This window comes from Flagellimonas flava (genome assembly GCF_050617915.1).
GTDB lineage: Bacteria > Bacteroidota > Bacteroidia > Flavobacteriales > Flavobacteriaceae > Flagellimonas > Flagellimonas flava_A.
Window position 1 is genome coordinate 115343 of record NZ_JBODQE010000001.1, and the last position, 115343, is coordinate 230685.

Consider the following 115343-nt stretch of genomic DNA (forward strand, 5'->3'; position numbering starts at 1 on the left):
ATATGGTGTGTTATTTCATGAATTCGGATGTGAGATCATCTCCCAGGAATCCTTGAAACGATATAATTCTGTAGTAGCTGGTTACCTAGATAAACGATACGGGAAAAAATGGCGTAAAAAGATACGGGACGATATAGTTGGAATCAATTAAATAGAATAGGAGCAGCTCCCGCAAGATCACTCCCACAACTTAAGTGCTGGGGTCTCTGGTAATCTGATTACCTTTGAAGCGGAGGATTGTTTCTTATCTATTGCCGGGCATTTCCAAATGTTTACTTTTATTTGTAACGTAATCATTGGTCATTCGTCCTCCACCAAAACCAATCCATGAAAAAGTATTTTTCTCTAGCTTTATTACTATCCACGTTTCTTGGTCAACCAATAACGGCCCAACAATTTGGGCAAAAGGAAATCCTACAAGACCTTGATTATCTGTACCATTCGCTCATTGATGCCCATTACAACATTTATGCCTATGTGACCGAAGCGGAATTTAGTGGTAATTATCAAAACGCAAGAGCTTCCGTTACCCAAGATTCCTTGAACCTCTTGGAAGCGACCAGCTTGTTTCAAAAAGTTATTTCAGCCGCCAACAATGGACATACAGAAATTGACTTTCCCGGCGCATCCTACGGAGCCTATGCCCATAGTGGAGGCACACTTTTTCCCTTGGAAATTGCCTTTGAAAATAACAAAAGTTGGGTGCGCAAGAACTTTTCGGACCACCCTGAGATCCAGGCCGGTGCAGAGATAACTCACATCAACGGAAAATCGATGGAGGAAATTCTGGCTAAAATCTATCCCCAGGTCTCGGCGGAAAGGCCCTACTTTAAAAATGCCAAAATAGAATTGTATTCCTTCCCCCGGTATTACTGGCAAGTTTTTGGCCAACAGCATAGTTTTGAAGTCCAAATTGTTATGGACGGATCCCCAAGAAAATTTGTGCTGAATGCCATTAACCTCATTGAAGGTTACGAAATGAAACGCAATGAGGTGTTGAACGCCAAAATGATGCTGAAATTCTATGGGGCCACCGCTTATCTGAACCCTGGCCACTTTTCTGGAGATGAGGCCAAGTACCAGCGCTTTATAGATTCTTCTTTGGTGGAAATTAAAAGGAACAACAGCAAAAACCTTGTGGTAGATCTGCGCAATAATGGTGGCGGCAATGACTCCTTCAGTGATTACCTGGTATCCTATTTTGCTGACAAGCCCTTTACATGGAATTCCAGTTTCTCGTTAAAGACCAGTCAATTCTTAAAGGAACACACCCGCAAACACAGTGATACCACCAAAACCTATTTCAAAAAAATCCTGGAGCACCAAAATGGGGAGGTATATCCATATGGCTTTGAAGCCTATCAACCCCAATCCAAAGAAAAGCGTTTCCATGGAGAGGTCTATGTCTTGGTCAACAGACAGTCGCATTCCCAGTCCGCGGTTACTGCTGCACAGATACAGGATTATACTTTTGGAACCATTGTTGGGGAGGAAACAGGTGACTACCCTTCTCTTTACGCTTCCCAATTTCATTATACCCTACCCAATACCGGCATCCCTGTAAAGGTGTCCAAAGGACGAATAATTAGGGTAAACGGAAGTACCAAAAGCGAGGGTGTGATCCCGGATATTTTTATCAGGGACCATTTGCTGGATGAACAAGATGAAATCTTGGAAGGACTTTTGTACCGCTTGGAGTCCAATTAAGCAAAATTTGGTGTGGATTGGATATTTTGTTTTCCTTAAACTGCTGTATCTTGTAAGCGTTTAAGAATAACCCCTTACCCTTTTGTCCATAGCATACCGACCACCGTTACCAAAGAAGTATCTTTTCGTTTTCCTCCTTGTATCTTCAACTTTGGCCATCGCCCAAAGCGATTCCACAAAATCAAAATTCAGGTTCAATGGCGATTTTAGGTTTAGGGTGGAACAGGATTGGGATTCCCGAAAATCGGATGGCACCTATAGGGAAGACCGTTCCAGATTGCGTTATAGATTGCGAGCCGGTGCGGAATACCAGCTCAGCCCCAAAATACTGGTTGGGGCCAGAATAAGGACAGGAGACCCCAAAAAACAACAGGACCCCCAACTCACACTTGGGGATGCTTTCAATGAGTTTGGTACCCTGCCCATTGCCTTGGAAAAAGCATTTTTTCAACTAGATCTGGGCACATTCAAGATATGGTTGGGCAAAAACACATTTTCATTCAAAAAACAGAACGAACTGTTTTGGAGCGACAACGTTTATCCAGAGGGCCTACATCTTCAAAAAACAATGAACCCCAAGTTGGATTGGGTAGATCACCTAAATATTAATGCAGGCCATTTTATTTTGAATACAAGAGGTGGTTCCTTTCCTGAGGACAGTTATTTCCAGGGCATACAGTTAGTTTCGCAGCATCTTGACGATAGGTTCGCCGTTTGGCCCTCCTTCTATCTTTTTAGAAACATCCAAGATATACCCGATGGTGCAGAAACCTTTTTTTTGGATTATTCCATTCTTAGTGTCGGTGGATATGTAAAATTGAGTAGGTCTCCTTTGGTAAAAATGGAATTGGATTGGTACCACAATTTTGAAAACTACGGGGACAATGATCTCATCCCCGAAAATCTTCAGGACCAGAATGGCGGAATGACCTTGGCAGCCAGTTATGGACAATTGAACAACAAAGGAGATTGGCTGGTAAAACTTACCTATACACGCTTAGAGCGATTTGCCGCCTTGGATTTTATGGCCCAGAACGATTGGGCACGATGGGATTATTCCTCTTTTGGATCACCAGATGGCCGCTTGACCAATTTAGAAGGTATAGAGTTTACCTTGGGCACCAAAATCGAAGACAAAATAGCCTTGAAAATGAAATATTATTGGGTGGATCAATTGGTACCCCTTGGTACATTTAAAGAAAATGGGCAACGCATCCGATTTGATATTGATATTAGAATTTAAGATGTTGAGCCAACCCATCACTAAGCAAGAAAACAAGCCATGTTAGGTGCTTATAAATCTCCTGATAAAACCCACAGTTTTGATTTTGTCTTTGCGGGTGAAATCAGATTTGGACCAGAGTATTTCCAATTAAAGCTGGATGAGTATTTGGTCCCAAAGAGAATTTTTGGTTTTGAATTTCTATGGCATCCAGATTCGAAATATCTTGCTTTGCAAGAATGGTTGACAACCGATTATAGAAAAGGTCCAGTAACTACACTGACCCTAGTTGATATAGAAGTAAGAAAGTTTGCTAGGATTTCAAAAGCTGAACAGGGTTTTGTCAAGCCATTAAAATTTGAAAATGATTCTATACTGTTTGAAAAGGAATATTTCGCTACTGGAAAAAAGACTGAAAGTTCAATCAGCTTATCAGAAATTGAAAATTGGGAGGACCAATAAACCCATGCTCCTTCAAGATTACGTCGACAAACTCAGCACAGGTACGTCTTGTGCGAAATAACTTGGCACCAAAACGGAAGAGCGGCACCTGAATATAAAATAAAGTAAATTGTGGGAGTAAATCGGTCATGGGCCAAATCATGCTAAACCAAAGACAATGAAATTACTGTTCAACCTTATGCTTTGCGCATTGCCCCTGTTCCTTTGGGGTCAAAACACCACAACCCAATCAGCTGTTTCCGCGGGACAGCTCATCGAAACCATAATTACGGAAACAGGTTCCTCGGTGGTATCCAACACTGTAGATGTTATTAAAGAAGGAAATCCGGAATCAGAAGTTACCGGAATCGTAACGTGTATGTTTGCCACGATGGATGTTTTACGAATGGCGGTCAAGAAAAAGTGTAACCTTATCATTGTCCATGAACCCTTGTATTACAATCATTTAGATGAAACGGCACAATTTCAAACGGATTCGGTATTTCTGGAAAAAAAGAAATTTATAGATGACCATAAGCTGGTAATTTGGCGGTTCCATGACTATATTCATCGTATTCCAGCCGATGGAATCATCTCTGGAATGGTTGAAAAAATGGGTTGGGAAAACAACAGGGTAAAAGACAATCCCTACAAGTTTACATTTCCCAATATCGCTTTGACGAATCTTTTAAAAAATTTAAAGGACACATTTCCTGAAAACAATTTTTATGTGGTGGGGGATCCCGAAATGGAGCTTTCCAATGTGATGTACATCCCAGGATCATCCGGTAGCCAAGTCCATATTAGTCAACTACAAGACCCCAGTGTTGATGTTGTAGTCGCTGGAGAGGTGCCACAGTGGGAAACCTATGAATATGCCAGGGATGCTGTTCAACAGGGAAGGAAAAAGGCGGTCATTTTTATCGGGCATATCAATTCAGAAGAATATGGAATGAAATTCTGTGCGGATTGGTTGGGCAAATTCGTTAAGGGTATTCCCATCCATTTTATTGAATGTGGTTCCTCTTATTGGTCCTATTAAAATGAAATGGAACAAAATTATAGGTACCTTGATTCTCCTGTTCAACCTCCGTCTTATCTGGATGGAGGCCAAAGTGTTTTATCAATTCCATTATTCCGATTTACGCTTTTTCAACAAAAGTCCCGATTGGATGTTGTTCTCCTTTATCTTTATAGGGATACTTGGCACCATTGTAGGAGCAAAGGTATTTAGTGACCAATGGTCCATAAAAAAAGGGTTGTTGCTGGGAGCGCTCTTGATTGCTATTGCCTTCCTGATAGGGCAATTAGCCCAACTTTGAACAGACAGCGGCAACATTTGGCATCCATCAATTCGCTAAAACAAAACACAAAAAACTATGACCACTTATATAGATGGCTTCGTTTTTCCGATTGCTAAAATTCATTTAGCAGTATACCAGCAAGTGGCTGAAAAAGTAGCCCAAATTTGGAAAGAGTATGGTGCTATTGCCTACTTTGAATTTGTTGGGGATGATATGACCTTGGAAGGTACCAGGTCTTTTATGGAAGCTGTGGCCACCAAAGAAGACGAGGAAGTTGTATTTGGTTGGGTAGTATTTCCATCCAGGGAGGTACGTGACCTGGCCAATAAAAAAGTTCCACAAGATTCAAGAATGGCAGAACTGGTTACACCATTGGTCAATCCCAAGAAATTGATTTTTGATGCCAGTAGAATGGTCTATGGCGGATTTAAACCCTTGGTACAATCAAACGGATAGGCTAAAACCAAGTTCCAAGATCACTCCATGTATGCTGTTTAGTTGTATCTTGTATAGCATCATCAAAACAGAATAGATCATGAGAAATTTGTCCATCGCCTGTATAGGGATATTGCTATTGTTGGGTTCCTGCAAAAAAGAGCCAAAACATGAAGCGGTATCCGAACCTGAACTCAGCCAGGAAATTAGCTTTTATACCCCTGATAGCATTCAAATCTTTGGAGATCTGTATGAATTGGACAAACAAGGAAAAACCATTCTGTTATTCCATCAAGGAGGTTCCAACGCAAGGGGCGAATATGAGCCAATTATCCCAAAACTAATTGAAAAGGGCTACAACATTTTAGCCATAGACCAACGTGTGGGCGGACAATTTTACGGGAGTTACAATCGAACCCTTGCCAACATTCCTACCAACGGTTTTGGCGACGGATACGGGTACTGCGATGCCTACAATAATCTGGAAAGCGCTTTGGATTTTATCATAGACTCTGGTTTTACGGGGGATAAAATTGTTTGGGGAAGTAGCTACAGTGCTTCACTTGGCATTCAACTGGCCAATAATAGACAACAAGATATTAGTGGGGTCTTGGCGTTTTCACCTGCTTCCGGTAATTCCTTGAAGGATTGCCTGCCCAATGAATATTTTGAAACCATAAAAATCCCGTTGCTACTTTTCAGGCCTCCCCATGAGATGGAACGGGAAACCTCAAAATTACAATCCGAATTGGCTAAAACCCATGGCCATCAAACCTTTGTGCCCCAACATGGCGTCCACGGTTCTTCCATGCTGGTGGCCTCCAGGGTGGGCAGTAATGTTGACGAAACGTGGAAGGCGGTTTTTTCGTTTCTACAGAAAATCTAGATGGTAAACAGGCCATTCCAGAAAAATCAATTCCTTGATGTTAATTGAGTTTATCTTTTTGCATACATTCCAATAAATGGTATCTTCCTAACCAGTAACCATCAATCTTGGCATTTGCATAACTGGTTCCAGGGGATAATTGGATGCCCGATGCCATGAGGTTCCATTGCAAATAACGCATACTAATAACCAATACAACTATGACCGCAGCCGAACTTGTGGGCAAGGTATTTCTACCCTTATCCCTTGCCATTATAATGTTGGGAATGGGAATGACTTTGGTTCCCGCCGATTTTACCCGAATCATCAAATATCCTAAGGCTATTTTACTTGGCCTAACCAACCAATTGGTGTTTTTACCTTTAATTGGCTTCGCCCTGGCCATTATTTTTGGACTAAGTCCGGTTACTTCGGTAGGATTGATGATTCTGGCTTCCTGCCCTGGGGGCCCAACCAGTAATCTAATAACACAGGTGTGCAAGGGAAACATAGCGCTGTCAGTAACCCTTACAGCCATTGCGAGCTTCATAAGCATCTTGACCATTCCCTTTATTCTGTCATACGCCCTGGCCTACTTTGGCGGTACTACGGATATTGCCATAAAACTGCCTATTTTGGATACGATCATTCAAATCATGGGAATTACGGTTATCCCCATTTCGATTGGGATGTTCATCCGTAGACGTCGGACTGAATTTGCAAAGCGTATGGAAAGACCCATGCGGATCGCCTCAACCGTAATTTTTATTCTGGTCTTTATTGCGGTGTTGGCCGCCAATGCCGAAAAACTGGTGGAGGGCATGAAAGCGGCTGGACTGGTTACCCTGGTACTTAATTTGGCAACCATGGGATTGGGGTACATGACAGCCAGATTGTTCAAATTAAACCTAAAGAACGTAATATCCATTACCATAGAAAGTGGTATACAAAATGGGACTTTGGCCTTTGTTATAGCCACCTCCATACTTAACAATATTGAAATGGGAATTCCAACCGGGGCCTATTCCATTTGGATGTTCATAACTGGGGGGATTTTGATGTGGTATTTTGGGAAAAGACCAGATTTGGATGGCAAATAACGATGCATAGTACACATCAAATTTCTTCAGGGAAGATATATTTCCTAATTTTGTGGTCTCATTAGACTTTATGTCCACTACTACACAAATATCATATTTGGATATTGTAAAATAAGATAGTCAGTCTCCCGATTGACTATCACCTTTCGACTTCAGAGTATCCTCTGAGGAAAACTATCTATTTACATTTTACAAACAAAACAATTTTGATTGTTGCCGCTTTGGGCCAAGCCCCTACCCTGTGTTTTGAATATCAGGGCAGCAATACAATCACATAAATCACATTCAATATGAAATTAGAAACATTGGGATATAACGATAAAATCCAAAGCTTAGGTTTAGAAATTGGACTTGACGATTTGGAAATCGGAAGAGTGGTAACCGAACATAAGGAACGGTACCATGTGTTGACCGAAAAAGGGGAATTTGAAGCTGAAATTACGGGAAACTTAAGATACACCGTATCCAGCAGGGCCGACTTTCCCGCTGTTGGGGATTGGGTAGCCCTAATGATTTATGATTCCAATAGTGCGATCATCCATAAAATCCTGCCCAGATACTCGGTACTCTCCAGAAAAGCTGTTGGTGTTTCTGGAGAAGTTCAAATTATTGCGACCAACATAGACTATGCATTTATCGTGCTTTCTGTGGATAACGATTTTAGTGTTAATCGAACACAACGCTATCTCACCCTGTGCCATGCATCGCATATTAAGCCCATCATCATCTTGAATAAGATTGATTTGGTATCTGAAGCTAGGCTAGCCGAGTTGATGGACCTTCTTAAAACCAGACTTTTGGGAATTCCAGTACTTGGCGTAAGTGCCTCTACTTCAAAAGGTCTTGAAAAGATAAAAGAGACGATTCAAGTTGGAAACACTTATTGCCTTTTGGGATCCTCCGGTGTAGGGAAATCAACCTTGGTCAATGCCCTCTCCCAAAAACCATTGATGGAGACCAAGAAGGTCAGTGAGTACTCCCAAAAGGGCCAGCATACCACTACCCATAGGGAATTGGTGGTTTTGGAAAACGGCGGAATCTTGATTGACAATCCCGGTATGCGAGAAGTAGGCCTTTCCGATGTCTCCGATGGATTCGATAAGACTTTTGGAAGCTTATTGGAATTGGCAGTAGATTGCCAATTCAAGGATTGCTCGCACACCGTGGAAAAGGGATGTGCGGTAATCCAAGCAGTGGAAAGAGGCAAGCTTGACAGGTCAACTTATGAAAACTACCTCAAAATGAAGCGGGAGCAAGTACACTTTGAATCCACGGTTGCCGAAAAGCGAAAAAAGGACAGGGATTTTGGCAAAATGGTTAAGCAGTTCAAGCGTATTAAAAAGTCCAACAAATAGGCATTTCTGCTCCTATAAAGTTTTTGTGATTTATAGGGGCAGCTTGTCTTTTATATTCATGGATTGATTGAAAACCTAACAAACAAATTATCCCGGGCATATGGTTCGAGCTTATTCTTGAAGATGCAAATCTATTTTGTTGTTGAATACCTTGAATTAATCCCTAAATCCTGATGGATAGTTGTCACATTGCTTTCCTAATTTAGTCCTTAGGTAAACCAGCCCATTATGAAAAAGCTTCTCCTAGCACTTTTGCTGACTTCTGTTATAATTTCTTGTAAGCCCGGTAACCCTGTACAGGTACAGATGCAATTATCAAATGGTTATTGGTTTAATGGCAGCGGTTTTGTGCAAAGAACCGCATGGATCAAAGATGGTATCCTAAGTTTTAATGAGAAAGCCATACAAAGTGATACCATCGTAGATCTTGAAGGCAAATATGTGATTCCACCCTTTGCCGAAGCACATAACCACAACCTGGAAAGTGATTATGAACTGGAGGAACGTATCCGTTCCTATTTGGACAATGGGGTGTTTTATGTAAAACTACTGTCCTCCATAAAAAAAAGAATTGATTCCCTGATGCACCACTATAACAAACCAACTGGCATTGATATCTCGATGGCACATGCCCCATTGACCGGTTCTGGCGGGCATCCCATAGCCTTAAGAAAGCGCTTTTTGGGCTATGGTCATTTTGATGGGCTGTTCAACACCTTGGAGGATATTGAATCCCACGGGTATCATATTATCGACTCAGAAGAAGACTTGAACAATAAATGGGAGCGAATTTTATCATTTGAGCCGGATTTTATTAAAATTAATCTGTTGTATTCCGAGGAATATGAAAAACGGAAAAATGATACCACATTTTTCGGCAAAAAAGGCCTGAATCCGGACTTGGTACCTGCCATTGTAAAGAAGGCTCATAACAGTAACCTACGTGTAAGTGCACATGTGGCCACATCCCATGATTTTCATGTAGCCGTAACATCCGGAGTGGACGAGGTTGCCCACCTGCCCGAAATCCATAATGGCCAACCTATCAATCCAAAGGATGCAATCTTGGCTGCTAAACAGGGGACAATAGTGGTCACTACCGCTTCCCTGGTAACCAAAAACAAGGAAAAACCCAATTACCAAGCCTTGGTAGATAATGTAAGGAGCAATCTGAAAATACTGAAAGAGGCGGGTGTAATTATCGGTATCGGTTCGGATATGTACAATGACAATTCAGTGGGAGAATTCCAGCTACTATATAGTCTGGATGTGTTCAGTAATCTGGAATTGCTCAAGATGTGGTGCGAGAATTCAGCCACTACTACCCTACCTCATAGGAAAGTGGGTTTTTTACAGGACGACTATGAAGCCAGCTTTTTGGTGCTGGATAAAAATCCATTGAAGGATATTAAAGACATCAACGAATCCATTAGCCTCAAGATAAAACAGGGCAAAATTCTTGACTAAAGAATCCTAAAAAAGATAATGTATACTTTTAGATACGATTAGTCATAAACTTCGGAATTCGGAAATATGCCCTTAAACAGCCTTAGCTTCAATTCATTTGTCACCTTATTTCTCATTTTACTCTCCGCCAATGTTCATGGACAATCCATAGAAGCCCGATTGATCCTATTGGATAGTACCGAATTTGAAGGGTACGCCAAAATCCTCAAAAACAACAAAATTCTCTTTCGAATGGATTTGGAGGATGAACCGGACACCTGGACCAGCGAACAAGTGAGAAGGATTGAGTTTGATAATGGATTTAAAATCATAGCTTACGAATATGTAAAGCTGGGAGAATCCAGACCTGGATTGTACCGGGTTATTGAACCTGGCTTTTTGACCTTGTATGCGATTGATGACTCCTACTGGACACCCAATACACCTGTTGGAAATGGGTTGATGGGTGGGAGTAACAAAGTGGCATCCACCAGTTATTTCTTAAAACGAAAAGATCAGATTAGTTCCTGCCCGGTTACCTGGAACAAAAAAACGTGGAAAAAAAGATTGTTGCATTGTTTTGAAGACTGTTCCGAGGTTAAAGAAATTATTTTAAGTGATCGGGTAATGGAATATGACATACAGGATTTGGTATGGAATTACAATGAATATTGTGGGGGTATACCTTAGCGTAACGAATTTGTAATTCTAATATAGAAATACAGTTATATCAAAATTGTATTAAATCTTCCATTTTTTATCAAAATGGCCTGCGCCTCAAAGTAATTTTATCCCGACTGCGTTAAGTCTGAAATTGGGACTCACTTGGGCATTATCGCTGCAAATAGGCCCAAGTAAAATTTGGATGATGTCCATTAACCCGTACCATTTTAACCCATAATAGGGTCATATGCTCCAGATGAAGGGATTGTGATAAATCACCCACATCCAAGGTCTCAAAGCCCAAATCTGTATTTAATGATGCCACCAACTCTTTACTTTTGGTGTCATTGCCTGCAATGAGCATTACAGGCTTAAGTCCATAATTGGGGAAACTGGAGTTTTCCAAATTCTCAAATCCGTAGATGGTGTAAGCTTTTGCAACCTTGGCATTGTGAGCCCATTCCTGGATTTTTTCAGCGCCGGAAATCTTACTTTGCAGTCCGTGGGATATTCCCGGTCCCACAGGATTGGTACAATCAACTAAAATTTTATTGCCAAAGTCCAATGGCTTTAAGATTTCTTCATTCAACTTGAAGGGCGTAGCCAGAAACACTACCTCCGCAGCATCTATAGCCTCTTGAATGGGAAGGGCCAAGAATGCAGGATTCCTGTTTTGGGCCATTAAGACACTTTCACTTCTTACGTTGTTATGGGCAATGATTACCTCATGCCCACATTGTTGAAGGTTATGGGCCAAAGCAAACCCTACATTTCCAATTCCAATAAAAGCTAGTTTCATGTGCTCTGGTTTAAGGTGTATTTTCCAATTGCTCAACAACAAGTTGGGCAGCAGCAGCTCCGGAATTTTGTTGTTGTCCCGTAATCAGGTTACCATCCGCAATAGCATACGAACTAAAGGGTGTGGCTACCTTAAAGTGGGTGTTGGGCAACTTTCTTGCCTCCTCCTCTATCCAATAGGGTTGGATTTTCTGTCCTACGGCCTCGTCAGCATAGGCCTCCTCGGCATTGGCAAAGCCTGTCCAGGTTTTTCCATTTACCAAAAGCTCCCCATCCGAAGTTTTGGCCTCCAACAACAAAGTAGTGGAATGGCAAACCGCCGCGCTGGGCTTTTCAGATTGGTGGAACTTCACAAATAGCTGCTCCAAATCTTTATTGCCTCTAAAGGTATACATGGGGCCTTGTCCTCCTACAAGAAAAATGGCTAGGTAATCATTGGCATTTACATCTGTTAGTTTCTGTGTATTCTTCAACATTTGGATGAAACCACTGGATTTTAGATAACCTAGGGAGATAATATCATGCGCCGAGTAGCCACTTGCATCCGTGGGGTTGGAAAAGCTATCCATTTCAATCTCACCACCTTCCGTGGAGGCTAAATCAACTTCAAAACCTGCTTCTTGAAAGACCCGAAGTGGGTGGGTTAGCTCCGCTGCCCAAAAACCAATGGGCCAGCCCGTTTGTTTGGAGACAGCTGGACTGCTAGCTACCATTAGAATTTTTCCTTTGAAAGGCATCCCATGGGCATGCACATAACTGTTGACTTCTTTTATCTGCGATTTCATTGCGTTTATTTTAGGTTCCACACAAATTTATTTCATTAACTTGCCCATAGAACTATACTTACTATTTTGAATGGTACTTACTTTTAAGAAAGTAATTTGATAATCAGTTAACTATGCCAGACTTTATCTACAACAACAAGATATATTATAACCCTGTGGAGTTTGCTATGGATAGAATTGGGGGCACTTGGAAAATGCCCATATTATGGCGATTGCAACGAAAAGTCTTTCGCTTTGGTGAGCTCAAAAAGGATATCCCACATATTACCGACAAGATGTTGACCTCCCAATTGCGTCAACTGGAAGCGGAAGGATTTATTCACAGAGAGGTCTACGCAGTTGTTCCTCCCAAAGTGGAGTACTCCATAACCGAAAAGGGCATGACGGCCATTCCGATTATAGAAACCATCCGAAATTATGGTCTGGAGCTGATGGAAAAAGAAGGGATAAAACATAAATGACGGCAAGGGAACGGGGCAAAACCACTCAAAAAGAACTATCAGGAGAATACTATCATTACCTGCAGGTTACATCTTCATAAATTGGTTCAAGCTGTCTGAATCGTCATAAAGATTGACAAAGCTTGGGGTCTCTTCAACGAACAAGAGTGTAAAAACAATGTTAAATAGCTACCTACAAGTTTCAAAATCATATACGATATATTATTTTTAATCTATGCTTCAAAAAATAATATTGCGGGACCAAATTGGTAGTTGGCTTCAAGAACATCTGCTAAGTGGTTCTCTACAAAATGGGGAAAAACTTTCCCTAGTGGATATTTCCAAAGATTTAGAAGTCAGTGTTACTCCAATCCGGGAAGCATTGTCCCAATTATCACGTGCTGGCATTGTTGAGACTATTCCCAATCGTGGTTTTTTTGTTCCTGCTCTGAGCGCCAAAGAAGCCCAAGATATTTATCCAGCTATTTACGCTTTGGAAAAATTAGCTCTTGAACAATCTACAGTGAATTCAGAACTTCTCACTGAACTTAGGCACGTTCAAACCAAATTTGAGAATGCGACCAACAAGGAAGATGCTGTTCGATTTGATCTTGAATTTCATGAAATACTTATTTCAAACTATAAGAATAAGGTCACAGCAAATATTCTTCGTGACCTAAAGATTCGGGTATTTTTTTATGAATTGGAATACATGAGCGCCAAAAACCATAAAAAATCCAGTGAAACCCATATAAGGATCATCCAAGCTTTGGAAGCCAGAAATAAGTCCAAGGCCTGCAGATTGCTTCAACAAAACTGGGAAACCAGTGCTGAATTTATTGAGAAACATTACGCTAAAAACCCTTCAATCCTTTAAAATGAAACAACTCGGAATTCTACTCTTCGCATGTACCCTGGTTGTATCCATTGATGCCCATGCGCAACCCCAGGCCCCAAATGAAAATTTAGACCCCAATTTTATTTTTCATCCCAACAATCTTATGCGGAACTCAGAAGACCTGTCAGCAATTTATGGTGTAATGGCCCAGTATTATGAAGGTGTTGAACTGGGGAAGGCGGATTTACTTAAAACTGTTTTCCATACGGAATGGCAAATGAGGGATACGGGGACACCTGACGAGGCCACTTTACATATTGCAGATAAAAACAATTTTGTTAACATGGTCAGAGACCATGGCCCCTACCCCGGTTATGCCAGTGAAAGGGTGTTTGCCCATGTGGGGATGGCCAATGACAACTTGGCCTTTGTACGAATCAATAAAGCCCCTAGCAGAAGCTCCACCTGCTTTTATTTGTACAAATTGAATCAAGGATGGACCATTATGGACAAACTCTGGGTGCCGGTAAGGGAAGCGGCCAAGCTCGCTCCAACTTCGGAATCCTATCATGCTGTGGAAATGCTTCTCCATACCTATTTTGAAGCACTTGCTGTTGCGGATACCCAAGTTCTTTCAGACATGCTACATCCGGAATGGGATTCCAAAACGATTGATAGGGAGGGGAAATTGAGCACTGTTTCCAAAGCAGCGCTGCTTCAAAACCCAAAAACCAAGCAGATCGATTTCACCCAATTGTTATCGATAGATTTGTACCACGACAAACTGGCCATTGTCCGAATCGATATTCCTTCGCAAAACAGTACTTCTTTTATTACCATTTTTAAAATCGATGGTAATTGGATAATTACCAATGAGCGTAGGACTACAAATTAACCTAGGGAGTGAGCTTGCCTCCTTATTTAAAGTTCCTGACGCCTATCGTATCTTTGTATTGTGGAAGACAATAAAAAACTAATCCTATTCGATGGGGTTTGCAACCTCTGCAATGGAGCTGTCCAATTTATCATTAAACGGGATAAAAAAGATGTGTTCCGCTATGCGGCCTTGCAAAGCGAAATTGGGGAAAAACTTATTGCTGAACGTGGTATTGATACATCCAAAGTGGATTCCATCATTTTAATCGAACCTGGTATAGCCTATTTTGTCAAATCGGATGCAGCGTTGCGCATTGGGCAGGAATTTGGAGGCCTATGGCAAGCCTTGGCTATTTTTACTTGGATTCCGAAGGTCTTCCGAGATGCGATATACAACCTCATTGCCAAAAATCGATATCGCTGGTTTGGGCGAAAGGACGCCTGCATGATTCCAACCCCTGAATTACAGGCGAAGTTTTTGGGGTAGTGTATTCCGTGTGGCAGCTTTCAGTTTGACACGAATTTCACTAGTTCTTACTAATGATTAAATGTTAGCCTTACCAAATACTGGAATGGAGCTCTCCCGTACTATCCGAGAAACTTTCAGATTCGATGCCCAAGGTATTTAACATACTTACAAAGAGATTGGACATGGGTTCCTCCCCAAACTTCTCGTACGACCCGTGCTTTAAGCCCATATTGGCCCCTCCAGCCAAGACCAAGGGGTAATTTACGGCATTGTGGGTTGTACTGCACGCACTTCCATAGAGAATCATGGTATTATCCAATAGGGAACCATGCTCATCATGGGTGTTTTTCATTCGATCTAGGAAATAGGCAAACTGTTTGGATAACCATTGATCGTAGCGACCCCACTCTTCCCAATGTCCCGTAGTCAGGTCGTGGCTAATGGTATGGTGTCCTTTGCTAAGGCCCAATGCCAGTTTTGGGAAGTTTTCTCCCAATCCAAGGCCATCTTCCCGAGCCATCATATAGGTCATTACCCGAGTCAAATCCACTTCCATGCCCAAAACCATAAGATCAAAGGTGGTCTTGATATAGGCTTCGGGATCTACTTTAACATCGGCGTTAAAGTTGATATGACCTGAATCGAAATCCTTCATAGGTATATCCAGCCACTGTTCATTGCGCTTCACTTGCTCTTCAACCGTGCTCAAGGAATGCATGTATTCATCCATTTTGGTCTGATCATGCTTTCCAAGCCGTCGATGCAATCGCTTGCTGTCCTCTAAAATCAGGTCAACAATTTTCTTGTCTTGCTGAATACTCTTTCTTCTTGCTTGGGTCGTTGCGCCACCCCCAGGGGCAAAATAACGCTCAAAGATTTCGCGGTGACGGTGCTCTGAAGGGATAGGTTTTCCTGACAGATCAAAAGATAAAGTAGAAACCCTTGACTTGTAACCAATTCCACCATCCGTGGAAAGGGCCAAATAAGGATATCGTGTATGCTTGCTAAATTTCTGGGCTACCAATTGATCCACAGAAATACTGTTCATGTATTCGCTTCCCCGCACATCGCCCCCTGTTAACCAGGTATCTCCGGCCAAATGCCCGAGCAAAGCTCTACTTCTTGGATGGCTCAGTTCACCAAGGATGGACATGTTTTCGCGATGACCCGCCAAGGGCATGAGCGATTGTGTAAACTCATAGTCTTTGCCTTCTCCCATGGGGAACCAGCTCCATTTCTTATGATAGGAACTCTCCACCGGAGGTAGTCCCACACCATTGGGAAAATACACAAAGCAAAGCCTCTTCATGGCTTCACTGCTGGTGTTGGTAGTTTTCATCATGCTACCCATGCCCATGGCTTCCATGTAGGGAATCATGCAGCTAACACCCAATCCTTTGAGAAATGTTCTTCGATCTAAATGCCAAGATTTTCGAGCCATAATCTAGTCTTTAAAAATCACCAATAAACGATTTACTTGTAATAATATGTTCAAATACCGATTGGAAACGATATCCGTCTTCACGCACAGCGCTCACAATCGATTCAATTTCCGGTTCGTCCACAAAGGTCACATCACGTCCTACTGCATAGGAGAATAAATGTTTGACCAAGGAACGTGTAAAGTCGTCTATTTTCTCATTTAAAATATACGCTTTTATTTCGTCAATTCCATCAACTACCTTACCATCAGGTAGTTCGGTTTTTACATCTATGGGATTTCCGTTGTTGGAAACCGTTTGAAAAAGTCCTACCGCATTGTAGTTTTCGAATACAATTCCAAAGGGATCAATCTTTTGATGACAATCCATACAGGACACCTTGTTTCTATGTAGGAACAGCTGTTCTTTTAAGGTCATTTTTTCAAATCCAGGAGTTTCCGGATCTAGTTCCGGTACATTTGGCGGTGGGTCTGGCGGCCTATCTCCTAAAATTCGAGAGCGAAGCCATACTGCCCTTTTAATAGGATGCGCTTGGGTTCCATCTGAATGTCCGCTTAAAAAAGAACCTTGGGAAAGCAATCCACCTCTTTTGGAATCAGGAGGTAAACTGACCGGTCTAAAATGGTTTCCCTTTACACCTTCTATCCCATAAAACTCAGCCAAATTCTGGTTCAACATGGCAAAGTCGGATTCTATCAGGTTGCCAATGTACATGTTGCAATTGAGCACATGATGTACAAAATGATAGGTTTCCTCGGACATATCCCGTTTTACAAATCGGCTAAAAGCCTCATATTCGTTTACATTGGTGCTCATGGTCTCATGGCGATCCAGTCGCAGCCATTCTTTGGAAAAATTGCGCACCATTTCCCAAATCTTATCGTCCTGCAACATCCGTTGCACCTGCTTTTTCAGTTCCTTCTTTTTGTGGAGTTTGCCCCTATCTGCCAGTGCCAGCAATTCTTGGTCTGGTGGGGAATCCCAAAGGAAATAGGACAAACGGGAAGCCAGGAAGAATTCGCGCTCATCATCAGAAGTCCCTTTTTCAGGTTCCGCCAAATAGATGAAGTTGGGGGAACAGAGTATGGCAACCAACACCTCCTTGACTCCATCTTCATAGCGATCATAGTCTTCCTTGATTGCTCTCCAAAATTCCATATATGTTTCCACTTCTCCCTTTTCCAAGGGTCTTCTGAAAGCCTTCTCCATGAAGCTGGAGAGTACTTGCGAGGTGTACTTCTCCCTATCAGCTATATCGGGGGAATCAAAAAATATGTCCGTATGACTTTTTGGAGGCCAAACCGGATGGTAGGGGGCTTCAAACTCAATTTCGTGAACTAAAAGCGGTGGCCCCGAATCACGATTGTCCTTAACCAGGTAATCGTTCCAAACCCCCATCCCCATGATATTGGCCAAAATTTCGGTTTCCAAAGTATCAATCACCGGAATAGGAAGATCTTCCAATCTGCCCTTAAAAATATATTGTCTTGGTTGGTCCGAGTTAATAACGTTTCTGAAATCATCAAAATTCTTGTAATCAATACCATCATCGGTACGTGTTCCTGCAAATACCCGCATTATTGGCGCCGCTAAATCGTATTTCAGCTTGCTTTCCTCTTCTTCGCTATCCAATTGAAGGGACACGGGATGATCGTCTGGAAATGGGGTGATGATCAGCTTTCCAAAACCTACAAAAAATCGTCCCCCTAGCTCCAAGTTGTGTTTTCCTTCTTCCAGATATGCCAAAGTCAATGGGGTTACCATGTCCATTCCGCCGTCTTCGGGTTCTACCAAATGCAGTCTTTCCTGTAAACGGAACTGATCTAATCTAAGCCCTATGGAAGGCATACCATCTTGAGCGGCATAGGGGTGGGTAAAGTCGATTTGGTAATATCCCGTCTTTGGAGCGACAAAGGTGGTTCTGGCAAAACTATAATTGGTCAAATCCTCTGAGACCAAATATTTTCCCTTTTTGATTAGGTTTCTCTTATCCTTAAATGCCCTATCGCCCAAGGTTATAGTACTCTCTATAGGCTCTGCGGGAACAGGTGTGCGGAGACTGATCAATCCCTCTTTTTTAACATGTTCCTGATACCCTTTGGAGGCCTTAACCCGGAATTCGAAATCTCCGTCCATGGGAAAGTAGTCCTTGACCAAAAGCTTCAAATTAGGTGAAGGACCCTGCCATGATTTTGGACTTACTTCTTTATGCGGTAATGCAGAATAAAGGATCACACCATCTTCCACTACCTCGTAGCGGTCCGCATGGGAACCTCGCATCCCTACCCCAACGTTCTTTTTGACTTCTGTAAAGTACGCTTCCTCAAGACTGTCTTTGGGTTGAATGGGCATGCCGTCTCCATCCAAGATGTCCACTATAAAATCGTCCGAATTGATGGGTGCACTTTGATATCCTCCAATCATTGCCGCTGGCAATTCTTCGCCTATGCCTTTTCCAAACTTAATCCGATAGTAGGTAGAGGCTGGTTTTTCGGTTGAAACAAAGGCTTTGTCCAGGGCTTCCCGTGCAATTTGTTTGTAGTATTCTATATGAAGGGCTGATGTTTGCAGTTCATGCCCATTATTACTGAAACCCATCTCGGATTTCTCATCATCGGGCAACACATCCCCAAAATCCACCGATACATTCAATAACTCGTTAAGTGAATTGGTATATTGTTTTTTGGTCAACCTGCGTATTACAGCCGCCTGACTTGATTTTTTAATCTTTATCGCATTCTGTACCGAAGCGGTAATCCAATCCACCAACATCCGCCGTTCTTCATCCGTAAGTTGCTCCTCATCCTCTGGGGGCATCTCACCACTATTGATCATATCCAGCATTCCACGCCACGTAGCAGCATCGGGTCCTTTGATTAAATCTGGATTTATACTGTCCAACCTTAAACCAGCTTTTTGTTCTTCAGGCCCATGGCATTGGACGCAGTATTTTTCAATTACCGGGCGGAGATCCTGTTCGAAATCGTAGGCACTTAGTGTTTTGTCCACCTTAGAATTATTCATGGCCACCAAGCCCTTTAGGGCATAGGGGTCATCACCAAAAAAAGTACGTACTTCCTGCGGAAGACTTTTGGTCAAATAATCTGAACCGTGGGTCAGGGAACCTCCATAATGGCCTGCAATACTAAGTAACACTACATTTACAAACAGTGACCATTGGTATATGGAAAACTTGCCTATTTTGTTGGGTAAATTTCTCTTGTGAAGCACATACAGCCAAATACTTAACACCGCGGTTGCCACGCCAAACCATTTGTGAAGCGTGAAAACATCACTACCATAACTTCCTGAGCCAGCCAGCAAGGTCCCGGCCAACACAGCAGGTATTGCTGTTATGACAATGAACTTAAGCACCACTCCACGTATGGGCCCCATATGGGACTTGGGAACTATGATTTCAAGGATAAAAAGACACAATAAGGCCCCAATGGGCAAATGCACAATCAATGGGTGGAATTTTCCAAAAAAGTCCAAAAGCCAATGGGCATCACCCTGGAAGGGTAACAATGGTATTGCGATAAGAATTACAGATAATAATACAGCCTTAAAGACCAAATTATTGTCTTTCATGTAGTAGCTAGCTTAGAGGTTTGACCAAAAATTTTTAATCCTTTGGCATCCAAAGGATGCAACATGTAGACAAATCTAGTTCATCAAAGCCGTAGGATTCTCCTAAAAATTTGCTTTTTTCGATACTTTAATTGCACTATTCTGCCAAATAGCCAAAGTTTTAACAAAAAAATACGGTTATTGGCTCCTATTGTAGAAGTTGTTTGGAGGCGCCTGGAGCCTTAAATTATTTCAAATTATTCAAAATAAAATCCAAAGTGGAATTGGTATTCAGTTTTTGCTGAAAGGATATGCTTTTGTGCGAAATGGGCTGGGCCAACCCCAAAGTCCTCAAATACCTGATCATCTCCTCATCCTCCAAGGCCACCTTTCCGGAAAGAAGAATATCAAGACTCTCTTCCTTTTGATATCGTTTGTATATTTTCCGTAGCCCACTCAAATACAAACGATCTTTGGTGAATCCTCCTCCCCTATGTGCCCGCAAGGTAATTCCGAAAGCTTCGTCCCTGTTTAGTTTGTATTGCCCATGAATCAAATCGAAGGTATCCGCAAATGAATAGCCCTTGATCAAACTATCCGCCGCCAATACACGATATGACAATTCCTTCAGTCGCATTAAGGTCAACGCCCCGCCCATATATTCACTGAACACTGCCAAGCCCTCTTGGGTTTCCACATTTTTGGGAAGACCATTGGAAAAAATCTTTAAGGGCTGCAACAACCCATTAAAGGTTGTGACCAAATGCACCCCGATCTCATGGTTAGATAATGTAAGCAGTTGATTTTTACTGAATTTGATGTTCTTCCGAATCAAAAGGGATTGGGAACTGTTGCTGACCATGGCCTCAGCGGCAATGTGGGTAGAAAATTTAATGTTTAGCGGAAAACTATATTGGTGCGAAAACTCTTCAAAATACGCCCTTGCCTCCTCTGCGGAATACACTTTCTCCATATCGGAAGAGCTTGGTTCATCTTCATAGTGCAGTATATACCTTGCATTCTGAACATCCCTCTCAGTGGGAGTTCCGTAGACCCGCAGGGAATTATAGTAAAACTTTTTGCTTTTCCCAATGGTCTCAATGCATTGGATCATATTGGAATAGTGATAAATCACCTCCTGATACAATTGTCTGATCCGCTCATCCTTGATTCGCTCCAACCGCTGCGAAAAGAACAAACGGTGCAACTTATAGGGGTCAAACTTTAATTTTGGATACTTGAAGTCCGGGTTTTGTGAAAACTTGGAAGCAAAAAAGCGTTGTTTCTCCTTTTCAATGTTCAAGGGATTGATATAACTCAAAAGTTCAATCCTACGCACCAACCGATCAAGGTTTGCATCAATTTCAAAAAGATTGCTATACTCTTTTTCCAGTCGTTTTATTTCCTGCGTCCCAATCATGCAGAGGCTTTTTCAAATTCTTTGACCAGTTCGGGTATTAAAACCTTCAGCTGCTCTTCTACCGATTTCACCACTTCGGGAAAAATAACTCCCGTGAGTTCGTCACAATAGATTTTGGAGATTTCGGTCGCTAAAACTAAGGTATTTTCGAAGTTTTGGGTGATATATTTTAAAAAATGCCCGTTTCCATAGAAGGTATCATTCATTTTGGCAGTGGTTTGAATACCATTGGGCAACTTCATGGATTCCAACTTGGATCTCCAGCTTTCCACAAGGGAGCCATATCTTTCCATATCAATATTGGTAGTTCCCAAATTCCAAACCGGCACTTCCCTGTCCCAACGTTTCCAGTTGTAGCTGTGCATATCAAAAACCACAACATCCTTGAACTCTTTCCCCAGTTTGTCTATCAATGCATGGACAACTCGATAGAAATTGTGATGTTTGGCAAGGCTTTTCTCTTTTTCCTCCTTGGGCAGTTCCCTTTTCCAAAGCTGTTTGCCCCAGGCCGTGTCAAAAATTGCAGTTTCCGGAGGACGATTTAAGTCGTATTCAAAGCGACTGTCACATCCAGAAATTAGAATGGGAAAAGTTTGCACCATTTCTTGGGTGCATGGATCCTCTTCATACCATCTTTCATATTCGGTATGCAAGCAATTATCCCAAAGTGATCGTCTGAATTGATGGCCGTCATGAACAGCTCCACAGACAAAGGGAACGTATTTGTCAATTTTTATGGTAAAGGAATAATCTTGGGCCACAGCTTCAAAACATGCTCCACCCTCAATTAGAAGTATAATATCATCAACGGTTCGCTTATGCATTTTCAACCTCGCTTCGTAGTCGTGACCTTCTGTCAAAAGCTTGGAGTTTATCCAAAACCTTGCTTTCCACAAAATCAATGACCTTGCACTGTATCTTGGTTTTGTACACCTTGTTCATATAAGTAATGCCGCCAGGGGACATGACATTGACCTCAACCAATTTACCACCAATGACATCAATTCCCACAAAATAAAGTCCGTCATTGACCAGTTTTGGGCCAATCTGCTTGCACAAGGCTTTTTCCTGTTTGGTCAACGTATGTTTGGCCACAGAACCCCCTGCAGAAACATTGGACCGGTGGTCATCCGAACCTGGAATACGCCGCATGGCACCAATTGGTTCCCCGTTCAAAATCAAGATTCTTATATCACCCTGATCCGCCCCTTCAATATATTCTTGAAGAATCACATAGTTGGACGTGCCATCGGAGTTGGTCACGTAAAAATCCAACAGGGATTTGATATTGGACATTGCTGATTTTTCAATCAAAATGACACCTGATCCGCCAAAACCATTCAATGGCTTCAATATCATCTTATCAGCATGTGACTCTTTAATCTGCTGCACCAAATACCGTTTGTTTTTGGAGACATGCGTAGCCGGAATAATGTTGCTATGGCTATCGCCAAAGGCTGCGGTATATAGTTTGTTGTTGGCTTCGCGAAGGCCTTGAAGGGAATTCATAATAAATACATCGTCCTTTACCGAATCCAAAAAGTTCAACATTAAAGGGTCAAGAGGTGGATTTGCGCGCATAAAAATCACATCAAAACCAGCCAAGGGCAACATTTCCACTCTAGTGGAAGCTTGCTTGTAAAATGTTTTTTGACTACTAGACACCTTTTCCATCCTATTGATTACCGTACAAAAAGCACTGGTAACACTGTTCCGAATGGTAAGGTTGGCGGGAGTGCAGATTGCAACACCGTGGTTGCGCTTAACACATTCATGAATCAGGGCCAGACTGGTGTCAGTTTCCGGCTCTATCTCATCCCAAGGATACATTAAAAAACAGATATTCATAGCAGCTTATTTTGACAGTTTATCTTACTTCATCCAAATGATCGTCCCATTCTTTTACATTGGGTTTACCCAGTTTCCCCACCGACTTTGCAACCAACATGGATACAGTTGCATCCCCAGTAATATTAACAACGGTTCTAAACATATCTAAGGGGCGATCCACAGCAAAAATCAATGCTAATCCAATGGCAAACTTTTCTGGAGGGAAACCTACAGACTCCAAAACAATAACCAACATGACCATCCCTGCGCCAGGGACAGCGGCGGTACCTATGGAGGCCAAAAGTGCAGTCAACACAATTGTTAACTGTGAAGAGAGTGGTAAATCAAATGCCAAAGCTTGGGCAATAAAAACGGCTGCTACTCCCTGATACAAACTTGTTCCATCCATATTGATGGTAGCGCCAACAGGCAAAACAAAACTGGAAACTTCTTTGTCAACGCCAATATGTTCTTCTACCCTTTCCATGGTCACAGGAAGTGTTGCAGCACTAGAACTGGTTGAAAAAGCCAACAATTGGGCTGGACTCATCTCCTTGAGGAACCAAAATGGGTTCTTTTTAGTAAAAACTGCCACCAAAATTGAATAAAAAACAATCATGAATAGCAAGCCTAGTACCACTACCCCAGCATACTTTAACAATGCAATCAGCAGTTCAGGGTCACCAGCAGATACAACCACACTTGCCAATAATGCAAAAACTGCAAATGGAGCCACCAGCATGATTAAATCTACCATCTTCAGAACAACATCATTAAGTGAGTCAAAAAAATCCTTCAAAGGTTTTGCCCTTTCCTCGCCAATGAGTAAGAGGGAAATTCCCAAAAATATAGTGAAGAAAATAACCTGTAACATTAACTTGTTATTGCTCATTGCCGCCACTGCGTTATCAGGAACCATGTCCTCCAAAAACTGCAAGGGGCCCAGGTTCTTCTGTGCATCTGCGGTATCCTGTATTGTCTGGACTTCCTGTCCAGTCGCGTAGGTATCAGTAAGTTTGGTAATTGTTTCTTCAGAAATTCCTTCACCTGGCTGAATCAAATTCACCAATAGAAGACCCAAAACGATGGCCACAATCGTGGTACACATATAAATTCCGATGGTTCTCAGGCCTATATTCCTAAACTTCGAAATATCTTTTAAATCTGAAATTCCTTTGACCAAGGAAGCTAAGATTAAAGGTATTGCAATAAGCTTGAGTAATTTGACGAAGATGGTCCCAAAAGGCTTTATCCAATCGGTAACAAATGTTGTACCTCCATTTACACCGGTCATTGCAAATCCAAAAATCAGACCCAATAGCATTCCAATTAGGATCTGCCAATGCAGTTCTAGTTTACGCATACGTATGTTTTAGGAAAGTAAGATACTATTTTGGCTGGAATTGCCCTAACCTCAAAATTAGATTTTGTTGGAACGGGCCAAAAGCATGTAATCGGCCAAAACCAAGGCGGCCATGGCTTCGACTATTGGCACCGCACGGGGTACAACACAAGGGTCGTGCCTTCCTTTACCTTGCGTAGTCACTTTTTCCCCTTCTTTGTTGATGGTCTCATAGGCTTGGAGCACTGTTGCAACGGGCTTGAATGCCACATTGAAGTAGATATCCATTCCGTTGCTGATTCCACCTTGAACCCCTCCACTACGATTGGTTGTTGTGGTACCATCTGAATTGAAAGCATCATTGTGCTGGCTTCCTTTCATTTGTACGCCTTCAAAACCACTGCCATATTCAAAACCCTTGACGGCATTGATGGACAGCATGGCCGCTCCCAAGGTGGCGTGTAATTTATCAAAGACAGGTTCTCCCAAACCAATAGGTACATTTTGGATGACGCAGCTCACTACCCCGCCAATGGTATCACCCTCTTTTTTGATGGATTTGATATAATCTTCCATCTTTTGTGCCATTTCCATGTCCGGACAGCGTACTGGATTGGTGTCAATTTTGGATAAATCCAATGCGTTGTAGTCCTTTTCCAATTTCATTTCTCCCACTTGGGAAACATAGGCGTTTATCTTGACCCCATTTAAAAGCTGCTTGGCAATGGCTCCTGCCACTACCCTACTTGCAGTCTCCCTAGCGGAGCTCCTACCGCCTCCCCTATAATCACGGAAACCATATTTTTTATCATATACATAATCGGCGTGGGATGGCCTATAGGAATCCTTGATATGTGAATAGTCCTTGGATTTTTGGTTTGTGTTGTGGATGGCAAAACCTATGGGAGTTCCCGTGGTCTTTCCTTCGAAAATTCCAGAATAAAACTCAACGGTATCCGGCTCCTTTCGTTGGGTAACAATAGCTGATTGGCCTGGTTTTCTGCGGTCAAGTTCATTTTGGATTTGTTCCAAATCCAAGCTAATCCCTGCCGGACAGCCATCAATTACCCCACCAAGTGCCTTGCCATGTGATTCACCAAAAGTTGTTAGTCTAAAGAGTTGTCCAAAGCTATTACCTGCCATCTATCGTAAAAATCTAAAAGCCTCAAAGGTAGCTGTTATTCCGCTTAATCAAAAACAGCTTAGCCAGTTAACCTATATGTAACAGATGGGGGGTCAAATTCATGTTTTCTTAACGATATACTCATAAATTCTTGATTTAGAATTGATTTTCAGTTTATTCCCACAAACTTATTTTGCAGCTAAACCTCCACTGCATTGAAAAAAAGGAAGATTGAACTCGCAGTAATCTCGGATGTACACCTTGGCACCTACGGTTGCCACGCCGATGAACTTATCGCATACCTCAACAGTATCCAACCCAAAAAGCTGGTCTTAAACGGGGACATCATAGATATTTGGCAGTTTAGCAAGCGCTACTTTCCAGCCTCACATTTAAAAGTTCTTAAAAAGCTCATTGGCATGGCGTCCAAGGGTGTAGAAGTTTTCTATATCACTGGAAATCATGATGAAATGCTCCGTAAGTTCAGTGATACTTCAATGGGGAATTTTAAAATCATGAACAAGCTGGTGCTGAATCTGGATGGGAAAAAGGCTTGGATTTTCCATGGCCATGTTTTTGATATGTCCATCCAAAATGCCAAATGGCTGGCCAAATTGGGTGGCTACGGTTACGATTTACTGATATTGATCAATAGTTTTGTCAATTGGTGCCTGGCTAAAATGGGCCGAGAAAAGTATTCCCTGTCCAAACGCATCAAAAATGGAGTAAAAAGTGCAGTAAAATACATCAACAATTTTGAGCGTACTGCAGCAGACCTGGCCATTGAGAATCATTACGACTATGTAATTTGCGGGCACATCCATCAACCCAAAAAAGAACGCTACGAAAACAAATACGGCAGTTGTGTCTATCTCAACTCAGGGGACTGGGTGGAAAATCTGACCGCGCTTGAATACTCCTTTAAAAGATGGCGGATTTACCATTATAACCACGACCGTCTTTCTCCTTTCTTTGTGGATGAGGATTTGAAAGATATGGACATGAATGAACTCATTGCCTCCATCACCGATCAGAATGTGGATGCCGAGATTTCAGAACTGGAGGGTGGTCCTGAAATCACGGACGTTCCCGAAAAAGCCAGGGATTTAGACGATCAAAGCTTTACGCAGGATTGAAACTGGATGTTCTGCATCCCTGTCCGTTCCATCCTTTATTTGATGTCTGCAACTGGTACCATTGGCGGCAATAAGAGTTTCTTTCCCGCTTTTTCGAACTGAGGGGAACAACTTTAATTCCCCCACCTGCATACTGGTCTTGTAGTGTTCTTTCTCATACCCAAAAGAACCTGCCATCCCACAGCAACCCGAGGGGATTATGGCAACCTCATAGTTTTTGGGGAGATTCAGGATATCAAACGTCACTTTCTGATTGGAAAGCGCTTTTTGGTGACAATGACTATGGATTTTGACCTGTTTTTTATCCTGGGTGAAACTGTCCGCGGTAACAAACCCATTTTCAATCTCCGAGGCCAGGAATTCCTCAATTAAAAAAGAATGGGATGCCAGTTTTTCCAGAAGCTCTTTACGAGGGCTCAGGCGTTTGTACTCATCCCTGAACGATAAAATGGCTGAAGGCTCCAAACCTACTATAGGAGTATTTTCTTCAACTATTGGTTCCAATTCTTCCAGATTCTTTGCTGCCAGTTTTTTTGCCTGTTTTAGAAAACCTTTGGACAAATAGGTTCTACCGCTTTCTGCATAATGCAGTTGTACATCGTAACCCAATTTGCACAATAACTCAATAGCGTCCTGCCCTACCTCAATATCCAGATATCTGGTAAACTCATCCAAGTACAGCACCACCTTTTTCCCCTTTTTGTCCTGGGCTTCCCTGAATTTATTGAGATGGCCATTAAAATTGACTTTATGCACAGGCGGGAAACTACGCTCCTTGGCCACTCCAGTAACCGATTTCAACAATCCTCCCAATATTTTGGATTTATAGACTGCATTGGTGAGGCCGGGAAAGGTGCTGCCCAGAGCGGTTAATTTGGTATTGTATGCAAAGAGTTTGCTTCGAAAGGAATACCCGTTATTCTCCTGGTATTGATATAAGAACTCCGCCTTTAACGCCGCCACATCAACATTACTGGGACACTCACTTGCACAGGCCTTGCAGCTTAAACACAAATCGAATACTTCTTTCAGCTCCTGATGGTCAAAACGATTGGGTTTGTCGGAATGCGTCAAAAATTCCCGTAGGGTATTGGCCCTCCCCCTAGTTGTATCCTTTTCATTTTTGGTGGCGTGGTAACTGGGGCACATGCCGCCCTTCATATTGTGACTCTTTCTACAATCCCCACTTCCGTTGCATTTTTCGGCAGCTTTCAATATCCCTTCGCTATCCGAAAAATCCATAAGTGTCTCCACTTCTGGTTCGTCGCGATTTACTTCATATCGAAGGGATTCATCCATTGGGAATGCATCCACGATTTTCCCTGGATTGAAAATATTATTGGGGTCAAAGGTGGATTTTAATCTTTTCAGCAATTCATAATTTTCATCACCGATCATCATGGGAATAAACTCGGCTCTCACAATCCCATCTCCATGTTCCCCACTAAAGCTTCCCTTATATTTCTTGGTCAGATGAGCCACGTCCGTAGTAATGGAACGGAACAATTTGACATCCTCTGATTTCTTTAAATTCAATATGGGTCTCAGGTGCAGTTCCCCTGCTCCAGCATGGGCGTAATACACAGCCTCTTGCCCATAACCCTTCATGATGTCTGTAAACTCCGCAATAAAATCTTTTAAATCGTCCAAAGCCACCGCAGTGTCTTCAATACAGGCAACAGCCTTTCTGTCACCAACCATGTTGCCAAGCAGTCCCAATCCCGCTTTTCTCAATTCAATGGCCTTGGCGATATCATCTCCTTTAAGAACAGGACTGGCATAGCTCAAACCCGATTCTTCTATGGTTTGCAAAAGCGAATCCAATTGCTGCTGCAATTCTTTTTCAGAATTTGCTTTGACCTCCAACATTAATATTCCGGCTGGATCGCCATCCACAAAAAAACGGTTGGCCAATTGTGCCCGGTTGTTTTTGGTACAATCCAAAATCACCTTGTCCATCATCTCACAAAGATGTAGGCTATGCTTCATCACGGGTGCTACATCGGCCAAGCAGTCTTCCAAAGTATGATAATGTGTGGCTACCATGGCCGCAAATGGTGGTGGTAGATCATCCAATTGCAAAGTCACTTCAGTGGTGAAGGCCAATGTTCCTTCACTTCCGGAGAGCAGTTTGCTCAAATTAAAATCCTCGGGATCCGACCCAAAAAGATTGTTATTCAAAAGTTCATCCACGGCATATCCCGTGTTTCTTCTATGGATGCTAGGGTGGGGAAACTCCTTTCTGATACGCTCTTGATTTTCAACATTACCAAGCTCGGTATCCAAGAATGCATAGATTTCACCTTCTTTGGATTGTTCCTGTTTTTTTTGGAGGAATTCATCCTTACCCAAGGATGAAACTGAAACTTCACTCCCATCAGCCAACAAACATTGCATGGCAACAACTTTATCCCGGGTTACTCCGTATTGGATAGAAGTGGTCCCTGACGAATTGTTCCCCACCATACCCCCGATCATACAACGGTTGGATGTGGAAGTGTTGGGTCCAAAAAATAGTCCGAATGGTTTCAAATAGAGATTTAGTTCGTCCCTGACTACCCCAGGTTGCACCCTAACCTGCTTTTTATCCTGATCAAGATGAACAATTTGGGTAAAATGTTTGGAAACATCCACAACAATTCCGTCCCCAACACATTGACCCGCAAGGGAGGTGCCGGCAGTTCTGGGAATCAAACCCACCTTTTGATCGTTGGCAAAGGCAATTAAAACCTGAATGTCCTTGGTTGTTTTTGGGTAGGCCACCGCCAAAGGTAATTTCCGATAAACGGATGCGTCGGTGGCATAAAGTGCCCTGCTTAAACCATCAATTTGAAGTTCCCCTTCCAGTTGTTCGGCCAGGGTTGTGAATAAAGATTTTTCCAATCTGGAACAATTTTTGGTCTCCTACTCAGTTTTAATGTCAAAAAGAAGTACAAAACTATCTTTAATTTTTAACTAAACGAGAAACTTATGAGGATTACCACATTATTTATCGGACTTTTTGCGTTTGCAACGACCATGGTCAGTGCACAAGACATCTCTGAGCATGCCCTAGGATTGCGTTTGGGTGACAGTGATGGATTTGGAGCGGAAATTTCGTATCAAAAATCAATAGGCAGATATAACAGAGCTGAATTTAACCTGGGTTGGAGGGACAGCCGAGCCTTTGATGCGTTTAAATTATCTGGGGTGTACCAGTGGGTGCACCAATTGGATGGGAATTTTAACTGGTACTACGGTGTTGGTGGCGGATTGGGCAGTGTTGATTTTGATGCCGTTCCCGGAGGTGATGACAATGATGGACTTTTTGTTTTTGCCGCCGGAGATATCGGAATAGAATACAATTTTGACATCCCGCTCTTACTTTCCTTGGATTTTAGACCTGAAATTGGCCTTATTGGCTACGATGGTTTCGACAACGATTTTGATTTTGACATAGCGCTGGGTATACGCTATCAGTTCTAATCAATCTTTCTTGGATAAACAGGCCTTTAGCTTTCATTTAAAGTTAAGGGTCTTTTTTATGCCGCAAGGATTGAATACCTTAGCGGCTAAATTTGATAGAATGAAAAAAATATTGACCATCGGTTTGGGCCTGGCATTCCTAGTTGCGTGCAATTCCAATCCGGAAGGATTTACATTAAATGCTACTGTTACCGGTGAATTGGACAATGGTACCCGAGTTTTCCTAAAAACTGCGGATACCCTTAACAAATTGGTGGATGTGGATACCACTACAGTGGAAAACGGGTCTTTCACCTTCTCTGGTATACAGAACGAGCCCCAATTGCATTACATTACTTTGGAAACTGCGATGGGCAATATCCCCTTGGTTTTGGAGAACGGGAAAATTCAGGTAAATTTTCAAAAGGATAGTATGAATTTTGCCAAGGTAAAGGGAACCCCCCAAAACGAATTGTTCATGTCGTTTTTGGATGAATCCAGGGAACTTTCCAATCGAGCAAGATCTATGCAGAATGATATGCGAACTGCATCTCAACAACGCGACACAGCAACTGTTTCCGCCCTTCGGGAAGAGTATATCGAGTTCCAAGACGATGTAAAAAACTTTAACATCCAATTTGCCAAGGATAACCCAAGTGCTTTGATTTCTGTTTTGATCATTAACAACCTTATGATGGGCAAAGTAATACCACATGATGAGGTCAAAGCTCTTTTTGATGGGCTGACTCCTGAAATGAAGGCTTCAAATCCAGGTAAAAAGCTTCAAGAACAATTGGACAATGCCAAAAGCACAGAAATTGGTGGGGTTGCACCAGAGTTTTCGGCCCCCACACCTGAAGGAAACCTATTGGCTTTAAGTGATGTAAAAGGAAAATTGACCTTGGTGGATTTTTGGGCTGCCTGGTGTAGACCTTGTAGAGCGGAGAATCCAAACATAGTGAACGTATACAACAAATACCATGATAAAGGATTAAACATCATTGGGGTGTCTTTGGACACACGCGCTGAGGATTGGACCAAGGCCATAGAAGCTGACGGTCTGGCGTGGAACCATATTTCCAACCTAAAGCGCTTTCAAGACCCAGTGGCTAGATTGTATAACATCAATGCCATTCCAGCGGCCTTCCTGATTGATGAAAACGGGGTGATTGTAGCCAAAGATCTTAGAGGTCCTGCCTTGGAACAAAAAGTAGCCGAGTTATTGAACTAGCTTAGGCAAATAAATAAGAAAATATAAAGGCCGAAGCTATTGCTTCGGTTTTTTTGTGTCCTGATTCCACTTATATTTTTCCCATTTTCTCCAAGACGAAAAGAATGGCAATGGGAATGGCGAGTAAAATCACAGTAAAGGTTTCGGTAATTAAAAGGTCCGGCTTGAATAGAAGTACAGAGGCATATCCCCCAATGGCTCCTCCAAAGTGTGCGGAATGACCAATATTTCCCATTCGGCTTTTCATTCCATAAATGGAATACAGCATGTATCCAATCCCTAGGGCGTAGGCAGGAAATTCAAAAGGGATAAAAACAAATTGCAAGGGCATATCCGGATTCAAAAGAATGGCGGCGTATAAAATACCCGTGACCGCACCGCTGGCGCCAACCGCACTGTAATAAGGCTCATCTTTATGGAAAAAAAGGGCCAAAAGACTCCCTCCCAACAGACTTATAAAGTAGATGATCAGGAACTTTCCGGGGCCAAACCAATTGATGACCACATTGGCAAAGAAATAGAGGGTGAACATGTTGAAAAACAAATGTGACATATCCACATGAAGAAATCCAGAAGTGATCGTTCGGTCCTTCTGTCCAGCTTTTATTCCTCCTATACTGAACTTATATCGATCAAAAAAAGCATCATCATTAAATCCCTTTAGGGACACTAAAACATTGGCTACCATAATGGCTATGGTCACAGCATGTAAATTGTGCATGAACAAAAAGGTTTGGACTCAAATATAGCTATATTTGCGCACAAGAATTACGTATGCAGCTGGTTGTTTTTATACTTGTTTATCCCCTACTCTGGCTGGTTTCCAGACTTCCTTTCAAAGCACTTTACTTCCTTTCGGATGGTGTTTATGTTATCCTATATCGGCTGGTCGGCTATCGGAAAAAAGTGGTGCGCGCCAACCTGGCTTTGGTGTTTCCCAACAAATCAGAACTTGAACGAAAAACCATAGAAAAGAAATTCTACAAGCACCTTTGCGATATGTTCCTGGAAATGATCAAGACCATGGGCATTTCCAATGAACAACTCCAAAAAAGGTTCACCTTTACCAATCCAGAAGTGCTGCATCAATTGGAAGAAAAAAAGCTGAGTGTTATGCTTATGTTTCCGCACTACGCCAGTTGGGAATGGGTCATTGCATTGGACAAACATATCGCTTCAAAAGGCTATGCCATCTATCAAAAAATTGGAAATAAGTATTTTGATAAGTTGATCAGGGATATCCGACAAAAATTTGGCACTACCCTAATATCTACCAAAGACACCAAAGAAATTGTGGCCAACAACAAAGAGCAAGGACAATTGAGTATGTATGGGATACTGAGTGACCAATCCCCCATGATCAAGAAAACCCATCTTTGGACTCCTTTTATGGGGATTACCGTACCTGCACATACGGGTGCCGAGTTCCTCTGCAAAAAATTGAACCTGCCTGCGGTTTATCTTAAGGTGACCAAATTAAAACGCGGCCACTATCAAGGCTCGTTCAAGTTGTTGTCTGAAAACCCTGAGATGCTTCCAGATTTTGAATTGACCAAAGCTTTCTTGAAGGAAGTGGAAGCATCCATCTATGAAGCCCCGGAATTCTATTTTTGGACCCACAAAAGATGGAAACACAAGGATAAGGTGCCTATGGAGTTTAAAAACATCTAATACAGAATGGCTGGCAAAAAGAAAAGGTTTCTAAAACGTAAGATTCTTGGTTTTTTGATTCTTACCTACCTTCTTTTCGCACATTCCTGTATGACCATGCGAACCTCATCCAAGGATACCTCGATTTATTTTGAGGAACATAAAACCACATTTTCCGAACAAACAATTACTATTCAAGACAGGGAACTGCACTATATACAGACAGGAAAAAAAGATGCACCCACCCTGGTTTTCATACATGGTTCACCAGGTAGCTGGGACGCGTATAAAGCCTACCTTTCCGATACCACCTTGACAAGTCAATTTAGGCTCATTGCACCCGATCGCCCTGGTTTTGGAAAAAGCGGATTTCGAAAGAGTCTGGCGCTCAAACCCCAAGCGGTATTGCTAAATGAACTATTGTCCCGATTGGATTATGGGAAGCCCATTACACTCATCGGGCATTCTTATGGAGGCCCTCTTATCGTACAAATGGCTTTGGAAAAGCCAGAACTATTTGACAATCTGGTTATACTGGCAGGAGCCTTGGACCCCGATGCTGAAAAGCCTGAAAAATGGCGAAAACCCCTTACCTGGATTCCCTTAAAATATTTGGTCCCGGGTGCATTAAAGCCTTCCAATGATGAGCTTTGGATGCTGAAGGAAGATTTAAAACATTTGAAACCCAGGCTCCGAAATCTAAAAACGCCAACCCTTATTATGCATGGTACGGAGGATCAATTGGTTCCCTATCAGAATGTATCCTTTATGCAAAATCACTTTACCCAGGTGGACAGCTTAAAGGTCATGCCCATCGAAAATGAAAACCATTTTATTGTTTGGAACCAGGAGCAATTGGTTAAAGATGCCCTACTAAGCTGGGTACGAAGTGATTAAAACCTTCTATTGATGAGTTCAACAAAGTTGTTGGTCTAAATTTGATGGAAATGCCATTCGTATTCCCTATACTTCTTTCATGGAAATACTATCAATACTCTTGGAAGAATTACTTGGTTTCCTAGGCATAACACAAGTCCTGGAGATCTTAAAATCTGGTGATTATAGCGCCTTTAGGACCTACGATGGGATTGCATCCCTGATTTACCCCATAATTCCCCTGTTGCTGTTGTTGGAGCTGGTTGTTGGTTTAATCTATAAAAAGCCACAAATCAAGGTGTACAAGGTCAACTTCCTCATTTATATCTTCAATCGGTTTGTGGGACGTTTTATCTCCATAGCCATGGTTGCCTTTTGCATTGGACTGTTCAGCGCCTATGCCCCTTTTAAAACGTCCAACACTTGGTACTGGTTCCTGTATGCCTATGTGGTGTGGGAGTTTGGACATTTCATCTACCATTATCTAGGTCATAAGGTGCGGCTTTTTTGGTGTTTGCATTCCACCCACCATGCCCCAGAAGAAATGAATCTTTCCGTAACCCATGCCCATTTTTTCTTGGAAGCGCCCTATGCGGACACCATCCGTACCACAGTTTGCATTTTGGCGGGAGTTCAACCTGAAATGTTATTTACGGTAATGTTCATTGATGGAACCTATGGCGCCTTTATCCATATTGGGGAAAACATGATCAAGGATGCCCGTTTCGGCTTTTTGAACAAACTGATGCTCACCCCATCACACCACAGGGTTCACCACGCAAGAAACCCTTTGTACATGGACACCAACTTCTGCAATCTGCTGAACATTTGGGACAAAGTATTTGGAACGTATCAAGAAGAACAAAGAGGTGTGGAAACTGAATATGGCATTACCCGCAAAATGGATTCAGGCAGCTTTATGGATGTCTATTTCGGAGAAATTGTGGCTTTGGCCAAAGATGTTGCAAGGGCGCCTGGAATTGCCAACAAGATTCGGTATTTGATCATGCCTCCAGGCTGGAGTCATACCGGCGAGCATAAAACCGCCAAACTGGTTCGTAGGGCGTATCTAGAGAACAGATAGCTCCGATAAAATTTTCCTAAAGTTTGGTCAATCACTGTTTTGTTTCCTAAATTGAACCTAATTCAAAAACCAAAAAATGAAACAGTTAGTATCAACCTTGCTGCTGCTTTGCGTCGCAATTTCCTTCGGACAAAAAGACAAAGCAGTTAATCCAGAAATTATTGATGCCATCAAAAATGACGTGTGGATTCCTTTTATGGAATCGTACAATGAGCTTAATTCCAACAAGCTAAAATCTGTCCACTCCCAGGAAATTGTTCGGGTGACGATAGACGATAACGAGATTAAATCCGGAGAGGGTTATTTGGAGTACTTTGGCCAATTTTTGGACGTTGTAAAGAAAAAAGGTGGTAAAGTGGCCATTGCCTTTGCCATCTTGTCCACAGCCATTGATGAAAGCGAGGAAATGGCTTATCAAACAGGCTACTACCGTTTTAGCTCATTGGGAAAAGACGGTGAGGAAATGGTGGTTCGCGGATACGGGTATTTCAACGTAGGCTTGAAACTGGAAGATGATGGCTGGAGAATCTGGTTGGATTCCGATAAAAAAGCCGACATCTCGGATTCTGAATTCAGCAAGCAAAAAACCCTTTATGAAATGGATGGGCCTTCCTAGGCCAGTCCCGCCACTTCCTTGATTTCACCTATAATCCGGTCTGCGAGCGCGTCCGCATCAGATTGGGATTTGGCTTCCGTATAGATTCGGATGATGGGTTCCGTATTCGATTTTCTGAGGTGCACCCAATTTTCCGCAAAGTCGATTTTAACTCCATCCACAGTGGAGACTTCTTCGTCTTTGTACTTATCATGCATAGCGCTCAGCAGGGCGTCCACATCAAGTTCAGGTGTCAATTGAATTTTCTTTTTGCTCATGAAGTAGCTGGGATAGCTTGCCCTTAGTTCTGCTACTGTACCTCCGCGCTCGGACATCAGCATCAAAAACAAAGCAGTGCCCACTAGAGCATCCCTTCCATAATGACTTTCCGGATAAATGATTCCCCCATTACCTTCGCCGCCAATGATGGCATTATTGGCCTTCATCTTGGTAACCACGTTCACCTCCCCAACGGCTGCTGCTTCATACGAGCCACCATGTTTTTCCGTAACATCCCGAAGCGCTCTTGTTGAGGACAGATTGGAAACCGTATTTCCTTTGGTTTTTCCCAGTACATAATCCGCACAAGCAACCAAGGTGTACTCCTCGCCAAACATTTCCCCATCATTACTTATAAAAGCCAAACGATCCACATCTGGGTCTACCACTATTCCAAAATCGGCATTCTCCTTGACAACCAAATCGCAAATGTCCCCCAAATGCTCCTTAAGTGGTTCTGGATTATGTGGAAAATGGCCCGTAGGGTCGCAGTATAGCTTAACCACTTCCACGCCCAATGCTTCCAGCAGTTTGGGAATGGCAATTCCACCTGTAGAATTGACCCCATCAACCACTACTTTAAACCCGCCCCTCTTAATTACCTCTTTATCTACCAAGGACAGATTAAGAACTTCATCAATATGGATATCTATATAGGCATCGTTGTTGGTCACCGTCCCCAAATCGTCAACATCCGCAAATTCAAAGTCTTCAGCTTCAGCCAATTCCAAAATACGTGCGCCTTGTTCGGCATCCAAAAACTCTCCTTTCTCATTCAACAATTTCAACGCATTCCATTGTTTGGGGTTGTGGCTTGCAGTTAGAATAATTCCTCCATCAGCCTTTTCCAAAGGGACCGCAATCTCAACTGTGGGTGTTGTGGACAAACCTAAATCAGTAACATCTATCCCGAGACCTACGAGGGTAGAGACCACTAAATTCTGGATCATTTCCCCGGATAAACGGGCATCCCTCCCAATTACAACGGTCAATTTATCTTTTCCGGAATATTGCTTCAACCAAGTTCCATAGGCAGCAGCAAATTTGACTGCGTCAATGGGGGTTAAATTGTCATTGGTGGATCCTCCAATGGTTCCTCTAATGCCTGAAATTGATTTGATGAGCGTCATAATTGTTAAAAAGTTTTTGCAAATATAAAAGGCTGGTTTAGATTCCGTGTTTCGAATTCGTAAATTTCACATTCAATACTTTTTAGTGAATTTTCTGGCCCATATTTATCTTTCCTTTGATGACCCTGAGATTACCTTGGGGAATTTCTTTGCGGATCATATTCGCGGCAACAAATACAAACATTTTCCAGAGCGAATCCAAAAAGGGATTTTGCTTCATCGGGAAATAGATACGTATACGGATGCCCATCCCATTGCCAAGGAAAGCAGCAAAAGACTGCATAAGAATTACAGCCATTATAGTAGGGTCATAGTTGATATATTTTATGACCATTTTTTAGCCAAAAATTGGGCCAATTACTCCGAAGTGCCACTGGAAGATTATGTGGAACGATTTTATGACCTCTTAGAAGACAATTATGCCATACTTCCGTTGTCCACACAGCGAATGATGCCCTTCTTGATTGCAGATAATTGGCTGCTCAGCTATGCCGATTTGGATGGGATTTCCAAGGTACTTGATGGCATGAATCGGAGAACAAAGAACAAATCCCGCATGAACTTTGCCATCTTGGACTTGGAGGTGCATTACGAAGCCTTTGAAAATGAATTCACCCGTTTTTTTGAAGAATTGATTACCTTTTCCCGACATAAATTCAAATCCCTATGCGAAGACTAATTTTAGCGCTCCCACTCTTACTTTTTATCCATTGTAAACAACAACCCGCAGCTCCCACTGGATTGGTCACCGAAAAAGCCATGGTAGTCTCCGCACGTGAAGATGCCTCGCGAATTGGTTCCGAAGTAATGCAAAAAGGTGGAAATGTTTTTGATGCCATGGTCGCCACAGAGTTGGCGTTGGCCGTGGCTTATCCCTATGCCGGCAATCTTGGTGGTGGTGGATTTATGGTCTATCGAAAAAACAACGGAGAAATTGGCGGCATCGATTATCGGGAAAAAGCTCCCCTGTCTGCCCATAAGGACATGTATTTGGACTCTCTGGGCAATGTAATTCCTGACATGAGCACCTTGGGCGCAACAGCGGTGGGCGTACCTGGAACGGTGGCGGGAGTATTTGCCGTCCATGAGAAATTCGGTTCCCTCCCCATGGAGGAATTGATAAAACCAGTAATAGCGCTAGCTAAAAGAGGAGTGGTGGTTACCGAAAAGCAAGCGAAACGCATTGGGAGATATCGCGAAAAATTTATGGCAGTCAACGGAGATAGCACCAAGTTTGCCCAAGAATTTAAGCCTGGGGATACGATCAAATATCCGGAGTTGGCCAAAACGTTGACCATCATTATGGAAAATGGAAAAGATGGGTTCTACAAAGGGGAAGTTGCTGAAAAGTTAGCTGGTTTTATCCAGGAAAAAGGAGGTTTTATTACCGTGGAAGACCTTGGAAAATATGAAGCCAAATGGAGAGATCCTGTTGTTTTTGACTACAAAGACCTCCGTATGATCTCCATGAGTCCCCCTAGTAGTGGCGGGGTGACCATCAATCAGATTTTTAAGATGATTGAGCCACATGAGATTGGAAAATATGGGCATAACTCGGCAGAAGCCATTCAGCTTTTCACAGAAGCGGCCCGACGAGCTTATGCGGATAGAAACTTTTTTTTGGGCGACCCTGATTTTGTGGATATCCCGTTGAATATACTTCTAGACGACGAATATTTACAAGAACGCATGAAGAATTTCAGTTTTGAACAGGCTACCTTGTCAGCTGATGTGGGTCACGGAGCAGTTGAAATCGTGGAAAGTTCCGAAACCACCCATTATTCCATCATTGATGCCGAGGGCAATGCCATATCGGCCACAACGACCCTTAACGGTGGGTTCGGCTCCAAACTTTATGCTGCCGAACTCGGATTCTTTCTCAATAATGAAATGGACGATTTTAGTTCCAAACCCGGAGTGCCCAATATGTTTGGACTTATTGGTGCCGAAGCCAATAGTATTGCTCCCGAAAAAAGAATGCTGAGCAGCATGACCCCAACCATCGTGGAAAAGGACGGGAATTTGTTCATGGTTGTGGGAACTCCAGGTGGCTCCACCATAATAACAGCGGTTGCACAAACCATTTTGAATGTACATGAATTCAATTTAAGTATGCAGGAAGCGGTAAATGTCCCAAGGTTTCATCATCAATGGCTGCCAGACCATATAACCTTTGAACCCAATGGTTTTCCTGAAGCGTTAATCAATGAGCTCAAATCCAAAGGATATGTGATCAAAGAAGATAGGACACCTGTAATTGGGAAGGTAGATGCCATTCGAGTATTACCAGACGGGAAATTGGAAGGTGGTGCCGATCCCCGGGGAGATGATATGGCCGTTGGGTTCTAGTTTGGGATGATCTACGATATTGTTTTGTTATCAGCTCCTGGATACCTTTCAGCCAAGGAAGACTCGATTTTGCTCCAAAACGTAGTTCGGGAGGATCAATTGGTGGCGGATGCTCTAGGGAAGGAAGGTTTAAAAGTGGTTCGTAAGTCCTGGGATGATCGTGATTTTGATTGGACCACCACCAAATTTGCCCTATTCCGATCTACCTGGGATTATATTCATCGCGTTAAAGAATTTGAGCAATGGTTGGAGAGCGTGTCAGCAAAAACCCAGTTGATCAACTCCAAAAAACTTATCGATTGGAACTTGGACAAACACTACTTCCAAGATTTGAAAGTGCAGGGCGTCCATATTCCCAAAACAGTTTTTATCGAAAGGGGATCGGACACCAGCTTGTATAATAGCTGGGAACTTGCACAAAGATCCTATGGATTTCAAGGTTCCAGTTTAATATTGAAACCCTGTATTTCCGGAGGAGCTAGGCATACCTATAAAATTGAATCCAAAACCATTCCCGAGTACGAAGAGGTATTTGGTTCCCTGATTAAAAATGAGGCCATGATGCTCCAGGAGTTTCAAAAAAGCATTGTGGAAAAGGGAGAAATCTCGCTGATGGTTTTCCATGGAGAATACACGCATGCGGTTCTAAAAGTGGCCAAAACTGGAGATTTTAGGGTTCAGGACGATTTTGGCGGAAGTGTTCATGAATATCATCCCAGCGAAGCGGAAATCCAGTTCGCATTAAAAACAGTTTATGCAGCACCGGAACTTCCCATGTATGCCCGAGTCGATATCTTTCAAGACAATGATGGTCAACTTGCGCTTGCTGAACTGGAAATTTTTGAACCTGAGCTATGGTTCAGAAATAATCCTAGTGCAGCTGCTGTCTTGGCCAAACATATCAAAAACAAACTCTTTTAAGCACCTATCCAAAAAGGAGCTGCAAGAAATGCTTTAGCCCGTTTTTCGAGTTTTCTGGGTTCCAAACCGCAAAAAGTGATGTGTTAAAGGGAACATCGGCCAATTCAATAAATCGAATCCCATAGTTTTTGTTGTCCATCAACGACTTGGGGACTATGGAAATTCCCATTCCACTTTCCACGAGTTTAAAAATGGTCGGGCCGTGGATGGAACGATGTGAAATACTGGGTGAAAAACCATAGTGCTGGCATAACTTAATGATCTGCTGATAGTACATTTGGCTCTGTTGATTGGGAAACAGGATAAAGTTTTCATTGGAAAACTGACTTATATCCTTGAAGGTCGCATCTGAAATACCGTGATTCTCTGGCAATACCACGCAAAGATTTTCCGTATAAACCGCTTTGCAGTTGAGACCAACAGGAACCTCATTGGATCGTACAAATCCAATATCCAATCGCTCCGCTTCCAGCGCCTGAAGCTGTAATTGGTTATTCATCTCATCCAAGGAAAATTTTGTTTTGGGATATTTTTCACTGAAGTCCTTGATCAGCGGGGGTAAAAATTCCTGCATCGCTGACCCAACGAAACCAATTCTAATCATCCCCTCTATTTCCTCCAAGGCCAATCTCCAATTTTCCAAGGATCCATGCATTTGATTGGTGACTTGCTGCGCGACTTGTTTGAACAATTGCCCAGCTTGATTTAGCTCTACCCGTCTGTTGGTTCGGTCAAAAAGAGGTTGGCCCAGCAGATGTTCCAACCGCTGGATTTGTTGACTCAACGCGGATTGTGAAATAAACAAACGTTCTGCCGCCTTCCCATAATGAAGGGTTTGGGAAAGGGTAAGGAAATACTCCAAATGACGAAATTCAATTTGATTAGTCAATCTTATTGTTTACTATAAAATAATAATTAATATCGATTAAAAGTACAATTAATTTTGTTCCCAGTAAATCTTTCAATACAACTAAGCATGATTTCTACGGAACAAACCCCTTTGGATTCAATAATGGAAGCACTCTTTACCCCCTATAAAAAGCGTGTGGCTGATGTGGACAAAATTATCTCCGCCATGATTCAGAACAAGCTTATCTCAAATGAAGAGGCCATTGTAAATGATCATATAGCTTTCCGCACTTTGGGCGTGCCCAATTTGGGCATTGCTTCTTTTGAAAAGATATTCCTGCACCATGGGTATAAGCGGATGGAGCCTTACCACTTTCCTGAGAAAAAACTGGACGCTTATTGGTATGCCCCGCCAGAAGAAAGACTACCTCGAATATTCATTAGTGAATTGAGGGTTCAGGATCTATCCGAACAAGCTCAAGGCATTATTGGAAATTACACGGGACAAGTAACCTCGGATCCAGTTGACCAATTGAATCTGAACGATCTTACTGCTGTTGGGGAGTTCTTCCACAAACCCTTATGGTCATTGCCAACCTTAGCTGACTATAAACTTCTTTTAGAGGAAAGCGAATATGCTGCCTGGGTTATTTACAACCGCTATTATCTTAATCATTACACCATCAGCGTACATGAACTTCCAGAAGCTTACGCCAACTTGGAAAACTTCAATAGTTTTTTGGAATCCATAGGAATTGCATTGAACTCTGCCGGAGGGAAACTTAAAGAAAGTAAAGATGGTCTGTTGAGACAAAGCAGTTCCGTTGCCCAAATGGTGGATGCTGAATTCGCCAATGGGGAAAAAACCAAAATAGCCGGGAGTTATGTCGAATTTGCAGAACGCCTACCTCTACCAGAGTTTAAAGGTTTAGCTAAGGAACAGTTATCCCGTAACCACCGTAGAGAAGGATTTGAGGCTGCAAATGCGGATAAAATCTTTGAGAGTACCTATACCGAGCAAACCGCTAAAACAAACTAGAAAAATTTATCAAAAAAACTTACCTATACTGACCAAAATCATAGGATGGTTTTGGGGCTGTGACTAATTTCGTCTTCAAAAAAATGAAGATGGTTTTTTTGACTAAATCCGCAATTTGGCTTAGCTTCCTGTTGTTGTCCACGGTTCTGTTTGGACAAAAAGGAATGGGGGATGCCAAAGGTGTCTCCCAAATGGACTCTTTACCAAATTTGATCGTTCTTGAGGGTGTCATAAAAAGTGTAAGTACTGGACCCTGTGAACTAAGTAAGGGCAATGCAACATCAGGAACCCATATATGGGTTCTATCCAATGATGAATTGTACAATGTTCATCTTGGGCCCACTGCCCGAATTAAAAAATTTGTTCGTGAAAAAACGGAGCAACCTCTGACGGCTACCGTTTTTAGAACCCACAAACTTCCAAAGAATCACTACATCGCCCAAAAAATCGAAATCAATGGAAGTGAATTAGTGTTACGCGATGGTTATCTCAAACCCTTTTGGGCCAATAAAAAATGTAAGGCTGTTTGGAAGTAGATCCCTGTAGGGAGGAAATTGGGGGGCGTCTTTAAGGCGTCTCCTAATTTTTTACCTGACCTACCTGCTGTTTCAATTCTTCCATAGACTGTTGCAACTGGCGAAGCAACCCCGTTTCTGTAGTAGCATCCAAATTGAAAGTCAATTTGCTGCTAACCTCCCAAATTTCTTGTATCTGAAATGGTTTAATTTCATAGGGAGGATAGGTTTCATTTAGCGATACCAAAGTGATATTATTGGAATTGGGGCGTCTCTCAATCTTCTTGACCAATACGGCATCCTGGAGCACCACCACATACATTTTGTTGGCGCTCACATGGTCTATATGTTCAATGGCCCTGGCCAATACCCAGTCGTTGGGCCTTAAATTGGGTAACATACTATCTCCTTCAACCTGAAATCCTCTATATGTTGCGTTCCTAAATTCCGGGATAGGCATGTCAAAAGCGGGCAATTGTCTGTACCAACTTGTATCTGCAATATTCTGGGGATAACCTGCTGCTGCTTTGGCGTTGACCAACACCATATTCTCCTGTTCCTCACTGTTCACCGTGACCACTTTAGGAATAACACTGGTTCTTGAGGTTTCCAAATGTCTGTCCTCACTTTCCCCAAACAACCACAGCGGATTTATATTGAACTGACGTAAAAGTTCCACTACAACTTTCCCGGATAACTTGGTCCGACCCCGTTCAATGTCCGCAGTGGTATTGGATATACCCAAAAGCTTGGCAAACTCAGCCTGGGTATGCCCCAAGTCCCTTCTAATATCAATAAATCGCTTAAGTGTCAATTCGTTTTCCATACCTCAAATATATAGAATTTGGATTATTTCCAAAATATTTTTTGGATTATTTCCATATTTAGGAATTATTCCATATTTTTGGACAAATTACAAAATGCAGTAACATGGGATCAAGCAAGACAATTATCTACGACGGTACTTTTAATGGCTTTTTAACCTTAATATTTAAAGCTTTTGAACACAAATGGTCCATAACCAACATTCAAAAACAAGACGCTGGTGGCAGTGAGCTTTTTGCCAATACCACCTATGTCAAAACGGATGTTGCCTTGGCCAAAAAGGTCTGGTTCGGCATACATCAAAAGAATCACACTGCTGTAAAAAGAATATACTATGCATTTCTAAGCGAACAATCCCATATTGAAATCTTACTGTACCAATATATTCAGTCCGTAATGGGAACAGTCTTACCAGAAGTGGACATCAATGATGTTATTGATACCCTAAACATACAGTCCAACAAAGTTGCACGGGAAAAGGGACGAATGGAAGCTTTTGTACAGTTCCAACTCTCCCAAGAAACAGGTGCGGCCCATATCAAGCCGAAGTACAATGTATTGCCCCTGCTGTCCAAACACATTAGGCAAACCTACAGGGGAAGGGACTGGCAAGTCTTTGACGACAAAAGAAAGTACGGTATTAGGTACAGTACTTTGGGCTTGGAATTAATTTCGAATACTACAGAAGTCCGGGCTGCAGTTTAATTTTGAAAACTATCTTTAAACTTTCCGAAGCGAACATGGCTTATAAACAACTTAAACTATGGTTCGATACAGATTTGGCTGAACTCCTTGCGGACAAACTCCTTGCAAAAGGCATTGATTTCGATAAGGCTTCCTTTGTCAATTCAGTAGCTGAAAAATTGGCCTACCTCGAACTAAAAGACCGTGTGGAGTTATTGGCGGATGCGCTTCGCTCCCATTTGCCAGATGACTATCTCTCCGCGACTTCCCACCTGATGGATATCCTTGGTCCCAAAAATGAAAAGGAAACTGGGATGTTCAAAGAGTTTTATTGGGTGATGCCCATCGCCAAATATGTAGAAAAATATGGCTTGGGCCATTTTGATACCTCAATGTCCGCGATTCGGGAAATTACGCAACGTAATACGGGAGAATACACCATAAGACCCTATTTGGTAAGATTCCCAGGGCCAACGCTAGAAGTTATGCTGACCTGGTCCAAGGACAACAATAAACATCTGCGTAGATTGAGCAGCGAAGGTGTACGCCCCAGATTGCCCTGGGCCAGTAAATTAGATCAGTTCATTCAAGATCCAACTCCAATTTTCCCCATTTTGGACAACCTGAAGGATGATTCAAGCAAATATGTGCAAAAGTCCGTGGCCAACTGCGTCAATGATGTTTTAAAGGACAATCCCGACATTGGAAAAACTTGGATTGAGAACTGGGTTCCCTTGGCATCCAAGCAACGTAAATGGATCATCAAACATGCGATGCGCAATCTGCTTAAAGCAGAAGATCCTTGGGCAATAGGAGTATTAGGCTCTTTATCCTGATGTGCTTATTTGCTTCGCTCACCCACAAATTGGTCGCTCTTATTTTTAAAGAGGACATTGAAAGTGGTCAAGCTTCCATAAATTCGGGTGATGTACTGTTGCAGATCAACCTTTTCTTGATCATCCAGATTTTTGCTACTGTTGATTTTTTGCTCCATTACCCTGATACGATCACGCACCATCACAATTTTATGAAAGAAAGTGTCAATCGGCATTTCCTTGTTGGCCAAATCCCCTCCAGGTTCCAAAACCAATTTCCCGCCACGCCATTTGTCGGCAATGGCAACTTTCTCAGTAGTATCGCTCCATTTTTTAAGAATGGATACCAAGGAACTTTCCACATCAAAAAAGCTAACGGTATCCACTTCATCCGAAACTCCTTCAATTACCTCAAATTCAGAATCAATATCAATGGTTTCCAAACCATTTTCCAAAAAAGTGACCCAATAGTGTTGGGAAGATACATTGGTCACCACCCCTTTACCGTACTCAGGATGGTTAATACGAGAGCCTATGCCCAGTAGTTTCATTTGCGTCAATTTAAAAGACCCAAAAATAAGCCATCCATTGTCAATAACGAAACTGGAACACACTTCCTTTTTAAGTATCAAAACCTTATTTTAGCAAATTGTGCTATGATTAACTACGAAGAAAATATTGAAGTCAAGGGCGCCAGGGTCCACAACCTGAAAAATATTGACGTGACCATTCCCCGGGAGAAATTGGTGGTCATCACAGGCCTTTCCGGCAGTGGAAAATCCTCCTTGGCTTTCGATACCATTTACGCAGAAGGACAACGACGCTACATTGAGACTTTCTCTGCTTATGCGAGACAATTTCTTGGCGGATTGGAACGTCCCGATGTGGATAAAATAGATGGCCTCTCCCCTGTAATTGCCATTGAGCAAAAAACAACCTCCAAGTCACCGCGTTCTACCGTGGGCACCATTACAGAGGTCTATGACTTTCTCCGCTTGCTCTTCGCACGGGCCGGGGATGCTTACAGTTATAACACAGGAGAGAAAATGGTGAGTTATAGCGATGAGCAGATAAAGGATTTGATCATAGATTCGTATCAGGACATGAAAATCAATGTCCTGGCCCCAGTGGTAAAATCCAGAAAGGGGCATTACCGTGAACTTTTTGAGCAGATTGCCAAACAAGGTTTTGTAAAAGTTAGGGTTGATGGCGAAATCCTGGATATCGTAAAGGGCATGAAGGTGGATCGCTACAAGACCCACGATATTGAGATTGTCATTGACCGCCTCAAAGTTTCGGAATCCGAAGATTTCCATAAGCGATTGGGCGAAACCATAAATACCGCTATGTACAGTGGCAACAATGTGCTTATGGTTTTGGAAGAAGGTGAGTCCGTTCCCAGGTACTTTAGTCGGGATTTGATGTGTCCTTCAACAGGGATCTCCTACCCTACTCCTGAGCCCAATACCTTTTCCTTCAATTCCCCAAAAGGGATGTGTCCAGAATGCAACGGATTGGGGCATGTGTTTGAGGTAAACGAACGGAAGATATTTCCCAATAAAAAATTGTCCATCCAGGCTGGAGGGATTGCGCCATTGGGCGAATACAAAAAATCCTGGGCCTTCAAACAACTTGAGACCATTGCCCAGCGCTATAAGTTCAATTTGACCGATCCGCTCGAAAAGATTCCTGCCGAGGCAATGGACATCATTTTAAATGGGGGCAATGACAGTTTTGAAGTGGACTCCAAAACCCTGGGAGTAAAAAGGCAATATAAAATTGACTATGAGGGTATTGCCAATTTCATCAAAACCCAATTTGATGAGGCCAACTCTACCTCCATCCGCAGATGGGCCAAGGAATATATGGACAAAGTAGGATGCCCAAGTTGCGATGGGGCTAGGCTAAGGAAAGAGTCTTTGTATTTTAAGATAGGAGAAAAGAACATTGCCGAACTGGCGCAATTGGATATTGCGGAATTGGCGGACTTCTTCAAACAGTTGGAAAGCAATCTGGAAGGCAATCAGAAAAAAATTGCCGAAGAAATCATCAAGGAAATCAAGACCAGGGTTCAATTTTTGCTTGATGTGGGACTTGATTACCTATCCCTGAACCGTAGCTCAAAATCGCTCTCTGGTGGGGAAGCACAGCGCATCAGATTGGCAACACAGATAGGCTCTCAATTGGTTGGGGTGCTTTATATATTGGATGAACCCAGTATTGGTCTGCACCAGCGGGACAATGAACGACTGATCAATTCCTTGGAATCCCTTCGGGATATAGGAAATTCCGTTATAGTGGTGGAGCATGACCGTGACATGATAGAACATGCCGACCATGTTATTGATATTGGGCCAAAGGCCGGAAGACATGGTGGGGAAATTATTTCCGAAGGCAAACCCGCGGAATTAAAACAACACCACACCCTAACAGCGGAATACATTACCGGGGAAAGGGAAATTCCCGTTCCAACCCACAGAAGAAAAGGGACTGGGAAGAAAATTGTTCTTACGGGCTGTACAGGAAACAACCTTAAAAATGTAACGGCACAGTTTCCTTTGGGTAAACTTATAGGCGTAACCGGAGTTTCGGGAAGTGGAAAGTCCACCTTGATCAATGAAACCCTTTACCCCATTATGAACGCCCATTATTTCAATGGGGTGAAGAAACCCATGCCGTATAAAAAGATTACCGGCTTGGAACATGTGGACAAGGTCATTGACATCAATCAATCCCCAATTGGAAGAACACCAAGGTCCAATCCAGCGACCTATACAGGTACTTTTAGTGAAATTAGGAGCTTGTTCGCCAAAACCACGGAAGCAACGATCCGCGGGTACAAACCAGGCCGTTTCAGTTTTAATGTGGCCGGGGGAAGATGCGAAACCTGCCAGGGAGGTGGTCTCAAGGTTATTGAGATGAACTTTTTACCCGATGTGTATGTGGAATGCGAGACCTGCAATGGCAAGCGGTTCAATAGAGAAACCCTGGAGATTAGGTACAAAGGCAAATCCATTGCGGATGTCCTGGAAATGACCATCAACGAAGCGGTGGACTTTTTCGAGAACATTCCCAAAATCCATAGGAAACTAAAAACCATTCAGGATGTTGGGCTGGGATACATTTCCCTGGGACAGCAATCCACTACCCTTTCCGGAGGAGAGGCCCAACGGGTGAAACTGGCAACCGAGCTTTCCAAAAGAGATACAGGAAATACGTTTTATATTTTGGATGAGCCCACAACTGGACTACATTTTGAAGATATAAGGGTTTTGATGGAAGTTTTGAACAAATTGGTGGACAAAGGAAATACCATTTTGGTCATAGAACATAATATGGACGTCATAAAAATGATGGATTATATTATTGATATAGGATACGAGGGCGGTCGTGGTGGCGGAATGATCGTTGCCCAAGGTACACCGGAAGAGGTGGCCAAGGACAATAAAAGCTACACAGCCCGGTTTTTAAAGAAGGAGCTTGAGCAATCCAAACGGAAAATTGCACCTGCCGTTTAATACATAATTATTGAAATGCGAAAAGAACAGCACCATAAAGGATGGAATGAAATAAAGACCAATGACTCTTGGGCCATATTCAAGATCATGGGTGAATTTGTCAATGGTTTTGAGAAGATGAGTGAAATTGGCCCGTGTGTTTCCATTTTTGGGTCGGCGCGGGTAAAGCCTGGACAACCTTTCTATGAGTTGGCCGTGGAAGTGTCAAAAAAAATAGCGGAAGCCGGGTATGGAATCATCACCGGCGGTGGGCCTGGGATTATGGAAGCTGGAAACAAAGGAGCCAACCTTGCGGGAGGAACTTCCGTGGGCCTAAATATTGACCTTCCTTTTGAACAGCACGATAATCCTTATATTGACAGCGATAAAAACCTGGACTTCGACTACTTTTTCGTTCGGAAGGTTATGTTTGTCAAATACTCCCAGGGATTTGTGGTGATGCCCGGTGGGTTTGGCACCTTGGATGAATTGTTTGAGGCTATAACACTAATCCAAACCAGCAAGATCCATACGTTCCCCATTATTTTGGTAGGTACCAAGTTCTGGAGTGGCCTTATTGATTGGATCAAGGAAACCATGCTGAATGCGGGCAACATTAGTCCCACGGACCTGGATTTGATTAAAATTGTGGATTCTGCCGAAGATGTTGTCGATATTATTGATGCGTTCTATAAAGGGCGTAACCTCAGCCCCAATTTTTAATCCCTTGCCTTTGGCGATCAAAAAAAGCATAACATATTTTTCTTTGCTCTTCTTTCTTGTTGGGTTCAAGATGCTGGGGCAGCACACCAATGAGGTAACAGCCGCGTTAAAGGACGAAACCAAGGAGGTTGAAATCAAACAAAAGTTCACCTATGTCAATACCTCCAAGGATGGATTGACCGCTCTTTACTTCAACGACTGGAACCACGCTTATTCCAACAAAAAAACGGCGCTTGCCAAACGTTTTGCGGAGGAGTTTAAACGTAGTTTGCATTTGGCCAAGGACAAAGAACGCGGACACACCAATGTAGTTAGTATAGTTGGCCACAATTATGCGGGCTTAAGTTGGAATAGAATAGGCAATAGCGATGTAATCAGAGTTCAGCTGGAAGAGGTTCTGGCCCCAGGGGCATCCGTAGAGTTATTTTTCACCTATACCATTAAACTGCCCAATGCCAAGTTTACCGCCTATGGTTTTGGCCCTAATGGTGAGTATCATCTGAAGGATTGGTACCTTACCCCAGCCGTGTACAATGATGGTTGGAAACTGTATGACAATATGGATTTGGATGACAACTACACGGATCCAGCCAATACCTCCATCAACTTTACCTATCCCGACAAACTATTTTTGTCAACTAATTTCATAGACATTGGGAAATCCAATTTTCCAGGTGGACAATTCATACAGCTTCAAGGGGAGAATAGAAAAAACTGTGAAATCATCTTGGAAAGAACTTCTAGGTTCACCAAACATGTAACTGGTATGATCACGGTTACCACGGACTTGGAATCCAACAGATATGATAAAATCTCTCAGGGCATTTCCATTAATAAGATTGCCGTTTTCTTAAATGAAAACTTGGGAAAGTATCCACACCCCAATCTTCTGGTAAGTGAAATTGCATACAACAAAAATCCCTTGTACGGTATCAACCAGCTGCCGTCATTCATCAGACCCTATGAAGAGCAGTTCCAGTTTGAGATGAAGTTTCTTAAAACCGCCATTCATGGCTTTTTAAGTGAAACCATTTATTTAGACCCGCGAGCGGAACGCTGGGTGCTGGATGCCATTGGCAACTATTTGATGATCAAATATGTGGAGGAACACTATCCCGACCAGAAATTGGCTGGTAAATTGTCCAAAATCTGGGGGTTCCGGGGATTTCATTTGGCACAGATGGACTTCAATGAGCAATATGCGCTCTTAAGTATGCTTTCTGCCCGTAAAAACATTGATCAGGCCTTGGATACACCCAATGATTCCTTGATCAAATTCAACCAAAAAATCGCAAATGGCTATAAGGCTGGATTGGGGATGTCCTATTTGGCTGAATACCTAGGAGGTCAGAAGGTTGATAGCAGCATTACCTCTTTCTATAAAGGTCATATGCTGAATCCATCAGTAAAAGCCATGGACTTCCAAAAGGAAATAGAACAACACGCAGAAAAGGATGTGGATTGGTTTTTTGAAGAATATGTTTCCACACGAAAGAAAATCGATTACAAAATCAAAAAGGTTGAAAAATCAGAAGATTCACTGACTTTTACAATTAAAAACAAACGCGGAACCAAGGTCCCCATCTCCCTGTTTGGGCTTAACAAGGATTCCGTGGTGTCACAATATTGGTTTAAGGATATTGACACCTCCAGAACTTTTACCATTCCCAGAAATGGAGAAGACCGCCTGGTGCTCAACTACGATAAGAAGATTCCGGAATTCAACCAGCGCGATAACTGGAAGACGCTCAATGGTTTTTTTGCCAGTAACAAGCGATTAAAATTTCAATTTTTTAAGGACACGGAAGACCCATATTACCATCAGATATTTTATGTGCCCATTGCCAATTTCAATGTGTACGATGGGATAACTCCAGGGCTACGTATTTATAACAAAACCTTTTTGGAGCGCCCATTTCAATATGATATTTCCCCCACCTATTCCTTTTTGGAAAAAACGGTAGTGGGCAAGGCTAGTTTTCGTTACCGTAAATATCACGGAAAAAGTGGCCTCTTTGTTTCCAATTATGTTTTTGCTGGATCAACCTCGCATTTTCAGGTCAATTCCCGTTATACCACGCTAACTCCCGCAGTTTCATTTGGATGGAGGCCTGATAATCTAATTTCCAATAGAAGGCAGAGCCTGTTGCTTCGTTACCGTAGCGTTTTTAGAAGCATTGATGAGAGTATTGCCGATCAACTGGACACAGAACCGGATTACGGAGTACTTAATCTTAGGTTTATAGATGTGGACAACGATATCCTAAACTACACTTCTTGGTTTTTGGATGCACAACACTCCAGTGACTTCACAAAACTGGCCTTTGAATTGGAATATCGAAAATTATTTGAAAGCAACAGGCAGTTTAACTTTCGTTTATATGCCGGTAAATTTTTGCGCAATAATACGGACTCTGACTTCTTCAGTTTTGCTTTGGACAGACCAACCGATTATATGTTTGACCTAAACTATCTGGGACGTTCAGAAAACTCAGGAATCTATAGCCAACAAATCATTATTGCCGAAGGTGGTTTTAAATCCAAACTGGAAAACCCCTTTGCCAACGATTGGATTATTACCACCAACGCCAGCACTAACATATGGAGATGGATTGAAGCCTATGGGGATTTGGGGTATATCCGTAATAAAGGGGAAAATGCCCGTTTTGTTTACGACTCTGGGGTTCGCTTAAATTTGGTGACTGACTATTTTGAACTCTACTTTCCTGTATATAGCAACCGAGGTTGGGAAATTGCAGAAAGGGATTATGGAGAACGCATTCGCTTTGTGGTCACCATTAGCCCAAAAACGCTTATTGGCCTCTTTACCAGAAAGTGGTTCTAAATTGAGACATTCATAAAAAAGAGGCTATTAATTATCGTTTGATTGAATAATTTTCCTTAAAAATGCACTTTTCATAACATATTATTACTTTATTAACAGGTTTTGTTGTTGCCATTCTCCTTCGATTTTAGTATTTTTGCGCAAATTCCAATGTGCCAATGAAACCCCATTCCAAGACAAGCAGCGATATTTCCTTTGATGATTTCCAGTCCCAAATCCTTAAGGATTACGAGGTTGCGGTCACCAGTAGGGAGTGTAGCTTATTGGGAAGACGTGAAGTGCTTTCCGGTAAAGCAAAATTTGGAATATTTGGTGATGGAAAAGAACTACCACAGTTGGCCATGGCCAGGGCATTTCAGGATGGGGATTTTAGAAGCGGTTATTACCGGGACCAAACCTTTATGATGGCCTTGGGTTATCTAAACCCTAAGGAGTTTTTCCACGGGCTTTATGCCACCACTGATATGGAAAAAGAGCCCATGAGTGCGGGGAGGCAAATGGGAGGCCATTTTGTGACCCACAGTTTAAATGAGGACGGTACCTGGAAAGATTTGACCAAACAGAAAAACAGTAGCGCGGACATCTCCTGTACAGCGGGTCAGATGCCACGTCTGCTGGGCCTTGCACAGGCCTCCAAATTATATCGGAACCTAGAGGAAATTGACCAAACCAACTTTTCCAATAACGGAAATGAGGTGGCTTGGGGAACCATAGGAAATGCCAGTACCAGTGAAGGTCATTTCTTTGAGACGATCAACGCTGCCGGGGTTATGCAGGTTCCCATGATCATTTGTATATGGGACGACGACTACGGTATCTCGGTACCTGCAGAGTTCCATACAACAAAGGGAGATATTTCCGAAGCTTTATCCGGTTTGCAACGGGATAAAGACACTCCTGGCTACGAAATCCTAAAGGTCAAAGGTTGGGATTATACAGCCTTGATCCATGCCTTTGAAAATGCATCGGACATTGCCCGGGAAGATCATGTCCCAGTGATGATTCATGTAACAGAACTTACACAGCCACAGGGACATTCCACTTCTGGTTCCCATGAACGTTATAAATCCAGTGAGCGTCTGGAATGGGAACGGGAGAATGATTGTAACAAGCGATTTAGGGAATGGATTCTGGAAAATGGAATCAAGACGGAAGAAGAACTAAAAATCCTTGAACGGGAAATCAAGCTTAAAGTTCGAGCCGCCAAAAAAGAAGCTTGGGCTGAATTCCTTCAACCGCATATCCAAGCCAAAAAGGAATTGATCCAATTATTGGAGAATGCAGCATCCAATAGTCCCAATCGCAGTTTCATCAATAAGGTGAAAAATGATTTGATTGCCATTGAAGAGCCCATCAAAAAAGATTTGGCCTCCAAAGCCAGAAAAGCTTTGCGCTATCTCATTGGGGAAACAAATCCAGAAAGGGCCGCCCTACAACAATGGATTTCAAACTTTTTAGATGAAGTTCAACCCAAATACAGCTCGCACCTCTATAACGAACTGGATAGCAAGGCAACCGAAGTTAAAACGTTGGAACCTGCCTATGATAACAATCCTGACGAAGTGGATGGGCGTATCATTCTTAGGGATAATTTTGATGCGCTTTTCGCTAAATACCCTCAAGCGTTGGTCTTTGGAGAGGATACTGGGAATATTGGGGATGTGAACCAAGGATTGGAGGGGCTTCAAAAGAAGTATGGCCCACTCCGTGTTGCGGACACCGGAATACGTGAAACCACAATCATAGGTCAAGGCATTGGTCTTTCCCTTAGGGGCTTACGGCCAATTGCTGAAATACAATACCTGGATTACATTCTATACGGAATCCAGACTTTAAGTGATGATCTTGCCAGTCTTATGTACCGAACTGTTGGGAAGCAAAAGGCTCCGCTAATCGTGAGAACACGTGGTCATAGATTGGAAGGTATTTGGCATTCCGGGTCGCCCATGGGTGGATTGATACACTTACTACGGGGTATGTATATTCTCGTTCCCAGAAACATGACCCAAGCAGCAGGATTTTATAACACACTCCTAAAAAGTGATGAGCCCGCCATTGTCATCGAGAGTCTAAACGGCTATCGCTTAAAAGAAAAGAAACCCTCTAATTTGGGTGAGTTCTGCACACCTATTGGCAAGGTGGAAACATTGAAAGAAGGTAAGGACATTACCCTTTTGTCCTATGGTTCTACACTCAGAATCGTTCAAAATGTAGCCTCCGAGCTATTGGAAGTAGGTATTGACGCAGAAGTTATTGATGCACAGTCCTTACTCCCCTTTGATTTGGATCATGAGGTGGTTAAAAGTCTTCAAAAAACAAATAGGCTGCTGATCATTGATGAGGATGTGCCAGGTGGCTGTTCCGCCTATTTACTGCAAGAAATTCTGGAAAACCAAGAAGGGTACAAGTATTTGGACAGTGCTCCGCAGACCTTAACAGCCAAGGAACACCGACCTGCTTACGCTTCGGACGGGGATTATTTTTCCAAGCCCAATGCCGAAGATATTTTTGAAAAGGTCTATTCCATTATGCACGAGACGGATCCTGTATCCTATCCGCAATTGAGATAAAAAAAAAGCCCCCGATAAATCGGGGGGCTTTCTATTTAGTTTTTCAACTCCTCTTCCGGTTGTTGCACCGCTGGCACCAATGGATTTCCGTCTGCATCAATCTCAATGATATCGTCAAAACCAAGTTCATCCAATTTACTGGCGATCTTGGCGCGATCCCCCACCATAAACCAATTGACAGCCTCAGGTTTTACTACTTGGGTACTAACCTTGCGCACATCATCCAACGAAAGGTTCCGTACATTTTGGTCATAGGTCTCATAATAATCATCCGGTAGATTGTATCTAAGAAGATTTCTAATAGAGGTATTCACCGCACTATTGGTTTCCCATTGTCCAGGTAAACTCAACACTTGGTTCGTTTTTACCTTATCGAGTTCTTGCTGGGTAGCGGGTCGTGTGGAAATAAATTCGGAAATCTCCTTTCTCAATTCGGTAACAGATTCCGAAGTTTTATCCGTTTGAACCGGGGCGTAAACAATAAAAGGTCTTTCCTCTTTGGATCCAAGCACAAAACCGCCCGCTCCGTACGACCAATGTTTATCCTCCCTAAGGTTCATATTGATTCTTGAAGTAAAATCCCCTCCAAGAATACTCACCATTTGTTCCAAAGCAATTTCAGAAACACCCCCATATTTCTCGGTTAAATGTCCTGCAATTATTACCGACTGTTGGGATTCGGGTCTGTTCATCAGATACAAGGTGTTTTTGGAATTCACCTGTGGCTCATTGAAGACTACTGTGGGAACATCCCCTTTCTTCCATTTGCCAAAGGATTTTTCCAACTTGGCCTTAAGGTCAGACATCTCTATGTCTCCAGTTACTATGAGCGTAGCATTGTTGGGTTTCATCCAGGTCTCATAGAATTTCACCACATCATCACGGGTTAGTTTTTCAACGGTTTCTTCATATCCCGTTCCAGTATACGGATTGCTATAGGGATGCCCTTCACCATACATATACTTGTTCATAACCCGAAGGGCCATGGAAATGGGTTGGGCCTTTTCATTTTTGATGTTGTTGATTTGCTCGTTTTTCAGACGTTCAAACTCTGCTTCCGGAAAGACCGGGTTCAACACTACATCAGAAAACAAATCCATACTGGCATCAAAACTCTGTTTTAAGGTGGTCATGAACACGTTGGACTGATCTTGATTTGAAAAGGTATTTAAACTGACACCCAATAGTTCGGATTTCTCGCTGATTTCCAATGAATTTAAGTCTTTCGTCCCCTCATCCATAAGGTTCATGGCCAACTGGGCCGTACCTGGGCTGGATAGGTAATCTGTTTTATAACCAGCATCGAACACCATATTGACTACAACCGTGGGAACTCCTGTACGCTTTGCCAGGACAACATTTAACCCATTGGATAGTTGTGCTTTTTCCAAATTTGGGAACTTGGAACTCTTTTCAGGACCTAGCGCCGGTAAGTTTGAGCGATCTACTATAGATTTCTCAACACTATATTCTGGGAACGGATTGCAAACGAGAACGTGCTTCCCTTTGCTCAACCATTTTTTGGCTGTTTTTTGGATATCCGCAACCGTGGCGTCCTCCACAAATTTCAATACGGTTTTGTAGTAGGCCGCATCTCCAAAATAAGTTTGGTTGGAAGCCAGTATATCTGAGACTCCTCCAAAACCACCAATCCTTTCCAAACCTTTGATAAAATTGGAAAAATAGGCTGCTTTTACCCTGTTCAATTCAGCTTCAGTGGGGCCTTCATCCATAAACTTTTGGATTTCTTCCTCTAATTGAGTTTCCAGTTGGTCGGCATCCTGCCCAGGTTTCACATTCAACCAGGTAATAAACCTGCTGGAAATCTCACTGGAAGCCTGAAAGGAAACGGCCCGACTGACCGTTTGGTCCTCATACACAAACCTTTTGAATAAGCGCGAGTTTTTACCACTTGTTAAAATAGCTGAAATCAAATCAAAATGGAGGTCCTCTTTGTCTCCAAATTGAGGTGTATGCCAGGCAAAAAGCACCCGGGTTTCGGGAACCCTGTCCTCGTAAACTTGATAAGTATCCTGATTCCTTTCAGGAATGCGCACTTCTTGACGTTCAATGGTTGGTCCGGCAGGAATATCCCCAAAGTACTTCAAAACGCGCTGGTAGACATCCTCAGGATCTATATCCCCGGCCACAGCCACCACGGCATTGGCTGCTCCATAATACGATTTGAACCACTCGTGAACATCGTCAAGCGAGGCGGCGTTCAAATCTTCCATTTCTCCAATGACCGTCCATGAGTATGGATGGCCCTTGGGATACATGGACTTGGTCAAGTAGTTCCATTGTTTACCATAGGGTTGGTTCTCGCCCTGTCTTTTTTCGTTCTGGACAACTCCACGTTGCTCGTCCAATTTTGCCTGGTCAATGGCACCCAATAAATGACCCATCCGATCCGATTCCAAAAAAAGTACCTGATCCAAAGCTGATACAGGAACATTTTGGAAATAGTTGGTCCTATCGGTATTGGTGGTTCCGTTTAGGTCTGTTCCCCCAATACTTTCCAAGGCTTGGAAATAGTCCTTATTATAGTTCTCACTACCATTGAACATTAAATGTTCAAACAGGTGGGCGAATCCACTCTTGCCCGGTTTTTCATTTTTGGAACCTACGTGATACCACACGTTCACAGCAACGATTGGTGCTTTATGATCTTCGTGCACCAAAAGGGTAAGCCCGTTGGGAAGTTGGTATTTCTTATGCGGAATTTCAATTTGATCCGCTTTGAATTGAAAGTTTTGGCCCAGTTGCGATTGTACACAAAACAGGACCATAACCGAGAAAGTCATTAGTCTCTTCATGACATGAAATTTTCGTTAAGTGATTGATGTTAATACTGTTTAACAAGGTACTAAATTTTTGGCATCCTGCGTGTCTATCCCTAGAAAAGGCCAATTCTTAAATTTGGCTCCATCACCAGTGCCACAGTAAATTTTGATGCCTATTTTTCTTTTGTTGAAACATAATTTATACTTTCACGAAAACTAAATCCCCCACCAATGAAAAATAATCTTTTGATCCATTTAGGATTGGCCATTCTAAGGATCGTTCCTTCAGCCTTTATGCTTACCCACGGCTATCCGAAATTCCAAAAGTTGATTAGCGGAAACATGGAGTTTGCCAACCCTATAGGAATAGGTCAAGGTCCTTCTTTGTTCTTGGCCGTATTGGGTGAATTTATCTGTCCCATTTTAATGATCATTGGTTTAAAAACGCGTTGGGCAGCAATTCCAACTACCCTGGTTATGCTGGTAGCAGCATTTAGGGTACATGCGGAAGATCCTTTTGGCACCAAGGAAAAGGCACTTCTTTTTGCTGTAGTTTTTATCGTGGTGTTCTTGCTTGGTCCAGGTAAGTATAGCGTGGACAAAAAATAAGATCAAACTATTGCGGTCAGCATTTCCTTAAGCAAATCTGCTTGGGCCAAATTACTGGCACCTACTCCTTTTCCTTTTAAATCCAGTTGGCGAAGATTGGAAATAATGGCGCTTACCCGCTTCATTGGGTAGTTTTTGGCCGCAACGGTAAATTCGTTTACAAAATAGGGATTAACACCCAGCACTTTGGCCACATTTCCTGGAGAATGGTCATTAAGACCATGGTACTTTAAAAGCTGGGTGAAAAATGTGTTCAACAAGGTTATTGTGATCACAAAAGGATTGTCCTTCGGATTTTGGGCAAAATAATCCACGATGCGTGCTGCCTTTTTGACATCGCGCTCCCCAAGGGCCTTCTTCAATTCAAAATTGTTGAAGTCTTTGCTTATTCCTATATGCTGCTCTACAAGCTCAGGGGTAATCTCAACGTTGGAAGGCACAATGAGTGTAAGCTTGTCCAGTTCGTTGCTGATTTTGCTTAAATCGGTTCCCAAAAACTCTACCAACATAATGGCCGCCTTAGGTGAGATTTTATATTTCTTGCCAGACAATGTTCGCCTGATCCATTCAGCCACTTGATTTTCGTACAGTTTTTTGCTCTCAAACAGTTCCCCTGTTTTTTGAACGGCTTTGTACAGTTTTTTCCGTTTGTCCAGTTTCTTGTATTTGTAGCAAATTACCAAAATGGTGGTTGGCTGGGGATTTTGGGCATAGGCCACAAAATTCTCTATGGTTCTGGAGAGATGTTGCGCTTCCTTAAGGATGACCACTTGATGGTCTGCCATCATAGGAAACCGTTTGGCGTTGCCAATGACTTCATCCACGGTGGTATCCCTGCCGTACAGGACCATCTGGTTGAAACCCTTTTCGTCCTCCGTTAATACGTTATCAGCGATGTATTGGGAAATCCTGTCTATATAATAAGGTTCCTCCCCCATTAAAAAATAAATGGGTTTGGGATTCCCTTGTTTTATGTCAGAAACTATTTCCTTTACCCTATCCATTCAGAAAAAATCGTCAAATTTGTCCCATGCAGCCATTGGACTTTCCTTCATATCCGTTCCGACTCAAAAGTAGCGAAAAAGGGCTCCAAATCTTCGACATCATACGGAAAAAATTTGTGTTGCTGCAGCCCGAGGAATGGGTACGCCAGCACGTGGTTCATTTCTTGGTAGAAACAAAGAAATACCCAAAAAGTTTGATCAATGTGGAGAAGCAGCTGGTTGTTAACCAGTTAAAAAAGCGATATGATGTGGTGGTATTCCAACCCAATGGTTCAATTTATTTACTAGTGGAGTGCAAAGCTCCTGAAGTTACCATTGACCAAGCCACTTTTGATCAAATAGCCCGGTACAATTTACAATTGCAGGCCAAGTATTTAATGGTTACCAACGGATTGAACCATTATTACTGTAAAATGGATCTTGAAAGTGAAAAATATAAGTTTTTGAAGGAAATTCCTGATTTTAGCCGTTAATTTGCTGCCGTTTTGAAAGTTGCAGTCGTCATACTGAATTGGAATGGGAAAACTTTGCTTGAAAAGTTTCTCCCTGCTGTTATGGCCCATTCAGAAAATGCCAGTATCCACGTTGTGGACAACGCAAGCGAGGACGATTCCGTCCAATTTCTCAGAGAAAATTATCCGAGTGTACAAGTCATTGTAAATGACACCAATGGCGGATTTGCCAAGGGTTACAATGATGGTCTGAAACATGTGGATGCGGATATCTTCTGTTTATTGAATTCTGATGTGGAGGTTACCGCCAATTGGTTGGAGCCTGTAATGGAGGTATTCAAAACCCGACCCGAAGCTGCCATTGTTCAACCCAAGATTCTGGATCTAAAACGCCCGGAGTATTTTGAGTATGCCGGTGCTGCTGGAGGGTTTATCGACCGTTTGGGCTACCCTTTTTGCAGGGGAAGAATCTTTCAGGCTCTGGAAAAAGATTTGGGCCAATACAACGATATCAAGGAAGTTTTTTGGGCCACAGGGGCATGCATGTTCATTAAAAGCGAGGTTTTCAGAAATCTTGGTGGGTTTGACGAGGATTATTTTGCGCACCAGGAGGAGATAGATCTTTGCTGGAGAGCAAAGAATCAAGGTCATCAAGTGCTTTATGTGGGCCACAGTCATGTTTTCCACCTTGGAGGTTCCACCTTGAAGAACATGGATCCCAAAAAAACCTATCTTAATTTCAGGAACTCCCTCTACTCCATTACCAAGAACTTACCGGGCAAAGTTGCCTTCAGGATTATCTTCATGAGGCTACTCTTGGATGGGATCGCCGGAATGCGATTTGTCCTGCAATTAAAATTTGGCCATTGCTTGGCCATATTGCGTGCCCATCTCAGTTTTTATAGTAACTTTAGGAAACTTTACAAAAAGAGGGAAAAAGCAAAATTTTTATTAAAATACTATTCCGCAACATCCATTGTTTGGTCTCATTTCGTACATCAAGTGAAGCGATTTAACATTTTAGTAAAAGATTAACGATGCCGAAAGACGCCAACTTTGCAATTTCTCTAATTTTGGCGGATAGTTGAAGCAGTGAAATATCTAACAATTCTTAATAATTTATACCCAGTACTATGAAAAAAGTTTTCCTAGGAACCTTGTCCATGGCAATTTTGTTGTCATCTTGTGTATCACAAAAAAAATATGCCGATCTTGAGGCCAAACAAAAAGAGACCCAAGATTTATTGAATTCCGCAACCGTTAAATTAAACGATTGCCTTGAGGAAAAAGCGACCGCTTCTTCCCGATTACAAACCCTTGAGGATCAAAACGCCTTCCTAAAGGCCAACAACCAGGAATTGATCAACAATATGGGGAACTTAACTACCCTTACTACCAAAGGGGCTGAAAACCTTGAAAAATCTTTGGAAAGCCTAAGGGAAAAAGACTTGACCATTAGAAGATTGCAGGATGCCGTTACCCGCCGTGATTCCGTGAACCTAGCCTTGGTTCAGAGTCTAAAAGGCGTTTTGGGCAATCTTGATGACGAAGACATTGAGGTAAGTGTTGAAAAAGGTGTGGTGTTTGTTTCCATTTCAGACAAACTTTTGTTCAGAAGCGGAAGCTACAACATTACCAATGCAGCCAAGCAAGTTTTGGGCAAAGTAGCCAAAGTGGTGAACAACAAACCTGATTTCGAATTCTTGGTGGAAGGACATACAGACAATGTCCCGTATAAGCCTAACGGAGGAATTATTGACAACTGGGATTTGAGTGCCAAGCGTGCCACTTCCATTGTAAGAACCTTGCAGAACGATTTCAACGTTGATCCAAAACGTATGACTGCTGCAGGAAGAAGCTTTTATGTTCCTGTTGCTTCCAATGATAGCGCTGCCGAAAGAGCTAAAAACAGAAGAACACGTATTGTTGTATTACCAAAAATCGATCAATTCTACAGCATGATCGAAGAAGGTATGAAGGATCCAGCCATTGGCGGTTCTGGCAACTAAAGGAGCACAATAAAAAACCAGAAAAGGCGACCCAAAAGGGTCGCTTTTTTTATTTAGAAGATATCCAAATCCCCCTTGCCCTCACGGACAATTTCGGGATAGCCACTGGAAAGATCCACCACGGTGGAAGCCACATTGCCCCCGTATCCCCCATCAACCACAACATCTACCAATTCTCCCCATTTTTCATAAATCAGTTCTGGGTCAGTAGTGTACTCCAAAATATCATCCTCATCGTAAATGGAAGTGGAGACAATAGGATGGCCTAGTTCCCGAACCAAAGCCCTTACAATCTCATTATCAGGGACTCGAATTCCCACCGTTTTCTTCTTCTTGAAGTCCTTGGGAAGGTTGTTGTTCCCAGGTAAGATAAAAGTATAGGGCCCCGGAAGAGACCGTTTCAATATTTTGAAAGTCGAAGTATCTATTTGTCGTACAAAATCGGACAGATTGCTCAAGTCGGCACAAACAAAGGACCAATTGGCCTTTTCCAACTTTACCCCCTTTATTCTGGCAATGCGCTGCAACGCTCTGGAATTGGTAATGTCGCAACCCAGACCATAAACCGTATCCGTAGGATAGATGATCAATCCGCCCTTGCGCAAGACATCTCCTATTTTCTCCACCTGCCTAGGATTAGGGTTCTCCTCAAAGAGTTTGATTAATTCAGCCATTTCATTGGGGGTTAACCTTTGTTCGAGCTACAAAGTAACAAAGAATATCCCCAAAGTAGGTATCCGTCAATTCATATGGGCCATCCGTCAATTGAGGGCTTGGAGTAAGCCTTCAAACTTTCACTTTTGTTGAAGTACAACCCAATACATTCAAAAATGATGGATTCCAAAATACGCTGCTTCGCCCTACTTGGTTTATTCGCCATTTTGTTAACAGCTTGTGGCAATAACAACCTGTCCAAAAAAACACCAGCTCCTCCCCATTTTAATCATGGTAGGGAACTCATTGCCCACCTAGACTATAACCTTTCCCTGCTTAAGAAGTTGGATGCCAACGATGAGGAATTCAACGAAAATGCAGTATTAATCAACGAACAGATCAGAAAAACCATAGAGCGAATCCAATCCAAAAAACTTCTAGAGCAAGTTTGCAAATCTTATAACATTTTGGAGCATGACTTTACATTTACCCTATCCAGGGACGAAAAGGTTGGAGTATTTTCATGGGAGTCTCGGATGCAAGGTGCATTTCAGGGCATCCGGAATATCGCCTTATATTCCAATAAAGGTAAAATAGTTCCTACCTCATTATATGGGGAGTCCATAGCCTATCAGCAAATCCATACAATTAAAACCAGCGCAAAAAGCTTCTATTTATTACAAGGTAAAGGAGCCGCCCATACTACAGAAGAATTTTTTAGGTTGGATGCCCATACAATCAATGAAGATGGCATGGAGCTCGCCAAAATCTTTCCCAATAGACAAAGTTCCATGGTTTCCCCATTGGACTTTAATGTTGAAATGGATGGTTCCCTCATTCTAAAACCAGAGACTTGGGGAACTACCTTGGCTTATAGGCCATTAGAGTTACTTGCCGATCATCAAAATGTAAACTATGTTGAATCTACCACTTCCATAGATCAGCAACTTGGTTCCAAGGCTTTTGAAACTAGAAATTCAAATAACTTTCTACAAGGTTCCGAAATACCCAAGAAAATTGGAAGGGTCTCTGATGAATCTTTTTTCTTTGTGGATGGATTGGAGATTCAAACCTTCTATCATGAGGAGAACAATCAATCTTTATTCAAATTGACCACTCCCAGTGGGATAGAAACTGAAATCCCTTGGGATGGAAAAGTATCTTTGGTTGCAAAAAAAAACCATTTCCTATTTTTTTCGGAAGATATGGGCTCGAGTCCAGGAAGATTGCACCTGTATAACATCAGCCAAAAAAACGTCCAATGGTCCCGCCCGATGACCAAAGCGTTTATTTTGGATGACTCCATGCTGTTTACGGAAGAAATCGAGTCGTATTTGCTCTCCAACCCAAATGAAGTCTCCTGTAGTTCCTCGGTCGGAGTCAACAGGGCCTATTATAAGGTCTATTCCGTTAGTTATGGGGAAAAGCATCCTATTGTGGAATTTACCAACCAGATTTTTTGTGGAAGTAGCTCAAACAATCTACTGGCCAAGTTGTAATCTGGATTTTCGTATTAAAAAAGTAATTAATGATTTCTATTGGTCAAGCACTTCCAACTTGGCGAACCTAAGCAGTAGCTTTTTAATGTCGCCCTTTTCAAATTGAATCTCGGCTTTCTTATCATTGCCCACGCCCTCTATCTTGAGCACCTTCCCTCTTCCAAACCGCGTATGGTTAACCAGACAACCTTCAATAAGGTTGGGATCCAAAGCATTGGTATTTGTAGCTGCTAGTTCCGGTTTTAACTTCCGCAGTTTTCGCAATTGATTTTCGTTGGGCCGTTGCACACTGGGCGGAGTACCATTTTTGGGTTTTATCTGTCGTAATTTACTCTTGTCCACCTCTCCAAATATATCGGCGTTGATCATGGATTTGTATCGATATCCATCATTTACAGGGGTCAAGTTTTCAACATACTGCTCCTCTATCTCCTCCAAAAAACGACTAGGCTCAGCATCGATAAGTTTGCCCCAACGGTATCTATTTTGGGTATACGTGAGATAGGCCTGCTTCTCTGCCCGGGTCAAGGCTACGTAGAACAATCTTCGCTCTTCCTCCAATTCACTTCTGGTGTTCATACTCATGGCGGAAGGAAACAAATCTTCTTCCATCCCCACAATGTAAACGTATGGAAATTCCAATCCTTTGGCCAAGTGAATTGTCATCAAAGCAACACGGTCATCATCTCCAGTGTCTTTGTCCATATCGGTCGCAAGGGCCACATCTTCCAAAAACTCGGTCAAACTCCCTGTGGAATCTGCCAATTCCTTTTGTCCTTCCACAAAATCCTTGACCCCGTTCAAGAGTTCCTCAATGTTCTCCATCCGCGCTATACCTTCCGGCGTCCCATCTTTTTTAAACTCAAGGAGCAAGCCTGTTTTTTTCGCCACATGTTCGGCCAAGGTAAAAGCATCCGAACCTTCATTCATGATTTGAAAGCTCTTGATCATGGTCACAAAATCCCCTAATTTTCGCTGGGTTCCAGCATTGATTTTCAGTTCTAATTTGGACAGGTTGTCCATAACCTCAAAAATGGAACGGCCATAGTGATTGGCTGCAACCACTAGTTTATCCACAGTGGTCTGACCAATCCCACGAGCAGGAAAATTAATGACTCGTTTAAGCGCCTCCTCATCCTTAGGGTTGATGATCAACCGCAAATAAGCCAATACGTCCTTAATCTCTTTTCGTTGATAGAAGGAAAGCCCCCCATAAATCCGGTAAGGAATATCCCTTTTACGCAGGGCATCCTCTATGGCCCTGGATTGGGAATTGGTCCGATACAAAACAGCAAACTCGCCATTCATCAATTGATGCTGCATCCGGTTCTCAAAAATGGAACCTGCAACATAACGTCCCTCTTCTGCATCGGTAATACTCCTATGAATTTTTATCTTATTGCCTTCATCGTTGGAGGTCCAAACCACCTTCTCCAACTGGTTCTTGTTTTTGGCGATAATGGAGTTGGCAGCATTGACAATGTTCTTGGTGGAGCGATAATTTTGCTCCAAGCGATAGACCGATACATCATCATAATCCTTCTGGAAATTGAGAATGTTACTGATATTGGCCCCACGAAAAGAATAAATACTCTGGGCATCATCCCCCACCACACAAATGTTTTGATACCTATCTGACAAAGCCTTTACAATGAGGTATTGCGAATGATTGGTATCCTGGTACTCATCCACAAGGATATACCTAAATCGGTCTTGATATTTCATCAGCACCTCAGGAAAGCGTGTCAAAAGTTCATTGGTTCGGAGCAGTAGGTCATCAAAATCCATGGCACCCGCCTTAAAACACCGATCCACATAATTTTGATAAATTTCTCCCAGTCTTGGTCGTTTTGCCATGGCATCGGCTTCCACCAACTCCGGGTTCTGAAAATAAGCCTTTACGGTAATCAAGCTATTTTTATAGGAGGAAATCCGATTCTGTATCTGTTTGTACTTATAGATATCCTTGTCCAATCCCATTTCCTTGATGATGGACGCAATCAATCTTTGGGAATCTTGGGTGTCGTAGATGGTAAAATTGCTGGGGTAGCCCAGTTTGTCCCCATCAAACCGTAATAATTTGGCAAAAACAGAGTGGAATGTACCCATCCACAGGTTCTTTGCTTCCGAATTCCCAACAATGGTGGCAATCCGTTTTTTCATTTCCCGGGCCGCTTTGTTGGTAAAGGTCAAAGCAAGAATATTGAAGGAATCCACCCCCTGCCCCATCAAATGCGCTATTCTATAGGTCAATACCCTGGTCTTACCCGATCCCGCACCAGCAATGACCATCAAGGGGCCATCCTTGTGCAAAACCGGTGCCCGCTGCGCATCATTCAATTCATCCAAAAAAGTATCCAACCGCTCAGGTATTTAAAAAGTAAAGGTGAAAATAGCCATTCTTGGTTTCATGCTAAAATCATCCTGTTAATACTTATAAACAGCAATCCGTTTAGCACGAAATTGATATATTTAAAGACTAATTTGAAATTGAATGAGATTCCATCTCCGAGTACTACCCCTTTTCGTTCTTTTTAGCTGTTTTGTAAATTCCCAATCCCCGAAGGCTGGACCGATTTTAACTGATTTCGGGAAGGTTTATGAGGTGAAGAACCCAGATTACCAGGTTCAAAAGGACATCACCTTTAAAGCTGTGATTGATGTAACTGGAAAGGCAGATTCCCATGATAGCCGAAATGCGCTTATTGAGACGGCTGCGCGTTTTTTAAATATGCACGCCCAAAGTGGAGTTCCCAAAAACCAATTGCATGTGGCTTTGGTGGTACATGGCGGAGCCAGTAAGGACGTACTGTCCAATGTGGCATATCAGAAAAAATATAAAAAGGACAATCCCAATTTAAAGCTGGTTACATCCCTTTTGGAAATTGATGTGCCGATTATCATCTGCGGGCAATCGGCCGCTCACCATAAAATTGCCAAAGAAGATCTTATTCCGGGAGTGCAAATTTCCCTGTCGGCGATGACTGCTTTGGTCCAACTTCAAAATGAAGGCTATCAACTAATAAAATTTTAAAATTGAACATATGCAAAAATTAATCGCACTAGCATTACTACTGGTTGGAACTTCCATATGGGCTCAAGGGCCAAGTTTGGAAAAAGATTTTTCCGATGTGGAATCAAAAGTCATTGAATGGCGGAGGGACATCCATCAAAATCCGGAATTGAGTAATCGAGAATTCAAAACGGCAGAAAAAATTACCAAGCATCTTGAATCCTTGGGTATTGAAGTTCAGACTGGAGTAGCCAAAACCGGAGTGGTAGGAATATTGAAGGGTAATCAACCCGGTAAGGTGGTTGGATTGCGTGCCGATATTGATGCGCTACCAGTTACCGAACGAAATGACCTACCATATAAATCAACCGTGAAAGCTACTTTTTTGGGAAAGGAGGTTGGTGTAATGCACGCCTGTGGACACGACACCCATACTGCCATTTTAATGGGTGTTGCCGAAGTACTTTCCAAAAACAAGGATAAAATCAAAGGAACGGTCAAATTCATTTTCCAACCTGCAGAGGAAGGTGCACCTCCCGGAGAGGAAGGTGGAGCGTTGCTCATGGTCAAAGAAGGGGTACTAAGCAATCCGGATGTAGATGCCATTTTTGGGCTGCACATCAATTCCCAAACACCTGTGGGAACCGTGAAGTACAAGCCTGGTGGTGCCATGGCCGCAGCGCAGCGATTCGTAATCAATGTAAAGGGAAAACAAACCCACGGTTCGCAACCTTGGGGCGGCGTGGATCCCATTTTGATAAGCGCAAAAATTATTGATGGGCTCCAGACCATTATTAGTCGTGAGTCTGAACTTACCAACGAAGCCGCTGTGATTTCCGTAGGAAAAATTACAAGTGGGGTTCGATTCAACATCATTCCAGAAAGTGCAGAAATGATAGGCACTATTCGCACCTTGGACTACGACATGCAAAAGCATATCAATAAGCGTATGGAAGAAATGGTACCAGCCATTGCCAAAGCATACGGTGGGGATGCCACTATAGATATCAAGAGTTCCACGGCCATTACCTTTAATGATTTGGATTTGACAGAAAAGATGGCACCTACGCTAATAAGAGTTGCTGGGACTGAAAATGTAAGCATTCACAAGGCCATTACAGGCGCTGAGGATTTTAGCTATTTTCAAGAAAAAGTGCCAGGATTCTATTTCTTCTTAGGGGGAATGACCCCGGGAAATACAGAGTCCTTTCCACACCACACTCCTGATTTCAAGATTGACGACAGTGGTTTGTTACTGGGAGTGAAGACAATGACCCAATTGACTTTGGATTATTTAAACATGTAATATGGATGCAGTAATGGACTTTTTGGCAGGAACTCCATGGTGGGTTTGGATCCTAATTTTATTGGGTCTTGTAGCCATTAGGGATGTTTTCTTCCAAAAAGCCCATACCATTAGCCATAACTTTCCCATCATAGGGCATTTAAGGTATTGGTTGGAAAGCATTGGCCCCGAAATGCGGCAGTATTTTGTGGCAAACAATCGGGAGGAACTGCCCTTCAATAGGATTGAACGTGGATGGATCTATGCTTCGGCCAAAAAAGAAAACAATTACGAGGGGTTTGGTACCGACAGGGATATTTATGCCCATCAGCACATTTTCGTAAAAAATGCCATGATCGGGTATCAAGTACCTAAAGGACATCCCAATGTACAAGACCCCTATTTTTTACCTTGTGCCAAGGTCATTGGCGCATACAACAAACGGAAAAAACCCTATCGCCCAGCTTCCGTAATCAATGTATCTGCTATGAGCTTTGGTTCCCTTTCAGCCAGAGCGGTTGAATCCCTAAACCAAGGTGTTGGAAAGTCCATTGCATACCACAATACTGGTGAAGGGGGCTTGTCGCCCTACCATAAAACGGGAGGTGATGTGGTATTTCATTTTGGGACAGGGTACTTTGGGGTTCGTTCCCGTGAAGGGAACTTCTCCATGGAGAAAATGAAAATTTTGGTGGATGAAAATCCTTGTATCAAGGCCATTGAAATAAAATTATCCCAAGGAGCCAAACCTGGCAAGGGTGGGGTTTTGCCGGGAGCGAAAATCAGTCCGGAAATAGCAAAAATAAGAGGGGTAGATGTTGGGAAAGACGTGCTATCACCCGCGACCCATACGGCGTTCAATTCCATTCCAGAACTGGTCGAACTCATTGAGAATATAGCCAATGAAACTGGATTGCCCGTTGGAATCAAAGGAGCCATTGGCAAACTGGACCAATGGGAAGAACTGGCGGATTTAATGAAGAAAACAGGCAAAGGCCCGGACTTTATTACCGTTGACGGAGGTGAAGGTGGTACTGGAGCCGCTCCCCCTAGTTTTGCAGATCATGTTTCCCTGCCATGGGTATATGGTTTTTCTTCGGTATATCGAATTTTTAAAGACCACGGACTCACGGAGCGTTTGGTTTTTATTGGAAGCGGAAAACTGGGCTTCCCAGCCAAAGCGGCCATGGCCTTTGCTATGGGTGCTGACTGCATTAACGTGGCTCGGGAGGCCATGATGAGCATCGGATGTATCCAGGCCCAAATATGCCATACCAACCGATGCCCTTCTGGTGTGGCCACCCAAAGTAAGTGGTTGCAAAGTGGCATCAATGTGCCTCTAAAATCGGATAGGCTGGCACAATATTTTAAAACTTTTAGAAAGGAATTCCTGGAAATTACGCACGCAGCCGGTTACGAACATCCTTGTCAATTTACCATGAACGATATCCAGGTCAATGTAGATGATGATTACCTCAGCAGTGATTTGGAAACGGTGTACTCCTATAGCAAGGAGAAGGTGCCATTTAACAATATGCAGGAACTTTATGACTGTATTTATCTGGGAGGAAAGGAGTTTTCCAAAAAAACATCCTAATTTTGATTTCGATTTTTGCTTAAACCAACACGTCTTACTTATGAAAAAACCACTACTTCTAATTTGCAGTTTGTTTGTTGTAACCCTTACTTTTTCCCAAAAGAAAAGTGAGCTTTTTGCCCAAATTGATGATTTGGAAGCACAGGTCAGTGAAATTCAACAGCAATTGGCCGAGGCCAAACGAGAGATTTCATCCAGTACGGCTAAAGCCAGTACCCTGGAAGCAGAAAATGTTGGGTTAAGGGATGCCAACGCCACCCTACTTAAAAACCTGAGCAGTTTTTCGGAGCTTTCCAAAAAGAACAGCGAAAATGTGAACAATGCACTGCAAGCCCTGGAACGCAAAGAGCAACAATTAAGAGGAGTAACAGACATGATTTCTTCCAGTGATTCCACGGCCATTGTGCTTTTGACCCGAATAAAGCAGACCATGGGTGAAAATGCCAACCCCAATGTTACCGATGGAGCTGTGGTGCTTACGCAAAGTTTGAACAAGTTATTCGGTTCGGATACGGGTACTACTTTAACGGAAGAGGGTAAAATTTGGTTGTCGCAATTGGCCAAAATTATTTTGGCAAGCCCCAATGTACATGCCCAAGTGGAGGGATTGAACATTACCGGGGAATTTGGAGTTACCTATGATCAGGCTTCCGTAGCGGCAAAAGAATTGGTAACTACCCTTACAGTACCTGTTGATAAGGTGGGCGTTTCGGTGAAAGATGGAAATTTCAAGGAAGGGGTATCCGTAAGTCTTCAACCTGACTATAAAGATTTTTACGATAAGGCCAAAGCCAATCTGAAAAGTGCGGAATAGGACGGATTCCATTATCCCCCACCTATAGATTACTTAAAATGTTGATTAAGCACTAATCCAAGTGCTTATTTGCTCTATTGCGTCATTGGTCGATTTTAGGGATGGAAACTTCGGCAACCGACTTATCTTGATCCTAAGTGCATAACCAATCCAAAAACTTAGAAATCATGAGTCGTCTTCTTTCCGTCCTAACCATACTCTTATTGCTGGCCTGCACTCCTACTCCCCAGAAAACGGAAGTTGAATTAGATGTTTTAGGTTATGTGGACCCATTTATAGGAACGGGGTTTCATGGCCATACTTTTCCAGGGCCGGTAATGCCCCATGGCATGGTACAGCTAAGCCCTGACACCAAATTGAACGGTTGGGATGCATCCAGCGGATATCATTATGGAGACAGCACCATTTATGGTTTCTCCCACACCCATCTCAGCGGAACTGGAATTGGGGACATGGGCGATATTCTTGTACTTCCCTTCACTGGAGAAGAAAACAAAAAACCAATTGCCAAGTTTAAAAAGTCGGATGAAAAGGCTGAGGTTGGCAAGTACACGGTCCAGTTCACCAACTATGATGTTGCGGCAGAATTGGCGGTTACTGAGCGGGCAGGTCTACACAAATACACCTATGGTCCCAATCAGAATAAGCAGCTATTATTGGATGTGGGTCATATCCTTCAACAAACCTGGGGACATGGTAATATCTCCAATACCTTGGAAATTGTAAACGATAGCACCCTAAGAGGTCTAAAACATTCCAGGGGGTGGGCGTATGACCATAAAGTGTATTTCCATGCCAAGTTCTCCAGTCCATTTCAGGTGGACAGTGTTATTATTGATGGTAAAGCGTCGAGCAAAATAGAAGATGTTTATGATGGACAGAATATTTACTCCCGTTTAAGCTTTCCCTCCCTTTCTGCTGATGAACCTCTACTATTGAAAGTCGGAATATCTGCGGTTGATGAAAAAGGCGCCCAAACCAATCTTGAACAGGAATTACCCCACTGGGATTTTGAGACGGTGGTCTCCGAGACACGGGAGAAATGGGAAAAGGAACTGAATCGCATTCAGGTACAGACCACGGATGAGGATGTCCTTACCACCTTTTATACCTCCCTTTATCATAGTATGATTGCTCCGGTGCTGCACCAGGATGTAGACGGCAGATACCGCGGAATGGATAAAAAGATCCACCAATCCAAAAATGGAGCTGTCAATTATACGGTTTATTCTTTATGGGACACTTTTAGGGCACTACACCCTTTGATGACCATTATTGATGAACCTAAATCCATAGATTATGTGAACAACCTGATTTTGAAATATGAGGAAGGCGGCTTGTTACCCAAATGGCCTCTGGCTTCCAATTACACAGGAACCATGGTAGGCTATCCAGCCGTGGCCAACATTGCCGATGCCATGGCCAAAAAGCTTCCAGGAATTGACCAGCAGCTGGCCTTGGAGGCAGCCATCACCAGCGCTTCCTATAGACCAGAGCTTGTGAAAGATTCGGACGAACCCAGAAAGTCGCGCGTCATGACCCTGTATAACAAGTATATCAATGAGGGAAGGTTCATTCCTTCAGATGAAATAACAAACTCCGTTTCCTACGGCCTCGAAAATGCCTATTACGATTGGTGCGTTGCCCAAATTGCACAAGCTGTTGGCAATGACTCCATTGCGGGGCAATTTCAAAATAGAGGGCAAAATTATCGACATTATTTTGATTCGGAGACTGGATTTATGCGTGGAAAAAATGCAGATGGGACATGGCGGGAGCCTTTTAGCCCGAAACATTCAGACCATGACCACTCTGACTATGTTGAAGGCAATGCCTGGCAATGGACCTGGTTTGTTCCGCATGATATCGAAGGGTTTTCACAACTATATGGTGGTAAGGAGCAATTCGCCACTAAATTGGATAGCCTGTTCACCACCTCTTCTGAAATTGAAGGGGAAAATGCCAGTGGAGATATTACGGGGCTTATCGGTCAATACGCACATGGCAACGAACCTAGTCATCATATTGCCCATATGTACACCTATGCGGGCCAAGGATGGAAAACGCAGGAGTTGGTAGATCAAATTTTAAAGGAATTCTATACTACCCAACCCGACGGAATCATTGGAAATGAAGATTGCGGTCAAATGTCTGCATGGTACATCATGAATGCCATGGGTTTCTATCAAGTAGCTCCTGGAAATCCTGAATATGTAATTGGTCGACCCCTATTTGATTCTGTCAAAATACTTCTGGAAAATGGGAAAACATTTACCATACTGACAGAAAACAATTCGCCCGAAAACAAGTATGTGCAATCGGCTAAATTAAATGACAAGGAATTGGAAGAGCTATTCTTTTCCCATGATGATATTAAAAATGGAAGTACGCTGACCATCACCATGGGGCCAGAACCGAAAAAATAGCGGGCACACCCCATATACTTTTTGAAAGTTTATTCCGTTATCATCCCAAGTATAAAATCCAAAACCAAACCAAACCATGAGCGGAGACGACATTTTTCAGCTTTTCGGCTTTTTATTGCCAGCCGTTGTTACGGGTGCCGTAGCATTTTACTTTTTTAGACTTCATACCAGAAACGAAGATGGTCGTAGACGTTTTCTGTTGCACAAGGATTCCCAAAAAGATACGCTCCCTATTCGATTGCAGGCTTACGAACGTATGGTTCTGTTCCTGGAGCGTATATCTATAAATAGCCTAGTTGTGAGGGTCGCACCTAAAAGCAAGGATAAAAGTGATTATGAAAATCTCTTGATCAAGCAGATCGAAACGGAGTTTGAACATAATCTATCCCAACAGATATACATGTCAGATGAGTGTTGGAATATCATCAAGGCTGCCAAAAATGCCACTATTCAGATTATCCGTTCTGCGGGTATGAGTGAAACCGACTCTCCTGACAAACTAAGGGAAGATATTTTAAATCAGACCATAGATAAGCAATCTCCTTCTGCCACAGCTCTTGCCTTTATCAAGAAGGAAGTAAGTGAACTTTGGTAGTTTTTACTCCTGATGGTCAGGGTCAATAGGACTGGTCTCCTCATTTTTATTTTTCGCATATAAATACCCTCTTTTCCACCAAAGGGTCATACGCTCTTTATTAAAGATCAAGGAGTTTGTGGTCAACACGGTTGGGGTATAATAGAAATTGATGATGGCATCCTTTTGATTGGCCACCAATTTCCCAATTCGAATGTTTTGATTTTCAATTCGATCCAACATAAAGCTAAAAATGGTGGTGATCAATTCAAATGGGTTCCTGACGGGCATTCTATTCAGGTAGTTTACTTCGGTGTGCAAAACCACAACATCCACTTCGGTGGCTCCGCGCTTAAGCGCTTCCTCAATCGGCACCAGGGTACCTAGTCCCCCGTCCGCATATTCGCAACCATTTCTTCTGGCCAAACTCATAAAAGGGGTATAGTTGGACGAAATCCAAATCCAATCACAAAACTCCTCATAGGTGCAATCATTGATGGATTTGTATTCCACCTGATTCAGGGAAAGATTGGAAACCGTGACCACCACATCCACACTATTTTGCTTCAATTCTTCGAATTCCGCAGGGGTAATGGAATCTCGAATAAGGTGTCTAAGGTTTTCACTCTCCCCAAAGGTCTTTTTCCCACGGATAAAATTCTTGACCACGTTCCAATGGTTAATGGAAATTACCTCAATCCCATATTTCTTTTTGATGACAAACGGGCAATTGTTGAAAATACTACTCTGGTTGACCGAGGAATAGATTTCCTTGATTTTATCCAACTTGTTCAAGGCCAAATGGGAAATAAGCAGACTGCCCGTGGATGTCCCTACGAAGAGGTCGTAATTGTGCTTGGCCTCCTCAATCAGAAATTGGGCCACACCTCCTGCAAATGCTCCTTTGCTACCTCCTCCTGAAATTACCAATGCCCTCATTCGCCCAAGGTTTTGTCCAAATAACGTTGTTGTTCCAAATTTAAAGTAGGATATATAGCCTTTACCCTGGCCAAGTTCCCTTCAGCCTTCAAAAAGTCTTTGAGCATTTTTCTACAGGATTTTTTAAAATGCCAAACATGGTGATTGCACGCTTTTATCAAACTTTTCAGGGTGTCATCGTTAAATCCGCCAATGCTTTTTAAATATTGAAATGCCAAAAGTCTAATTTCAAAATGATATTCAGGTCCTGTATACGAACTAAGTTCATTATAAAAATCGGCTTTTTGATCCATGGCATAATCTGCGGTCACCAAAGCCAGGGTTAACCAAAGCAGACGAACATTTTTGTTGGGAAACCCAATAATATTTGTGGTTTGGTCCAAGTAGATATTCCGATTTTCAGGGAAATCCGTCCAAAGTTTGAATAGTGCTGCTTCCACGGTGGTATAACTCTGATCACCAAGCAATCCCTCAAAATTCTCTCGTACCTCCAAAGGCACTTTATCCATAGCTAGAGAAACTGCCTGCCTTACCTTAAGCCCCTCACGTTTTAGGAGTTTGTTTAAAAACTGCGGGGAAAGTTGATTGCAATAATCCAATAAAAGTTGATGCTTCAGGGCTTTCGATTGGTAGGCTTCCCAGTTTGCCCCAAGAATTGTCCCTGCATTTTCCAGCTTGTCCCCAATTTCCTCCTTCGCCTTAAAGTAGGCATCTATGGAAGCATTTTTGCCCCTTAAAAACAGTTTGACCTTTTCAAGCGGAAAATCGGATTCCTGAAGCCAGGCTTCTTCAAAGCTGGTGAGTTTCATTCCCGAGGCCTTTTCCATTTCCCACATAAAATCGGAAATGGTCACATTCTGAAATGCGAATTTGGTCAGGTAGTTTTGAATCCCTTCCCTAAAAGCTATATCCCCTACCATGTCCCGAAGTATTACCAAGGCCCATGCCCCTTTTTCGTAAAAAGTAAGGCTACCCGCACTGGCATTGGTCAGTGCTTCCCCGTGGCCATCCCCAGAAAAATTATCCAAAGCTTTCGCAGTCTCCAACAGCCTCCAATAAAAGTAGTCCTCCCCAAAAATGTCTTTTTCGGCCAAGTACGCATAAAAAGTGGCAAAACCCTCATGCAGCCAATGATGGGACCCACTCTGTTCGGTAACCAGATTGCCAAACCATTGATGCGCCATTTCATGGGCATTCACATTAACAAAGTTTTTGTCCACAAAGGCAATGGAATCCACCATAAAGGTGTTGGAAAATATGGTGGCCCCTGTATTCTCCATCCCCGCATATAAAAAATCCTGAACTGGTATCTGTTTGTAATTCTGCCAGGGATATGGAATCCCAATTTCTTCCTCCAAAAAATCAAACATGCGCAGGGTATGTCTATATGTGGGTTCAACACAAAGACTGTCTTTGGGCTCGTAATAGAGTTCTATAGGAACTCCATTTTTGGATTGCACGCTTTCCTTTTTAAAGTTCCCAATGGCAAACGCCACCAGGTAGCTGCTCATGGGTTCTTCCATATCAAATCTCCAAGAATTGACATCATCCTGTGGAACAATTTCCTTTAATTCCCCATTGGAAATAACGGTCTGGCTTTGATCGGCTGCTATGGTCAGATCAAATTCAATCTTGTCATTCATGTCATCCAGACTAGGTAACCAATGACTGGTATATTTTCCTTGTCCCTGTGTCCAGATTTGCTTTTTCACAGTGTCTCCATCACCAATAAAATAGACCGTCTGCTTGGGAAATGCACTATAGTCAAATTTTAGGTGATAAGCATCCCCTTTTTTAAACTGTTTTTTTATCACGAAATGTTGACCATCGGTTTTATGGTTGATGGGCTTGTCATTCAACAGCACTTGGTTGAAATTCATTTCCTTGGCATCCAAGAAGATGGAATCCACTGGCCTTAAAATTTTGAAATAGTAGTCAACGCTTCCTTGGATTTTTGCTTCTTCGAAATCGGGCTGCACCAAAATTCGGCCCCTCACAAAATCCACCTTATCCTGAATTTGGGAAGAAAGGAGTTGTGTCAAAAGAAAAAAAATAAGCACTGGGGCAAGCTTCATGGCAACCGTATCACAAAAGTCTTTCCAAATTACATATTTTAGTTCGATGAATCCCAATTTTCTCCAAACTCCCATCCCCTATCTGAAAGGAGTTGGCCCTAACCGAGCCGAGACTCTTAGGACGGAACTGGGCATTGAAACCTACAGGGATTTGTTACATCTTTTTCCCAATCGTTATCTGGATAAAACCCAGTACTACAAAATTGGCCAGCTGCAAGCCAGTGGTGCGGATGTACAAGTGGTGGGAAAAATTGTGCATATAAAAACTGTGGAACAAAAGCGCGGCAAACGTCTTGTAGCCAAATTTGTTGATGAAACGGGCGAAATGGAACTGGTATGGTTCCGAATGCAGAAATGGATCAGGGAAAATCTGAAATTGAACGAGCCTTATGTGGTTTTTGGAAGAATAAATAGGTATGGGAGCTCCTTTTCCATGCCGCACCCTGAAATGGAATTGCTTTCGGAACACCAGCAAGGGCTAAAGGTGGCCATGCAACCCATTTACCCTTCCACGGAAAAATTAAGTGCCAAGGGAATCACCAATAGGGTGGTAAGTAAAATGCAGCAACAATTATTGCTGGAGTCCAAAGGACAGTTTGCGGAGTCGCTCTCCCCTGTTATATTAGATGAGCTCCGCTTGATTTCAAAAAGCGATGCACTTTTGAACATTCACTTTCCGAAAAGCCAGGAGCTGTTGGCCAAGGCCCAATTTCGACTCAAATTTGAGGAATTGTTTTTTGTGCAGCTCCAACTGATTTCCAAAAAACTGATTCGGAAGCAAAAGATTAGAGGTTTGCCCTTTGACCAAGTGGGAATAAAGTTCAATACTTTTTTTGAACACCATCTGCCTTTTGAACTGACCAATGCGCAGAAAAAAGTCATCAAGGAAATCAGGAACGATTTGGGCAGTAATGCCCAGATGAACCGTTTGCTCCAAGGGGATGTGGGTTCCGGAAAGACCATTGTGGCCCTCATGTGCATGTTATTGGCCATAGACAACGGGTATCAGGCCTGTTTAATGGCCCCTACCGAGATTTTGGCACAACAACATTACAATGGGTTAAAGGAATTATTGGGCAAAATGGAGGTGAAGATTGCCTTGTTGACGGGTTCGACCAAAAAGTCGGAGCGTACCTTGTTGCACAACCAGTTGGAAAACGGGAATCTTAACATTTTGGTAGGTACCCATGCGGTTTTGGAAGATAAGGTTCAATTTAAAGACCTTGGGTTGGCCATTATAGACGAACAACACCGCTTTGGGGTGGCCCAACGCTCCAAATTGTGGCATAAAAATGAAACCCCACCCCATATTCTGGTGATGACGGCCACACCCATTCCCAGAACCTTGGCCATGAGTCTTTATGGGGATTTGGATGTCTCCGTAATTGACGAGTTGCCCCCTGGAAGAAAAGCCATCAAGACAGTTCATCGTTTTGACAATAACAGATTAAAAGTTTTTGGGTTCCTTAAAGATGAAATCAAGAAGGGAAGGCAAGTTTATATTGTGTATCCCCTAATTCAGGAATCCGAAGCTTTGGATTACAAGGATTTAATGGACGGTTATGAGAGTATTGTACGTGACTTTCCACTTCCCGATTATCAAATTTCCATCGTTCATGGTAAAATGAAGCCAGCGGACAAGGACTATGAAATGGAAAGATTCGTTCGAGGTGAGACCCATATTATGGTGGCCACCACCGTTATTGAGGTGGGTGTGAATGTCCCCAATGCCTCTGTGATGATCATTGAAAGTGCTGAACGTTTTGGTCTTTCGCAACTGCATCAGCTACGTGGACGTGTGGGTCGTGGAGCCGAACAAAGCTTTTGTATTCTGATGACTGGAAACAAGTTGTCCGAAGATGCCAAAACCCGTTTGCAAACCATGACCCGAACCAATGATGGATTTGAGATTGCTGAGGTGGACTTGAAACTTCGCGGTCCTGGAGATTTGATGGGTACCCAGCAAAGTGGGCTCCTCAATTTAAAGATAGCGGATATTGTAAAAGACAACCAGATATTGCAAACCGCCAGATATCATGCTATTCAACTTTTAAAAGAGGATCCCAGATTGGAGAAACCTGAAAATCTTCCTATTCGCTCGGCCTACAGTATAATGTCCAAAGGGAAAGATATTTGGGGGTATATCAGCTAATTATCTTTTGAGCAATTTCTCGGCTTCAAATCGGAAAGAAGGAAATTCATAATCAAGAAGCAAGTTACCTTCAAAATCCATAAACATGATAGCTGAGGATTTTGGGACATTTTCTCCACGACTGAATCGCAAATAGGTGACTGCAAAGGTCATCGTCTCCAAATCAATTTTAAATTCTTGTGGGATAATAACATCAGCATCAAAATCAATAGTGTCACGATTAAAGAAGGCCATATATTTTTCTTGATCAACAGTGAATGAATCATTTTCGTTGAAATCAAAATAAGCTGGAATTCCTATAGCCATAGAATTGTCCACATAAGCAACTTTGCCATCTGAAATTGACACATTGGATATTTTATCATCCGTGGCAAGAAAGTAGTTGAATGTGGTGGTGGAGTGCTTAACATTGCCTGTGGTTAAATCAATAATCTCCATTTTACTAGGTCGCGTAGCCACAAAAATATCATGGCCGTCAACAAATGTAGTTTTCAACCCAGCGATTTGATAAGAGAATACTTCGTTTAATGAACTTGAATCGTAAACGATCAAACCCTCTTTATATGTATCCAAAGCTTCCTCAGATCTATCATCATATTGAACAAAAAAATAATCCTCTGTTACCAAAATGCCATGTGGGGTATCACCTGTGAAGGCTTTTTCCAATGGTGGCATCTCGGTTACCTCAGAATTAACCAAGTTATGCATCAGCAATCTGAGGCTCTCATTATCGCAAACGTAATTTTCGAAAGAAAAAAGTCTGTTTTTATTCCATCCTATTTGTCCAGCATCAAAAAAACAATCATTAATATTGGGAAAGTAATCCTTATATGACCCTGAGATAACCTGATTATCATCCAAATCCATCATAATGTAAAATGCGTCTGCGCCTCGACCGTCTCCTTGTTTAAAAACCAACAGATTTTCTTCTCCATTTGATCGAAATGAAGCGTTTGATTCAAGACCCAGAGAATTGGTAATATTGAAAAGATTGGATGGTTCTTTGCGACCCTGCATAAAATCAATTGTATGGTACTCACCTTCATTCCCGTTGTTATATTCCTTTAATAAGGCTGTAACACTGAAGGGAATGGTGTTGTTCCCTGTATTATTTAAATCTGAATCTGTATCTGGACTGCAAGAAAATATGGCAATTGTCCAAAGAAAAACTAGGTTCCTTCTTATCATGATAAAATGCTTGCAGCAAATAAAATGCAATTTGATTTCATGCGAAAGAAAATTCGACAAGATGATTCAGTATTACCTTTTAAACAAAAACGCCCAGCTTTCGCTGGGCATTTTCCTAATTTAATTCCCTAAGTAAATTGGTTTAGTTAATTCCTTCTCCTTTTTCAGCTTTGTCCAAGTTGGCCTGCACACGATCGCGGTTTACCTGGGCGGGCGCATTTTCCAAAGCAAGCTTTAAATGTTTAATTGTGGATTTATTATCCCCTAAAGCAGAATACCCTCTGGCCAAGCCGTAGTGTACTGGCCATGTTCCTTTATGATTCTTGGCATTCCATTTAAAAACTTCCAGAGCCTTGTCCGTTTTACCCTGACCAATAAGCTGTCTTCCATAACCATGTACTTGGAAAACAGTTCCCAGAGGCATTGCCTCTTGCATAAGGGCTTCAGCCTCTGCAGTTTTACCTTGCTTGGCCAATATTTGAGACTTTATGCTCAAATTATTGAAGTTCTTTTGGCTGAAAAACTGACCGGCTATTGCGGCATCCACCCAACCAAGGGCTTCGTCCAAATCACCGCCATTGTTTTGGGCAAAATTGGCCGCCTGCTCCCAGCTTTGTCTACTAAATCCAGGGTTGGTCTGCAATTCCTGACGAATCCGAGCCAGAACATTTTCGGTTACATCGGTTTCTACCTTAAAGGGGATTTGCTTTTTCTCCCAGTTAAGTGAAGCTACAGCCGATGTGGCATCTACTTCATCAAAACTAAAAGTAAGTTGCTCTACATGTGGAATCTCTTTGGTGGTGACATCCACACGGAGGGCGTCGTCACCCGGCTCATAAAAATAACTTCCCCAGGCCCCATGGTTCTTGGAAAAGATAACTGTTGCCGAATTGTCTTCGTTGACGATCATGTGCAAACCATATTTACCGGCTGGAAGTGTTTTACCTCCAATGGTCAAATCATGGGTGGTCTTGAAAATAGTGTTTTCATTGGCACCTGCCCTCCAAGGTGATTCGGTAGCCGTTCCAAATCCCAAGTTGTTCATTCCATAAGGGACCAGAGCGCCCCAAACTTCCCTATCGTTTACGCTGGGTCTAGAGTAAACAATAGTAACATCTGTTGTTCCAATGCGTTGGGAAACTTTAGCCATTTGACTACCTCTGGGCAGAAAGGTAAGCTGGGCATAGCTACTTGTGGAAATACAGAATGCAGCGATGAGAATCATGGCCGAAATGGCCGTGTAACTTTTTTTCATTTGTTCGTTTTTGATGAGTTAATGAATAAACTTTCTAGGTTGACTCCCAAGGTAGAAACCTCATCGTTCCTATAGCGTTACAACAATGTTAAAATAAAGGTAAACGTGTTAAAATTCAGAAGCTTACATCTAAGATGTTCAGTACCAGCACCTAGCCAAATCCAAACCGTGGATTGATGGGTAAATCAAGTTCGGGAGCCCCCTTTACCATTTGGTTTTGAGGGAACATTCTGATGTAATTTAACTCTAGTTTAACATTCAGGATTGTTTTTGTTTTAAATCAAAAAACACACTCAATCCAATGGTTTCCATAGCAAAAACTTGTCTTGAACATCGTAATTTTCCAAACTTAAAATGAAGCTTTTGCTTTTCATATTTTAAATTTACCGGCTTATTAATTATTGAATGCAACGATGAGTAAAACACTATTTGATAAGGTTTGGGATTCCCACGTGGTTCAGCATATTGAAAACGGTCCCGATGTACTTTTTATAGATAGACATTTGGTTCATGAGGTCACTAGTCCTGTGGCGTTCCTTGGACTTAAAAACAGAGGCATCAAAGTGCTTTACCCTGAGCGCACTTTTGCAACTGCAGATCATAACACGCCAACCATCAACCAACATTTGCCCGTTAAGGATAAGCTTTCCGCCAATCAGCTGAAAGCTTTGGAGGAGAATTCCAAAGCTCATAATATTCCCTATTGGGGGCTTGGACATGAGAAAAACGGCATTGTTCACGTGATTGGGCCGGAAAACGGAATTACAGTTCCCGGGGCAACCATAGTTTGCGGGGACTCCCATACATCCACCCATGGTGCTTTTGGCGCCATTGCTTTTGGAATTGGAACCAGCGAGGTTGAAATGGTACTGTCCACGCAGTGCATTATGCAGCCAAAGCCAAAGAGTATGCGCATCAACATTGATGGGGAATTGAATAGAGCTGTGACACCCAAGGATGTTGCCTTGTTCATCATCTCCAAATTGACCACTTCCGGAGCTACAGGTTACTTTGTGGAATATTCTGGGGAGGTTTTCCGAAACATGTCCATGGAAGGACGTATGACCGTGTGTAACCTAAGTATAGAAATGGGAGCTCGGGGTGGAATGATTGCCCCTGACCAAAAGACTTTCGATTACGTTCAAGGACGCGAATATGCCCCTAAAGGTGAAGCTTGGAACAAAGCCATGACATACTGGGAACAACTGCACACCGATGAGGATGCAAGCTTTGACAAGGAAATTTCCTTCGATGCTTCCGAGATAGAACCTATGATTACTTATGGAACCAATCCCGGTATGGGAATGGGAATCCAAAAGTACATTCCATTAGCTGAAGCTGTGGAAGGCGGAACCGCTACCTATAAAAAATCCTTGGACTATATGGATTTCAATGAGGGAGATGCCATGATTGGCAAGCCTATTGATTTCGTATTTCTTGGAAGTTGCACCAATGGTAGAATTGAAGATTTTAGGGCATTTGCTTCCATTATCAAGGGAAGAAGAAAAGCGGACAATGTTACCGCTTGGCTGGTTCCTGGGTCGCACCGCGTTGAAGAGGCCATTAAGGAAGAAGGTATTCTGGATATTTTGCATGAAGCTGGATTTGAATTGCGAGAGCCGGGCTGTTCTGCCTGCTTGGCCATGAATGATGATAAAATCCCCGCTGGGAAATATGCTGTGAGTACTTCCAACCGAAACTTTGAAGGAAGACAAGGGCCAGGTGCACGTACCCTTTTGGCGAGTCCTTTGGTTGCAGCAGCAGCAGCAGTTACCGGAAAAGTAACCGACCCTAGAGAATTATTGGAATTACAAGAAGCATAACCAAACTGTGCACTGATTATTGATCATTGTTAATTGAAAAAAATGGCATACGATAAATTCAACATACTTAAAAGTTCCGCAGTTCCACTTCCCATAGAAAATGTGGACACGGATCAAATCATTCCAGCTCGTTTTCTTAAAGCTACAGAGCGAAAAGGTTTTGGAGATAATCTTTTTAGGGACTGGAGATTTAACTCAGACGATACTCCTAAAGAGCATTTTGTCCTTAACAATCCCATTTATAGTGGGAAAATTTTGGTGGGTGGAAAGAACTTCGGTTCCGGCTCATCCAGGGAGCATGCCGCCTGGGCTGTCTACGATTATGGGTTCCGTTGTGTGGTGTCCAGCTTCTTTGCGGATATTTTTAGGAACAATTGTTTGAACATTGGCGTCCTTCCAGTACAGGTGAGTCCAGAGTTTTTGGATAATATCTTTAAGGCAATAGAGACTAATCCAGACACAGAATTGGAAATCAACCTTCCTGAGCAGACCATTACTTTGGTGGAAACTGGAGAACAGGAAAGTTTCGCCATAAACGATTACAAAAAAGATAATATGCTCAATGGATTTGATGATATTGACTATTTGTTGAACATCAAAACCAATATTGAGGAATTTGCCCAGAATACTCCGCTTTAATAACACTTAAGAGAGAACCTATGGCACAGCGGAGCGTCGAAATAATGGATACCACCCTTCGGGATGGTGAACAGACCTCTGGGGTATCTTTTTCTTCATCGGAGAAACTTACCTTGGCCAAATTGTTATTGGAAGAGCTTCAAGTAGATCGTATTGAAGTGGCCTCTGCACGTGTTTCCGATGGGGAGTTCGATGCCGTAAAGAATATCACGGATTGGGCAGAGACTGAGGGTTATTTGGATCGAGTGGAAGTATTGACCTTTGTGGACAAAGGTGTCTCCCTAAAATGGATGGAACAGTCAGGAGCCAAGGTCCAAAATTTGTTGACCAAGGGCTCATTAAACCATCTGACACATCAACTCAAAAAAACCCCTAAACAACATTTCAAGGAAATCGCTGAGGTTATTGCCCAGGCTGAATCCATGGGTATTATCACCAACGTATACTTGGAGGATTGGAGCAACGGGATGCGCAACTCGCCAGACTACGTGTTTGAATTCCTCGATTTTTTGACGCAGCAGCCAGTCAAACGCATATTGCTGCCGGATACTTTGGGGATATTGACCCACCAGGAAGCGTTTAGCTTTCTTAGCCAAATCATTAAGAAATATCCCAACTCCCATTTTGATTTTCACGGACACAATGATTACGATTTAAGCGTGGCCAATGTTATGGAAGCCCTAAGGGCTGGATGCCATGGGTTACACCTTACCGTTAACGGGATGGGTGAACGTGCTGGCAATGCTCCACTTGCCAGTGTGGTTGCCGTCATCAACGATTTTATGCCTGAAATCACTATCGGAGTCAAGGAATCTTCCTTGTATAAAGTAAGCAAGCTGGTCTCTGCTTTTACCGGTTTTGGAATCCCTGACAATAAACCTATAGTTGGGGATAATGTTTTTACTCAAACCGCTGGTATACATGCAGATGGAGATAGTAAAAAGAATCTTTACTTTAACGATTTATTACCAGAGCGATTTGGCAGGAAACGCAAGTATGCCCTAGGCAAAACTTCAGGAAAAGCCAATATTCAGAAGAATCTGCAAGAGCTGGGGCTTACCTTAAATGATGACGAGCTAAAAAAAGTTACGGAGCGAATCATTGAACTTGGAGACAAAAAGGAACGAGTGACCAAAGAAGACCTTCCTTTCATTATTTCCGATGTGTTGGATTCTGAGTTGCACCAACAACGGGTATTTGTAAAATCTTATGTGCTAACGCATTCTAAAGGACTTAAACCCTCCACCACCCTTTCCATCGAAATTGACGGAAAGACCTATGAGGAGAATGCCCAAGGAGATGGGCAGTTCGACGCTTTTATAAATGCTCTCAAGAAAATTTACCAAAAAGAAAAGGTGGCTTTGCCCAAATTGGTGGATTACGCTGTGCGTATCCCCCCTGGAAGTAATTCTGATGCCCTTTGCGAGACCATCATTACCTGGCAAACCAAGGAAAGGGATTTTACCACCCGTGGATTGGATTCCGATCAAACGGTATCAGCCATAAAAGCCACAGAGAAAATGCTCAACCTCTTTTGAATAGAGGCAAGACAAAGAGAAACAAGAATTAAGACCAATTGCTAACTGACAACCGTTAACTATTAGCTGTAAACCGATAACTGAATAATCGAGAATCAATATATGAAACTGAACATTGCCCTTTTAGCTGGAGATGGAATAGGCCCAGAAGTAATAGATCAGGCCGTAAAAGTATCCAATGCAATTGCCGAAAAATTTAACCACGAAATAAATTGGACCCCTGCCCTGACCGGCGCAGCTGCAATTGATGCTGTTGGAGAACCTTATCCGGATGAAACCCATGAAGTTTGTGCCAATGCAGATGCCGTTTTGTTTGGCGCCATTGGCCATCCACGTTTTGATAACGACCCATCAGCCAAGGTGCGTCCAGAGCAAGGTCTTTTAAAAATGAGACAAAAGCTGGGGTTGTTTGCCAATGTAAGACCCACCTTTACTTTTCCTTCGCTTATCGACAAGTCTCCGCTGAAGCGAGATCGTATTGAAGGAACGGATTTGATTATCCTTCGTGAACTTACAGGCGGAGTCTATTTTGGAGAAAGAGGAAGAAAGGACAATGGAGATACCGCTTTTGACACCATGACCTACCAACGTTTTGAAGTGGAACGCTTAGCACGAAAAGGTTTTGAAATGGCCTTGAAACGAGGTAAAAAATTATGTTGCGTGGACAAAGCCAATGTTTTGGAAGCCTCCAGATTGTGGAGAGAAACCGTACAGGCTTTGGAAAAAGAATATCCTGATGTGGAGGTCACCTATGAATTTGTGGATGCCGTTGCCATGCGATTGATTCAATGGCCCAAAGGATACGATGTAATCATCACCGCCAACCTTTTTGGGGATATCCTAACAGATGAAGCTTCCGTGATTTCTGGGTCTATGGGATTGATGCCCTCTTCTTCCGTAGGAAGCAAAGTTAGCCTTTACGAACCCATCCATGGATCATATCCGCAAGCAGCAGGTAAGGACATTGCCAATCCGTTGGCCACTGTACTCTCCGCCGCCATGCTTTTTGAAGATTTGGATTTGGCAGATGAGGCCCAAGCCATTCGTGATGTGGTGAACAAATCTTTGGCCAAGGGAATTGTCACAGAAGATTTAGCCGATGGCGGAAAAGCCTATAAGACCAGCGAAGTTGGAGATTGGTTGGCTGCGAACCTATAAATAACAAACCAAACTAAGCCAAAGAGCCTCGGGAATCCCTGGGGCTTTTTTTATTTCTAAAAACAGGAGGAAAGTTCAAATTCAAAGCTCAAGTTCAAATCTTATTACAGACACCAAGAACAAAGAACAAAGAATCAAGAACCAAGAATCAGGACTAAATATCTAATAATCCAATAATCCAAACATCGACGACCCAGCATCTAATATCTCTCATCTTGCATCCTAAATCTGACATCTTAAATCTCATATCTCAAGTCTAACAACCTATCCGTCAATTCAAAAAGGGCATCCGTCAATTTATCCACGCATAAACAAAACACCATAGCTACTTTGCGGAAAAATTAAGAACAATGTTTCAGTTAAAAACCACAATGCTATGAAAAATCCAAAGCCACTAGCGCTTGCGCTAACTCTTTTCACCTTTTCTTTTGGCCTTCTAACAAGTGTTTCTTGCAAAAAGGACGACCCATGCGTTGAAAAGACTTGGTATAAAGACACCGATATGGATGACGAGGGAGACCCAGCTAATACCAAAGAAGCATGCGAACAACCCAATGGATATGTCGCCAACAGCAATGATCCCGATGACACCAACGACCAAATCACCTCTGACTGTGAACAGCTAACCTATTACGCAGACGAGGATGAAGACGGTTACGGTGACCCCAACAACTCCATAACCCAATGCTCTGGTTTGGACACCCCAACAGGTTATGTCGAAGATAATACTGATTGCGATGTCTCCAATGCAGACAACTATCCCGGTTCCGAATACATGGTCTATCTAGATAGTGATGAAGACGGTCTTGGCAATCCGAAAGTTTCACAAAGCATAGCTGGCTGCGAACCAATACCAGTGGGTTATGTCTTGGACAACACCGATTGTAATGACCCAGTGGGGCCTTTTATTGCTTCGGAATGGATAGGTAATTATAATGTTGAAAGAACTGAATATCATGATTGGGGCTTAAACTCAAAAACAGAGTTTGATTCTTGTTACATTGAAATTGTGGAAGGAGAACCAAATACCTTAAAACTGATTGGTTTTTGGAGTGGTGGATATCCTGATTATACCCTGATTATCAATATAGACCCATGTAATCAAATGGCAACTTGGGATGAAAGTATTGCCATAGGGTACTATCCTCATGATCCGTACAAAGGTAATGTCCATTGGGAAAGAACAGACAAAGGAGGTTATGCTGCTAACGATATCATCATGGATCCTGAAAATGATTATGGTTGGTGCTTTCTAGATTACACAAACAAAACCATTGAACTATATGGCGCAGCAACTATTCCAGAGCACAATACCTGGTTCAAGGATTACAAATGTGTACTTAGCCTTATTGAGGACTGAGCAAGAACATGTATAAAACAAGCCCTGGAAATTTCCAGGGCTCTTATCTCCAACTCTTAGTCACATATACCCTATTTGCAATGGAATCAAAAACGTATCTTTATTCTGGACAGAGAAAATTGCCCATGGACATTAATTTGCGTAAATACAACTTTATCCAAAAGCTTATCACCATAAAAAATGAGAAAGCCATGGATATTCTTGAGCAGACCTTGGATAAAGTCATGGAAAGTGATTGTCAAATTTCGGAAGAGGATATTCATTTACTTAACGAAAGGTTGGAAATCTACATTAACAATCCCAATGACCCATTGGATTGGGACGCTTCCAGCCAGAGTTAAAAAGTATGGTAACACATCCCATTAAGCCGTGGGGAGTTACCTAAATCACCATACATTCAACATATTTTTTATTTCTAAAAGCTACAGAAAAGCAAAAATTCAAGTCCAACATCCAATATCTGACATCAGGCATCTAACGTCTAATGTCTAATGTCTAATGTCTAAAGAATATAATCCGTACTCAAAAAGTTGCTAACCTTGGCTTCCAACAATTGTTCAATGGTTTCGTTGTTCAAATCGTTGTCTTTAAAAGCCACGAACGTCCGCACAGAAAAGGAACGCAGCGCATCATGTACACTTAAGGTAGACTGCGCGGAATCTTTACGTCCTGTAAAAGGATACACGTCCGGGCCACGTTGACAAGAACTGTTCAAGTTTACTCGGCAAACGAGGTTTGCAAGGGTGTCAATTAACGGAGATAAGGTGTATACATCCTTCCCGAACAAGCTCACCTGTTGCCCATAGTTGGATTCTGCCATATCATCCAAAGGTTCCTCAATATCGGTAAAGGATACCACTGGAATTATGGGGCCAAACTGCTCCTCCTCATACACCCGCATGTCCTTGGTCACAGGGTAAAGTACCGCTGGCCAGATATAGTTGTCAGAGCGTTTTCCTCCTTTTTTGTTCTGCACTTTGGCTCCTTTGGCTTTGGCATCATCCAACAACTCTTGAATGTAATCCGGTTTACCTGGTTCAGGAAGTGGGGTCAACTTAGCCCCCTCATCCCATGGGTTACCAAATTTTAAAGCATCCACTTTCTCCGAGAATCGTTTTAAAAATTCATCCTTTACATCTTCATGTACATACACCACTTTTAAGGCCGTACAACGCTGTCCGTTAAAGGAAAGGGTACCTGCGATGCATTCGTTTATGGTAAGGTCCAAATCGGCATCCGGGAGAATAATAGCTGGATTTTTGGCCTCTAATCCCAGTACCAATCGCAATCGGTTGCTCTTGGGGTGCTGGTCTTGCAATGCATTGGCTGATTTACTATTTCCGATCAACGCCAACACATCCACCTTTCCGGTTTTCATGATGGGTGCTGCTACTGCTCTACCCCTACCAAATAAAATATTCACCACGCCTTTAGGGAAACTGCTTTGGAAAGCTTCCAAAAGAGGTGTAATCAAAAGTACTCCATGCTTTGCGGGTTTAAAGATTGTGGTATTCCCCATAATTATAGCGGGAATCAATAGCGCAAAAGTTTCATTCAATGGATAATTGTATGGTCCCAAACAAAGTACCACACCCAGTGGGCCTCTACGGATATGGGCATATACCCCATCATGTTTCGAAAACTTGGCAGAATTACGGTCCAACTGCTTATAGTCCTCAATGGTATCGTAGATATACTCCACCGTTCGGTCAAATTCTTTGTAAGAATCCGGCATGGACTTCCCTATTTCCCACATCAACAGTTTAACCACTTCTTCCCGTTTTTTCTCCATCTTTTTAACAAAGGATTCCATACACTCTATTCGGTCTTTCACCTTCATGGTAGGCCAAAGTCCCTGCCCTTGGTCGAATGCTCCAATGGCCGCATCCAATGCTTCAAGCGCCTCTTCTTCTCCCATATTGGGAATACTTCCCAAAACGGTATGGGCATATTCCTTAGTGGAGGATATGGTGGAAATTACTTCCGTATTTTCTCCTTTCCATTCACGTAATTCCCCGTCCACCAAATATGCTTTTTGATGGATTTGTGAGGTAATCTGCAATGCTTCCGGTATGGTTGTCTTAGATGGCATATCCTGGATTTTAGTATTAGACTGTGTTGCTTTTTAGTCTAGCAAATGACAAAGCTAACACAAAAAAGCTTTGAAAAGACCTTATTTATTAAGGGATTACAACGAAAACGTTTAAGTAAGCCCCTTTTAAAAAAAGAAGTTCCAATTGTGATGGAATCAAACCAGATATTGGAACAAATCCGGTTTGTTGTTCAAATAATCTCCATAGAAATTGTTGTCCTTCATTCTAGAAATCAAGGGCTCCAAATCGTCTGGAGATTTTAATTCAATCCCCACCACAGCTGGTGCATTTTCCCGACTTGATTTTTTGGAATATTCAAAATGGGTAATGTCATCATTGGGACCCAAAATATCGGCCACAAATTCTTTCAAAGCACCAGGCCTTTGAGGAAATCGAACTATGAAGTAATGCTTCAGGTTTCCATAGAGCAGGGCTCTTTCCTTAATTTCTGCAGTTCGGGTGATGTCATTGTTACTGCCACTGATTACACAAACCACATTTTTACCTTTAATTTCTTGCTTGAAATCATCCAGTGCCGCTATGGTCAAAGCTCCGGCTGGTTCCACTACAATGGCATCCCGGTTATAGAGTTCCAAAATAGTCTGGCAGACCTTCCCTTCGGGGACAGTTTCCATTTTAAATAGGTGATTTCGGCAGATGGGAAAGGTATATGTCCCTACTTTTTGCACGGCCGCCCCATCCACAAACTTGTCAATCTGCGAAAGCTCTACCAACTCACCTTGTTCCATGGATTTTTTCATGGAAGGTGCTCCTGCTGGTTCCACACCAATAATTTTGGTGTTAGGAGAAAGTTCCTTGAAAATGGCGCATAAGCCAGATGCCAATCCGCCTCCTCCAACGGCCACAAAGACATAATCAATAGGTTCTTGAGCTTGTTTTAAAAGCTCCAATCCGATCGTGGCCTGACCTTCAATGGTCTTGGGGTCATCAAAAGGATGGACAAAAGTTTTGTTGTGCTCTTCACAAAAGGCTTTGGAAGCCTTGTACGAATCGTCAAAAGTATCGCCCTCCAAAACCACTTTAACGCGCTCACCTCCAAACATTTTAGTCTGGTCAATCTTTTGTTTTGGAGTAACCATGGGCATAAAAATGGTTCCTTCTACTCCTAAATGGTTACATGCAAAAGCTACCCCTTGGGCATGATTCCCAGCACTGGCGCAGACCACCCCTTGTTTCAAGGCTTCTGGGGAAAGCGAATTGATTTTATTGAAAGCGCCCCGAATTTTATAGCTGCGAACCCGTTGCAAGTCCTCGCGCTTCAACCATACATTGGCGTTCAATTGCTTGGAATACCGAATACTCTTTTGCAACGGTGTTTCGTCTGCCACTTGGGCTATAACCTTGGCCGCATGCTGAATATCCTCTAGCTGAGGAAAATAAGGGGGCACATGTTGCGCCCCCTTTTTTGTACTTGATGTTGTGTTGCTTTTCATGGAAAAACACCCTTTTACTCCCTAAAATGGAAGTCTATCATTTAAACGATGGGTTTCATCGCAGTCATAGATTCTCTTAACCGAGTTCCCACAATCTCCACGGGATGCTCACGAAGTGCTTTGTTAACCGCAATAAGCTTTACGTTGTCCACTCCATTGTCCTTATCTGCTCCGTAATGGCTCCCGATAACGTCAATATCAACTGTTTTCATGAAGTCCTCCAAAAGCGGCTTACAGGCGTGATCAAACAGATAGCAGCCATACTCAGCAGTATCAGAAATAACGCGGTTCATCTCGAACAACTTCTTTCTTGCAATGGTATTGGCAATCAATGGTGTTTCATGCAAAGACTCGTAATAAGCCGATTCTCCAATGATCCCAGATTCCGTCATAGTTTCATAGGCCAACTCTACCCCTGATTTTACGAACGCGACCATCAACACACCATTGTCATAGTATTCTTGCTCGGATATCTCAACATCCCCAGCAGGAGTCTTTTCAAAAGCCGTTTCTCCTGTGGCAGCTCTCCATGTCAACAGGTTTTTATCTCCAGCGGCCCAATCCTCCATCATGGTTTTGGAGAAATGCCCGCTCATAATATCATCTTGATGTTTTTGGAACAACGGACGCATAATATCCTTAAGTTCCTCGGCAAGATCGTAAGCCTTGATCTTGGCAGGATTGGACAAACGATCCATCATATTGGTCACTCCACCATGTTTTAATCCTTCGGTAATGGTTTCCCATCCGTATTGAATAAGTTTGGAAGCATAACCTGCATCAATACCTTTCTCCAACATTTTATTAAAAGACAAGATGGAACCAGTCTGCAGTAAACCACAAAGAATGGTTTGTTCTCCCATTAAATCCGATTTTACTTCGGCCACAAAGGAAGATTCCAAGACCCCTGCTCTGTGTCCACCTGTTCCAGCGGCATACGCCTTAGCCTGCTCCAATCCCTTGCCTTCAGGGTCGTTTTCCGGGTGAACGGCAATCAGGGTTGGTACCCCAAAACCTCTTTTGTATTCTTCCCGCACTTCTGAACCAGGGCTCTTTGGCGCCACCATGATCACGGTAAGGTCCTCACGGATTTGCATTCCTTCTTCCACGATGTTAAAACCATGGGAGTAAGACAAGGTCGCCCCCTGCTTCATAAGTGGCATAACAGCACTAACAACGTTAGTGTGCTGCTTGTCCGGGGTAAGGTTGATTACCAAATCGGCGGTAGGAATCAGCTCCTCATAGGTACCTACATTGAAGTTGTTTTCCGTGGCATTTTTGTACGACTGTCTTTGTTCCTTAATGGCGGCCTCACGAAGGGTGTAAGAGATATCCAATCCGGAATCACGCATGTTTAATCCCTGGTTCAAGCCCTGGGCACCGCATCCTACGATTACAATCTTTTTTCCTTTTAGTGCGGTTACGCCATCTGCAAATTCGCTGGCTTCCATAAACCTACATTTTCCCAATTGGGTCAATTGATCGCGAAGGGACAGCGTATTAAAGTAATTTGTCATTTTTGGTTTTTATTTAATGCTATTTATTGATTTTGAAACTCTTCTAAAATTTTGGTGATGGGCATTGTGGCCTTGGTTACGGCAATCCTTCCTGAACGAACAAATTGCATAATTCCGTAGGGCTCCAAAGCATCATGCATTTCATCAATTTCATGTCGTCTCCCTGTTTTTGCCAAAACAAAAAAGTCACGTGCCACCGTTACAATTTGCGAATTGCTCTCTTTGATGATATTCTGGATTTGACGCTCGTCAAACAAGAGGTCCGAAGCAATTTTGAACAAAGCAGATTCTTGATATATGGTATCATCATCGGTATGATAATAGGCTTTGATCACTTCTATTTGCTTTTCAATCTGCCCTACAATTTTGCGTGCCCAATCCTCAGTTGAATTAATTACAATAGTGAATTTTGAAACATGTTCAATTTCTGATTTAGAGACATTTAAACTCTCTATATTAATGTGTCTCTTTAAGAATATTCCAGATATTCTATTCAATAGTCCCACGTTATTTTCCGAATAAACCGAAATGGTATACCATTGTTTTTCCATGCTTATTTTGTTTTAACCGCAACGATCACTCCCGTTGACCAGTCCATTTTAGTAATTGTAAAATCTTGTCTTCTTTCCAATTTGTCAACCAGGGAAGCTACATAGGTTGAATGTCCTTCCGGCCAATTGGGTTGCTCCCTCATATCATCAATGACATAAAAGCCCCCCACTTTGATTAAATCCAATGTTTCTTCAAGCAAGCTGTATTTTCCAGGCCAAGCATCCGCAAAGACCAAGTCGAACTTTTCTTCCTGGTTTTGTACTATCCAATCTTCGCCATTCGCGCAAATCAATTGGAAACGTTCATCAGTGCCAAAAAAACCTTTAGCAATTTGAATGAGATCCATATCATTGTCCACGCTGATTAACTTGGATGCACTATCCATGCCTTCCAGCATCCATGCTAAGGACAAACCCATTCCCGTTCCCAATTCCAAGAAACGCCCCGCAGGTTTGGAAGCCACCAAGGTCTTCAGAAATGTGCCTATATACATATCCGACGGCATGGTGAATCCAATTTCATCGGACTTGCTCAGCAAGGCAGCATACACATTGGGAGTATCCAGGATATTGGCTTGGTTCATGTTACTTCAATCGAATATCGGATACCGAAGCTCCTGATGGAATCATTGGGAATACATTGTCTTCCTTCTCCACCCTAACCTCCAAGAAATAGGGGTCTTTGGATGCAATCATTTCCTCAACAGCATCTTTTAAATCTCCACGTTCTGTAACTCTTCTGGACTTGATGTGGTAACCTTCCGCTATCTTCACAAAATCTGGATTTGTCATCACCGTTGATGCATATCTACTTTCAAAGAAAAGTTCTTGCCATTGACGCACCATTCCCAAGTGATCATTGTTCAATACCACAATCTTTACAGGAATATTATGTTGAAAGATGACACCGAGTTCCTGAATGGTCATCTGATATCCTCCATCCCCGATAATAGCCACAACCTCACGTTCCATGGCACCCATTTTAGCTCCAATGGCCGCTGGCAATGCAAAGCCCATGGTTCCAAGACCACCAGAAGTTACATTGCTCTTGGTCTGCTTGAATTTGGCATACCTGCAAGCGATCATTTGATGCTGTCCAACATCGGTTACCACCACGGCTTTATGTCCAGAGGCCTTGTTGATTTGTTCAATAACCTCACCCATGGTAAGGCCTTCTTTGGTAGGTTCTATATCTTTTTTGATAACGGTGTCGTATTCAATCTGATATTTTTTATCAAATTCCGCCAACCATTCCTTATGCTCGTTCTTGTTGATCAACGGTAACAACAAATCCAAGGTTTGCTTGGCATTTCCGAGTACCGCTATATCTGCATTTACATTTTTATTGATTTCGGCGGGGTCAATTTCAAAATGTATCACCTTGGCCTGCTTGGCATAGGTGTCCAAATTACCCGTAACCCTATCATCAAAGCGCATTCCTATAGCTATGAGCACGTCGCATTCGTTGGTCAATACATTGGGGCCATAGTTTCCGTGCATTCCAACCATCCCTACATTCAATGGATGATCTGTATCCATAGCTGAAAGTCCTAAAACGGTCCATGCGGCCGGGATTCCAGCTTTTTCAACCAAGGCTTTGAGCTCAGCTTCGGCTTCACCCAAAATCACCCCCTGGCCAAAAACAATGTAAGGTTTCTTGGCTTTATTGATCATTTCCGCAGCTGCCTCAATGGCTTTGACATCAGGTTCCGGCACTGGTTTATAACTACGTACGCCAGTACATTTTTCATACACAAAGTCCAATTCTTCAAACTGGGCATTCTTGGTAATATCCACCAATACGGGTCCAGGTCTACCGGATCTTGCTATATAAAAGGCCTTGGCCAATATTTCCGGAATCTCGCTAGCCTTGGTTACTTGATAATTCCATTTGGTCACTGGTGTGGAAATTCCCACGATATCTGTTTCCTGAAACGCATCGGAACCCAACAAATGTCTTGGCACCTGTCCCGTAATACATACCATTGGTGTGGAATCAATTTGGGCATCAGCTATACCAGTAACCAGATTTGTTGCTCCAGGGCCAGACGTCGCCATAGCTACTCCAACCTTTCCGGTAACCCGCGCGTACCCCTGAGCAGCATGGGTTGCACCTTGTTCGTGTCTGGTGAGGATATGGGTGAGTTTATCCTGAAATTTATAAAGCTCGTCATACACGGGCATGATTGCACCTCCCGGGTAGCCATAAATCAAATCTACCCCTTCTGCCAAAAGGCAGTGTATAATGGCTTCGGCCCCACTTATTCGGATGGCCTTGGCTGTTTTGTTTGCTTCCTTTTTTAAAGTTTCCGTACTCATAATGTCAACTTTGAATGATGAGATTCCTGCATGGGCAGAAACGACATTTTTAATATTTATCGGTGACGCATCCCTCTGAAGCTGATGCTACAGATCTTGCGTACTTGTACAATATTCCTTTAGTAAATTTTAATGGTGGAGCTTGCCATTTGGCCCTTCTTCTTTCCATTTCCTCATCAGAAATATTCAAGGTAATGGAATTGTCCAAAGCGCTAATGGTAATTAGATCACCGGTCTCCACCAGGGCAATGGCCCCTCCCTCCTGGGCTTCCGGGGTTACATGGCCGACCACAAAACCATGGGTCCCACCAGAAAAACGCCCATCCGTAATCAACGCAACCGATTTTCCCAGACCTGCTCCCATGATCATGGATGTAGGTTTTAGCATTTCGGGCATTCCTGGACCTCCCTTGGGTCCTACATAGCGAATTACAACCACATTCCCTTTTTCTACTTCACCTTTGGATATGCCTTCATTGGCTTCAGGTTCGCTATCGTACACCACTGCTTTTCCTTCAAACTTTAGGCCTTCTTTACCAGATATCTTTGCCACAGCCCCTTCTTCTGCCAAGTTTCCTTTCAGGATTTGTAGGTTTCCAGAAGATTTCAAAGCCTTATCCACGCTATACAACAAATCTTGCTCCTCAAATTCCATAGCTTCAACATCTTTCAGGTTTTCCGCCAAGGTTTTCCCAGTTACGGTCATACAATCCCCATGTAAAAAGCCTTGTTCCAACAAGTACTTCATAATCTTTGGGGTTCCGCCAATGCCGTGGACATCTTCCATAAGGTATTTTCCGGAAGGTTTTAAATCCCCAATAAGCGGCGTTTTATCACTTATCCGTTGGAAATCCTCCAAGGTAAATTCGATATCTGCGGCATATGCAATGGCCAAATAATGCAATACCGCATTGGTAGAACCACCAAGGGCATTGACCAGGGTAATCGCATTTTCAATGGATTTTTTTGTAACGATGTCCTTTGGTTTTAAATCGAGCTCCAAAAGATTTTTTATGGCTTGGGCAGTACGTTCTGCCTCTGAAAGCTTGTTGGGATTGACGGCTGGAATTGATGAATTATAAGGTAAGGACATACCCATACATTCTATGGACGATGCCATGGTATTTGCCGTGTACATCCCCCCACAGGCACCTGCCCCAGGGATTGCTCTCTTGATGATTTCCTTGTATTCAGCTTCGTCAATTTCCCCTGCAATTTTCTGCCCCAAAGCTTCAAATGCAGATACAATATTCAGTTTACGTCCTTTATAGTTTCCTGAAGCGACGCTACCCCCATATACCATAATAGATGGTCTATTGAGTCGGAGCATAGCTATAATGGCTCCAGGCATATTTTTATCGCATCCAACAACACCGATCAAGGCATCATAAGACATCCCGTTCATCACTGTTTCCATAGAGTCGGCAATAATATCCCTTGAAGCCAACGAATATTTCATGCCCGGTGTTCCCATGGAGATTCCATCGGATACTCCAATAGTACCGAACGTCAATCCAACCTGCCCTGTCTCGTTAACATGCTTTTTGATTTCCTTTGCTATATCGTTCAAGTGCATGTTGCAGGGATTACCATCGTAGCCCGTACTACCAATGGCAATTTGTGCCTTTTTCATATCCTCCTCCTTTAAACCTGTAGCATACAACATAGCCTGTGATGCGGGTTGCGAAGGATTTTGGGTAACGTTCTTACTATGTTTGTTCAATTCCATTATTAATTTTCTTTCAGATCGGGAATCTTGTTGAATTTACTATATCATTCAAAGATAGATGTTTCAGAAACCCTATATTTTTAACAGTTTTGCACCTTCTAAATCCATTTAAAATAATATACCTTTATCTCTATGAAAATCAACACTTTAAGTTGATTTAAAATCCCATATCCATTTCTTTTTTGGACCATAAAAAAAGCCTGTATCTTTAATGGGATACAGGCTTTTTCTAAATCAATAGGACATCTGTATCACTCCATGGCTGGAATAATAATGACGACGCTATTAATTAGATTTTTTGCTTTCACAGTTCAAGAGTACAAAAAATTAAGATAAAAAACCAAACTGGAAATGAATTTTATACCAGTTTAAATGAAATGGAGTCCCCAAACTTTTTCTGGGCCAGCTGACAAATGGAATCCTCGGACAATTGCAAAATTCTTGGATAGCCCCCTGTGGTTTGTCCATCTTTCATTAGGATAATCAATCTTCCGGCTGGAGTAAACTGCACCGTCCCAGGCATAGTTCCTGAAGTGAGCATAGAGTGTTTATGTCCTTGAATCAATTCTGCCAATTGGTATGCCATGCGGTTATTTTTTTCCGAAATGGAAAATGATTTCCCAAATAATGCACCCAACTGGGCATCCGACAACATGGAGAATTCTGGGCCTTTATAAACTTCCAAGGTTTCTTCTTCAAATTTCCTATCCACCTTCAGTCCGGAAATTGCAGGTTCAAAAGATACCGTTTCCCCATAAGCTACCGAACTACCATCCTTTAGACATTTTTTCGGTGTAACAGGATGATATTGAGATCTACTTCCCATTACCATATCTGTTTGCACTCCACCTTTTACCGCCAAATAGGATCGAAATCCATTTTCCAGCCTACCATAGGATAAAATATCTCCTTTGGCCACCTGAATCACCTGATAGTTTTCTATGGGTTCGTTGTTGAGCGTGGGTGACAAAAAGGCTCCAGAAAGACAGATATAGGTGGGAGCCTCAAATTGCAAGGTGGGGCCCGTCATTGTTATTTCCAAGAGGGCAGCCTCCTTAGGATTATCCAATAATTTGTTGGCTTTTGCTGCTGAGTCGTAGTCCATTACACCAGAAACTGGAACGCCAATATTCCTATAGCCAAACCGGCCCATGTCCTGAACCGTCATAAAGAAACCTGATTTGAGCACCTTAATCATCCAACGCTATTTTTTCAGGTTTGAAAATACCCACCTCGGCTTCTATTTTCTTTAGGTTGTATTCGGCCCGGGAAATTTCCTTAAACTGGATTTTATCTCCAACGCTAACAAAACATGGCTCTTCCGCCTTGGGATTGAAAATTGGTGTGGGGCAGCTCCCAATAATATTCCATCCCCCTGGGGAATCCTGGGGATAAATTCCGGTCTGCTTGCCCGCCAGTCCCACTGAGCCTTGGGCCACATGCAGACGGGGCTCCTTTCTTCTGGGAATTTCCAATTCCTCTGGCAAACCTCCCAAATACATAAAACCCGGAAGAAATCCTAAACCGTAAACAATATACTCTTGTGAGGTGTGAAGTGCTATCAGTTGAGTCTGGGAAATTCCCAAAACCGTGGAAACTTCCTCCAGATCAATTCCCAAATCGGAGTCGTAGCACACAGGAATTTTCCATAAAAATCGCCCGCGTTTTTTTTGAATCTTTTTTTGGCCTTTCTGGCAATCCAAAATCTGTTTTTCAATGGATTCAAAATCCACATCTTGCATTGAATTCACCAAAGTCAAGGAATTATATGCAACGGACATTTCCCATCCAGGAAGTTCCAAGCTTTTAAAACAGTCCACAAATTCCAGAATTTCTCCCAGCACGGATTCGCTTACCTCGTTTGGCCACTCCATAAGGATAGCCCTTTGTCCAAACGGTTTTATACTGATGGGGAGTTTTTTCACTTTTGTATTTCCACCCCATGTTGGGGCAATTGTTGTGAAAGATACGTTAATATTTGAAAAGCAGAAGGGGTGTCTCCATGAATGCAAATGGTTTGAGCCTCTATATCTGCCGTTTCCCCGGATAATGTCACAATTTTCCCTTTTTTTATGATGGGAAGCACCTGTTCCAATACCTTGGCAGGTTCCTGAATCACAGCATTAGGCAATGTTCTTGAAACCAGACTTAGGTCCAAGTTGTAACTTCTATCCCCAAAGGCCTCATAGTGCACTTCATAGCCACTTTCTTTGGCAATGCTAGCCATGACAGAACCAAAAGGAGCATATAAGGGAACATTTGCCCCATAGGTCTTTATCGCATCCAAAAGTAAACGGGCCACTCGCTCATTCTTAGCCGATTCGTTGTACAATGCACCATGTGCTTTTATATGATCCAGCTTTACGGATTCTTGGCGGAGAATTGTATCAAATTCCTGAAGTTGGTTTAAAATGCTATCGTGAAGCTCTTCATCCGAAATGCTCATGACCACCCTCCCAAAATTGGCCTTGTCCGGGTATGAGGGATGCGCGCCGACCTTTATCCCGTGTCTTTTGGCAAGTTTCACCACTTGGGTCATGGTGTACAGGTCCCCTGCATGACCTCCACATGCAACATTACAGGAACTTATCAAAGGAAAAATCAGGGCTTCGTTGCCCACACCCTCGCCAACGTCACAGTTAATATCTATTGACCAATTTTTCATCTATACCAATCCCAAGACTTTCATGATACTTTTAACACCCAAAAAAATGGAGAAAGCAACAATAGCAAACCCGATGATATTTTGGAAGAGGGTGTTCTTGTTATTTCCCATAACGGATGTTCTATTCACTATCCACAGGAGCAAGATTGCCATAATAGGTAACACCATTCCGTTTGCAACTTGGGCAAATTGTATCACCTGAATGGGTTTGATATCGAACGACAAGAAGAACACGCCCAAAAACAAAATGACCATCCAAATCAATTTGAACCTTTTATCCTGCATTCCCTCCCAACCCAAGCAACTGCTAGCTACAAATGCCGCCGCCAAGGGTGCTGTTATTGCGGAAGTGATTCCTGCTGCCAACAAACCACAAGCAATAAAATAAATGGCGCTCTTACCAAACAAGGGTTCCAGACCTACTGCAAGGTCCATAACATTGGTGACCTCACTTAATGGAGCCGAGGCCGCGGTAATTAAAATGGACATGGACACCAATCCGCCCAATCCTATGGAAATTACGGTGTCCCATTTGGCTGTTTTCAAATCATCATGGGATTTCCATTTTTCCTTCACCAGGGAGGCGTGCAAAAACAAATTATAAGGGACAACTGTCGTTCCCACAAGGGCAATAACGGTTAATAGCCCCCCATCAGGTAGATTGGGCACAAACATATTTTGAACAACATTCAAAGCATCTGGTTTGGTCATTAAAGCGGCAATTAAAAAACAGACCCCCATTAAACCCACAAGGGCTACAAATACTTTTTCCAAAGTCTTATACCCACTGAACCACAACAATAGAAATGCCATTACACCAACAAATAGCGGATAAAATTGGGAAAATCCATCCCCCAAAAGCCCTTCCAGCCCCAAGGTAGCGCCGCCAATATTTCCTGCCTCATAAGCTGCATTGCCAACCAGGATGGCAAACAGAACCAAAGCGATCACCAAATTTCTTACCCAGTTAACCCCTATTTCTCCCTTTACGACTTCCATTAGTCCCTTTTGCGTAAACACGCCAATTCTGCCTGACATCTCCTGCAGAATTATGGTAGCAATCACCGATACCAGTACAGCCCAAAGCAAGCTGTAACCGAAATGCACCCCTGCAAGGGTACATACCGTTATGGTTCCAGGGCCCACAAAGGCCGCCGCAACTAGAATTCCAGGTCCTATTTTTTTAAACATAAGGGAGTTTGATTATAGGTTTTTAAAATAAGTAGAATTCATTAGAATGATGCATTTCATCCAAAAAAATGCATTTCATCTAAAAATGGGATGTTTTACATCGAATAAGTATACGATTATGAAAATCTCAAAGTTATAATAATCCCAAATCAAATAATTGACCTAAACTTAACCGATACTCATGATCTGTAAAGACTGTGGTAAAGAAATTGGACATGAACAGCATGCAGCGTCCACCGAATCCTTAGGTGTTGCGCTCTGCGAACGGCATTCCAAACTCATCAAGAAAATTATCCTTAACAACAATACCCCAATTGAGGCTATTCATCTTTTCTATGCTTTGAAAGAAGCAGGCGCCCATCCCATGTTGGAATGGTGGGACGGAAAAAAATCGGTTGATTTAGCCATATCCAGGGTAAAACTGAATATTGAAATTGATAAGGACTACAATACCATAACCCACGAACAGGCCATTAGCGACCTTGAGGAGGCCATGCATTCCTTTAAAAATGGTTTTACAACCATTCGGATACCTCACTTGGCCATTAAATACTATTTGGAGGATACCGTCCAAAATATTCTGGGAATCATAGATGGACTGAAGGCCAATATAAAAGTGATCTAGTTGGAATAAACAGGTTTCCAATCACTGTTGACCTCCTTGTATTCCAAAACATTGATCGCAATGGTCCTATCACCAATGTTCTCAAGATCATTGGTGTAGTTTTTTCCCCTAAACTCCCAGTATTCGGTATCACCTGGCTCTAGTTTTACCATACTAATTTTACCATTACCATGACGGGTAAGGGCTAGTCCACCTGTAACGCAAACCCAATTGTAATTGGCATTGTGCTTTCTAAACGGAAGTCGTTCACCAGGTTCCAAACGTATGTCCCACAGTTTCACGGTCTCATTTTCGAACACCAATCGATCACCAAGAGATTCTTTTACATCATTATGAAGGAGTTCATCTATCATTTTTTGGTCCCATGGGTCAAAGTTGCCCACGGGATTCAATTCCACACACTGCATAGCTCAATTTTCTTAAAACGGGCGCAAAATTACAGCCTATTCTTATCAGAAAATATGATTGATGTAGGATTTAACTTATTTTTTAGAAGAAAAGGAGTTTTTTAGCCTTTTTTTTAGAACATTGACTTACAGTCGTTTAAAAAAATAGACTATGAGCAGCAATGCTACATCATGGCTTGATCTGAAGTTCGGGAATTACCGACTCCAAAAGTTCTGGTAAACAACCTTGAGAGCTGCTCAAAAGGTTTGTGGCTAAACAATATCAACAACATGATGGAACTTCTTTTGGCAGAATATGCTGTTGGTAGAAGTTTTATAGTTTTTTTGGCCGTGCTGGCATAAGCTGGGTCGTTAAGTCTATAAAAAGCCGGCAAGTGAGATCCGAAAAACAGTTTTGTAGAAAACTTAAGATCCCTAAGGTTAAAGTATTTTGGTCTACAGCCTACCAATTTTGACATGTCGTTCATAAAGTCATGATAATTGACCAAAGACTTGATGTTCACACTATCTGAAAAAAACTTTTCGTTGAAGCGCCTGTCCTTTTCAATACTATCTTTCATCTTAACAGTATTCGGAAGCTTTTTATTTCCTGATAGTAGCAAGGCCATATAACGCGCCTGAATTTCCGAACATGCAGGGAGTCCTCCTTGAGTGGGTCTTGCCCATCCAATTAAGCTGATCAGAAGTCCGTGTTTTGGGTGTATCATATGCTTGTAGAGATTCCTTGGATTTTCAAAATCCTTGCCCTCTTTCACATACTCAAATTTTGTTTCATAACCCGTGTTCAGAACAAGAACGTCCGCTTCAATGGTCTCACCCCCTTTGGTAACAATGGTATTCTTGGTCAAATAATCAATTTCATCCCTTGTGATTTCCAATCTTCCATCAAGGATATCCTGAAGGAACACATCACTCTTGGTGAGGAATTTACCCATGAAGGACTTTCTTTCATAAATCCACTGCTGAACCAGTTTCTCCGTGGACCCAACATTTTTGCCAAACTTCAAATACTTCCATGCCATGAATTTCATGAAATGGTCCACTCCTTTTTTTCCCATGGAGTTTAGACTATGCGAAGTATATGAATCACTGGTATAACCTGCAGACCACCTAGGAACAATGTTTGGAAATTCCCTTACCAACACCCTGCATGAGGTTGTTTGTGAAATTTCATGTATGATATCCGCTCCAGATTCCCCTATACCAATACAGACAACTTTTTTACCTTTAAAGGATTCACCATTTTTATATTCACTGGAATGAACAATCTCGCCTTCAAAATCAGATTGTCCTTTGAACATGGGAGAATAGGGAATGAAATTACTCCCAGTACAAATTACTAAATGGTCAAACTTTTCTTTACGGACCTCACCTTGATGCTCAACTTCAACAACAACCGAATTTCCTTGAATGTCCGTACTCAGAACCTTGTGTGCGTAGTGCAGGTGTTTCTCTAAATCAAAATGCCGTATATAGTCTTTCAAGTACTCCCGATATTCCGACACCTTCCAAAACCTTCTCTCTTCTTTGGGGTCTGGCATGAAATCGGAATAGGCCATAAAATAATTGGACACCGTAAGTTCTAGGGAATCATAAGACCTCCCACCCTTATCTATGTCCCTAAAAGCGCCGCCAAAACTATCTTCGGCTTCATAGCATACTACTTCAATATTTTGCTTCAACAGCTCTTTTACTGCCACCAGCCCAGACGGGCCAGCTCCAATTACACAAACTTTCGTGCTCATTTTGGCAAAGGTTGATTAAGGTTAATATCCGTTGTGGCCGTTGAAAGTAATCAAGATTGCAATGCTTAAATAAAGAAATCGTTTAAAATCAATTATATACGGTAAAAGATATTGGCTGTGCCTAAAATGAAATTACCCTAAACAACCTATCCATTTTAGTTTCAATTTACTAGGTTGGTAGATTGCTCTAAAACAGCACAATAACGAATCAAATGGTGTTAGTATCATCAAATAGTAGCAGTTTTTTAGGCCCAAAAACGCTACATATCCAAAAAAAACAACAGCCAACCGATTTTCTGTGTCATTTTCAAATCACCATCTATTTTTATGGAAAGTTCTATAGACATTAAAAGCCATGGGTGAAAACTTAGTAATAAATTTTACACCAACAGGAATGATTCCTACCAAGGAAATGACTCCCCATGTTCCCGTGGTGGTCCACGAAATAATTGACCAAGTCCTGGAAGCTTCAGAATTGGGAATCACAATGGTTCACCTTCATGCCCGTGAGGCAAAAACTGGAGTCCCCACTTATAAAAAGGACATTTACGGTCAGATCATAGAAGGCATAAGAAAATACGAACCGGAACTGGTGATTTGTGTTTCACTCAGTGGTCGGAATTTTTCTGAGTTTGAGAAACGCTCGGAACCTCTATTCTTAGAGGGTTCCCTTAAACCGGATATGGGAAGTTTGACCCTTAGCTCGTTGAATTTTAATGCCACAGCGAGTACCAATTCCCCCGATATGATACAAAAGCTTGCCAAAGCGATGTTGGACAGGGGTATTGTTCCCGAACTTGAAGCCTTCGATATCGGAATGATCAATTACGCAAAATATCTGGCGAAAAAAGGATTGATCCAAGCTCCTTTTTACTTTAATCTAATTCTTGGAAATATTGCTTGCGCCCAAGCAAATCTTTTAAATGCTGGAGTAATGATAAATGATTTACCTGAGCAATCCCATTGGAGTTTGGCGGGAATTGGAAATGCCCAGTTGAAGATGAACTCCATCGGAATAGCTATGGGTGGTGGTGTTCGTGTGGGAATTGAGGACAATATCTGGTATGATACCAAGCGCACCAAATTGGCTTCGAACAAAGACTTAATCCAAAGGATTCATACCCTTGCCCAAGCCAATGAAAGAAAAATCATGCCACCATCCGAATTGAGGCAACATCTACAGCTAGGCACTGAAGGCACATACGGAAGAATCTTAACTAAACAGACTTAAATGGCCACCCAGGAAAGTAGCAAAAATTACAAGTATAAGTTGCTGATATCAAATATCAAGCATGGCCTATTTCCACATATGTTACAGAATTTTGCGTCCAGATTTGGCTTCGACTTTGCTCCATATTATTGGGTTCAAGAAGATTTTAACGCGTATGAGCACCCTCAGATAAATGATAATCAAGAAAAATACACCATTAGTTTCTTATCCGACCAAGAAGTAAAATCCATGAAAAGGGGTTCTTTGAGGAAATTTAAGGGCACCAAACTAATAGGTCTAAAACACAATAATCAAATAGCAGCTTTTCATTGTGCAGAACAAAGGGACTTTGTTTTCAAAGGTAAAAAAATGAAACTTAAGGAAAACGAGGCTTATCTGCTCAACATGTATACTTTTCAGAATTACAGGGGAAAAAACATTGCCCCATATCTAAGACATGCAACCTATGAATTGCTTAAACAAGAGGGCGTTGACACATTCTACAGCATATCTGATTATCTCAATAAGTCTACCCATAAATTCAAAAGGAAGCTGGGAGCAAAACCATTACAGTTATACCTCTCTATAGTCCTGTTTAAAAAATATCACAGAACATTTTTGCTAAAAACCTATAACTAGGCTTACCCTAACCATCCTTCCCTGTCAAGACTTCTATATTGAATGGCTTCAGAGATGTGATTGGAGGCTAATTCGGTATTCCCTTCTAAATCCGCTATGGTTCTGGCCACCTTGAGAATACGGTCATATGCACGGGCAGATAGGTTTAAGCGCTCCATTGCACTCTGTAACAGCTCCTTTGTTTCCTGTGTTAACATGCAGTATTGCCTAATTTGTTTGGTGTTCATTTGGGCGTTGTAGTGCACCGTTTCCAAATTTTGAAACCTCGAAGTCTGAATTTCCCTCGCCCTTATAACCCGTCTCCTAATTTCCAAACTGCTCTCCGCTTTTTGGTCATTTGCGAGCTTTTCAAAAGGAACCGGGGCAACCTCAACATGAATATCAATCCTGTCCAACAAGGGCCCGGATATCTTGCCCAAATAGCGCTGCATTTCCATAGGGGATGAAACAACAGGGGCATCAGGATCATTAAAATAACCTCCTGGACTTGGATTCATACTTGCCACCAACATAAAACTGCTGGGATAGGTCACTGTGAATTTTGCTCGGGCAATGGTCACCTCCCTATCTTCCATCGGTTGTCGCATTACTTCAAGTACCCTTCGCTCAAATTCCGGCAGTTCATCCAAAAAAAGCACGCCATTGTGCGAAAGGGAAATTTCTCCGGGTTGGGGATAACTCCCCCCTCCTACCAAAGCTGCACTACTTATGGTGTGATGTGGGTTTCGAAAGGGCCTATGGCTCATCAGACCTGAATTTTTCACTTTGCCCACAACACTGTGGATTTTGGTGGTTTCCAATGCTTCTTGAAGGGTCATGGGAGGTAAAATTGAAGGCAACCGTTTGGCCAACATGGTTTTTCCCGAGCCAGGAGGTCCAATCAATATAATATTGTGTCCTCCTGCTGCCGCAATCTCCATACACCGTTTGATGCTTTCCTGCCCTTTGACATCGGAAAAATCAAATTCAGGATAATCCAAGTTTTTGTAGAACTCTTTTTGTGGATCTAACTGGGTCTGCATCAACGGTTTTCCTGAATCGAAATAGTCAATGACCTCTTGGATATTTGCAACGCCATAAACCTTCAATCCATCCACTACGGCTGCTTCTTTGGCATTTTCTTCAGGTAGGATAAATCCGTTAAAACCTTCCTCTTTGGCTTTAATGGCAATGGGGAGTGCCCCTTTAATGGGGTTAACGGTTCCATCAAGTGATAACTCGCCCATGATAAGGTACTCCCCAATGTTGGTTGCTTTGATCTGGTTGGAAGCTACAAGGATTCCCAAGGCCAAGGTAAGATCATACGCAGAACCTTCCTTTCGCAAATCCGCGGGTGCCATGTTTATGGTAATTTTCTTCCCAGGTATGCGAAACCCGTTGTTTTGCAAAGCGGCAGCAATACGATAATTGCTTTCCTTAATGGCATTATCCGGTAAACCTACCAAATGATACCCTACTCCTTGGTCTACATTTACTTCTACGATTATGGTTTGGGCCTCTACCCCAAATACGGCACTGCCATAGACTTTTGTCAGCATAGTTCACAATCAGAGCTTTTGGTTGCTCTGTGGCCCACAAAATAGAAAGGACCTACTTAACGGTGAACTCCCGTTTGACGGATACTGGGTTTCCAATTGACGAAAAGCCCTCTAGGATCAACTGATAGGTTCCATGTACATCAGAAGTGTACAGGACAATCTCTTCAGAACCACTTGATAAATCCAAGTCTGGCTCCCATAAAAGTTGGTGTCTAAAGTCAGGAACACGGTTCTTTAAATCGCTAGTATTATAAGTTTGTCTGAAGTGCTCCTTACGTACCTGTGGCTTGAACAAATCAACATTGACAATATGCGGGGTAAAGAAATCATTATAAAAACCTCCTTCTATTGTTTTAAAATGAAGTACACCCTGAAACACATGCGGCCCCAATATTACCTTATCACGGGAAAATTCAATGTTTTGGATCTTTTTCGCGCTGAAGTCCATAAAATCCTCATGCTTCTTGATAAAAAGTCCGTCCACAAACACCATGGGAAAAAGGGCCAAGTCCGTAAATCCTTCTTCCGGTCTGATTTCAAAGGCACGGTCACCATTCTGGAGTCTCCTCACGGATAGTTGATCCACTACCTCAATAATAGTTTCCTCTATGGTGTTGAAACGGGTGTAATCATCCAAGTTGTAGTTCACGGTAAACTTCCGATAGTAAGGTTGCTCATGGCTGGCAGGAATAACGGAATCCGATTTCACCTCCCCAAATCCATTTTCTATCTGATTTTGGATACTCTTTTGAAGAATGTAATCTTCCATTGCCCTGGAAATCTTGAAATCATCCACTTGGATTCCAACATACTTCTTGAGTGCTTCGTCCATCACGATTTCGTAAGCATCCCAATTATCAGCCAAAATCTGCAAAGCCCCTGTTACGTTGCTATACTCTTGGTCAAAAAGGAACCTAAACCTTCCACTTTCATTGGTCGAGGCAACTTTAAATAGATACCTATCACCTGGTAACGAAATGGAAACCCTCACATCTTGTATAGGTGTTTTGGTTTCTTTGTCAATAATGGTTCCTGAAATTACCTCTCCCCTAAGCTCGGGTAAATCCACTTTTTGGGAATTTATACCTGAATTGGAACCTCCATTCAAATAGCGCTTGGTAAATTCTGTTGCACTCATCTTTTTAGGAGCACCTAAATCTTCCAATTTTCTAATGGAGATGGAGTAATTTCCATTTTTTGATTCGGAGTTGTCGGCATCTATCCGTACCATCAATTTTTCCCTGGCGCCAAGTTCATTCTTGTCCAAGCTCAACTTAACCCCTACCTCTGTACTTGTCATAGGTACCTCCAAAACCCTTGGGGCAGGAGTCAAAGGGGCTACTTGGATTGAGTCAGGTTCAGCTGCCAAATAGGACTCGGGGACTGGCTGGTAAGGATTAATGATATGAATATCCGATTGGAAGAAAGAATCCGTTCCAAAATTCTGCATCCATTGGGAGTAGCCCAATAGTTTATAACTTCCCGTTGGGATAGAGGTCGGAACAAAAAAGTCTCCATATCCAGCACCATCAGCAAGCCTGATCTTGTGGGTGAATACCGACTCGCCATCTTGGTCCACTAACGCCACATAGGCTATTTTACTAATATTGGTGAGCCGCCTTCCTTGGGCTTCCAAACAGTATAATTTGTATCGCAAGTACTCTCCTGAAAACAAAAGTGACTCGTTGGTCTGTACAAACACTTTTTCTTGGGGAACGTTTTTCAACACCTTCCCTTGAACTGTTGCGTTTGAGCTTTGCGCAAAACCGGATAAAGTAAATACGCTTAACAACAATGTGATGATACTATACTTCATAATTTTATTTTATTCAATCCAAAATTCTGGAACCTCTGGGGTTCCTAATGCAGTGCAATCCCCACAAACCTGAGGGACAGTTATATATGGTCCTGATCCCAAACCTGAACCAATGAAATTGTCATCTATGTATTTCACCCAATCCCAGCGCACCAAATCAATTAAGCCAATGGTTGGAACGTTGAGATGGCAAGGGTCTACATAAGGAGGTAAATCCTCCATCGGGTAAAAATCCGAATAGTTAAAAAAGATTCTTTTCTCATCCACATTAACCACGTCAAAATAGCCCAACACCTTTTCATCGTCCGTATTCCCAGAGACGTTGCCTTGCAAAAATCCGGGTTGCGTTTCAGAAAATACGCTCTCGTTAGTGGAAAATTCGTTTAAGGTCTCAAAGAACGCATGTGCTTGTGTAGATAAGGAGTATTGCCTAACCAAAATACTGTATCTGTGGCTAATGATATAGTCATTGCTTGGAATAAATCGAACCAATATGTTTTCGGCACTGTCCCTATCAAGATCTTCGGTGTCCGCAAGAATTATTCTGTTGGAATCAAAGGAAGCATAACATACCCTTTCATCCAGCGACCTAGGCACCTTGACAATATGTGGAGAAGGGGTTTCCACGACTTCCAACTCCACAGGGTCCCAGAAGGGAGCTACTATTTTGTAGGTTTCCTCATATTCATATCTATAAAAACCTGATGTCGTGCCGGAAGGAACCGAGGCATCAACAAAAATTCCCATTCCATTTTCTCCGAGGTCGTTGGTGAAACGTTTGGCATAAACACTGTCCAACCTCGCCACTTCGGGTAAACCCATGGCCGTGGAATTATAGGATTTCCCATCCTGGGTTTCAACTGCCAATTGATAAGTAAGCTGCGGTAAGGCAGCAAAGGACGTATTTGAAACGTACTTTCCTTTGTCCTGCTCTTGAAAAAGGAATTCTTGTCCATCACTGGAAACAACCGAAACAACCGCACCAGATTCCATTTGGATATCTTCATCCTGAATCCTGTAGGTCCGAGACAACAGTACCTCCTGGGGTTTATACTCATCAGTAATGGTAGCTTCTATGACCAAGGTGCTCTCAAAATCTTCAAACTCTGCATTAAACTCCTCTATGCATCCGTAATTAGGAAACATCAATAAGATAATACAAGGGGTTATATATACTGGTTTGCCAATCATCATTCTATCCAAAAATCAGGTATTTCCGAGGTTCCCAATTCCCTACAATCGCCACAGACCCTGGGAGCAATTTGAAATGGTCCTTCCCCCAAAGCCGGTGGACTGTTGTCCGCTACATAGACCCCTAAACCACTTTCAATAATGGGTCTTAAAACGCAGGTGCCTCCTTGCGAGACCAGCGGCGGAGCACTTGGTCTACAATTTTCTATATAAGGAGGTAGTGGTTCTCCTGGGTAAAAATCATTGTAATTGAAAAACAATCTTTTTTCATCTACCGAGACCACGTCAAAAAAACCAATGACGGTTTCCTCCTCCGTTTCTTTTGAAAACACGTTGCCCTCCAAAAAACCAGGTTGGGTTTGGCTAAACAAACTTTCAGATCCGGAAAGTTCATTCAGTGTCTCAAAAAAGGTATAAGCGGCATTGGATTGTACATATTGTCTTACCAAGATACTGTACCTGTGCGAAATAATATAATTGTCCCTACTAATAAACCGAACCATGAAATTGCTCACCCTGTCCTCCTCCAAATCTTCCGTGGATGTTAGAATTATTTGGTTGGAAAAATCCGTAGGGTAACAGATTTCCTCATCTGTGTTATTGGGAACCTTGATAACATTGCATCCTCCAGCTGGGTCTCCAATCAGTGAAATGGGTGTCCATGTGGGAGCAATGACCCTATAGGTCTCTATAAACTCATAGCGGTAATTTTTGGAACTTCCTGTAGGATCAAAACTGTCTACAAAAATACCCATCCCATCTTCCCCCAAGTCGCTGGTTATTCGTTCTGCCCTTACCTCATCCAACGATGTGGTTGCTGTTAGCTGCGTCATTGATGAACCATAAGTTCTACCATCTTGGGTGGTGATATCCAGTTGGTACTCTACCCCTGATTGCGCGGCAAACGGTTCTTCGGAAATATAGACCCCATCTCCGGAGTCTTGAAATGCGATGGCGTTCCCATTGGCCATCAGCCTTACAGTGGCGTCGGACTCCGCAATGGGCCCATCAGCCTCAAATTCATAGGTTCTTGAGAGTATCACCTGTTGATTCTTCACCTCATTGGTAATGGTAGCCTCTATGACCAAAGCGCTTTGAAAATCCACAAATTCTCCATCAAAAGGTTCTATACAACCATATAGAATCAGTGCCAGACAGCTTATGGCCAAATAATTTTTCATATGAGACAAAACGCTTTTCATTTCTTGCTTGTCCAGTTAATCTTCAATCCAAAATTCAGGTACTGCAACCTTTCCTATTTCCGTACAATCCCCACATACTGTTGGCACAATGGTGAAAGGCCCTTCCGTTTGTTCGGGGCTATCATTGTTACCGACATATCGCACCAGATTTTCTTCAACCTGCGTGCTCAAAACACATCTTGGAGGTACACCTACAGCCAATGGTGGAGATGATCTTGCGCATGGGTCAATGTAAGGGGGCAAATCTTCACCAGGGAATAAATCTGCATAATTGAAAAATAGTCGCTGCTCCTGTACCGTGGCCACATCGAAATAACCCAATACTTTTTCTTCCGTATTTGTGGCTGAACTAATATTTCCTTCCAAGAAACCGGGTTGCGTCTGGGAAAAGAAACTATCACTTCCTGAAAACTCATTGAGTGTCTCATAAAACTCGAAGGCGGAATTGGACTGGACAAATTGCCGAACCAAAATGCTATACCTGTGTGAAATGATGTAGTTGTTCCTATTTATGAACCTTACCATAAAGTTGCTGACTCTATCCTCGTTCAAATCACTGGTATTGGTCTGAATAATGGCATTGGAAAAATCGGTTGTAAAACAGGTCTCCTCGGAAACCGTATCGGGAATCAATCGCACCTCACAAAAAACCTCCGCCTCATTTGCCGGAACTTTCTCCAAGTCGTTTGGTGTCCAAAAGGGGGCTATGATTTTATAGGTTTCCTCATATTGATACCTATAATTCACGGAATTCCCCGTGGGATCAAAGCTATCCACAAAAATTCCCACGCCTTCCTCTCCAAAATCGTTGGTAATCCGTTCCGCCCTTACTTCATCAATCTGGGTGGCCTGGGTCAGGGTCATTTCAGTAGAATTATATGACCTTCCGTCCTGGGTTTGGATGGATAATTGGTACGGAGTATTGGGTTGGGCGGCAAAGGCTTGCTGGGACAAATAAACCCCAGGGGAACTTTCTGCAAACAGAAAAGTATTCCCGCCGCCACTGATACTCACTACTGCGTTGGGTTCCGCTGTTGGACCGTCTTCCTCAAACTCGAAGGTGCGTGTTAGAAAGACCCGTTGGACCTCCATTTTATCCGTTAAGGTAGCCTCGACAACAATGGCGCTTTCAAAATCCTCAAAGGTTACGTCAATGGGTTCAATACAGCTGGATAAGGGTATGAACGTCATTGCCAGTATATACAATGCTATTTTGTTAATTGTCTTTTTCATATCAATCATTCCGTCCAAAATTCGGGGGTTTGGTTGCTTCCTAAAACGGTACAGTCCCCGCATTCCCGAGGAACTACCAGATAGGGGCCTTCTTCAAACGGCGGGTCATCATTTATATTTAGGTAACTGACCTGATTGGCCTCTACCATGGCACTCAAAACACAACGGGCTCCACCTTGACTTATTAATTTAGGTGCAATTTCCATGCATGGGTTAACATAATCCGGCAGGCTTTCCCCAGGATAAAAATCATCGTAGTTGAAGAAAATCCTCTTTTTGGAAACTGCACTTACCTCAAAATACCCCAATACTTTTTCATCTTGGTTCTCTTCTGAAAAGACATTTCCAACCAAAAATCCAGGTTGACTTTCCGAAAAAATACTTTCGGTGCTGGAGAATTGGTCCAATGAACTGAAATAGGAAGCGGCATCATTGGATTGGGTATATTGAGTAACCTCTATGCTATAGCGGTGGGATATGATATAGTTGTTCCGATCCATAAAACGTACCATGAACCTCTGTACCCTATTTTCGTTCAAGTTTGCCGTATTCGTCAAAATGATGTCCGTTGACCTATCGCTGGCAAAACATATCCGATTTTGCACCGTCTTGGGAATAACATCAACCCCACATTCAATACCGGTACTTAAAAGATCAAAATCGTTCCATTCCGGGGCAATGATCTTATAAGTTTCCTGGTATTCGTAGCGGAAATTTTGGGAATTGCCCGTGGCATCAAAACTGTCCACAAAAATGGCAATGCCATCTTCTCCCAAGTCACTGGTAATCCTATCAGCATAAACGCTATCCAATGCCACTGCCTGAGGTAATGAGGCACTTTGTGAACTATAGGACGAACCGTCCCCAGTGGTAATCTTCAAAGCATAACTGCTTCCTGGCTGTGCGGCAAATTCTTGCTGCGACCTATACTCGCCAGGATTTGTTTCAACGAAGAGAATTTCATTGGTTTCATTCTCAATGACTCTGACAGATGCCCCTGATACCGTTTCAGGTTCTTCCTCAAAACCGTAGGTGTTGGTAAGGTAGATGGCTTGTCGTCCCATTTCATCCGTTATAGTGGCATCTATTACCAAAGCGCTCAAAATCTCACCAGAATCCACTTCAAAAGGCTCAACGCACGAAGAAGCCAATGCCGCCGTGAAGACCAAAACCAATACTATGTCTTTTTGAGCCAGTTGCACCTGTTAAAACTTGAAATTGTACGTAATGGTGGGAACTGGAATTGCAAATATCGAGCTTTGGTATGCCTTGATATCTCCATCCTCCGTTACAAAAAATACCGAATAGGGATTGTTTCTTCCCAGCACGTTATAAATGGAGAAACTCCAAAAGCTATGAGCGAACTTCTTGATCTTATGGTTGCCCTCCATATTGAAACTCAAATCGAGTCTGTAATAGTCCGGAATCCTAAATTTGTTTCTATCACTGTAAAAGACAAATTCTGAATTGTTGAAGGAAAAGCTCCCAATAGGGAAAGTAACCGGTCTACCTGTCTGATATACAAAGTTGGCCGAGGCACTGAACCTTCGGGTAAATTTATAATTGGCTACTAGGCTAATGTCATGGGGCTTATCAAAATTGGAAGGGAAAAATTCACCATTGTTTACCCTTTCCTCTGCGAATGGACTATCCAATTTCACAAAGGATCGAGAGTAGGTATATCCAAGCCATCCGTTGAGTTTACCTTCATTTTTCTTGATCAAAAACTCCACCCCATAGGCCTTCCCATCTCCCTGGATTACCTCAGTTTCTATGGCTTCGTTCAAAAGCAACTGTGCCCCAACCTTATAATCCAATAGATTGGTCTGTTTCTTATAATAACCTTCCAAGCTCAACTCAAAGGTGTTGCCCCCAAAATTCTTGTACAATCCCAAAGAGCCTTGGTAGGCCTCCTGCGGTTTGATGTTCAAATCTGATAGCTTCCAAGTATCCGTAGGGGAAACCGTTGTATTGCTGGAAAGGGTGTGAATGTATTGGTAAGCATTGTTGATACTGGCCTTTATCGAAAAGTCTGGGGTTAGAAAATATCTTGCGGAAACCCTGGCCTCAGGACCGCCATAAGTTTCAATGACCTCATTCTTATCAAAATCCTGGGTCTCTACCATCGTACCACTATTCTTCGGTCCGTTTTCCTGATAAATACGCTGCGATGATGCGCCCAAAGCGGCATAAAATGAATAGCGCAGCCCAATATCTATCAGTAACTTATCATTCACCTCATAACTATCGGAAGCAAATATGGCCGACTCCAATCCTTTTTCCTGGGGGATGGTCAGGGAAGTAACCTCGGAATCCCCTCCCAATGGCACAATATCGCCTGGGTCCACCACATAGAGTTTGCTTGACAAACCAAAATCGAATTTGTGCTTGTCACTATGCAGGTATTTCATCTTCAATTTGATTTCGGTCTCGTTGTTCTTGTAGCCCAAGTCAAAATCGTCGTTGGATTCCCCGTCAAACTCAATGCCGAATCTGTACTCACTATTGGAGGCAATGAGACTTCCGGTAGTCTTCTCACTAAACTTATGGTCCCATTTTAAGGATACCAGTCTGTTGCTATAATCAAAGATGGAATCGGAGGTAATACTAAACTCATCCCGGCTAAAGTATCCAGTTGCCTTTATTTCGTTTTTATCGTCTATGGTATGGTTGTACTTGGCCACCACATCAAAAAACGAAGCGGTACTGTTGTTCAATTGCTCATCATCCAAGGCTTTCAAAATCCAATCCGAATAGGTAGCTCGGCCTCCAACCAACAAGGCCGATTTATCTTTTACTATAGGTGTTTCCAAAACAATATTGCTGGTTACAGGTCCAATGGAA

At 42.5% G+C, this 115343-nt stretch carries 98 protein-coding genes (2 of these 98 running past the window's edge); 55 read left to right on the forward strand and 43 right to left on the reverse strand.

The features are described 5' to 3' along the window. The 12 genes from ACRHOZ_RS00525 to ACRHOZ_RS00580 form a co-directional block, all read left to right on the forward strand. Nucleotides 1-151 carry the final stretch of a hypothetical protein gene (locus ACRHOZ_RS00525; RefSeq protein ID WP_431121206.1) on the forward strand. 419 nt of this gene lie to the left of the window's left edge, so only the last 151 of its 570 coding nucleotides appear in the window; the start codon falls outside the window, past its left edge; its stop codon occupies nt 149-151. Between the two features lie 176 nt (nt 152-327). Next, nucleotides 328-1707 carry a S41 family peptidase gene (locus ACRHOZ_RS00530; RefSeq protein WP_431121208.1) on the forward strand — a complete coding sequence of 460 codons (1380 nt, stop codon included), beginning with the start codon at nt 328-330 and terminating at the stop codon, nt 1705-1707. Between the two features lie 151 nt (nt 1708-1858). Next, on the forward strand, nt 1859-2950 hold the full coding sequence (locus tag ACRHOZ_RS00535) for a putative porin (protein ID WP_431121210.1): 1092 nt from the start codon (nt 1859-1861) through the stop codon (nt 2948-2950). 39 nt (nt 2951-2989) lie between these two features. Further along, on the forward strand, nt 2990-3391 hold the full coding sequence (locus ACRHOZ_RS00540; protein ID WP_431121212.1) for a hypothetical protein: 402 nt from the start codon (nt 2990-2992) through the stop codon (nt 3389-3391). A 157-nt stretch (nt 3392-3548) separates the two neighbouring features. After that, complete coding sequence (locus ACRHOZ_RS00545) at nt 3549-4412, forward strand: Nif3-like dinuclear metal center hexameric protein (protein ID WP_431121214.1); 864 nt, start codon at nt 3549-3551, stop codon at nt 4410-4412. A 1-nt stretch (nt 4413) separates the two neighbouring features. After that, nucleotides 4414-4692, forward strand: coding sequence for a hypothetical protein (locus ACRHOZ_RS00550; protein WP_431121216.1), 279 nt, complete (start codon nt 4414-4416; stop codon nt 4690-4692). A gap of 57 nt (nt 4693-4749) precedes the next feature. Further along, nucleotides 4750-5130 (forward strand): DUF1428 domain-containing protein, encoded by a 381-nt coding sequence (locus ACRHOZ_RS00555; protein ID WP_431121218.1) that lies wholly within the window; start codon nt 4750-4752, stop codon nt 5128-5130. A gap of 79 nt (nt 5131-5209) precedes the next feature. After that, on the forward strand, nt 5210-5995 hold the full coding sequence (locus ACRHOZ_RS00560; RefSeq protein WP_431121220.1) for an alpha/beta hydrolase: 786 nt from the start codon (nt 5210-5212) through the stop codon (nt 5993-5995). A 200-nt stretch (nt 5996-6195) separates the two neighbouring features. Beyond that, nucleotides 6196-7074 (forward strand): bile acid:sodium symporter family protein, encoded by an 879-nt coding sequence (locus tag ACRHOZ_RS00565; RefSeq protein WP_431121222.1) that lies wholly within the window; start codon nt 6196-6198, stop codon nt 7072-7074. A gap of 290 nt (nt 7075-7364) precedes the next feature. After that, nucleotides 7365-8429, forward strand: coding sequence for a ribosome small subunit-dependent GTPase A (gene rsgA, locus ACRHOZ_RS00570; protein WP_431121224.1), 1065 nt, complete (start codon nt 7365-7367; stop codon nt 8427-8429). A gap of 228 nt (nt 8430-8657) precedes the next feature. Further along, the gene (locus ACRHOZ_RS00575) at nt 8658-9896 is read left to right on the forward strand and encodes an amidohydrolase family protein (protein ID WP_431121226.1); all 1239 of its coding nucleotides are present in this window, start codon (nt 8658-8660) and stop codon (nt 9894-9896) included. Between the two features lie 66 nt (nt 9897-9962). Beyond that, the gene (locus ACRHOZ_RS00580) at nt 9963-10565 is read left to right on the forward strand and encodes a hypothetical protein (protein WP_431121228.1); all 603 of its coding nucleotides are present in this window, start codon (nt 9963-9965) and stop codon (nt 10563-10565) included. A 142-nt stretch (nt 10566-10707) separates the two neighbouring features. Here the strand turns inward: ACRHOZ_RS00580 and ACRHOZ_RS00585 are convergent, their stop codons facing one another. Beyond that, nucleotides 10708-11337, reverse strand: a complete 630-nt coding sequence (locus ACRHOZ_RS00585; protein ID WP_431121230.1) for an NADPH-dependent F420 reductase — start codon at nt 11335-11337, stop codon at nt 10708-10710. 10 nt (nt 11338-11347) lie between these two features. Then, nucleotides 11348-12121 (reverse strand): type 1 glutamine amidotransferase domain-containing protein, encoded by a 774-nt coding sequence (locus tag ACRHOZ_RS00590; protein ID WP_431121232.1) that lies wholly within the window; start codon nt 12119-12121, stop codon nt 11348-11350. Between the two features lie 113 nt (nt 12122-12234). On the opposite strand from ACRHOZ_RS00590, the gene ACRHOZ_RS00595 reads away from it, so the two are divergent. The 4 genes from ACRHOZ_RS00595 to ACRHOZ_RS00610 all read left to right on the forward strand — a co-directional run bounded on the left by ACRHOZ_RS00595 (nt 12235) and on the right by ACRHOZ_RS00610 (nt 14762). Further along, nucleotides 12235-12582, forward strand: coding sequence for a winged helix-turn-helix transcriptional regulator (locus ACRHOZ_RS00595; RefSeq protein WP_431121234.1), 348 nt, complete (start codon nt 12235-12237; stop codon nt 12580-12582). Nucleotides 12583-12796: 214 nt separating this feature from the next. Next, nucleotides 12797-13438, forward strand: coding sequence for a GntR family transcriptional regulator (locus ACRHOZ_RS00600; RefSeq protein ID WP_431121236.1), 642 nt, complete (start codon nt 12797-12799; stop codon nt 13436-13438). Between the two features lies 1 nt (nt 13439). Then, nucleotides 13440-14294 carry a nuclear transport factor 2 family protein gene (locus tag ACRHOZ_RS00605; protein WP_431121238.1) on the forward strand — a complete coding sequence of 285 codons (855 nt, stop codon included), beginning with the start codon at nt 13440-13442 and terminating at the stop codon, nt 14292-14294. A 60-nt stretch (nt 14295-14354) separates the two neighbouring features. Beyond that, nucleotides 14355-14762 carry a thiol-disulfide oxidoreductase DCC family protein gene (locus ACRHOZ_RS00610; protein ID WP_431121240.1) on the forward strand — a complete coding sequence of 136 codons (408 nt, stop codon included), beginning with the start codon at nt 14355-14357 and terminating at the stop codon, nt 14760-14762. A gap of 70 nt (nt 14763-14832) precedes the next feature. Here the strand turns inward: ACRHOZ_RS00610 and ACRHOZ_RS00615 are convergent, their stop codons facing one another. From ACRHOZ_RS00615 to aroC, 7 genes are all read right to left on the reverse strand, one after another. Next, nucleotides 14833-16185: a DUF1552 domain-containing protein gene (locus tag ACRHOZ_RS00615; RefSeq protein ID WP_431121242.1), complete on the reverse strand. Its 1353-nt coding sequence runs from the start codon at nt 16183-16185 to the stop codon at nt 14833-14835. A 10-nt stretch (nt 16186-16195) separates the two neighbouring features. Continuing rightward, a complete protein-coding gene (locus ACRHOZ_RS00620) occupies nt 16196-19777 on the reverse strand; it encodes a DUF1592 domain-containing protein (protein WP_431121244.1) in 3582 nt (1193 codons plus the stop codon). 226 nt (nt 19778-20003) lie between these two features. Then, a complete protein-coding gene (locus ACRHOZ_RS00625) occupies nt 20004-21176 on the reverse strand; it encodes a flavohemoglobin expression-modulating QEGLA motif protein (RefSeq protein ID WP_431121246.1) in 1173 nt (390 codons plus the stop codon). Further along, nucleotides 21173-22000 (reverse strand): N-formylglutamate amidohydrolase, encoded by an 828-nt coding sequence (locus ACRHOZ_RS00630; RefSeq protein ID WP_431123303.1) that lies wholly within the window; start codon nt 21998-22000, stop codon nt 21173-21175. Before ACRHOZ_RS00630 ends, ACRHOZ_RS00625 begins: the two co-directional genes overlap by 4 nt. Next, nucleotides 21993-23024 carry a glutathione synthase gene (gshB, locus tag ACRHOZ_RS00635; protein WP_431121248.1) on the reverse strand — a complete coding sequence of 344 codons (1032 nt, stop codon included), beginning with the start codon at nt 23022-23024 and terminating at the stop codon, nt 21993-21995. Before gshB ends, ACRHOZ_RS00630 begins: the two co-directional genes overlap by 8 nt. A gap of 19 nt (nt 23025-23043) precedes the next feature. Next, nucleotides 23044-24369, reverse strand: coding sequence for a dicarboxylate/amino acid:cation symporter (locus ACRHOZ_RS00640; RefSeq protein ID WP_431121250.1), 1326 nt, complete (start codon nt 24367-24369; stop codon nt 23044-23046). A 57-nt stretch (nt 24370-24426) separates the two neighbouring features. Further along, entirely contained in the window at nt 24427-25491 is a 1065-nt protein-coding gene (gene aroC / locus ACRHOZ_RS00645; RefSeq protein WP_431121252.1) for a chorismate synthase, read from the reverse strand. 195 nt (nt 25492-25686) lie between these two features. On the opposite strand from aroC, the gene ACRHOZ_RS00650 reads away from it, so the two are divergent. Next, complete coding sequence (locus ACRHOZ_RS00650; protein ID WP_431121254.1) at nt 25687-26607, forward strand: UDP-2,3-diacylglucosamine diphosphatase; 921 nt, start codon at nt 25687-25689, stop codon at nt 26605-26607. Here the strand turns inward: ACRHOZ_RS00650 and ACRHOZ_RS00655 are convergent. Continuing rightward, entirely contained in the window at nt 26578-29490 is a 2913-nt protein-coding gene (locus tag ACRHOZ_RS00655; protein ID WP_431121256.1) for an FAD-binding and (Fe-S)-binding domain-containing protein, read from the reverse strand. The genes ACRHOZ_RS00650 and ACRHOZ_RS00655 overlap by 30 nt on opposite strands. A gap of 87 nt (nt 29491-29577) precedes the next feature. Between ACRHOZ_RS00655 and ACRHOZ_RS00660 the strand changes: the two genes are divergently transcribed. Together ACRHOZ_RS00660 and ACRHOZ_RS00665 are read left to right on the forward strand one after the other, a co-directional pair. Then, nucleotides 29578-30072 carry a hypothetical protein gene (locus ACRHOZ_RS00660; protein WP_420399800.1) on the forward strand — a complete coding sequence of 165 codons (495 nt, stop codon included), beginning with the start codon at nt 29578-29580 and terminating at the stop codon, nt 30070-30072. Nucleotides 30073-30172: 100 nt separating this feature from the next. Continuing rightward, the gene (locus tag ACRHOZ_RS00665) at nt 30173-31282 is read left to right on the forward strand and encodes a redoxin domain-containing protein (protein ID WP_431121258.1); all 1110 of its coding nucleotides are present in this window, start codon (nt 30173-30175) and stop codon (nt 31280-31282) included. 70 nt (nt 31283-31352) lie between these two features. Here the strand turns inward: ACRHOZ_RS00665 and ACRHOZ_RS00670 are convergent, their stop codons facing one another. Further along, nucleotides 31353-32003, reverse strand: a complete 651-nt coding sequence (locus tag ACRHOZ_RS00670) for a rhomboid family intramembrane serine protease (RefSeq protein ID WP_420399802.1) — start codon at nt 32001-32003, stop codon at nt 31353-31355. Between the two features lie 53 nt (nt 32004-32056). Here ACRHOZ_RS00670 and ACRHOZ_RS00675 point away from each other — a divergent pair, with 53 nt between their 5' ends. The 4 genes from ACRHOZ_RS00675 (at nt 32057) to ACRHOZ_RS00690 (ending at nt 35508) form a co-directional block, all read left to right on the forward strand. Further along, nucleotides 32057-32953, forward strand: a complete 897-nt coding sequence (locus ACRHOZ_RS00675) for a lysophospholipid acyltransferase family protein (RefSeq protein ID WP_431121261.1) — start codon at nt 32057-32059, stop codon at nt 32951-32953. A gap of 6 nt (nt 32954-32959) precedes the next feature. Further along, the gene (locus ACRHOZ_RS00680) at nt 32960-33829 is read left to right on the forward strand and encodes an alpha/beta fold hydrolase (protein ID WP_431121263.1); all 870 of its coding nucleotides are present in this window, start codon (nt 32960-32962) and stop codon (nt 33827-33829) included. Nucleotides 33830-33908: 79 nt separating this feature from the next. Next, nucleotides 33909-34892 carry a sterol desaturase family protein gene (locus tag ACRHOZ_RS00685; RefSeq protein WP_431121265.1) on the forward strand — a complete coding sequence of 328 codons (984 nt, stop codon included), beginning with the start codon at nt 33909-33911 and terminating at the stop codon, nt 34890-34892. 76 nt (nt 34893-34968) lie between these two features. Beyond that, on the forward strand, nt 34969-35508 hold the full coding sequence (locus tag ACRHOZ_RS00690) for a YybH family protein (protein ID WP_431121267.1): 540 nt from the start codon (nt 34969-34971) through the stop codon (nt 35506-35508). On the opposite strand, the gene glmM is transcribed toward ACRHOZ_RS00690, so the two are convergent. Then, on the reverse strand, nt 35505-36896 hold the full coding sequence (gene glmM / locus ACRHOZ_RS00695; protein WP_431121269.1) for a phosphoglucosamine mutase: 1392 nt from the start codon (nt 36894-36896) through the stop codon (nt 35505-35507). The two genes, ACRHOZ_RS00690 and glmM, sit on opposite strands and share 4 nt — an antisense overlap. An 85-nt stretch (nt 36897-36981) precedes the next feature. Here glmM and ACRHOZ_RS00700 point away from each other — a divergent pair, with 85 nt between their 5' ends. Genes ACRHOZ_RS00700 through ACRHOZ_RS00710 form a run of 3 tightly spaced genes read left to right on the forward strand, consistent with a single transcriptional unit; the run spans nt 36982 to nt 40166 of the window. Continuing rightward, nucleotides 36982-37575, forward strand: a complete 594-nt coding sequence (locus ACRHOZ_RS00700) for an ACP phosphodiesterase (RefSeq protein WP_420399808.1) — start codon at nt 36982-36984, stop codon at nt 37573-37575. Continuing rightward, entirely contained in the window at nt 37563-39245 is a 1683-nt protein-coding gene (gene ggt / locus ACRHOZ_RS00705; RefSeq protein ID WP_431121271.1) for a gamma-glutamyltransferase, read from the forward strand. Before ACRHOZ_RS00700 ends, ggt begins: the two co-directional genes overlap by 13 nt. 6 nt (nt 39246-39251) lie before the next feature. After that, nucleotides 39252-40166 (forward strand): ATP-grasp domain-containing protein, encoded by a 915-nt coding sequence (locus tag ACRHOZ_RS00710; RefSeq protein ID WP_431121273.1) that lies wholly within the window; start codon nt 39252-39254, stop codon nt 40164-40166. Between the two features lie 4 nt (nt 40167-40170). Here the strand turns inward: ACRHOZ_RS00710 and ACRHOZ_RS00715 are convergent, their stop codons facing one another. Then, on the reverse strand, nt 40171-41055 hold the full coding sequence (locus ACRHOZ_RS00715; RefSeq protein WP_431121275.1) for a LysR family transcriptional regulator: 885 nt from the start codon (nt 41053-41055) through the stop codon (nt 40171-40173). An 87-nt stretch (nt 41056-41142) separates the two neighbouring features. Between ACRHOZ_RS00715 and ACRHOZ_RS00720 the strand changes: the two genes are divergently transcribed. Then, entirely contained in the window at nt 41143-42054 is a 912-nt protein-coding gene (locus tag ACRHOZ_RS00720; protein WP_431121277.1) for a DUF1338 domain-containing protein, read from the forward strand. Between the two features lie 89 nt (nt 42055-42143). Continuing rightward, nucleotides 42144-42590, forward strand: a complete 447-nt coding sequence (locus tag ACRHOZ_RS00725) for a hypothetical protein (protein ID WP_431121279.1) — start codon at nt 42144-42146, stop codon at nt 42588-42590. A gap of 43 nt (nt 42591-42633) precedes the next feature. Here ACRHOZ_RS00725 and ACRHOZ_RS00730 read toward each other — a convergent pair whose 3' ends face one another. After that, nucleotides 42634-43395, reverse strand: a complete 762-nt coding sequence (locus ACRHOZ_RS00730) for an XRE family transcriptional regulator (RefSeq protein ID WP_138833324.1) — start codon at nt 43393-43395, stop codon at nt 42634-42636. 104 nt (nt 43396-43499) lie between these two features. On the opposite strand from ACRHOZ_RS00730, the gene ACRHOZ_RS00735 reads away from it, so the two are divergent. Further along, the gene (locus ACRHOZ_RS00735) at nt 43500-44099 is read left to right on the forward strand and encodes a TIGR03915 family putative DNA repair protein (protein WP_431121281.1); all 600 of its coding nucleotides are present in this window, start codon (nt 43500-43502) and stop codon (nt 44097-44099) included. A gap of 35 nt (nt 44100-44134) precedes the next feature. Then, a complete protein-coding gene (locus ACRHOZ_RS00740; RefSeq protein ID WP_431121283.1) occupies nt 44135-44914 on the forward strand; it encodes a DNA alkylation repair protein in 780 nt (259 codons plus the stop codon). A gap of 5 nt (nt 44915-44919) precedes the next feature. Here the strand turns inward: ACRHOZ_RS00740 and ACRHOZ_RS00745 are convergent, their stop codons facing one another. Then, nucleotides 44920-45444, reverse strand: coding sequence for a hypothetical protein (locus tag ACRHOZ_RS00745; protein ID WP_420399816.1), 525 nt, complete (start codon nt 45442-45444; stop codon nt 44920-44922). Nucleotides 45445-45549: 105 nt separating this feature from the next. On the opposite strand from ACRHOZ_RS00745, the gene uvrA reads away from it, so the two are divergent. From uvrA to ACRHOZ_RS00765, 4 genes are all read left to right on the forward strand, one after another. Beyond that, nucleotides 45550-48411: an excinuclease ABC subunit UvrA gene (gene uvrA, locus ACRHOZ_RS00750; protein WP_431121285.1), complete on the forward strand. Its 2862-nt coding sequence runs from the start codon at nt 45550-45552 to the stop codon at nt 48409-48411. 15 nt (nt 48412-48426) lie between these two features. After that, entirely contained in the window at nt 48427-49113 is a 687-nt protein-coding gene (locus ACRHOZ_RS00755) for a TIGR00730 family Rossman fold protein (protein ID WP_431121287.1), read from the forward strand. A gap of 70 nt (nt 49114-49183) precedes the next feature. Then, complete coding sequence (locus ACRHOZ_RS00760; RefSeq protein WP_431123306.1) at nt 49184-51958, forward strand: metalloprotease; 2775 nt, start codon at nt 49184-49186, stop codon at nt 51956-51958. Nucleotides 51959-52116: 158 nt separating this feature from the next. After that, nucleotides 52117-54528 carry a thiamine pyrophosphate-dependent enzyme gene (locus ACRHOZ_RS00765; protein WP_431121289.1) on the forward strand — a complete coding sequence of 804 codons (2412 nt, stop codon included), beginning with the start codon at nt 52117-52119 and terminating at the stop codon, nt 54526-54528. A 35-nt stretch (nt 54529-54563) separates the two neighbouring features. Here ACRHOZ_RS00765 and ACRHOZ_RS00770 read toward each other — a convergent pair whose 3' ends face one another. Beyond that, a complete protein-coding gene (locus ACRHOZ_RS00770) occupies nt 54564-57344 on the reverse strand; it encodes a M16 family metallopeptidase (protein WP_431121291.1) in 2781 nt (926 codons plus the stop codon). Nucleotides 57345-57542: 198 nt separating this feature from the next. Here ACRHOZ_RS00770 and ACRHOZ_RS00775 point away from each other — a divergent pair, with 198 nt between their 5' ends. Continuing rightward, a complete protein-coding gene (locus ACRHOZ_RS00775; protein ID WP_138833342.1) occupies nt 57543-57920 on the forward strand; it encodes a DoxX family protein in 378 nt (125 codons plus the stop codon). Between the two features lie 2 nt (nt 57921-57922). Here the strand turns inward: ACRHOZ_RS00775 and holA are convergent, their stop codons facing one another. Then, nucleotides 57923-58924, reverse strand: coding sequence for a DNA polymerase III subunit delta (gene holA / locus ACRHOZ_RS00780; protein ID WP_431121294.1), 1002 nt, complete (start codon nt 58922-58924; stop codon nt 57923-57925). Nucleotides 58925-58950: 26 nt separating this feature from the next. On the opposite strand from holA, the gene ACRHOZ_RS00785 reads away from it, so the two are divergent. The 3 genes from ACRHOZ_RS00785 (at nt 58951) to ACRHOZ_RS00795 (ending at nt 61385) form a co-directional block, all read left to right on the forward strand. Further along, nucleotides 58951-59397 (forward strand): type I restriction enzyme HsdR N-terminal domain-containing protein, encoded by a 447-nt coding sequence (locus tag ACRHOZ_RS00785; protein WP_431121296.1) that lies wholly within the window; start codon nt 58951-58953, stop codon nt 59395-59397. A 12-nt stretch (nt 59398-59409) separates the two neighbouring features. Next, entirely contained in the window at nt 59410-60411 is a 1002-nt protein-coding gene (locus tag ACRHOZ_RS00790) for a glycosyltransferase family 2 protein (protein ID WP_431121298.1), read from the forward strand. A gap of 98 nt (nt 60412-60509) precedes the next feature. Further along, nucleotides 60510-61385, forward strand: coding sequence for an OmpA/MotB family protein (locus tag ACRHOZ_RS00795; RefSeq protein ID WP_431121300.1), 876 nt, complete (start codon nt 60510-60512; stop codon nt 61383-61385). A gap of 53 nt (nt 61386-61438) precedes the next feature. Here the strand turns inward: ACRHOZ_RS00795 and ACRHOZ_RS00800 are convergent, their stop codons facing one another. Continuing rightward, nucleotides 61439-62059, reverse strand: coding sequence for an L-threonylcarbamoyladenylate synthase (locus ACRHOZ_RS00800; protein WP_431121302.1), 621 nt, complete (start codon nt 62057-62059; stop codon nt 61439-61441). A 156-nt stretch (nt 62060-62215) separates the two neighbouring features. On the opposite strand from ACRHOZ_RS00800, the gene ACRHOZ_RS00805 reads away from it, so the two are divergent. Then, the gene (locus tag ACRHOZ_RS00805; protein WP_431121304.1) at nt 62216-63538 is read left to right on the forward strand and encodes a hypothetical protein; all 1323 of its coding nucleotides are present in this window, start codon (nt 62216-62218) and stop codon (nt 63536-63538) included. A 36-nt stretch (nt 63539-63574) separates the two neighbouring features. Here the strand turns inward: ACRHOZ_RS00805 and ACRHOZ_RS00810 are convergent, their stop codons facing one another. Next, nucleotides 63575-65899 carry an ATP-dependent helicase gene (locus ACRHOZ_RS00810; protein WP_431121306.1) on the reverse strand — a complete coding sequence of 775 codons (2325 nt, stop codon included), beginning with the start codon at nt 65897-65899 and terminating at the stop codon, nt 63575-63577. 133 nt (nt 65900-66032) lie between these two features. Here ACRHOZ_RS00810 and ACRHOZ_RS00815 point away from each other — a divergent pair, with 133 nt between their 5' ends. The 6 genes from ACRHOZ_RS00815 to ACRHOZ_RS00840 all read left to right on the forward strand — a co-directional run bounded on the left by ACRHOZ_RS00815 (nt 66033) and on the right by ACRHOZ_RS00840 (nt 73268). Beyond that, a complete protein-coding gene (locus ACRHOZ_RS00815; RefSeq protein WP_431121308.1) occupies nt 66033-66572 on the forward strand; it encodes a DsrE family protein in 540 nt (179 codons plus the stop codon). 10 nt (nt 66573-66582) lie between these two features. Then, the gene (locus ACRHOZ_RS00820) at nt 66583-67857 is read left to right on the forward strand and encodes an amidohydrolase (RefSeq protein ID WP_431121310.1); all 1275 of its coding nucleotides are present in this window, start codon (nt 66583-66585) and stop codon (nt 67855-67857) included. A 1-nt stretch (nt 67858) separates the two neighbouring features. Next, nucleotides 67859-69433 (forward strand): FMN-binding glutamate synthase family protein, encoded by a 1575-nt coding sequence (locus ACRHOZ_RS00825; protein WP_431121312.1) that lies wholly within the window; start codon nt 67859-67861, stop codon nt 69431-69433. A gap of 40 nt (nt 69434-69473) precedes the next feature. After that, nucleotides 69474-70247, forward strand: a complete 774-nt coding sequence (locus ACRHOZ_RS00830; protein WP_431121314.1) for a hypothetical protein — start codon at nt 69474-69476, stop codon at nt 70245-70247. A 137-nt stretch (nt 70248-70384) separates the two neighbouring features. Beyond that, complete coding sequence (locus tag ACRHOZ_RS00835) at nt 70385-72673, forward strand: GH92 family glycosyl hydrolase (RefSeq protein WP_431121316.1); 2289 nt, start codon at nt 70385-70387, stop codon at nt 72671-72673. A gap of 76 nt (nt 72674-72749) precedes the next feature. Beyond that, on the forward strand, nt 72750-73268 hold the full coding sequence (locus tag ACRHOZ_RS00840; protein ID WP_420399834.1) for a hypothetical protein: 519 nt from the start codon (nt 72750-72752) through the stop codon (nt 73266-73268). 3 nt (nt 73269-73271) lie between these two features. On the opposite strand, the gene ACRHOZ_RS00845 is transcribed toward ACRHOZ_RS00840, so the two are convergent. Together ACRHOZ_RS00845 and ACRHOZ_RS00850 are read right to left on the reverse strand one after the other, a co-directional pair. After that, nucleotides 73272-74186 carry a patatin-like phospholipase family protein gene (locus ACRHOZ_RS00845; protein WP_420399835.1) on the reverse strand — a complete coding sequence of 305 codons (915 nt, stop codon included), beginning with the start codon at nt 74184-74186 and terminating at the stop codon, nt 73272-73274. After that, nucleotides 74183-76228 carry a M1 family metallopeptidase gene (locus ACRHOZ_RS00850; protein ID WP_431121319.1) on the reverse strand — a complete coding sequence of 682 codons (2046 nt, stop codon included), beginning with the start codon at nt 76226-76228 and terminating at the stop codon, nt 74183-74185. Before ACRHOZ_RS00850 ends, ACRHOZ_RS00845 begins: the two co-directional genes overlap by 4 nt. A 79-nt stretch (nt 76229-76307) precedes the next feature. On the opposite strand from ACRHOZ_RS00850, the gene recG reads away from it, so the two are divergent. Further along, the gene (gene recG / locus ACRHOZ_RS00855; RefSeq protein WP_431121321.1) at nt 76308-78413 is read left to right on the forward strand and encodes an ATP-dependent DNA helicase RecG; all 2106 of its coding nucleotides are present in this window, start codon (nt 76308-76310) and stop codon (nt 78411-78413) included. On the opposite strand, the gene ACRHOZ_RS00860 is transcribed toward recG, so the two are convergent. Next, nucleotides 78414-79601 (reverse strand): hypothetical protein, encoded by a 1188-nt coding sequence (locus ACRHOZ_RS00860; protein WP_431121323.1) that lies wholly within the window; start codon nt 79599-79601, stop codon nt 78414-78416. It lies immediately after the preceding gene. Nucleotides 79602-79743: 142 nt separating this feature from the next. Beyond that, the gene (locus tag ACRHOZ_RS00865) at nt 79744-80856 is read right to left on the reverse strand and encodes a DUF2911 domain-containing protein (protein WP_431121325.1); all 1113 of its coding nucleotides are present in this window, start codon (nt 80854-80856) and stop codon (nt 79744-79746) included. Nucleotides 80857-81269: 413 nt separating this feature from the next. Here ACRHOZ_RS00865 and leuC point away from each other — a divergent pair, with 413 nt between their 5' ends. The 6 genes from leuC to ACRHOZ_RS00895 all read left to right on the forward strand — a co-directional run bounded on the left by leuC (nt 81270) and on the right by ACRHOZ_RS00895 (nt 87715). Further along, nucleotides 81270-82679 (forward strand): 3-isopropylmalate dehydratase large subunit, encoded by a 1410-nt coding sequence (leuC, locus tag ACRHOZ_RS00870; RefSeq protein ID WP_431121327.1) that lies wholly within the window; start codon nt 81270-81272, stop codon nt 82677-82679. A 42-nt stretch (nt 82680-82721) separates the two neighbouring features. Beyond that, nucleotides 82722-83318: a 3-isopropylmalate dehydratase small subunit gene (gene leuD / locus ACRHOZ_RS00875; protein ID WP_431121329.1), complete on the forward strand. Its 597-nt coding sequence runs from the start codon at nt 82722-82724 to the stop codon at nt 83316-83318. Between the two features lie 20 nt (nt 83319-83338). Next, complete coding sequence (locus ACRHOZ_RS00880; protein WP_431121331.1) at nt 83339-84856, forward strand: alpha-isopropylmalate synthase regulatory domain-containing protein; 1518 nt, start codon at nt 83339-83341, stop codon at nt 84854-84856. 102 nt (nt 84857-84958) lie between these two features. Next, the gene (gene leuB / locus ACRHOZ_RS00885) at nt 84959-86014 is read left to right on the forward strand and encodes a 3-isopropylmalate dehydrogenase (RefSeq protein WP_431121333.1); all 1056 of its coding nucleotides are present in this window, start codon (nt 84959-84961) and stop codon (nt 86012-86014) included. A gap of 376 nt (nt 86015-86390) precedes the next feature. Further along, nucleotides 86391-87374 carry a hypothetical protein gene (locus ACRHOZ_RS00890; protein ID WP_431121335.1) on the forward strand — a complete coding sequence of 328 codons (984 nt, stop codon included), beginning with the start codon at nt 86391-86393 and terminating at the stop codon, nt 87372-87374. Nucleotides 87375-87454: 80 nt separating this feature from the next. Further along, nucleotides 87455-87715, forward strand: coding sequence for an addiction module protein (locus ACRHOZ_RS00895; protein WP_431121337.1), 261 nt, complete (start codon nt 87455-87457; stop codon nt 87713-87715). A gap of 161 nt (nt 87716-87876) precedes the next feature. On the opposite strand, the gene ACRHOZ_RS00900 is transcribed toward ACRHOZ_RS00895, so the two are convergent. The 11 genes from ACRHOZ_RS00900 to ACRHOZ_RS00950 all read right to left on the reverse strand — a co-directional run bounded on the left by ACRHOZ_RS00900 (nt 87877) and on the right by ACRHOZ_RS00950 (nt 100893). Continuing rightward, nucleotides 87877-89466, reverse strand: a complete 1590-nt coding sequence (locus ACRHOZ_RS00900; RefSeq protein ID WP_431121339.1) for an NADP-dependent glyceraldehyde-3-phosphate dehydrogenase — start codon at nt 89464-89466, stop codon at nt 87877-87879. Between the two features lie 156 nt (nt 89467-89622). Beyond that, nucleotides 89623-90921 (reverse strand): threonine ammonia-lyase IlvA, encoded by a 1299-nt coding sequence (ilvA, locus tag ACRHOZ_RS00905; protein ID WP_431121341.1) that lies wholly within the window; start codon nt 90919-90921, stop codon nt 89623-89625. Between the two features lie 41 nt (nt 90922-90962). Beyond that, nucleotides 90963-92438 carry a ketol-acid reductoisomerase gene (gene ilvC, locus ACRHOZ_RS00910; RefSeq protein ID WP_431121343.1) on the reverse strand — a complete coding sequence of 492 codons (1476 nt, stop codon included), beginning with the start codon at nt 92436-92438 and terminating at the stop codon, nt 90963-90965. 23 nt (nt 92439-92461) lie between these two features. Beyond that, complete coding sequence (ilvN, locus tag ACRHOZ_RS00915; RefSeq protein ID WP_431121345.1) at nt 92462-92989, reverse strand: acetolactate synthase small subunit; 528 nt, start codon at nt 92987-92989, stop codon at nt 92462-92464. A 2-nt stretch (nt 92990-92991) separates the two neighbouring features. Then, nucleotides 92992-93573, reverse strand: a complete 582-nt coding sequence (locus ACRHOZ_RS00920; RefSeq protein ID WP_431121347.1) for an O-methyltransferase — start codon at nt 93571-93573, stop codon at nt 92992-92994. 1 nt (nt 93574) lies between these two features. After that, nucleotides 93575-95308, reverse strand: coding sequence for a biosynthetic-type acetolactate synthase large subunit (gene ilvB, locus ACRHOZ_RS00925; RefSeq protein WP_431121349.1), 1734 nt, complete (start codon nt 95306-95308; stop codon nt 93575-93577). 49 nt (nt 95309-95357) lie between these two features. Next, a complete protein-coding gene (gene ilvD / locus ACRHOZ_RS00930; protein ID WP_431121351.1) occupies nt 95358-97037 on the reverse strand; it encodes a dihydroxy-acid dehydratase in 1680 nt (559 codons plus the stop codon). A gap of 358 nt (nt 97038-97395) precedes the next feature. Further along, nucleotides 97396-98235, reverse strand: a complete 840-nt coding sequence (locus ACRHOZ_RS00935) for a biotin-dependent carboxyltransferase family protein (protein WP_431121353.1) — start codon at nt 98233-98235, stop codon at nt 97396-97398. Beyond that, complete coding sequence (gene pxpB, locus ACRHOZ_RS00940) at nt 98228-98962, reverse strand: 5-oxoprolinase subunit PxpB (protein ID WP_431121355.1); 735 nt, start codon at nt 98960-98962, stop codon at nt 98228-98230. The genes ACRHOZ_RS00935 and pxpB overlap by 8 nt, the downstream gene beginning before the upstream one ends. Next, the gene (gene pxpA / locus ACRHOZ_RS00945; protein WP_431121357.1) at nt 98959-99702 is read right to left on the reverse strand and encodes a 5-oxoprolinase subunit PxpA; all 744 of its coding nucleotides are present in this window, start codon (nt 99700-99702) and stop codon (nt 98959-98961) included. The genes pxpB and pxpA overlap by 4 nt, the downstream gene beginning before the upstream one ends. Then, nucleotides 99703-100893 (reverse strand): Nramp family divalent metal transporter, encoded by a 1191-nt coding sequence (locus ACRHOZ_RS00950; RefSeq protein ID WP_431121359.1) that lies wholly within the window; start codon nt 100891-100893, stop codon nt 99703-99705. A gap of 181 nt (nt 100894-101074) precedes the next feature. On the opposite strand from ACRHOZ_RS00950, the gene ACRHOZ_RS00955 reads away from it, so the two are divergent. Further along, the gene (locus tag ACRHOZ_RS00955) at nt 101075-101518 is read left to right on the forward strand and encodes a hypothetical protein (RefSeq protein WP_431121361.1); all 444 of its coding nucleotides are present in this window, start codon (nt 101075-101077) and stop codon (nt 101516-101518) included. On the opposite strand, the gene ACRHOZ_RS00960 is transcribed toward ACRHOZ_RS00955, so the two are convergent. Then, the gene (locus ACRHOZ_RS00960) at nt 101515-101925 is read right to left on the reverse strand and encodes a hypothetical protein (protein WP_431121363.1); all 411 of its coding nucleotides are present in this window, start codon (nt 101923-101925) and stop codon (nt 101515-101517) included. The two genes, ACRHOZ_RS00955 and ACRHOZ_RS00960, sit on opposite strands and share 4 nt — an antisense overlap. A gap of 164 nt (nt 101926-102089) precedes the next feature. Continuing rightward, the gene (locus ACRHOZ_RS00965; RefSeq protein ID WP_431121365.1) at nt 102090-103670 is read right to left on the reverse strand and encodes a flavin-containing monooxygenase; all 1581 of its coding nucleotides are present in this window, start codon (nt 103668-103670) and stop codon (nt 102090-102092) included. A 355-nt stretch (nt 103671-104025) separates the two neighbouring features. On the opposite strand from ACRHOZ_RS00965, the gene ACRHOZ_RS00970 reads away from it, so the two are divergent. Both ACRHOZ_RS00970 and ACRHOZ_RS00975 read left to right on the forward strand, forming a co-directional pair. Further along, a complete protein-coding gene (locus ACRHOZ_RS00970; protein ID WP_431121367.1) occupies nt 104026-104901 on the forward strand; it encodes a 3-keto-5-aminohexanoate cleavage protein in 876 nt (291 codons plus the stop codon). After that, complete coding sequence (locus ACRHOZ_RS00975; protein ID WP_431121369.1) at nt 104902-105519, forward strand: GNAT family N-acetyltransferase; 618 nt, start codon at nt 104902-104904, stop codon at nt 105517-105519. A gap of 2 nt (nt 105520-105521) precedes the next feature. Here the strand turns inward: ACRHOZ_RS00975 and ACRHOZ_RS00980 are convergent, their stop codons facing one another. The 7 genes in view from ACRHOZ_RS00980 to ACRHOZ_RS01010 are tightly spaced (at most 52 nt apart) and all read right to left on the reverse strand, a layout consistent with a single transcriptional unit that may run on beyond the window. Continuing rightward, complete coding sequence (locus ACRHOZ_RS00980; protein WP_431121371.1) at nt 105522-107057, reverse strand: YifB family Mg chelatase-like AAA ATPase; 1536 nt, start codon at nt 107055-107057, stop codon at nt 105522-105524. 52 nt (nt 107058-107109) lie between these two features. After that, on the reverse strand, nt 107110-108873 hold the full coding sequence (locus ACRHOZ_RS00985) for a hypothetical protein (RefSeq protein ID WP_431121373.1): 1764 nt from the start codon (nt 108871-108873) through the stop codon (nt 107110-107112). Between the two features lie 9 nt (nt 108874-108882). After that, nucleotides 108883-110019 carry a DUF4249 domain-containing protein gene (locus tag ACRHOZ_RS00990; protein WP_431121375.1) on the reverse strand — a complete coding sequence of 379 codons (1137 nt, stop codon included), beginning with the start codon at nt 110017-110019 and terminating at the stop codon, nt 108883-108885. A 44-nt stretch (nt 110020-110063) separates the two neighbouring features. Then, nucleotides 110064-111245, reverse strand: coding sequence for a DUF4249 domain-containing protein (locus tag ACRHOZ_RS00995; RefSeq protein ID WP_431121377.1), 1182 nt, complete (start codon nt 111243-111245; stop codon nt 110064-110066). A 36-nt stretch (nt 111246-111281) separates the two neighbouring features. Next, nucleotides 111282-112499 (reverse strand): DUF4249 domain-containing protein, encoded by a 1218-nt coding sequence (locus ACRHOZ_RS01000; protein ID WP_431121379.1) that lies wholly within the window; start codon nt 112497-112499, stop codon nt 111282-111284. Nucleotides 112500-112504: 5 nt separating this feature from the next. After that, nucleotides 112505-113701: a DUF4249 domain-containing protein gene (locus tag ACRHOZ_RS01005; RefSeq protein ID WP_431121381.1), complete on the reverse strand. Its 1197-nt coding sequence runs from the start codon at nt 113699-113701 to the stop codon at nt 112505-112507. 3 nt (nt 113702-113704) lie between these two features. Further along, nucleotides 113705-115343: the 3' portion of a TonB-dependent receptor gene (locus tag ACRHOZ_RS01010; RefSeq protein WP_431121383.1), read on the reverse strand. The gene runs 1136 nt beyond the window's last position; only the last 1639 of its 2775 coding nucleotides appear in the window; its start codon lies off the right edge, out of view — the gene reads right to left on this strand; the stop codon is at nt 113705-113707.

Excerpts from the sequence above, each read along its gene's own strand:
- ACRHOZ_RS00530 (WP_431121208.1), top strand. The coding sequence starts at position 328 with ATGAAAAAGTATTTTTCTCTAGCTTTATTACTATCCACGTTTCTTGGT.
- ACRHOZ_RS00540 (WP_431121212.1), top strand. The coding sequence starts at position 2,990 with ATGTTAGGTGCTTATAAATCTCCTGATAAAACCCACAGTTTTGATTTT.
- ACRHOZ_RS00545 (WP_431121214.1), top strand. The coding sequence starts at position 3,549 with ATGAAATTACTGTTCAACCTTATGCTTTGCGCATTGCCCCTGTTCCTT.
- ACRHOZ_RS00550 (WP_431121216.1), top strand. The coding sequence starts at position 4,414 with ATGAAATGGAACAAAATTATAGGTACCTTGATTCTCCTGTTCAACCTC.
- ACRHOZ_RS00555 (WP_431121218.1), top strand. The coding sequence starts at position 4,750 with ATGACCACTTATATAGATGGCTTCGTTTTTCCGATTGCTAAAATTCAT.
- ACRHOZ_RS00560 (WP_431121220.1), top strand. The coding sequence starts at position 5,210 with ATGAGAAATTTGTCCATCGCCTGTATAGGGATATTGCTATTGTTGGGT.
- ACRHOZ_RS00565 (WP_431121222.1), top strand. The coding sequence starts at position 6,196 with ATGACCGCAGCCGAACTTGTGGGCAAGGTATTTCTACCCTTATCCCTT.
- rsgA (WP_431121224.1), top strand. The coding sequence starts at position 7,365 with ATGAAATTAGAAACATTGGGATATAACGATAAAATCCAAAGCTTAGGT.
- ACRHOZ_RS00575 (WP_431121226.1), top strand. The coding sequence starts at position 8,658 with ATGAAAAAGCTTCTCCTAGCACTTTTGCTGACTTCTGTTATAATTTCT.
- ACRHOZ_RS00580 (WP_431121228.1), top strand. The coding sequence starts at position 9,963 with ATGCCCTTAAACAGCCTTAGCTTCAATTCATTTGTCACCTTATTTCTC.
- ACRHOZ_RS00585 (WP_431121230.1), bottom strand. The coding sequence starts at position 11,337 with ATGAAACTAGCTTTTATTGGAATTGGAAATGTAGGGTTTGCTTTGGCC.
- ACRHOZ_RS00590 (WP_431121232.1), bottom strand. The coding sequence starts at position 12,121 with ATGAAATCGCAGATAAAAGAAGTCAACAGTTATGTGCATGCCCATGGG.
- ACRHOZ_RS00595 (WP_431121234.1), top strand. The coding sequence starts at position 12,235 with ATGCCAGACTTTATCTACAACAACAAGATATATTATAACCCTGTGGAG.
- ACRHOZ_RS00600 (WP_431121236.1), top strand. The coding sequence starts at position 12,797 with ATGCTTCAAAAAATAATATTGCGGGACCAAATTGGTAGTTGGCTTCAA.
- ACRHOZ_RS00605 (WP_431121238.1), top strand. The coding sequence starts at position 13,440 with ATGAAACAACTCGGAATTCTACTCTTCGCATGTACCCTGGTTGTATCC.
- ACRHOZ_RS00615 (WP_431121242.1), bottom strand. The coding sequence starts at position 16,185 with ATGGCTCGAAAATCTTGGCATTTAGATCGAAGAACATTTCTCAAAGGA.
- ACRHOZ_RS00620 (WP_431121244.1), bottom strand. The coding sequence starts at position 19,777 with ATGAAAGACAATAATTTGGTCTTTAAGGCTGTATTATTATCTGTAATT.
- ACRHOZ_RS00625 (WP_431121246.1), bottom strand. The coding sequence starts at position 21,176 with ATGATTGGGACGCAGGAAATAAAACGACTGGAAAAAGAGTATAGCAAT.
- ACRHOZ_RS00630 (WP_431123303.1), bottom strand. The coding sequence starts at position 22,000 with ATGCATAAGCGAACCGTTGATGATATTATACTTCTAATTGAGGGTGGA.
- gshB (WP_431121248.1), bottom strand. The coding sequence starts at position 23,024 with ATGAATATCTGTTTTTTAATGTATCCTTGGGATGAGATAGAGCCGGAA.
- ACRHOZ_RS00640 (WP_431121250.1), bottom strand. The coding sequence starts at position 24,369 with ATGCGTAAACTAGAACTGCATTGGCAGATCCTAATTGGAATGCTATTG.
- aroC (WP_431121252.1), bottom strand. The coding sequence starts at position 25,491 with ATGGCAGGTAATAGCTTTGGACAACTCTTTAGACTAACAACTTTTGGT.
- ACRHOZ_RS00660 (WP_420399800.1), top strand. The coding sequence starts at position 29,578 with ATGAGGATTACCACATTATTTATCGGACTTTTTGCGTTTGCAACGACC.
- ACRHOZ_RS00665 (WP_431121258.1), top strand. The coding sequence starts at position 30,173 with ATGAAAAAAATATTGACCATCGGTTTGGGCCTGGCATTCCTAGTTGCG.
- ACRHOZ_RS00670 (WP_420399802.1), bottom strand. The coding sequence starts at position 32,003 with ATGCACAATTTACATGCTGTGACCATAGCCATTATGGTAGCCAATGTT.
- ACRHOZ_RS00675 (WP_431121261.1), top strand. The coding sequence starts at position 32,057 with ATGCAGCTGGTTGTTTTTATACTTGTTTATCCCCTACTCTGGCTGGTT.
- ACRHOZ_RS00680 (WP_431121263.1), top strand. The coding sequence starts at position 32,960 with ATGGCTGGCAAAAAGAAAAGGTTTCTAAAACGTAAGATTCTTGGTTTT.
- ACRHOZ_RS00685 (WP_431121265.1), top strand. The coding sequence starts at position 33,909 with ATGGAAATACTATCAATACTCTTGGAAGAATTACTTGGTTTCCTAGGC.
- ACRHOZ_RS00690 (WP_431121267.1), top strand. The coding sequence starts at position 34,969 with ATGAAACAGTTAGTATCAACCTTGCTGCTGCTTTGCGTCGCAATTTCC.
- glmM (WP_431121269.1), bottom strand. The coding sequence starts at position 36,896 with ATGACGCTCATCAAATCAATTTCAGGCATTAGAGGAACCATTGGAGGA.
- ggt (WP_431121271.1), top strand. The coding sequence starts at position 37,563 with ATGCGAAGACTAATTTTAGCGCTCCCACTCTTACTTTTTATCCATTGT.
- ACRHOZ_RS00710 (WP_431121273.1), top strand. The coding sequence starts at position 39,252 with ATGATCTACGATATTGTTTTGTTATCAGCTCCTGGATACCTTTCAGCC.
- ACRHOZ_RS00720 (WP_431121277.1), top strand. The coding sequence starts at position 41,143 with ATGATTTCTACGGAACAAACCCCTTTGGATTCAATAATGGAAGCACTC.
- ACRHOZ_RS00725 (WP_431121279.1), top strand. The coding sequence starts at position 42,144 with ATGGTTTTTTTGACTAAATCCGCAATTTGGCTTAGCTTCCTGTTGTTG.
- ACRHOZ_RS00730 (WP_138833324.1), bottom strand. The coding sequence starts at position 43,395 with ATGGAAAACGAATTGACACTTAAGCGATTTATTGATATTAGAAGGGAC.
- ACRHOZ_RS00735 (WP_431121281.1), top strand. The coding sequence starts at position 43,500 with ATGGGATCAAGCAAGACAATTATCTACGACGGTACTTTTAATGGCTTT.
- ACRHOZ_RS00740 (WP_431121283.1), top strand. The coding sequence starts at position 44,135 with ATGGCTTATAAACAACTTAAACTATGGTTCGATACAGATTTGGCTGAA.
- ACRHOZ_RS00745 (WP_420399816.1), bottom strand. The coding sequence starts at position 45,444 with ATGAAACTACTGGGCATAGGCTCTCGTATTAACCATCCTGAGTACGGT.
- uvrA (WP_431121285.1), top strand. The coding sequence starts at position 45,550 with ATGATTAACTACGAAGAAAATATTGAAGTCAAGGGCGCCAGGGTCCAC.
- ACRHOZ_RS00755 (WP_431121287.1), top strand. The coding sequence starts at position 48,427 with ATGCGAAAAGAACAGCACCATAAAGGATGGAATGAAATAAAGACCAAT.
- ACRHOZ_RS00760 (WP_431123306.1), top strand. The coding sequence starts at position 49,184 with ATGCTGGGGCAGCACACCAATGAGGTAACAGCCGCGTTAAAGGACGAA.
- ACRHOZ_RS00765 (WP_431121289.1), top strand. The coding sequence starts at position 52,117 with ATGAAACCCCATTCCAAGACAAGCAGCGATATTTCCTTTGATGATTTC.
- ACRHOZ_RS00770 (WP_431121291.1), bottom strand. The coding sequence starts at position 57,344 with ATGAAGAGACTAATGACTTTCTCGGTTATGGTCCTGTTTTGTGTACAA.
- ACRHOZ_RS00775 (WP_138833342.1), top strand. The coding sequence starts at position 57,543 with ATGAAAAATAATCTTTTGATCCATTTAGGATTGGCCATTCTAAGGATC.
- holA (WP_431121294.1), bottom strand. The coding sequence starts at position 58,924 with ATGGATAGGGTAAAGGAAATAGTTTCTGACATAAAACAAGGGAATCCC.
- ACRHOZ_RS00785 (WP_431121296.1), top strand. The coding sequence starts at position 58,951 with ATGCAGCCATTGGACTTTCCTTCATATCCGTTCCGACTCAAAAGTAGC.
- ACRHOZ_RS00795 (WP_431121300.1), top strand. The coding sequence starts at position 60,510 with ATGAAAAAAGTTTTCCTAGGAACCTTGTCCATGGCAATTTTGTTGTCA.
- ACRHOZ_RS00800 (WP_431121302.1), bottom strand. The coding sequence starts at position 62,059 with ATGGCTGAATTAATCAAACTCTTTGAGGAGAACCCTAATCCTAGGCAG.
- ACRHOZ_RS00805 (WP_431121304.1), top strand. The coding sequence starts at position 62,216 with ATGATGGATTCCAAAATACGCTGCTTCGCCCTACTTGGTTTATTCGCC.
- ACRHOZ_RS00815 (WP_431121308.1), top strand. The coding sequence starts at position 66,033 with ATGAGATTCCATCTCCGAGTACTACCCCTTTTCGTTCTTTTTAGCTGT.
- ACRHOZ_RS00820 (WP_431121310.1), top strand. The coding sequence starts at position 66,583 with ATGCAAAAATTAATCGCACTAGCATTACTACTGGTTGGAACTTCCATA.
- ACRHOZ_RS00825 (WP_431121312.1), top strand. The coding sequence starts at position 67,859 with ATGGATGCAGTAATGGACTTTTTGGCAGGAACTCCATGGTGGGTTTGG.
- ACRHOZ_RS00830 (WP_431121314.1), top strand. The coding sequence starts at position 69,474 with ATGAAAAAACCACTACTTCTAATTTGCAGTTTGTTTGTTGTAACCCTT.
- ACRHOZ_RS00840 (WP_420399834.1), top strand. The coding sequence starts at position 72,750 with ATGAGCGGAGACGACATTTTTCAGCTTTTCGGCTTTTTATTGCCAGCC.
- ACRHOZ_RS00845 (WP_420399835.1), bottom strand. The coding sequence starts at position 74,186 with ATGAGGGCATTGGTAATTTCAGGAGGAGGTAGCAAAGGAGCATTTGCA.
- recG (WP_431121321.1), top strand. The coding sequence starts at position 76,308 with ATGAATCCCAATTTTCTCCAAACTCCCATCCCCTATCTGAAAGGAGTT.
- ACRHOZ_RS00860 (WP_431121323.1), bottom strand. The coding sequence starts at position 79,601 with ATGATAAGAAGGAACCTAGTTTTTCTTTGGACAATTGCCATATTTTCT.
- ACRHOZ_RS00865 (WP_431121325.1), bottom strand. The coding sequence starts at position 80,856 with ATGAAAAAAAGTTACACGGCCATTTCGGCCATGATTCTCATCGCTGCA.
- leuC (WP_431121327.1), top strand. The coding sequence starts at position 81,270 with ATGAGTAAAACACTATTTGATAAGGTTTGGGATTCCCACGTGGTTCAG.
- leuD (WP_431121329.1), top strand. The coding sequence starts at position 82,722 with ATGGCATACGATAAATTCAACATACTTAAAAGTTCCGCAGTTCCACTT.
- ACRHOZ_RS00880 (WP_431121331.1), top strand. The coding sequence starts at position 83,339 with ATGGCACAGCGGAGCGTCGAAATAATGGATACCACCCTTCGGGATGGT.
- leuB (WP_431121333.1), top strand. The coding sequence starts at position 84,959 with ATGAAACTGAACATTGCCCTTTTAGCTGGAGATGGAATAGGCCCAGAA.
- ACRHOZ_RS00890 (WP_431121335.1), top strand. The coding sequence starts at position 86,391 with ATGAAAAATCCAAAGCCACTAGCGCTTGCGCTAACTCTTTTCACCTTT.
- ACRHOZ_RS00895 (WP_431121337.1), top strand. The coding sequence starts at position 87,455 with ATGGAATCAAAAACGTATCTTTATTCTGGACAGAGAAAATTGCCCATG.
- ACRHOZ_RS00900 (WP_431121339.1), bottom strand. The coding sequence starts at position 89,466 with ATGCCATCTAAGACAACCATACCGGAAGCATTGCAGATTACCTCACAA.
- ilvA (WP_431121341.1), bottom strand. The coding sequence starts at position 90,921 with ATGAAAAGCAACACAACATCAAGTACAAAAAAGGGGGCGCAACATGTG.
- ilvC (WP_431121343.1), bottom strand. The coding sequence starts at position 92,438 with ATGACAAATTACTTTAATACGCTGTCCCTTCGCGATCAATTGACCCAA.
- ilvN (WP_431121345.1), bottom strand. The coding sequence starts at position 92,989 with ATGGAAAAACAATGGTATACCATTTCGGTTTATTCGGAAAATAACGTG.
- ACRHOZ_RS00920 (WP_431121347.1), bottom strand. The coding sequence starts at position 93,573 with ATGAACCAAGCCAATATCCTGGATACTCCCAATGTGTATGCTGCCTTG.
- ilvB (WP_431121349.1), bottom strand. The coding sequence starts at position 95,308 with ATGAGTACGGAAACTTTAAAAAAGGAAGCAAACAAAACAGCCAAGGCC.
- ilvD (WP_431121351.1), bottom strand. The coding sequence starts at position 97,037 with ATGGAATTGAACAAACATAGTAAGAACGTTACCCAAAATCCTTCGCAA.
- ACRHOZ_RS00935 (WP_431121353.1), bottom strand. The coding sequence starts at position 98,235 with ATGATTAAGGTGCTCAAATCAGGTTTCTTTATGACGGTTCAGGACATG.
- pxpA (WP_431121357.1), bottom strand. The coding sequence starts at position 99,702 with ATGAAAAATTGGTCAATAGATATTAACTGTGACGTTGGCGAGGGTGTG.
- ACRHOZ_RS00950 (WP_431121359.1), bottom strand. The coding sequence starts at position 100,893 with ATGTTTAAAAAAATAGGACCTGGAATTCTAGTTGCGGCGGCCTTTGTG.
- ACRHOZ_RS00955 (WP_431121361.1), top strand. The coding sequence starts at position 101,075 with ATGATCTGTAAAGACTGTGGTAAAGAAATTGGACATGAACAGCATGCA.
- ACRHOZ_RS00960 (WP_431121363.1), bottom strand. The coding sequence starts at position 101,925 with ATGCAGTGTGTGGAATTGAATCCCGTGGGCAACTTTGACCCATGGGAC.
- ACRHOZ_RS00965 (WP_431121365.1), bottom strand. The coding sequence starts at position 103,670 with ATGAGCACGAAAGTTTGTGTAATTGGAGCTGGCCCGTCTGGGCTGGTG.
- ACRHOZ_RS00970 (WP_431121367.1), top strand. The coding sequence starts at position 104,026 with ATGGGTGAAAACTTAGTAATAAATTTTACACCAACAGGAATGATTCCT.
- ACRHOZ_RS00975 (WP_431121369.1), top strand. The coding sequence starts at position 104,902 with ATGGCCACCCAGGAAAGTAGCAAAAATTACAAGTATAAGTTGCTGATA.
- ACRHOZ_RS00980 (WP_431121371.1), bottom strand. The coding sequence starts at position 107,057 with ATGCTGACAAAAGTCTATGGCAGTGCCGTATTTGGGGTAGAGGCCCAA.
- ACRHOZ_RS00985 (WP_431121373.1), bottom strand. The coding sequence starts at position 108,873 with ATGAAGTATAGTATCATCACATTGTTGTTAAGCGTATTTACTTTATCC.
- ACRHOZ_RS00990 (WP_431121375.1), bottom strand. The coding sequence starts at position 110,019 with ATGTTTCCTAATTACGGATGCATAGAGGAGTTTAATGCAGAGTTTGAA.
- ACRHOZ_RS00995 (WP_431121377.1), bottom strand. The coding sequence starts at position 111,245 with ATGAAAAATTATTTGGCCATAAGCTGTCTGGCACTGATTCTATATGGT.
- ACRHOZ_RS01000 (WP_431121379.1), bottom strand. The coding sequence starts at position 112,499 with ATGAAAAAGACAATTAACAAAATAGCATTGTATATACTGGCAATGACG.